Here is a 115343-nt window from a genome sequence, read left to right as displayed (position 1 = left end):
CAGGCCACCCTGGACGAGCGTATTCGTCAGGGCGCCCTGCTACGGGCGCTGGGGGCGGAACGACAATTACTGGTCAAGGCCCGGCGTATCGAGTTCGGGCTGCTGGGAGCCGTCAGCGGGCTACTGGCCGCATTGGGATCGGAACTGGTGAGCCTGGTGCTGTATCGGTTTGCCTTCGACCTGCCCTGGCACCCACATCCCTGGTTGTTACTCCTGCCTGTTATCGGCGCCCTGCTGATCGGCGGTGCCGGTGTCTACGGGACACGCCGGGCATTGAATGCCAGCCCACTGACAGTACTGCGCGAGGGGTAAGCCCCTCGCAGACAGTTCATTTCACGTATTCGATCTGATTGATCCACCAGCACATTTCTCCACCGGGCGTCTGCACTATCGCCTCGTCGCCAACTTCTTTCTTCAAGAGCGCCCGGGCCATGGGCGAATCGATAGAGATGTAATCCTTCTGCCCGTATATCTCGTCATAACCGACGATACGGAAACGCTTGGTTTCACCCTCTTCATTCTCGATATCGACCCAGGCGCCGAAGAAAACCCGGCCCTCCTGTTCCGGCGAATAAGACACGACCTTCATGTCTTCGAGTCGCTTGCGCAAGTAGCGAACCCGGCGATCAATTTCCCTCAGGAGCTTCTTGTTGTATTGATAATCGGCGTTTTCACTTCTATCCCCCAGGGAGGCCGCCCAAGTGACTTTCTGCGTTACATCCGGACGCTTCTCCCGCCATAGGTAATCCAGCTCGTTTTTCAGAGCCTCGAAACCTTCCTGCGTAATGAGCTTGGTACTCAATTGGTTAAATCCCCCATGCAGAGCCTTATGAGCCAGTTCAGCATTATGGTTGAATCGAGACCTTGAGAACCAATGCTAAGCGAGATAGACCCACCCGCAGCACACCTCTTCACGGGGATGCCTTATCCAGAATGAACAGGCCGATAACACTACCGCTTGGGCTTTGTACGAAAAAGCGGTCGCGCTTGGTCAATGGGGCATCAAAACCACGTGCGAATCCACATCAGAATGCACATATCTAAAACCGGATACACCCCATCAGTTCTCTCCAGCTTGCGCCGTCTGACTGCATTCTCCGCCTTTTCACACAGGCCAAATACGGCTTTGAAATACCCAATACACTAAAAAAGAGAACTGTAATTCTAGCAGAAGCGCTTTACTCATCATCGCTGAGCAATGTACTGGATATGCTATGCAGGCTGTTATTGAAGGTCACAGTCTCATTGAAGCCTTTTACAATATTGCTGAGCTTCTTACGGGTGCTGGACAACTGCGCCAACCTTTCCACCAGCTCTGTATTTTTTTGCTGGATTCCGGCGTCTCTCTTTTCCAGTTCGGCTGCGCGGATACTTTGCTTAGCGGAAATTTCATCAAGGCGTTGCTGCTCAAGCTGCATTAGTTCAGAGCGCCGGGCAACACTTCGCTCTCTGGACTCTACACTTTCAGCCAGCTGTTGAAGCGCAGCACTGCGCTCCGCAATCACTCGGGAATTATGCTCAGCGGACTTATCGATCGTGATTTTCTCTTGCTGAAGCTGACTTTGTACCTGGCGCAGGTGCTCTTCTTTTTCATGAAGTTTACGCTCTCGCTCTTGCAACTGTTCCTTCAAAAGCTCCAAAGCTTCCTGTTGTTTCACCGCAATCAACTTCTGCTGTGTCAACTCCTGCGCCATAAGTGCAAGATTAGACAAAGTGCTTTCCACATCAAGAAGTAGGTGATCGGTATCCGCCCCCTGAAGTGCAGCTTCAGCCTCAGGAAGCGTCGCCATCAGAAACTGCGTTTCATCCAATGAGCTCTCTAAGGGAATTGGGCAATCAGCCACCTCATCCGGTGTTACATCCCCAGCAACTTGAGCGGACTGATCGATATCTGCGGTAGCCTGAACCGGCCTATCCATCAAAGTTGGAACACTGTCAAATATCGACAGGTCGTACTCATCATTCTGGATCAATTTCACCGTTTCCTCCGAAGCCAAATCGCGAACCACTTCCGCCAAGCCAGCCAATGTGTTCTGTATACCTTGGGAGAGGCGCCCAATGTCGGTCTCCGAGTTGGAAGACGGGTCAGCGATAACCTCAGGTGTCAAATGGCCAGACAAGGGAACATCAACTTCAGATGAGTCGACATGTTTTTCGGCATTCGTAGTCGGCATTTCAGTCATATCGTATTGAAAACTCTCGGTAAATAATGAAGCATCAGTAAGAACCTTCTCTATATCAGTCTCAACTTTTCCTGGCTTTTGAGAGAGTTCCTCTGGATCTCCAATCGGAGCAAATCCGGATGGAGCACCATCGAATACATCACCTTCAAAATCCTCAACGGCTCCTGGCGAGCGATGCTCATTCGAATCAGAAACCTCATCCATGTGCTCCGCGACAGTCTGTGCCGCTGGAGTATCTTGAGAAACCATGGAAATAGAGACATCGAACTCAGGAACTCCGAGTTCAACGCTGTCAATTGCAGGCAGGCAGGCAACCGAGGCCTCTGACGAGATGAGCTTCAGCACCAGATTTTTCTTGATGGTGAGTGAACGATGATCCGATAGATTCCCTGTCGGTATCACACAATTCTTAAGGTCAATCAGATGGTAAGGAATATCAGCACTACCACCAGCACCTTGCTGTCGCCCCTCAGGCAGGCTCGCATGGGTGACTATTTCCTTGAAGACTTGAATAACCTGTCGCCAATCTTCTTCGGCCTCGATCGAGCTCAGCGAATAACTCTGCCCTGCCTTATTTAGCATCGCCAAATAAACTCGCGACTCTCCGACCTCAGCCCCCTCATTTAAGCTATAGGCAAGAAAATTGCGGCTCAGCATAGGAATTGCAAAACTGCAGAGCACCGCACCGTTCAGAACTTCCTGCTCTGCGTTTCTGATGGAAATAGTTCGTAGCAGCATCGCCGGTTTAGACTCCATTATGCATCTAAAAATATGTAGCACGGAGTAAAAAGTACCTCCTAACAACACATGCCAGCAACTGGATAACTCCTATTTTCCAGGTGGAATTATCCGACAACTCACTACCAGAAAACTCGATTCTTTCGATTTATCCTACTATCACCGATAGCATTGACAACTGCGACCTCACTTAAGAGGAATATTCAACCCCCTCTGCGGGCTGAGCTTGAACAACCACCAATCATAATTCGACCATAGCATGATTAATCCTCCTGCCAGCAGTAGCAATACTACTCCAGCCCCTCCTGTCAATATTAATCGTTGCTGCCAGCCAAAAAAACACAGCGCGATACCAGCCACCCCCATTAACATAGACAGAGAAGGAGCGAACCAGTAGATAACACGATCAAGACGTAAAAGCATGTTGAATAACCAAGAGCCTTTCAGCTGAGAGGTCGGTCTAAAGATAATAATACGCATAGAGAGCGGAGGGCTTGGCCAGATCAAAACGGGGCTAAACCATAACTTAGCCACACAATGACAACTATCAGATTCGTCTGATTTAGTTTTCAGAGTGCTCGGATAAAATACGAAAAGCACCCTCCCCCTAAATATCGAGATGCCTTGCATGGGAAGTATCATCATCGTCGACGACCATCCGTTGATTCGACTCGCAATAAGAACCGTTCTGGAGCCTCATGAACACAACATCGTCGCCGAAGCCGATAATGGCGCGGACGCTGTCCAGTTGGTACGCAAGCATCTTCCGGACCTGCTCATCCTGGACTTGAACATACCCAACCTGGACGGGTTTTCCGTTATCTCCCATATCAAGTCCGCTGGACTGCCGATAAAGACACTGGTCCTGACGTCCAGCAACTCCAAGAACTTCGCCTTGCGCTGTTTGCAGGCCGGTGCGGCTGGTTTTCTGTGCAAGAACGATAATCTGAACGAACTGGCTAATGCGGTAAAAGCCATACTCTCGGGGTATAGCTACTTCCCCGAGGATACAATCAGCACCTTGCAACAGAATACAAACGCCGCCTGCCAGGAAAGTGTCTTGATTGCCCAACTGACCGACCGGGAAATCACCGTCCTGAAACTGCTGGCAAGCGGCCTGAATAATCAGAAAATCGCGGATGCACTGCTGATCAGCCACAAGACGGTGAGTACCTACAAGGTCAGGCTGCTAAAACGGTTCAACGTTTCCAATCTGGTAGCACTGGCGGAGCTGGCCAAACGCAACTCCGTCGTTTGAAGCCCCGATATCAATGGAGCCTTCAAGAAGCCTCAGGAAATACCCACCTCGACAGCCGGATTGATCACCTACGGTACTTACCTGCGGGTGATCAGCCCCTGCCGAGCCACGCGGGTCAGATGTTGGATGACTTCGGCGGCATTTTCCGCACTGGGGGCCTGTATCACCGCAAGGTCAAAACTGTCGTTGGCAAAACGTGCCAAGGACTCGCCGTCTTCGATGAACTGGATGAGAAAGGCCGAAGGGCCTGTGCTGCGACGTGGCCAGCCATCGAGATAACGCAGCAATGTCGGCTGGTGTGTGCCGCCAAGAAGAATTTTTGGATTGCGCTGAACAAGATTCGCCGTGATTGGCGCAAGACGTACAGGAGGGTGGAGTGCATTCATCGTGTCGTGTCTCTGCCTCAATTTTCTGCCGGGCAGGTGAGAGGCAACACCGAACCAGCGCTTTAGCGGTATTTCGAAGCCGGTAGAGCTTCTGTCGGTGATATTCCGAATCACCTGGCGCCCCGCAAGTAGCTGTTTAAATCGGCGCATGGGCAACAATCCTAGAGAAGCCGACGGGGTAGTGTCAAGAATCCCCAATAACGAAATCAGCAACAAAAAAGGCCCGCTACAAGCGGGCCTTGGGTGTTTTCCGGAAGTTACTTGGCAATCGCCGCATCGAGTGACAATTTGCCTGCGCCTTCGATCAGAACCGCAATGGTGCCGCCGAGCAGAGCCAGGGCGAACTCATAACCATTGTTCGCCATGAACAGGCCATTGCTGATGTGCACGGAGAAAATCGCCACCAGCAAGGTGAAGCTCAACCCCAACGCGGCAGGACGTGCCAACAGACCGATAATCAGCGCCAGACCGCCGAAGAACTCGGTACCGCCCGCCAACAGCGCCATCAGGTGTCCTGGTGCCAGGCCGATGCTCTCCATCCACTGTGCCGTACCTGCCAATCCGTAACCGCCAAACAGGCCGAAAAGCTTTTGCGCGCCATGAGCGGCGAAAATGATGCCGACAAAAACTCGCAGGACGGTCAGGCCGTAGCCTGCACGGGTGTTCAGTACGGTTTTGATCAGTGTGCTCATGCTGTGTAGTCCTTTGTAGTGTTGGGTAATGGGTCGCTATATTAATCACAAAATCTCATGTTAAAAGTGCAAAAATAGCAAGATAACAATCAACTTTATCGATTATTTCCTTGAGACGACCTTACGCGCTTGCGGCTCCAACGATTCGCGTTCCCGGTCAAAGGCCAAATAGTATTTATTGACGCTATTAACATAGCTGACGGCGCCCATTCCGACCTGTTCCATGGCAATGCGCTCGACCTGGAAAAACCACTGATTGGGGTTCAACCCGCGTCGCCGGGCTTCGGTCCGCATACCCTGCACTCGCTCCGGCCCCATATTGTAGGCCGCCAGGACAAATGCCATACGCTCGCGCTCGTTGAGCTTGGGACTGGAAAAGAACTTGCGCCGGATCAACGCCAGGTACTTGGCTCCGGCCAGCACGTTGTTATCGAGGGTCTGGATGTTATTGACCCCTACCCGCTGGGCGGCTGACGGGGTGATCTGCATCAGGCCGGTCGGGCCGCTGCCGCTCCTGGCAGAGGGCTGCAATGACGACTCCTTGAAAGCCAGCGCCGCCAGGTTCAACCAGTCCATGTTCTGTGCATCGGCATGCTTCTGTAATACCGGGCGCAATTTTTCCAGGCGCTGGCGATCGGCCCGGGTCAAAGGGTTATGCACCTGATACAGGCGTCGATAGATGCGCAAGAACGCAACATCCTGATCCGCCGGAGCCTTATAGACCTTCAGGAAACGATCGATGCTCGCCCGCAGCATCGAGGCGTCCCGCCGCACGAACCAGTGCTCCTCGCCAGGCTCGCTGATGACCAGTTGCCGATCAAAACGCAGCTTCGGCAGGACTTTGCCCCAGCGCTCGGCAATGGGCTTCTCGACGATGGTCAGGTGAAAGATCCCGCCCTGGACCATTTCCAGGACATCTTCGACTGCCAGGCTCGGATCGACCCACTCGACCTTGACCGGCGCCAGCTTATGCAGCGCCAGCCTCTGATTGATCTGGCTCACCGCATCCCCGGCAGCACTGCCTGTGGTCAGCGCCAGGGTCTTGCCGGAGAGCTGTTCAGGCCGGGTGTAGCGCCGCTCGCCCTTGATTCCCACCAGCAGCAACGGCACGTTGCTGGCGACCGGTTCACTGGGGCTTACCGCTTGCCCCGGTAGCGCCTCCAACAACTCTCCCGGAGCGACCAGATCCCCCTCGCCACGCTGCAGCGCACCGAGCAATTGATCCTTGGCTTTGGGAATGATCTTGAGACTGATTTCCTGACCGTCACGAGCGTGACCATTGAGGTACTGCTCAAAGGCGCGCAGACGGTGGTATTCGACACCGATGGCCTGGCCCTGGACTTCACCGGAGCTATTGCGACTCTGGTTGACCAGCACGCGCAAGACCCGGCTGCTGCGAATGTCCGCCAGGTCGCGGACCTTGCCCGCTACGGCCGCTTCCGGAGGGCCAGCCAAGCGTGCTACCGCCGGCAGGGGCAGCAGCAACGACCAGCACAACGCTAGCAAAACCGAGGGTCGCGTCATCCGCTCTCCGGGAAGAATACTGTCCGAGTTTTCGAGCAATGGCGAAAACGCGGGCGACAGAAACAGAGCGCCTAGAGCGCTGACAAGATGCGAAAGACTGGCACAACCACGGCTGGCAGACCAACCGCTGCCTTTCTTCCGGCATCAAGAGACAGCTTCAACTCGTTGTAGTTCTTGGCTTTTCTTATAAATCTACAGCTCTGATATGCTTTCCGGCCGCAGGCGGAGATAGCACCATGCAACTCATCGATATCGGCGTCAACCTGACCAATCCGAGTTTCGCCGAAAAACATCGCGCCGTACTGGACCGTGCCTATGCCGCCGGCGTCTGCCAATTGGTGCTCACTGGCACCAGTGTCGAGGGCAGCGAACAGGCGCTCGAGCTGTCGCGGCAACTGGATGAAAGTGGCCGCCAACTGTTCTCTACCGCCGGGATTCATCCGCATTGCGCCAGCGACTGGAATGCCGACAGCGCACAGCGCTTGCGCAGCCTGCTCAAGGAAAGCAGCGTCAAGGCCGTGGGCGAATGCGGCCTGGACTTCAATCGGGACTTCTCCCCCCGAGGGCAACAGGAAAAAGTGCTGGAGGAACACCTGGCCCTGGCCGTTGAACTGCAACTGCCGGTCTTCCTCCACGAACGCGATGCCAGCCAGCGCCTGCTGGAAATAGTCCGCAACTTTCGTGACCGCTTGCCGGCCGCGGTGGTGCATTGCTTCACCGGCGAACAGCGCGCGCTGTTCAACTATCTGGACCTTGACCTGCACATTGGCATCACCGGGTGGATCTGCGACGAGCGCCGTGGCACTCACTTGCACCCGCTGGTAGGAGAGATTCCCCGCGGTCGCCTGATGCTCGAAAGCGACGCCCCCTATCTGTTGCCACGCAGCCTGCGCCCCAAGCCGAAGAACGGTCGCAACGAACCGGCCTACCTGACCGAAGTGTTGCGCGAGGTGGCCCTGCACCGCGGCGAGAGCCAGGAAGAGCTGGCGGCCCACAGTACCGCCAGCGCCCGTGCCTTCTTCACCTTGCCCGAGATTGCTTGACGCATATCAAGATTCGACTCTCTGCATAGCGGCACAATAATGGCACCTTGCCAATACTGTTCCGCTTAATCAGAGAAGACCTTCCATGGGTGCCTGGCTCAGCAATATCTCATTGAAATACAAGTTCTGGGCGGTCAATGCGGTCGCCTTCGTGACCACCCTGCTACTGGTCCTGTACGCCGTCCAGCTGGAGCAGCAAGCGCGTAGCCAGGCCTCACAACACAACGCCAGGGCCCAGGCGAGCCTGCTCGGCGCATGGCCCTCCGGGCAAGCGCTGCCCAATGCCGAGAATCTGCTGAGCTTCGCGGCCGGCCAGATCCCCAGCCTCGACCAACGCCCCCTGCCGGAACTGAGCAACGCCAATGGATGGGTGGCCTTCGACGAAATGCCGCTGTTCGGTGAAAACCCTCTGATCGGCGCGCTGGTGCTGCCCCGGACCGATGGCCAACGGGTTGCAGTGCTTGCCCATGGGCCAAGCCTGCATCAGGTGTTCAGCGAACGCTTCAGCCAGTACGCGGTGGCCGTGTTCATTCTGATGCTGGCGATGCTCGGAGCTTCGCAACTGTTGATCCGTTTCCTGCTCAGCCAACTGAACACCCTCAAGGATGTGATGCTGCATGTGGAGAAAACCGGCGACCTGTCAGCCCGCGTGCCCCTGTCGTGCACCGACGAGGTCGGCCAGATGGCCAGCGCCTTCAATGCGATGCAGGCGGGTTACCAGCGGGTGGTCAACACCGTCGCCAACACCGCCCGGCAACTGGATATCGGCGCCGCGCGCCTGGCATCGAGCATGAACGACGTGCGTCACGGCATGCTGGGCCAGCAAAGCGAAACCGATCAGGCCGCGACAGCGATCAACGAAATGTCCGCCACCGTCTATCACATCGCCCAGCACGCCGGCGCCACCCGGGATCGCTCCCAGGCCGCCGATGTCCTCGCCGGCAGCGGCCAGGAAGTGGTCAGCCGTGTGCAGAAGTCCATTTCCGGGCTCTCCAGCGGCGTGCAACAGACCGCCGAAATGATCCAGCGCCTGGCCGAGGACAGTCAGAAGATCAATGGCGTGGTCAACGTGATCCACAGCATTGCCGAGCAAACCAACCTGCTGGCGCTCAATGCCGCGATCGAAGCGGCGCGCGCCGGTGAAATGGGCCGGGGGTTCGCGGTGGTCGCCGATGAAGTACGCAACCTCGCCAAGCGGGTGCAGACCTCCACCGACGAAATCACCCGGATGGTCTCCGACCTGCAGGCCGGTACCCGCGACGCAGTGGACTTCATGCAGGAAAGCTCGTTCAAGGCGGACGATTGCGTACAGCAGGCCCAGGAAGCCGGCGCAGCGCTGGCGGAAATCACCGCGGCCGTGGCGCAGATGCGTGAAAGCAATACCCAGATTGCGGTGGCTGCCGAGCAGCAAAGCCAAGTGGCGGAAGAAATGAATCGCGCCGTGGTGAGTATTCGCGACGTCACCGAAAACACCGTGCAACAGACCGTCGACTCGGCGACCACCAGCAACGAACTGGCGACCCTGGCTGGGGAACTGAGCAAGGCCATCGGTCAATTGAAGCTGTAAACCGCGACTTTTCGCTCCTGGAGGAATCGGCAAGCCTGTCGGAGCGAAACCTTTGCCAGCCTATCGCCCCCATAGTCAGCCTTGATTCGCCGCCCCCTCGCGTGAGGCCTATCCTTTGATACATAGGCTTCTACGAATCAAGGATCACTGTCATGGGTAAACGTCACCCCAACCTCCCCGCCTGGCAATGGCGCTCCTACCCGCATAACCACCGCAACCCGACCAATCTGGTGTTGCACCTGATTGCAGTGCCGCTGTTCATCGTCGGCTTTCTGTTGCTGGTTTCAGGAGTATTCGGCTTGAGCTTCACCAACGTCGCCATCGGCGTGGTCGGCCTGATCGCCGCTTTGGGCCTGCAGCGTCACGGCCATAGCCTGGAGGTCCAAGCCGCCGAGCCGTTCAGTGACCGTAAAGATGCGGTCCAGCGCCTGCTGGTAGAACAATTCGTGACCTTTCCACGCTTCGTCCTCAGCGGCGCCTGGTGGCGTGCATGGCGCAAGCGCCACCGGCATTGAGAGGGTTTCAACCGAAGATGGTGACCGTCTGCCGGCTGAGCGCGATCAACCGGCCTTCGGCACTCCAGAGTGCCGCGGCCGCATGCCCGTAACCGTCACGGGCATGTTCGATATTCACCCGGTACTTGCACCAGTCCAGGGTGCTCAACGCCAGCAGCGGCTGCACGAATTCAATGGTCCAGGTCAGGGTACTGCCAGGGGCCGGGCTGGTCAGGTGTGGTAACAAGGCCGGCGGCCAGGCGTCCACCAGTGCGAGGATATGCGCCTCGGTCATGGGCTCTTCCTTGACGTCGCCCCGCAGGCGCACCCAACCGCCCATGTCCCGCGACTTGTTGCCGGTGAACGGCATGCCACCGATGCTCCAGCGCATTGCCAGATGGCGCATGAACTCCGGCGTCACGCCCTTGACATAAGGCAGTTCCGGGCACTCGTCCCAATGTTTCATGGTGGGTGCTTCCTCGGCGACAACCGTCACCTCGGACGGCCGAGAGGCACCAAAACTGCCCTGTACCAGGGTCACTACCTGACCGTTCTGCACTGCACGCCCCAGCACCTGGCTGACGGCCTTGCCCTCACGCAGCACCTCGACTTCAAAGCTGACCGGCACATTGGGGATGACCGGGCCGACAAAGGTGATCGCCAGTGAACGCACCGGACGTTCGGCGGGGACTGTTGCGCGCATGGCTTCATACTGCAAAGCCGCCACCAATCCGCCGAAACTGGCCCGCCCCTGCGCCCACTCGGTTGGAATCGACAGCTCCAACGGATGGTGGCGGACGGCATCGAGCAAATCGCAAAAGCGCATGAGCACCTCTGATCAAGAAACGGGTTCGAGGATCTTAACCAGCAGCGCACACGCGTAAAGCACTTGTTCCCGCCAAAAAGACTGACAGATAAGCCGCCAGCCGGGAGTCAGCTACGGAAACAGGCAGCGCTCAGCTTGTCGAGCACCCGATCGGCACGCCCCTCGGCCTTGTGCATGGTGGCGTGCCAGACCGGAACACAAGGCAACAGGTCCGCCTGCCGTTCGGCCTGGGCCAGCCATTGCCAGCAATCATGCCAGTCGCCCAGCGCGCCCTGAGCGGCCTTCAAGCGAGAGACGGCCTTGGGCGACAGTTCGGCAAGTTCGGGATACGCCTCGGCGGCGTAGCGCACACGCTTGATCAGCAGGCGCAAACGGTGCCGATCATGAGCCGGATCGTGCAGGGCCTCGTCTAGTGCCTTCCATTGCTTGGCCAAGCGCTTTTCGATGCGCTTGCGCAAGCCGCGCAACAGTTCCTGCCGTTGCGCCGCCCGCAGGAAACGCGGGAAGGCATCCAGCACCAGCAGCAGTTGCTGGAGTTCGGAGCCCGTCGCCACGGTCCGGTATTCATCCGCCAGCCCCGCGGTACGGCGTTCCGCGGCCTGATGGTAGTCATGCTGATGCAGGTACGCAGCCAGAACCTCACGGTCGCGTAACGGCGTCGTCAGTTGCCCGACTGCCGAAGCGGCCGCTTCCAGTTGCTCGACACCAGGCAAACCGCGCAGCGCTCGCAACAGGCTGCGCAAGCGGCGCACCGTGGTACGCAGATCGTGCAGCGCCTCGGGGTCGGTCACCGCCTGCAAACGCGCCTGGCACGCCAGCAAGCGCACCTCCAGCCCCAACACCTGTGCCACCAACCGATCAACCAAGGCAGACATCATTGACTCCCGAAACGAATGACCCGGCTCGCAGCACAAAGACTGCGGCCGGGCCTAGGCATGACTGGCAGGCGCGCTCACGACGCCTGCGAGACGGAAACTGAAGAGCGCTCTTCAGTCTAGCGGCAAACGGCAGCCTTGCGATCAGCGGCCGGCGCGCGACTCACGAATATAGAAACGGGCCTTTTCGGCTTTTTTGGTACAGCCCTCGAAGGCTTCGAATTGCTGCTGGGTCTTGGCCCCGGTCAGTAGCGACAGGGCCTTGGAATAGCTGACTGTGCCAGCGAAACCTTCGGCCTTGGCCAGGTCCAGTTCATGCCAGGCCGCATCCAGTTGCGTACCGCAGCTGTCGCGATAGGCGGTCTTGCCAGCACAACCACCGAGTACCAATGCAATCAACGGTAGACAGATCCAGGCTTTCATCAATGACACCTCAAAGTAGGGGGGAAACAGTCGTGAACGATAAGAAGCAATTGCAAACAATAAAAACAGTCATGAACGTAAGACGATCGCCGCCACTAAAAGTGCCTTGGCTCGTCAGGGAAAATATAGTCGCGCGAGCATAACCCCATGCGGCAAAACACTGGAAAAAATCCCTTTGCCCAAGGCCCGCAGAGGCAGTCAGTGATTGAACCGACACCCTCGATGGGTGCATTGTGGAAACCTGTCTGGCGAAGGATCGAGTCATGAAAAAGCGTGTCGCACTGGTCCTGGGCTCTGGTGGTGCCCGAGGTTACGCCCACATCGGGGTGATTGAGGAAATCGAAAGACGTGGTTACGACATCGCCTGTGTCGCGGGCTGCTCCATGGGCGCAGTAGTCGGTGGTATCTACGCCGCCGGCAAACTGGACGACTACCGCAGCTGGATCGAAAGCCTGGATTATCTGGATGTGCTGCGGCTGGTGGATGTCAGCTTTCGCCTGGGGGCGATACGCGGGGAGAAAGTATTCGGCCAGATCCGCAAGATCGTCGGCGAAATCAACATCGAAGACCTGCGCATCCCTTACACCGCCGTGGCCACCGACCTGACCAACCAGCAGGAAATCTGGTTCCAGGAAGGCTGTCTGCACCAGGCCATGCGGGCTTCGGCGGCGATCCCCAGCCTCTTCACCCCGGTCATGCAAGGCAATCGCATGCTGGTGGACGGCGGCTTGCTCAACCCGCTGCCCATCGTGCCGGTGGTCTCCAGCCACTGCGACCTGATCATCGCCGTCAACCTCAACTCGACCAACCAGCGTCGTTACCAGTTGCCGGTGATCCAGCGCCCCGCCGCCTTCAAGAGCCGCTTCGACAGCCTGATCAACTCCCTGGGCTCGCACCTGCCCTTTCGCCGCAAGCAAGCCGAACAACTGCTGCTGCTCGAACAGGAAGCGCTGCGCAGCGAGGCAGCCGACATCGGCAACCCCTGGATCGAATCCGCCGAGCCCGAGGCCCAGCAACCGGCCGCGGCTCCGGAAACCGATGGCGCCCCGAAATCGGCCACCGGCTCGTTCATTATCGATAACGTCGGCCCCGCTTCCCTGCTGGACCTGATCAACCAGAGCTTCGAGGTCATGCAGACCTCGCTGGCCCAGTACAAGATCGCCGGCTACCCGCCGGACATCCTGATCAACGTGCCCAAGCGGGTGTGCCGTTTCTTCGAGTTCTACAAGGCTCCGGAGCTGATCGCACTGGGGCGGGAAATTGCCAGCGACACCCTGGACCGCTACGAGAACGAACTGAACTGAAAGAGGGCCGCGAGCCCGCTCACTCCTGCGCCCCCAGCAAGCGGTATCCCACCCCGGCCTCGGTCACTATAAAGCGTGGCCGGGTCGGATCGTCCGCCAGCTTCTGCCGCAGATGCCCGACCACGATACGCAGGTAGTGACTGTCCTCGGTGTGCGTCGGCCCCCAGATATCCTTGAGCAGTTGCTGCTGGGTGATCACCCGCCCCGGGTGCCGCGCCAGTTGCGCCAGCACGGCGTATTCCTTGCGCGTCAATGCCACTTCGGCACCGTCGAGCAGCACCCGGCGATAGGCCAGGTCCACGGTCAGCGGGCCGAAATCCAGGGCTGCTTCCTGCGCCTCGCCGACGGGTGCCTGGCGCAACAGCGCACGAATACGCGCCAGGAACTCCTGGATGCCAAAGGGCTTGGTCACGTAGTCGTTGGCGCCACCGTCCAGCGCTTCGACCTTCTGCCCTTCGCTGGCCCGCACCGACAACACCAGCACCGGTACGCCCGACCACTCGCGAAACTCACGCAGCACCTGCTGGCCGTCCATATCCGGCAGGCCGAGGTCGAGCACCAGCAAGTCTGGCTTGTTCAGCGCCGCCTGGGCCAGGCCTTCGTTGCCGGTGCCGGCTTCAAGCACTTTGTAGCCCTGGGACACCAGGCTGATGCGCAGGAATTTACGAATCTGCGGCTCGTCATCGATGACCAGGATGGTCGCGGTCTGGCTCATGGTTTCGCTTCAAGACAAATAAGTGGCGCAAGAGTAGCGCAGGCATGGCTCTGGATCGTAAAGAACATGTGCGGCCCTCCTGGCCTCGTTGGATTGACGCTTTTTTACCGGCACTCAGGCCTCTCCTTCAAGCTCGGGTTGCGCCTGCAGCGGCAGGCACAAGGTGATGCAGGTACCATGCCCGTCGATCCCTTCGCCCACCGTGATGCGCCCGCCATGGGCACCGACCATGCCCTGACAGATCGCCAGCCCCAGGCCGGTGCCCTGCCCGCCTCGATCGCCCCGTGCCGCGGTGTAGAACATGTCGAAAATCCGTGGACGATCCTCCACCGGAATACCCGGCCCTTCGTCGCTCACGGCAAACAGCAACTCGGTGTCGCGGGTCCCGACACTCAGTTGCAAACGGCCGTTGGCCGGTGAAAAGCGCGCGGCGTTTTCCAGGACATTGATCAGCGCCTGTTCGATCAACGCCGCATGCACGAACAGCAACGGCAGTTCGGCCGGCAATTCGGTGCTGACCCGCAGCGGCGCCAGCACCACTCGCAGGCGATTCAGCGCGCTGCCAACGATATCGGCCGGCGCCACCCAGTCTCGCGCCAGCTTCAACGAGCCATGGCCGAGACGGGTCATGTCCAGCAGATTCTGAATGTAGCGATCCAGGCGTTCGGCCTCATCCCGCGTGCCTTCGAGCAGTTCGCGACGGTCTTCCAGGGGGATCGCCTCCCCCAGCGCCAGCAGGCTGTCGATGCTGCCGCGCATCGAGGTCAAGGGGGTACGCAGGTCATGGGACACCGAGGCCAGCAGCGCACTGCGCAATTGTTCGGTTTCGCCGTGCAGGCGCGCCGCTTCCAGATCCTCGGCCAACTGTGCCCGGGCCAAGGCCTGGGCCAGGGGCTGGCTCAAGGCACTCAACAGACGACGACGCTGAGCGTTGAGCTCCTCGCCTTCTTTCGGACAGACTCCAAGCAAGCCCAGCGGGCCCTCGTCAACGGATAACGGCCACCACCACCAGCGCCCGAAAGGCAGGGTTCCGGTGCCCATCCCGGCCGGTTGATCGTGTTGCCAGGCCCAGTCGGCGGCGGCCCGCTCAGACTCGGAAAACTGCAAGGGCCCACCCGTCTCGACCTTCCAGCCACCCTGCCCGTCGCGATTGAGCAGGCACAGCTGCAACTCCTTCCAGCCATTGAGGTGCTGCGCCGCGGCGCTGACCACCGCCTGCCGATCGGTGGCGGCGGTGAGTTTGCGCGACAGGTCCAGCAGCTCGCTGGTTTCTTCCTGGGTGTCGCGCAATGCCTGCAACTGCCGACGCTGGCGCGCCGCCAGGTTGCCGGTCAGGGCCGCCATCAACAGGAAGAACAGCAGCGTCAGCACGTCCTCCTCGCGCTGGATGGCGAAGGAGAACGTCGGTGGAATGAACAGGAGATCGTAGGTCAGGAACGACAACGCCGCGCACACCAGCGCCGGCCCGAGACTGCTGCGCACCGCTACCAGCAGCACCGCGGCAAGGAACACCAGGGAGATGTTCGGCAACGCCAGCACGCTCGCCACCGCCCACGACAGCCCCGAAGCCAGGACCGTCGCCAGGACCGCCAGGGCGTAGTCGAACCAGACCAGCGAACGCTCCACCCGCAGGCGCGGCTGGCCGGGTTCGTCCTCGCTGTCGAGCACGTTGATTTCCAGGCCCTGGGCGTTGCGCAGCAGGCGCGCCGCCAGGCCGCCGCCAAACAAACGGCGGCGCAGGCGTTTGCGTGACTGCCCCACCAGCACCAGGCTGGCGCGCCGCTCCGCGGCATGCTGGATCAGGGTCTTGGCCACTTCGCCGGCCCGCAGCAGGACCACCTCGCCGCCCAGGCGCTCGGCCAGTTGCTGGGCACTTTGCAGGCGCTGGCGAGCTTGCTCGTCAGGCACCCGGCCGTCATCCACATGCACCAGGCTCCAGGGCAGATGCCGCCGCCGGGCGACATGGCTGGCATGACGCACCAGGCGCTCGGCCTGGGCGTCGCCATCGACCCCTACCAGCAAGCGTCCGCGCACCGCCGGCGCGGCCTGCCCGAGCTTGCGATACCCCTGGGCCAGATCGTCGTCGACCTGCGCCGCCGCGGCCTGCATCGCCAGCTCACGCAGCGCGGTGAGGTTGGTCTGGGTGAAGAACGCATCGATCGCCGCCCTGGCCTGCTCCGGCACATACACCTTGCCTTCGCGCAGGCGCTCCAGCAGTTCTCGCGGCGGCAGGTCCACCAGCAGCAACTCGTAGGCTTCCTGCAGCACCCAGTCGGGCAGGGTCTCGCGGACCTGCACCCCGGTAATGCCGCGGACCTGATCGTTGAGGCTTTCCAGATGCTGCACGTTGACCGTCGTGAAGACGTCAATACCGGCCGCCAGCAGTTCCTGAACATCTTGCCAGCGTTTGGCGTGCCGGCTGCCGGGGGCGTTGGTATGGGCCAGTTCATCCACCAATACCAGCTTGGGCTTGGCCTTGAGCAGGCCGTCGAGGTCCATCTCTTCGAGCATGACCCCGCGGTATTCGGAACGCACCAGCGGCTGTTGCGGCAAGCCACCGAGCAAGGCTTCGGTTTCCGCCCGGCCATGGGTTTCCACCACCCCGGCCAGGACCTTCACCCCCTGGCGCAATTGCGTGTGCGCCGCCTGCAACATGGCGTAGGTCTTGCCGACGCCCGGGGCGGCGCCAAGGAAGACCTTGAGCCGGCCGCGGCCGTCATGGGACAGATCGGCTAACAGGGCGTCGGCGCGGCCGGAATCACTCATGCATTGTTCTCTCTGGACTCAAATCATCGACATACAGACTTGTAGCAGCTGGCTACAGGGCGAGCTTTTCCAACGCCCTGTTCAAGGCCAGCACATTCACCACCGGCGGGCCGACCAGAGGCTGCTCGACATGAGCATCCACCAACTGCTGCAGCGTGGCGACCGGCAGGTTGCGCGCCGCCGCGACCCGCGCCAGTTGATAGTTAATCGCCGCCGGTGGCAAGTGCGGATCCAGGCCGCTGCCCGAAGTCGTCAGCAACGCCAGCGGTACCGGCCCCTGCCCTGGCACTGCCAGCTTGTTGGCGTCGTCGATCACACGGCTGGCCAGCGCCGGGTTGCTCGGCGCCAGGTTGCTCGCACTGCTGGACACCGTGGCAAAGGCTCCGGCCGATGGACGCGGGTGGAACCAGCTGTCGCCGCTGAAATCCTGGGCGATCAGGGCCGAACCACGGACCTGGCCCACGCCATCGAGCACCAGGCTGCCATTGGCCTGTTTCGGGAACGCCACCTGGGCCACGCCGGTGACCACCAGCGGATAGGCCACACCAGTGATCAGGGTCATCAACACAATCAGGCTCAAGGCCGGACGCAATACAGTGGACATCATCAAATCCTCGATTCGGTTAACGGGTTTACCCGGACTCCGTAGGAACCCGCTTGCTAGCGATGCGGTGCGTCTGGCGCACTGGGTTGACGCCATCGCCAGCAAGCTGGCTCCTACAGGGTCGCGGGGTTACACCAGGTGCAAAGCCGTCAGCAGCATGTCGATCAGCTTGATGCCCAGGAACGGCACCAGGATCCCGCCCAGGCCATAGATCAGCAGGTTGCGGCGCAGCAGATGGGCCGCGCTGGCCGCCTGCACCCGCACCCCGCGCAGGGCCAGCGGAATCAGCACGACGATGATCAGGGCGTTGAACACGATCGCCGAGAGGATCGCGCTCTGCGGGCTGCTCAGTTGCATGACGTTGAGCACGCCGAGCTGTGGATAAATCGCCGCGAACAGCGCCGGCAGGATCGCGAAGTACTTGGCGATGTCGTTGGCAATGGAAAAGGTGGTCAGGGCGCCGCGGGTCACCAGCAGTTCCTTGCCGATCTGCACCACGTCCAGCAGCTTGGTCGGATCGCTGTCGAGGTCGACCATGTTCGCCGCTTCGCGCGCCGCCTGGGTACCATCGTTCATCGCCATGCCGACGTCGGCCTGGGCCAGCGCCGGAGCGTCGTTGGCGCCGTCGCCACACATGGCGACCAGACGACCGTCGTTCTGTTCGTGGCGAATGCGCGCCAGCTTTTTCTCCGGCGTGGCTTCGGCCAGCACGTCATCCACCCCGGCCTCCGCGGCAATGGCGGCGGCGGTCAGCGGGTTGTCGCCGGTCACCATCACGGTGCGGATCCCCAGCTTGCGCAACTCGGCGAAACGCTCGCGGATACCGGGCTTGACCACGTCCTTGAGGTGAATGGCGCCGAGCAGCTTGCCCTCGGCGCACACCAGCAGCGGCGTGCCGCCACTCTGGGCAATCTTGTCGATTTCCCGGGACAGCGCCGGGGCCAGCTCGCCACGTTGCAGACCAACGAAGGCCAGCACCGAATCCACCGCGCCCTTGCGATAGACCCGCCCCTGATAGTCGACACCGGACAGCCGGGTCTCGGCACTGAACGGCACGGCGGTCAGCATTTCAGCGCCCGGCTCGGGCTGTGGATAAAGCCCGCGCAGGTATTCGACAATGGATTTGCCTTCCGCCGTGTCGTCCGCCAGCGAGGCCAGCAAGGTGGCCTCGGCCATTTCCTGGTGGTTGACCCCAGGCGCCGCGTGGATGGCCGCGCAACGACGGTTACCGAAAGTGATGGTACTGGTCTTGTCCAGCAGCAGGACATGCACGTCACCCGCCGCTTCCACGGCGCGACCGGATTTGGCGATCACGTTCAGCCGCACCAGGCGGTCCATCCCGGCGATCCCGATGGCCGACAGCAAGCCACCGATGGTGGTCGGAATCAGGGTCACCAGCAATGCCACCAGGAACACCAGCGGCAGGCTGCCATTGGCAAAGTGGGCGAACGGCTGCAGGGTCACGACCACGATCAGGAAGATCAGGGTCAGGCCGATCAGCAGGATGTCCAGGGCCACTTCGTTGGGGGTCTTCTGGCGCTTGGCGCCTTCCACCAGGGCAATCATGCGATCAAGGGTCGACTCGCCCGGATTGCTGGTAATACGCACCAGCAACCAGTCGGACACCAGCCGGGTATTGCCGGTCACAGCCGAGCGATCGCCGCCGGATTCGCGGATGACCGGTGCCGACTCGCCAGTGATCGCCGCTTCGTTGACCGCGGCAATACCTTCGATGACCTCACCGTCACCGGGGATCATCTCCCCGACCTCGACCCGCACCACGTCGCCTTTGCGCAAATTGGCGGCAGGTATCACCTGGAAGCTGCCATTGGCCTTTTTCAGGCGTGCACTCAGGCCTTCGCTGCCGGCCTTGAGACTGTCGGCGCGGGCCTTGCCACGCCCTTCGGCCAGGGCCTCGGCGAAGTTGGCGAACAGCACGGTGAACCACAGCCAGAGGGCGATCTGCGCGGCGACGAAGGTCGGTACCGCGGTATCCGGCACAAGGCACAGTACCGTGGTCAGGATCGCGGTCAGTTCGACCACCAGCATCACCGGCGAACGTTGCAACTGGCGTGGGTCGAGCTTGACGAAGGCCTGTACCAGCGCCGGACGCCACAGGGCTGCGATCGAGGTTTTCTGTTGTTCGGCAACAGTGTGTTTCGAGGCCGCGGTTTTGGCACCGGACATTTCGGTTACAGCCTTCTTGGAAGCAGGAACATGCATATTCATCATTAAGTCCTCAGCCCTTCATTCCAAAGGCAGCCAAGCTCAAGTGGTCGGCAATCGGGCCCAGCGCCAAGGTCGGCAAAAAGGTCAGCCCGCCCACCAGCAAAATGGTCATGGTCAGCAGCGTGACGAACAGCGGACCATGAGTCGGAAAGCTGTTCTGGCCGACCGGTGCGGTCTTTTTCAGTGCCAGGCTGCCGGCCAGGGCCAGCACCGGCAGGATGTAGCCGAAGCGGCCGATCAACATGCCCAGGCCCAGCATCAGGTTGTGGAACGGGGTGTTGGCGCCCAGGCCGGCGAAGGCCGAGCCGTTGTTGGCGCTGGCCGAGGTGTAGGCGTACAGCAATTGGCTGAAACCGTGGGCGCCCGGGTTGCTCACCGCCGCCACCGGCCCCGGCAGGCTCGCGGCGATGGCGCTCAGTACCAGCACGCCGACCGGCATCACCATCAGTGTCACCACCAGCAACTGCACTTCCCTGGCCTGCAGCTTCTTGCCCAGGTATTCCGGGGTGCGCCCGATCATCAGGCCGGCGAGGAAGACCGCGATCAGCACGTTCAGCAGCATGCCGTAGAGGCCCGCGCCGACGCCGCCGAAGATCACCTCGCCGACCATCATGTTGATCAGCGCGACCATGCCGCTCAGCGGGCTGAGGCTGTCATGCATGCCGTTGACCGAACCGTTGGAGGCCGCGGTGGTGGTCACCGACCAGAGCACGGTGGCGGTGGTCCCGAAGCGCGCTTCCTTGCCCTCGAGCGGTGCAGTCTGTTCGACCGCGACGTTGTTCAGGGCCGGGTTGGGCTGGTACTCGGCCCACAGCGAGGTCGCGCCACCGATCAGGAACAGCGCCAGCATGCAGGCGATGATCGCCCGGCTCTGGCGCAGATCCTTGACGTAGTGGCCGAAAGTGAACACCAGGGCCACCGGGATCAGGATGATCGAGGCCACCTCGAACAGGTTGCTCCAGGCCGTCGGGTTCTCGAACGGATGCGCCGAGTTGACGCCAAAGAAGCCCCCGCCGTTGGTGCCCAGTTGCTTGATGGCGATCTGGCTGGCGGCCGGGCCCAATGGAATCACCTGATCGACGCCTTGCAGGGTCACGGCGTGGACATACTGGGCGAAGGTTTGCGGGACGCCCTGCCACACCAGGAACAATGCCAGCAGCAGACACAGCGGCAGCAGGCCGTAGAGGGTGGCACGGGTCATGTCGACCCAGAAGTTGCCCAGGGTCTTGGTCGACTTGCGGCCGATGCCACGACACAGTGCAACCAGCACCGCCAAACCGGTGGCGGCGCTGACGAAGTTCTGCACGGTCAGGCCGATCATCTGGCTCAGGTAGCTCAGGGAGGCTTCACCGCTGTAGGACTGCCAGTTGGTGTTGGTCATGAAGCTGACCGCGGTATTGAACGCCAGCGTCCACTCCTGCCCCGGCAGGTTCTGCGGGTTGAGCGGCAGATGGTCCTGGAACAACAGAATCGTGAACAGCAACAGGAAGCCGGCCAGGTTGAACGCAAGCAGGGCCAGGGTGTATTTCTGCCAGCTCTGTTCGCTTTGCGCATCGACACCCGAAAGCCGGTAACAAGCGCGTTCGACCGGCCCCAACAGCGGCGTCAGCCAGGTGCGCTGGCCCTCCATTACCTTGTAGTAGAACCGCCCCAGGAAAGGCGCGGGCAGCAGCACCAAGGCAAAGAAGCCGAGGATCAGCCAATAGTCATAACTGTGCATAGCCGCTCCTAGTTCCGATCCGCGCGCAACAGCGCAACCAGTAGATAGATGAACAGCCCCACTGCCAGCAGCAGGGACACCCCGTCCAGAACGCTCATGGAATCTCTCCGTCGTACGGCAATCGCCGCGTGTGGGGCATTGTCCGCAGGGAGGCTGTAAAGGAACGAGATCGAGGGCGCGGGCGGCGCATAAAGAAAGCGTAAAGAAAGGCTTTACGCGGGATTTACACCGGCCATCGGCGTGGCCAGGGGAGGGATCGTCAGCTGGTTTGCTGCTGTACCGGAAAAGCCCGATGCACGTAGAAACGAGCCTGCTCGCGATCGCGCGCCTCCAGGCTCCACCGCCCTCCTCTGTTGCACGGCTGTGCACCAACCCAGGCGCCTTCGGCCTCGAAACAACTGGAAACATCCTCGCTACGACAGCTTTTTGCGCTTTACGACGGCCGTTTTCGCTCTGGCATGAGCGGTGCAGTGAGCAGCCCGAGCACTTCTTTCCGTTCCGGGAGCCACGCATGAACACACAACTCAAACCAACGCTGGGCACGCTGCATTTATGGGGGATCGCGGTCGGGCTGGTGATCTCCGGGGAATACTTCGGCTGGAGTTATGGCTGGGGCGTCGCCGGCACCCTGGGCTTTCTGCTGACCTCGCTGATGGTCGCGGCCATGTACACCTGTTTCATCTTCAGCTTCACCGAACTGACCACTGCCATTCCCCATGCCGGCGGGCCTTTTGCCTACAGCCGCCGGGCCTTCGGTGAAAAAGGCGGGCTGATCGCCGGGCTGGCGACCCTGATCGAATTCGTCTTCGCGCCACCGGCCATCGCCCTGGCGATCGGTGCCTACCTGAATGTGCAGTTCCCGGCCCTGGACCCGAAGCATGCGGCGGTCGGCGCCTATATCGTGTTCATGGGGCTGAATATTCTCGGGGTCAAACTCGCCGCCACCTTCGAGCTGGTGGTCTGCGTACTGGCGGTGGCGGAACTGCTGGTGTTCATGGGCGTGGTCGCACCGGCCTTCAGCTTCAGCAACTTCGCCCTCAACGGCTGGGCGGGCTCGGACACCTTCGGCGCGCCGGCGATTGCCGGGATGTTCGCGGCGATTCCGTTCGCCATCTGGTTCTTCCTCGCCATCGAAGGCGCGGCCATGGCCGCCGAAGAAGCCAAGGACCCGAAACGCACCATCCCCAAGGCCTACATCAGCGGCATTCTGACCCTGGTGCTGCTGGCCATGGGCGTGATGTTCTTCGCCGGCGGCGTGGGCGACTGGCGCACCCTGTCGAACATCAACGACCCGCTGCCCCAGGCCATGAAAGCCGTGGTCGGGGACAACTCCGGCTGGCTGCACATGCTGGTGTGGATCGGCCTGTTCGGCCTGGTGGCGAGCTTCCACGGCATCATTCTCGGCTACTCGCGGCAGTTCTTCGCCCTCGCCCGCGCCGGCTATCTGCCGGCGTCACTGGCCAAGCTGTCCCGTTTCCAGACGCCGCACCGCGCCATCATCGCCGGCGGCCTGATCGGCATCGCCGCCATCTACAGCGATGGCCTGATCAACCTGGGCGGCATGACCCTGACCGCGGCGATGATCACCATGGCCGTATTCGGCGCCATCGTGATGTACATCATGAGCATGCTCAGCCTGTTCAAGTTGCGTAAGGCCGAGCCGCACCTGGAACGCACCTTCCGCGCACCGGGCTACCCGCTGGTCCCGGCCATTGCCCTGGCACTGGCCGTGGTCTGCCTGGTGGCGATGGCCTGGTTCAACAGCCTGATCGGCCTGATCTTCCTCGGTTTCATGGTGGCCGGTTTCATCTACTTCCTACTGACCGCGCAACTGCGTGCCAATGCGCCGGCGGATGCGATGCTGACCGGGCTCTGAGCGGATGGCATGCCTCTGTCGTTGGCTTGCGTAGCCACACGGAGGATTGATGCAAGAGAGGTTACCGGGGCAGATCAGGCCTACAATGGAACCACTGCGAAACGCTGTAACTCGAAGTGGTATGGCAGCTTGACGGGCGAAACTCCTCGTCCGCCGGTATGCCCTCAAGGAGAGCCCTATGCCCTGGTATGCCTGGTTGATTCTGATCGTTGCAATCGGCTCGATCGTTGGTGGTCTGATGATGTTGCGCGACACCGCCAACAAGGTGGAACTGACCGAAGAGCAACGCAAGCGCGTTGCTGAACGCAACGCGGAAGCGGACGCCAAGGACGCGCAGGACCGCTGACTGGATAACCCGATCGAACAGCCCCGCCCTTCTCGAAATGGCGGGGCTTTTTTATCCGCCCCTGCGGCCGGCAGCGCTATTTCTCCCAAGCAGCCTTGGCGATGTGCAGGCCATGCAAACCTTTGTAGGCCGCCCGCTCAGGCTGGCTCCAACCTTCGAGCAATGCCTCGTCGAGCCGATAGATCTCCACGCCCAACGGCCGACAGACACTGAGCGGGTCCTGAGCCTCCGGCCCCCACATGGGCAGCGACAGATCGCCGCCCGGGCAGGTCGACAGCGCACACAACAGATCGATTTCGGCAAAGAACTCCAGGTAATCGCCCTTCTGCGCGGGGCAGGCCTTCATGAAATACATGTCGTCATGATTGAGCCCGGTGCACTGGAAGATGTTCAGCACGTCATGCACATCGAACTCGGTCAGGCCGTGGGGAAGGACCGCGCGCGTCAGGTTGGAATGGCAATGGTGATGGAAGTCCTCCCCGGTGAGCATGCGGTTCACGTAAGGATCGCAGCGCGTGCCGAGCAGGTCGTGCAAGCGCCCGCCATGTTCGTCGATCCCGTAACCGGCGAGACTGTCATCGGTGATGGTCACCAATGGCCGCAAAAACGGCAGGTTCGACCACAACCGGTCATGGGTACTGACATGCGCGCCCTGCAGTTGCCGGGTACGCGCCGCCCACAGACGCTCCCGCGGATCGCTGGCATTCCAGACGTTGAAGTCTCCGACCTGCGGGCCGGCCGGCGTGGTCACCCGGAACACATGCCCGGCCGGCACATGCCAGGCACGCCCGGTGCGGATCGGCACCTCGAATTGCTCGATCAAGGTGCGCTGGTCCTTGCTGTCGCGGACCCGCTCATAAAAGGCCGTGTCCACCTGCAGGGCCGAGCCTTTGCTGACCTGATAAGCCGCGGGATAGTCTTTGTACATGGTTGAAACCCTCGATCAGTGGCGGGAAGAGTGGCTGAGAATGTCGAGCAGCAGCCGTTCGGAATCGTCCAGGTAAACCGCCAGGGTTTCGCTGGCGGCCTGCTTGTCGCCAGCGGCGAGCAAGTCATGGATCTGCCGGTCCCGGGCCAGCCAGGGCGATTGAAAATGCTGCTCGTCAGGGGCGGCACAAAACACCAGGCGCATCTGCGCCACGAGGTTGGTGAAGAACTCATCGAACAAGGGGCTGCGCATCAGTCCGACGATGTGTTGATGAAAGGCCAGGCTGTGGGTGCCCACCGAGCGCCAGTCCTCGCGCTCGCGGGCGAGTTCGCTGGCCTCGATAGCCTCGAGCATCCGGTCGGACTGGTAGTCGCGCAGCGGTTTGCTGGAGGCAATGGCCTGCAACTCCAGGGTACGGCGCACCTGGAACAGATCACGCACTTCATCGATGCCCAGCCTGCGCACCGTGACACCTTTATTGCGTACATAGCGGGTCAGGCCTTCCTGTCCCAGGCGATGCAAGGCCTCGCGAATGGTGTTGCGCGAGGCGTTGTAGGCGGACACCAGATCGCTTTCCACCAGGGCCATGCCCGGCAACAAGCGACCGCCGATGATATCGGCACGTAATTCGAGGGTTATCTGATCGGCCAGGGAGAGTACGTTGCTCATGAATATCGCCTTGAGATTGTTGAACAATCCATGAATATCCAATAGTCACCATTCATGCCAATCGATGCTTGGCTCACTGACGAATCATGCTTTTCTAGCTATTCAGGGAGAAAAATGAGGTTTCCGGGGTTAATAGTGCAATCCCCCTTCCGTCAACCTTGGGTAAGATGACTCCCTAGCTGTGGAGAGTTCCCCGATGCGTTACTCGCACGACCATAAAGCCCAAACTCATCAACGCATCATCAAGGAGGCCGCCGAGCGCTTTCGGCGCGACGGTATCGGGGCGACAGGCCTGCAACCACTGATGAAAGCCCTGGGCCTGACCCATGGCGGTTTTTACTCGCATTTCAAATCCAAGGACGAACTGGTCGAAAAAGCCCTGCAGGCCGCGGCGGAAGAACTCGATGCGCACTGCGCCACGCTATTTGCCCAGGAACAACCCCTGCCGGCCTTTATCGACAACTACCTGTCCGAGTGGCACCAGACCTCCCCCGGTCAAGGCTGCCCGTTGCCCACCATGTCATCGGAACTGGGCCTGCGGGGGCAAGCCAGCCCCACCACTGATGCGGTGCTCAATGCCCGACTCGCGCAGGTAGAGGCCAATCTCGAAGGAGAAAATGCCGCCGACCAGAGCCTGGTGATCATGTCGACCCTGGTCGGGGCCCTGGTGCTGTCGCGCAGTGTCGAGAACCCCGACCTGGCCAAACGGATACTGGAGGTAACACGCGAGCATCTGAAAAAACAGGATGGTCAGGTGGAGTGATCCCCATCAACCTCCAGCCTCGACACCGTTATTTGTAGCGAGCAGCCGCACTGCTTTTCGACAGGTTTGGCCCCAGGGCAAAACGCGCAGCCACGAAGGCGTCCCAATCAGCCGAGTCGGGTAGCGAGGGGATGGTGATCAACTCACCCTGATCAAAACCGGCCAGAGCCGCATCCACCATCTCGGTGGCTTCCATGATCATCTCGGCTGGAATCCCTTGGGCGTCGATGCCTGCACGCTCCCAGATCTCAGTACGGGTCACCCCAGGCAATACCGCCTGGACCTGCACACCCTTACCGTCCAATTCCGCAGCAAGCGACTGAGTCAGGCTCAGGACATAGGCCTTGGTCGCGCTGTAGGTCGCATTAAAACGCTCGGGAATCAGCGCCACCACCGAAGCTATATTGATGATCGCTCCTCTTCCCGCCGCCGAGAAGCTGGCGGCGGCCGCAGCAGCCAGACGAGTGACCGCAACCACATTCAACTGGATCATTGCCTCTAGCTGATCCGTGTCGGCAACGGCCAGGTTCCCGTCAGCAGCGATACCGGCATTGTTCAGCAATAGACTGATGCTCGAGTCGGAACGCAAGCGCTGCTCGACCTTCAGCACATCGACCTGGAGCGTCAGATCGGCCTTCAACACTTCAACCTGCACCTTGTGCTCGGCCCGTAACCGGGTCGCGGCGGTTTGCAGGCGCTGCTCATCGCGTGCAACCAGCAACAGATCGTAACCACGAGCGGCCAGCCGCTCGGCATAAACCGCACCGATGCCAGATGAAGCACCGGTGACAAGTGCCAGCCCCTTGGGGGAAATCGAATTCATGACGGCTCTCCAGAAAAGTGCTTGAGAAGGGAAAGACAAGGAATTGATGCTCTGCTTGGGAAGCGGTTTGATTATAGTCATAATTCAATAAAATATTACGATCATAATTCTATCGATACGATAGACAACATTGAATGGCACAACCTTGCTTATGGTGGGCCCGAAAAACGCAAAGCCGATCAGTGATCGGCCTTGCGCATGAATTGAAGCGTCAGTTGACCTTCAATTTTTCCCGGTTGCTTTCCAGAATCGCCTTGCCGATTCCCTTGACCTCGAGCAGTTCGTCCACTGACGAGAAAGCTCCATTAGTTTCACGATATGCAACAATTGCCTTGGCTTTTACCTCACCGACTCCCAACAACTCACGCTGCAACGTAGCCGCATCAGCCTTGTTGATATCGACCGTGGCAGTTTGTGGGGCGACAGCCGCAGTCACGACTGGCGCCGTGCTTGCTGCCTCCTGTTTCGACGCGGGAGCAGCAATTACACTGACAGAGGCGCTAGTCAGCAGGGCAAAAAGCAAGGAATAGAAATAATTTGCACGCATAAGTGACACTCCATGACACCGTTGATAGAGATACAGCTTTTCCGAAGCTGCCCCTCAAACTTAGGTCATGGTGATGCACTGTCAAAAAGGGATTAATTACAGCTTATGTAATAGTGAGCTTCAGCCATCTGCTCAGTGTTCCGACTCACCGGCCCGATACTTCATCGCCAGGATGAGCAAAGGTACATAGGCCACGATTACCCCCAGTCCTCCGTCAAGCTTCTGCATGGCGACGCACAGACCGATGGGTAACAGCCAGAGAAGGTTGATCAATGCGACGCCCAGCGTAACCGGGAAATGGCTCCCCAGTTGGCGTGAAGCGAACTGATAACCATGGCTGCGATGAGCCTCATAGACACGCTCCCCACGTAAAAAACGCCGAATCAAGGTAAAGGTCGCATCAACGATGAATACCCCGAGCACAATGCACCATACCCACAGGAAGTCGGCGTTCCGCCAAGCGGCCTGCAGCGAAAGGATACCCAGTACAATACCCAGGAAACCGCTGCCGATATCACCCATGAAGATTTTCGCCGGTGGGAAATTCCAGTACAGGAAACCCAGCGCGGAGGTGGCAAGCAGCAACGGCGGCCAGATCAGATCGTCATATCCCGACAGCCAATAGATCAGGCAAATGCTCAGGCAGGATGTCACCGCTTCGACACTGGCAATCCCATCGATGCCATCCATGAAGTTGTAGAGGTTCAACATCCAGACCAGATACACCACCGCCAACCCATGCCCGATCCAGCCAAGCTCCAGCGTCATGCCGAACACCTCTAGCGCCGGCAATCCTCCCAGCCAGAACAACGCCCAGAGACTACCCGCAAAATGTCCGAGCAAACGCCAGCGGGCGGCAATGGGCCGGTGATCGTCAATAAACCCGAGCAAAGCAATGCCAGCACCGGCGCCTGACAGGCTCCAGACCAGATTCTGGCCGATAGCGCCCAGCATTCCGGCCAAGGGCAAGGCAATAAGGAAGGTCAGGACGATGCCTACTCCGCCACTACGCGGTGTAGGAATGGAATGGGAGCTGCGTGCGTTCGGAATCTCCATCAGCCTGTGAGTAAGCGCATAACGAAGAAAAACACCGGTCACCGCCAGCGAGAGGATCGCCATGATCGGTAGCGACCACAAGAGTCCAATCCAGGGAAACCATAGGTCAGACGATGCTTGAAAGTTCAAGGTGTCGACTCCAACGGCATGTCGTGGCAGTGAAGTCTGGAACCATCATGCGGTCCCGGCTGACCACTTCAATATGTTTTTATTTTTGTAGTTGCGGAGCAGAACGTTTTTTCAGACGGGTCAGGATGATGACCGCCCCGGCGGCGCTCGCTCCGTGTCAGTACAACCAGATACGGGTAAGCCTGGTCGGTGTTACTGCCCCTCAGCGTCAGCCAGAAAGCTCCTGGCGGCCGAGGGGTTTTATCGGTGCAACTAAGGCTCGAGACGACGTTGCTGATAAATCCAGTCGACAATCTCGCTGTCTGGAGTGTAGCCACTGACCGTGTCGCGCAACAGTTGCCGGACTCTCGAGTAATCATCCTGGTCGACCGCCAACAGCAACTCGCCCAGCCTGGCCTTCAACACATCCCAAGGCAGATAGTCTTCGTTGGCACTCATGATCATTGGATGCTGTGTCGCCACGACGTTGTCGCCGATCAACAGTTCTTCGTAGAGCTTTTCGCCCGGCCGCAGTCCAGTGAACTCGACGGCTATGTCGCCGTGGGGATTCTTTTCGGAACGCAGGCTCAACCCCGACAGATGAACCATCTTCTCGGCCAGTTCGACAATCCTGACCGGCTCGCCCATATCCAACACAAACACATCACCGCCCTGCCCCATGGAACCCGCCTGGATCACCAACTGGGCAGCTTCCGGGATAGTCATGAAATAACGCGTGATGCGAGGATGCGTGACCGTCAACGGCCCACCGGACTTGATCTGCTTGTGAAACAACGGGATGACCGAGCCGGAAGAACCCAGCACATTGCCAAAACGCACCATGGTAAAGCGGGTTTTATTCACCCGGGAAACATTGGCGTGTTCTCCGAACAATACCGGAGCCACCTCACGACTCAGAGCCTGCAGCGTCATTTCGGCCAGACGTTTGGTACTGCCCATGACATTCGTCGGGCGCACCGCCTTATCTGTTGAAATCAGCACAAAGTTCGCGACATTCGCACGAAGAGCGGCCTGCGCCGTACTCAGTGTGCCCATCACATTATTCAACAGGCCTTCGGCGATATTGTGCTCGACCATGGGAACATGCTTGTAGGCTGCGGCGTGATACACCGTATCCACATGCCAGGTTTGCATGATGTCGAGCAGTTTTTCCTGATTACGCACAGACCCCAGAATCGGCAGCAACTTCACGGATAGCGACTCGCGCACGATACGCTGTTCGAGCTCCTGCAAGATGCTGTAGAGATTGAACTCACTGTGCTCGTAGAGCAGCATCGTGGTCGGGCGCAACGCAAGAATCTGACGGCACAGTTCCGAACCGATCGAACCACCGGCCCCCGTGATCAGAACCGACTGTTCCTTGATGCAATGCTCAAGCAACTCCTCCTGAGGCGGGACCGAGTCACGTCCCAACAGGTCGGCAATATCGACCTCCTGAATATCATCGACCTTGACCCGTCCGCTCGCCAGATCCATAAAGCCCGGCACACTTTGCACGTGCAGGCCGAACCCCTCGAGGAAGCTCAGGATCTCTCGGCGGCGCGTACGGTTTGCAGAAGGGATCGCCAGCAGGATCTGCTGGGCACCGGTCACATCGATCATTTGCTGAATATGTTTGGGCTTATAGACGTGCAGCCCGGAAATCACTCGCTCGGCAATATTGCTGTCGTCGTCGATGAATGCCACAGGACGCATCAGGCGGCCCATCCGCAACGCGGCGACCAACTGGTTACCCGCCGCACCGGCGCCGTAAATGGCCACCTTCGGCAAACCGTCATCCCGGCTGGTAAAGGGAACATGCTGCGCGGCCGTGAACCAGTCGCCCAGGAAGTACTGGCGCATCGCGAGACGCAACCCACCGATCATCACCAGGCTTAGCCACCAATAGTTGAAGATTATCGATCTGGGTACCAGCGGTTGACGGCTGCTGCTCCAATACACGATCAGGGCGAGAATCAGCGCCGACAGGCTGACAGCCTTGATAATGGTGATCAGCGCATCGTTACCGAAATAACGCATGACGGCACGGTACATGCCGAAGCGTATGAACAATGGGATGGCGACAACAGTGGCACTCAAAAATAACCAGAGGTAATCAGCAAAGGGATTGACCAGCTCATCGACGCCTAAACGAACGACAAAGGCCATCCAGAGGGCAAACCAGACGAGGACAACGTCAGTCACCACCTGAAAGGCACGCTTTTGCCGGCGCGTTAATCCCAGTAAAAAGGCTCTCAACTTATCCATAACACCTTGAACACCTCTATTACTCCTGAAATATATCTGGTGCCACACTGGGTGATCCCAAGAAGTTCCATTTTATGACAACAGGCAAGCCCGCTTTACAGCCCAGCAGCCGAATTCTTTTTGTGCAGGGAGCGGAAACCGCCCCACCGCACAACGTTGGCTGATAGTTACCGTGCGGCCAGTTGCATGACCTCTTTGAGCACCGAGCACGTTTTCTCGATTTCAGATGCCTTCAGCGTAGGGTGTACCAGGAACATGAGGCTGGTTTCACCCAGCTCTCGAGCAATCGGCAAGCGGGTCGCGGGGCGCCAGTCAGTATTGTCGAAGGCTTTTTCCAGATAGACCTCGGAACAGGAGCCGGAGAATACCGGGACTTCCCGCGCTGTAATCTCCGCGAGAATACGGTCCCTGTCCCACCCGTCCTTGAGCTGTTGCGGTTCCACGAATACATAGCACTTGTAGGCCGCATGAACACTGCCTTCGGGTATCGCCGGAGTACGCAAGCCATTCAGTTGGCGAGCGCAATCCCAAATCTGCTGTGCGTTCTGCAGGCGGCTTGCCTGCCAATCGGTCATGCGCTTGAGTTGAATCCGGCCAATCACGGCCTGGACTTCCAGCATCCGCCAGTTAGTGCCAAAACTTTCGTGCACCCAGCGGAAACCTGGTGGATGCTCGCGTTCATAGACAGCCTCCCAGCTCTTGCCGTGGTCCTTGAAGGCCCACATGTCTGCCCACAAACCGCGATCATTGGTGGTGACCATACCGCCCTCACCGCCAGTGGTCATGATCTTGTCCTGACAGAAAGACCAAGCACCGACATGGCCGATCGAACCGACAGGGCGCCCTTTGTACAGGGAACCATGGGCCTGGGCGCAGTCCTCGATAACCTTGAGATCGAACTCCTGCGCCAGCGCCATGATCGGATCCATATCACAAGGCCAGCCAGCCAAATGCACACAGATGACCGCGCGGGTGCGTGGGGTCATTACGGCACGAATGGTCTGCGCAGTGAAGTTCTGCGAGTCGCGATCCACATCAGCGAAAACCGGAGTCGCCCCGGCATTGACAATGCTGGACACCGATGCGAGGAACGTACGGGAGGTGACGATCACTTCGTCGCCGGCGCCGATACCCAGCGCCTTAAGGGCCAGGTCCAGGGCGACCGTGCCGTTAGCCAGCGCAATGGCGTATTGGGTACCCGCCCATGCCGCGAATTCCTTTTCGAACTCGCGTCCTTGCGTGCCGGTCCAGTAATTGACTTTGTTGGACAGGATCACATCACGTACAGCATTGGCCTCTTCGTCGGAAAAGGAAGGCCAGGGAGAAAAAGGTGAGTTCAACACAACCAATACCCGTCAGTTTTCATTCGATAATATGGAGAGCTCCTCATGAGCTCCTGCTGTCTACAAAAAGCTGGGGGATGCTTTAAACACCGGGCCCCATTATCCGGGCAGGCACGCCTGCGACGATAACGCTGTCCGGCACGTCTTTGATCACTGCCGCGCCGGCACCGATCATGACTTGCGCCCCAATGTTCACAAGCTGCCGCACACTGGCACCAATACCTACCCAGCTCAGATCCTGCACCGATACGCCACCGGCAAGCCGGGCACCAGGGCTGATATGTACACAGTCGCCCAGGCGGCAATCATGATCGACGCTGCAACCTGTATTTAGAATGGCCCCCATGCCAACGATCGCATCAGCATTCACCACAGCCGCGGCAAACACAACCGACCCTTCACCGAGGCTGGCATACCGGCTGAAAGTACAGTTAGGGTGCAAAAGGCTTATCAGCCTGGCACCCATCGCCTTGAGCTGAGCGAGCTTGACCTGACGAATACGATTATTGCCGATCGCGACAATCACACCGTCATATAGATCCAGATTGGCCAGAAGCGCCGCGGTATCGCCCACAACATCCCAGGCACCATTGCGCCGCCGCTCGGGCCAGGTATCGTCAAAAAACTCGACAATCTTCCAGCCACAGCACTCAGCCGTATCCGCAACGACCTTGCCATGCCCGCTGGCTCCCAGCACTGCCAGCCGGTTCATCGCTTGGTCCCGGTAAACTTGGCGGCGGTGACTTCGCCTTCCGCGCTAATACCGTCACGGATAACGACCTTCTTGATCGTCAGGAAGATGACCTTCAGATCCAGCCATAACGACTGGTTATCCACATACCAGACATCCAGGTTGAATTTTTCTTCCCACTCCAACGCGTTCCGTCCATTGATCTGGGCCCAGCCCGTCACCCCCGGACGCACCTCATGACGACGATACTGTTCGCTATTATAGAGCGGCAGATACTCCATCAGCAGAGGTCGTGGCCCTACCAGGCTCATATCGCCCTTCAATACATTCCACAGTTCAGGCAACTCATCCAGGCTGCTCGAACGCAGGAAGCTACCGAACGGCGTCATGCGCTCCGAATCCGGCAGTGGATTGCCCATCGCGTCATGAGCATCGCGCATCGTACGGAACTTGACCATCTCGAAGGGCTTGCCGTCCTTGCCCGGCCGGACCTGGCGGAACAACACGGGCGAACCAAGTTTCTTGCGGATCTGCCAGGCGACTATCGCCATGACCGGTGCCAGCAACAACAGGCCCAGTATCGAAGCAAGCAGATCGAACCCACGCTTGATCATCGGGCCACACCCTCCAGCCAATCGACAAATCGATCCGCCAGCTTACGACGATCGAACTCTCTGACCGCCAGCTCACGACCTCTCAGGCCTTTGGCCTTGAGTTCTTCACGGGCATCGGCTGCCTGTATCAGGGCATCGGCGAACAGCGATGGATTTTCCGGCGGCACGACAAAACCGCAATCTTCCTTGGTGATCATTTCGGCCAGCCAGCCTGGATAGTTATTCAGAACAGGCAATGCCGAAGCGATGTAGTCGAAAAACTTGTTGGGGGAGGTGCCGTAATAGAAAGCAGGAACATTAGCGAGCAACTGCAAGCCAAGATCTGCGCTGGCCATCAGACCGGACAACTTCGCTTTGTTCACCGGATCGTGAAAGATCACATTATCCAGCCCTTCCCTGGCCGCTCGCTGCTGCAGCGCCAGCTTCAGCTTGCCCTGCCCGATCAGCACCAGGCAGATATCGTCACGCTGGCGAAGTTTCAGTTCCTTCGCCGCATCCAGTACCGAATCCAGCTTGTTGGCAACTCCGTGGGTACCGGCAAAGACCGCCATCAGTTGATCTTTTTCCACACCGGCAGGCCGCCATGGCTCGGCGGGCGCATTAAAAATGTCGAGGTCACAGCCGTTGGGGATCATGGTGATCCGATCGCGTGCAACACCGCGATGGGCGATACCGTCGACAATACCCGGGGAAAGCCCGATAACTCGGTGAGCGGAACGATAGCTTGCCCATTCAAGCAGCGACATGGCAGACAGAATCAGAGGGTTGCGAATGACACCCATTGCCTTGGGGAGTTCGGGCCAGAGATCGCGGACTTCGAATACAAACGGCTTGTTGCGCAACCAGCGGGCAAAGATACCGGGGATCCCCGCCGTCAATGGTGTTGTCGTGGCAAAAACCAGATCGTAACGCTCGGTCAGCGCCAAGCCGATACTGCGAAATGCAAATTTCAGGAAACTGAGTGTACGGGTGAACAGGCCATCACTGTTGGAGTACGCCAGATCGAACTCGATGATTTCGATTCCGTCGACGGTGCCCTTGCGTTTCCCTCCGACAAAAGGCCCTTCCAACCCTGTCTGCCCACCGCCGTAGCTACCGCATACCATGGAAACCTGATGCCCTCGAGCAATCAGGCGACGGGCCATTTCGTAGGAACGAATACCAGTCGCTCCTTTCGGAGTGGAAAAATGCTGATGAAAATAAAGAATTTTCATGTTTACCAGTGATACTCCGTAATCAAAACACCCGCCGAATCCACTTCTATTTCAAGCACCGGCACTTCAGTCTTCTGCAAGTAGTAACGAGACTCCCAGCCCTGAACCAGCTCCTGCCGGACAATCGACATGCTGCCCGTTACCGATATCCGGTGCGAACCGTTGCTCAATACGCCATCCGACATCTGCCAATCGCCAGGCTGCAAACGCCAGCGCAGAACCGCGCCGGCTTTGAACCCTTTGATCTCATCCCGAACCTGTAACCCGGTATCGCTCAGACGCACCTGGCGTGTATGAGAGGCGCCAGCATTGTCGCTATAGCTGGCACCGCAGGTAGTGGCCTCCGGTGTATCGCTCAGACCATCGACCTTGCGCGTACGCAACCAGTCGCCAAACAGGAAACGACTGAGTCGTGGCATCTGGTCACGCCCGTCGAATTGCACGGTGTTATGGCTGACGGTACCTGGGAAATAGCTCAGCCATTGAGCCGAGGTGTTGTAGCTATAGGTTCCTGCGTCGCGTAGCAGATTGACGCCCGAACGCCAGAGATCCACGTGCAAGGCATCGGCCTGGCTGGGTCGAAAACGAAAGCGCGGATAACGCAGCACGCCAAGGGTGTCTACGCGTCGCAACAGTGCATATCCACCCTGGTCGAACAGCTGGCTAGCCGGGCGCTCGACAACAGCCGACGGCGCGGACAGCTGCAGCCACCGCAAAGGTAAATCCCACGCCCCTGGAGCCGCATAGGCTCTTTTTCCGCAGAACAGCGCCATGGCCAACTGAACCGCCGGCCTGAAATCGCGGTAGTCAGTGTCCGTCAGCGGCAACAGCCGCGCGCCATCATTGGCCCCTATGTTCGGCGCATCCCCGGAACTCTCGTCAACCAGCGAAAATAGCCAATTCGTAGCCGAGCGCATTCTGGATTGAAAGGTTGCGGAGAAGGCTTCGAGTCCGGCCTTGATTCGCCAGACCTCGACCATGGAAAAGGTATCGAGCATGACCCGGTGATAATTGACCGAGTACTGGCTGAAACTACCGTCCAGCTCAATCAATCGAGCGGCACGGTTCTCCAGCCACCTACGTCCCAATCGCTGCCAACGCAGCCCTTCGGGATGATTGCACAGTGCCAGCCAGCTACCACCGACAAACAAGGCCGCAGCTTCAGAGGTGCCGTGATTGTTGTCCTGGGCCATCGCATAACTCAGCGTTGGCTCGATACGCTTGAGGTGCAGTCGGACAAGCTCCATCAACCCAGGCAACGGCGTCGACGACTGCTCAAGAATGATCGCCGTCATCGCCAGGTGCAAAACACGAATGGAAGCCTCCTGACCGCACTTCCAGTTCGGACCGCAATAAGGGGGGTTATTCTTGCACCAGTGCATCAACCATTGATTCAGTCGCTCCATCTGCGAGGCATCGTCTGAGCAGGCTCGCTGAGCGAATGCCAGCGTCCAGTCCAGACGCGACGCTTCCCAGATATTCTTGATGTCGCCAACAGCGGCATCAAAGTCAGGGATGCGCCACCACTCCCTTTCGGGATCCGGAACCCGAACCCCACTGAGCGGGTTCAGGTGCCAGTCAGGCGCATTGTCTGAAACAGGAATGGCCCAACACCCGTAATAGCAGGCCTGGGTATCCCATTGGGTATTGACGGGCAATGAGTTGGCGCGTCTGGCACTAGGCGCAAAAAAAGGCCCCTGAGGCATATCAGCGAAAAGACGTCTGACAGGGTTCAACCCGGTCTTGACCCCAAGCCGATACGTCAATGCGCGAACCAGATTGCCGCCCCCTAGCGCGGCGGCAGTTCTGGCTTTAGTAATAAAAAGACTCATTGCTCACGCAGGATCCGCGAAATCTCGATACTCACTCGCGCCACTTCGAAGATTTCATCGGAGGAGATCGGCGTCGCCTTACCAGACTCCACGGCAGCAAGGAATGCAGCCGCACACTCGCTTTGTCCCTTGTTCTGTTTCCACAGGTTGAGCTTGTTAAAGCCCGGCCAGCCGAAACCTTTCAATTTACGGAAGTTATCCAGTTGCAGGACACGGCCCGCGGCAAAGACTTCCACGCGCTCTTTTGGAAAGCTCGATGCGCCATTGGCCAGGTAATGAATGGTACCGAAAGAACCATCTTCAAAACCCAGAATGATCGCAGCTTTATCTTCGGTGATTTCCAAGGCGTCCGTATCGCCCATTCTACGGGCCTGGATCGAAACGATTTTGCTACCGGCCAGGAAACGCATCAGATCGATGAAGTGGCAGGCCTCGCCGATAATACGTCCGCCGCCAACCGCTGGGTCCTGTGTCCAGTGATTCGCGGGAATAGCGCCGGCATTCATCGTCATGACAAAGGATTTCGGCTCTTTTACCGCTGCGAGCAAAGCTTTCATCTTCTGCACTTGCGGCGAAAAACGTCGATTGAAACCCACCATCAGATGAGGTCTGAGGCCCTTCTCGACAGCACTCTGATAGGCCTGCTCAACCATCGCCAGCTCTTGGGTTTCGATGGCCAATGGTTTTTCGACAAATACGTGTTTGCCGGCCTCGAGCGCCTGAGCGACAAAACGAGCATGGCTATCGTGACGGGTGACAATCGCCACGGTATTGATCAGGTCGTTGCCCAGCATCGCCCCAATATCTGTCGATGCTTCCGCAAATCCGGCCTTGCTGCCGTGGATGACTCCGTTGATCCCACCTGCGGTCACGATCGTATGGAATTGCGCGCCTGCCACCTTGAAAGCAGGAATCAGCATTCTTGAGGCATAGTTTCCAGCACCAATGAAACCCACCACGGGTTTGACTGGGTCGAAACTCGCGACCGCTTCCGGTGCCAACACCACTTTCTTGATGTTGCGCTCAGCCGCACTTGAAGAATATTGCAGGATGATGCCCAGCGCGGAATTATCCGCCGTGAGCGTCTGATAAGCATCTGCCGCGTCTTCAAAGGCAAAACGATGGGAAATCAGCGAATCGACTTCCAGTTGGCCACTGGCAAGCATGTCCAGCACAGCCTCGAAGTTACGTTGCTCAGTCCAGCGAACGAAACCGATCGGGAAGTCATTGCCCTGATCTTCGTATGTAGGATCATAGCGCCCTGGACCGTAGGAGCATGAAACCTGGAATGTCAGTTCTTTTTCATAGAAATCGGCCCGATTCAGCTCCAGGCCGGTGACACCTACAAGCACAATGCGCCCGCGCTTGCGACACATATGCGCGGCTTGGGTGACCGGATCGGTCGACTTGGTGGAGGCGGTAATGATGACTCCGTCAACACCTCTGGAACGGCTGAACATCATACCGGCGGCAACAGCATCCTCGCCCTTGCCCGGATTGCAGGTTTCAGCACCGTAGCTACGCGCCAGGGCCAGTTTCTGGTCATCAAAATCGATGGCAAGCACACGGCAGCCCTGGGCACGCAAGAGCTGGACGGTCATCAGGCCGATCAGACCAACGCCGGTGACGACAAAGGCCTCTCCCAGCGTCGGCTGAGCCAGCCGGATGCCTTGCAGGCCGATGCTGGCCAGGACGGTAAACGACGCTGCTTCGTCACTGACCGAATCCGGAATGACGGCACAGAGGTTTTTCGGAACGATCACCACATCGGCATGAGGACCATTGGAAACGACTCTGTCACCTTGCTTGAAACCGGACACATGATTGCCTACTGCCGCGACAACACCGACGTTGCAATATCCCAGCGGCAAAGGTTGCGCCAGCTTCGAGCGAACGGCTTCTACAGTGGTTGCCAAACCATCAGTCTGGACCTTCTGCAGAACCATACGGACCTTATCGGGTTGCTGACGGGCCTTTTCCAGCCAATTAGCCCGGCCAAAGCCCACAAGCATGCGCTCCGTGCCAGCAGAAATCAGCGTATTGGTCGTGTTGATCTGTAAAGCGCCACTACGAACAGTCGGGGCAGGCGCATTAACCAATGACGTCTCACCGCTAGCCATATTCTGAACAACCTGCTTCATGCATTCGTACCAATAAAGTTAAAAATTTCACTCATCACTGAGAATCTTGTGTCTAGCCGCCTAGATTAACATCGGTTCATACAATCCGTATTTACACAGAACCCCTGATTCCCGCGCAACCTCGGTTGCGCGGGGCCTCGCTGCTGTCAGCGATCAAGGGCGAAGTTGCCATCAAGGTACTGTTTGCACCACAACTCCATACAAACGATGCCAAACAAGGTGTAGGCCGCATCAATGCGCCCTGAACGATCAGCCTCGATCAGGCGCGCGACCGCTTGCGGATCAAAAATTCCTCGCTGAAGCAACGAGGCTGGAGACAGCACTTCATCGACCAGCGGCTTCAATCGCCCCTGCAACCAGTTGCGCAACGGCACACCGAAGCCGGTTTTAGGCCGGTAAATGATGTCGTGCGGCAGATAAGGTTCCATCGCTTTTTTGAAGATCCATTTTCCTTCACGGCCTTTCTGCTTGATGTCGGAAGGCAACGAACCCGCCAAGCGCACCAGATCCAGGTCGAGCAATGGCACACGCACTTCAACGCCCGCGGCCATCCCCATCTTGTCGGTGTAATTGAGGTTGTGATCCGTGAGGAAGTGCTTGCACTCCAGGGTGAGCATCTTGTCCAGCGGAGTCACGTCGGAAGGCAAACGCGAAAGTGTCTCACGCATCGGCGCAAACAGATCGTCCGCCGCCAACTGGCGACGCAGATCCGGTGCCAACAGGCCGTAAGCCTGCTCGGGCTCCAACCAAAGGAAATAACTGATCAGGCGATCGTCGGTTGGAAGATCCGCATAACGAAAAGCCTTCCCGAGCCGCCGGGACAGTGGCGACGACGCAGGGAGCAGATTGGAGGCATTGGCAAGCACCGACCGAAGCGGTTTAGGCAACCCGCCCCACCACCGCTCCTGGGCCAAGGCGAAATGCCGACGATAACCGGTGAAGATATCGTCTCCGCCCGCACCGGACAGCAGCACCTTGATACCGTTCTGGCTCGCCAATTCAGAGATAAACAAGGCATTCAGGGCAGCCGGGTCCGGAGTTGGTTCATCCAGCAGATAAACCATCTCAGGCAGTCGGTCCATCATTTCATCGCCAACGCCGACCACATGCAGATCCACATCCAGGTGCTTGGCAACTTTCTGCGCATAAGGAAGATCGTCAGCAAACCCTTCATTTGACGTGGCGCCATTATCGATACGGATACTGAAACACTGCAGTCGTCCCTTGTTCTGCATCTCCTGTGCAGCAAAGGCGACTATCGCACTGGAGTCCAACCCTCCGGACAGAAAAGAACCCAGCGGGACGTCCGAAACCAGCTGTCGCTTGACTGCGGTCCTAACCGCGTCAGCCACCTCGATAGCAACATCATCGACTTTCTTCGCCAGTTTCTTTTCCGCAATAGGCAACTCGTAGTAAAACCAGCTCTTTTCAATACGTCCATTACGAACGCACAGTGCCTGCCCTGGAAGAACCTTCTTGATATCCCGGACGATTGTTTTCTCTCCCGGCGACCATAAGAAGCCGAGATGAGCCAGCACAGCCCGCGGATCGATTTCGGTGGTACCAAAACCACTGCGAATGAGCCCTTTCATTTCACTAGAAAAAGCAAAGCAGTCATCACCGGAATGGATATAAAGAGGTTTTACACCAAGTTGATCGCGCGCCACCCAGAGCGTATTCGTGTCCCGTTCCCAGAACACAACGGCAAAAATACCGTTCAGCCGATTCAAGCACTCAATGCCATAACGACAAAACAATGCAAGCAACACCTCGGAGTCGGACTGGCTGGAGAAAACATCTCCCGCCGCCTCTAGATGGGCTCTCAGTTCGCGGAAGTTATAGATTTCACCGTTGAAGACCATGACCACACGGCCGTCTGCCGAAACCATGGGTTGGTGTCCGGCAGACGTCGTATCGAGGATAGACAGGCGGACCTGTCCCAACCATACGCCCACATCAGTGTCAGCCCAGATCCCCTTGTCATCCGGACCACGACGTCGAATGAAAGAAAGTGCCGAAGAGAAATCAATGGACTCTCGCGTCCCGTTATGTATGTAGCCCAGAATTCCGCACATAAGAGTCTCTAGATCGAATTATTAACAGGTTCTTGGCGCTTTGAGCTTAATAATAAAAAGGGGATCAGAATAGAGGCAACGAGAAGAGCCACCGAAGCCAATTCCCCTCTGAACAAATGAAGCATGGAAGCAACGGTCAGCGCATATACACCCAATGCTCGGTCGCTTTGGGGGTTATAGATAACAGCCCCATAAAGCCGTCCCCACAGGAGCCCGAGGAACAAACCGCCGAGTGAAACACCGAGAATACCAAAGTTCATATAAAGCTCGCCGAATATACCAGGCGGCAAGGTTGTACCTTCCATCAACCACTTATCCGGCCAAAAAGCTCCTGTAAACACGCCGGCAGCGGTCAGCGGTTTATCGGGGAAAAGCCCAGATGGAATCAAAATCAAAACAATCATTAACAATGTCGTTCCATTTTGCCATTCAAGACCGTGCGGCATAGCATCGACCAGTACAGTCATGGTCTGAAGCTGCATCAGGTTTCCTGTAAACTGCGTCGCCAGAAAGTTAACAAAGGATAAAAACACTCCCTGTTCTTCATTGATGAAAAAGAATTTCCCCGTCGCCAGAAACTCCTGCTTAAGCAGGTGATAGATCATCAAGGAAACAAACATCACAAAACCCAGCACCGCCCCTTTTACTAGGCTGACGCGCTGGACCCGGTAATGCCTGACAATTATCAGCGACAACACAATAATAAAAATGGTCGATTTCTGCCCTTGCAGTGCGCAAATAAATAGCCCCGCAAAAAAATACAACCAAAAGCAGAATCGTTCAAAAAGCTTCCTTTTTTTTCCACGTGTGAGACGGATAAACCATGCCAACGACACCGAAAGGAACAGGTTCTGCAAAAGGAACAAACCATTCAAACCAGCAAATGCCCTGATTCGATCACTGGCCCCCTGAAGCAATCCCGAAACGCCGCCCAGCACGACCAAAATCATGGTAAACGCCAGCAGCGCTATCACAGTCAATACAAACGAACGCTGGGCGAAAATTCTGGCACTGGCGATATAACGGACCTTGGCCGGTGCAGCAAACTGGGTCTTGCGCCCCAGGTAACATCCCACCAAGACAAATAAAAGTGCTGCGGTATACAACAGAAGTGCGGCATCAATGGATCCGTTCTTATCAGCGAAGTCAAACTTCCAAAACTGACTAAACCCATCAAACCCCATGATAAACGGGTATAAGGGAACGATCACGCCAGCAAACCAGATCACCAGAAAGAAAAAACCCACACTAAAGCAGTCAAAACTTCTTTTTTTAGCTGATGACATAAACCAGCTTTTCTTCAACATGATCTCTTCTCTCCCGGCATTATAAATCAGCTAGGCGGATTCTCACCGCAGAGAACAACAGCACTACTGACAGCAGTGCACCAGCCGTATAAGCCGCAACCCCAGCCCATCCCTCCAGAACCGGAATACCTACATAGAGAAGAATAAGAACAAGCAGCCCCTCCAAAATATTGACCTTAAGACTCAACCCAAAGACCCGCAGCGCCACCAACATTGTTCCACAAGCAAGCGCAATTGCTTTTAACGGCAAAGTCAATGCCAATACAATTACGTACAAAGCTGTAGTTTTGTAAACACCGCCGACAAACAACCACCAGATTGACGATACAAAGATCAATAGCAAGGCAACAGCTGACGACACCTTCAGCATACTTTTTGAAACAGCAGAATATTTTTTTTGCAGTTCATCTGGATGCTGAAGTGCTTCAACCAGATCAGGCAAAGCTCTCTGGGCAATGATAGCCAAAGGTAAAAGCCCAAGAACAAGGCTCAGTATCGCTATACCAAAAAAACCGATTTCTTCGGTTCGGATATGAAATGCGGTCAACATCAGGACAGGTAAACTATCAACTAACAAACGAACAAAAAGGCTAGCATTGATAGTTACACCAGATTTGGCAGTAAGCATCAATTCCCTTTTGTCCACTGCCATGAAGTTCAGCGCCGGTAAAATATAGCTTCTAAGCTTCCACCATACAGCCATCAGACAGAAAAACTCTGCTAGATAGCGCGCTGCCATCCAACCTTTTACGCCATATAACTTTGTCAGTACGACATGCAGTACAACGCCCACTGCTGTCACCAGCATTAATAGAATATAAATCTCACCAATTGCTTTCGCCCCTTGGGCAAAGCCTGTGCTGACACGTAGCAAATTGGTGAGTACAACTAAACCGCACGTTGTAAAAACATAAGAGCTTATCGCTGAAGTCAGAACAAACTCATGGGCCACGAATATTCCAAAAATGACGACACTGGATGCTAGCGCGACAAGTAAAAAAACCTGTCGCAGTACCGCACTCTGATTAGAAGTATCGCGATGAGCCGCCGTATCCCGAATGGCGATACTTTGCATACCCAAACTACCTGCTAATACAACCAACGCAATGACGGTCTCCAAGGAACGCACAACCCCTACAATCGAGGGATCCACCCAGGGAGTAATCAAAAATTGACTGATGATAACGCCACCCTGGATGCAAGCGGTGATAACAAAAAGCTGCAATAGCCTCGAACTCTCGAAAAGGCTGATCAGACGAGCTAGCACGCAGTACCACCATTAAAATTATTTATCATACTCAATGAAAGCTACCCCTTCTTTTCTGGCGACAATGAATCCAGAACACTTTTCAGCGCAGCCCGGCGAGATGCGATCGAGTAGTTAGAGGAAATCCATTGATGCCTGGCCTGCGCTTCTCCCTCCGCAATAGGTGTAGCCACTACCATTTCCATCGCTGCGGCAATTTCTTTCTGGCTGTCCGGCTGGACCCAGTAAGCAAATTCCCCAGCGACCTCAGGTACCGCACCTCTTGGCGAGGTGATTACTCGCGCCCCACAGGCCAAAGCCTCGCCTATTGCATGGCCAAACCCCTCGTAAAGGGTAGGCTGAACATAAGCAAGACATTTACGGTAATGTTCAAGCTTCTCTTCGTCGGAAATCATCCCAACAAACTCGACCTTGTCTGCAACACCCAATCTATGCGCAAGTCTTTTCAGCTCATCCAGATAGTCACCATGTTTACCAGCTACTACCAACCGAAGCTTGTTCGCTTTTTTCGCAACTTCTGCAAATGCCTCAATAGTCGGAATGAGACCTTTACGAATAGCATTAGTCCGGCTTGTCCAAGTAACGGTAAAAAAGTAATCCGACTCAGCAGACGGAAATTCGCCCGGCGAGTAGAACTCTGTATCGATTGCCAATGTGGCATAGACTGGATTTTTTACCGGAAGGTTGGAAGTAACTTCTTCACACTCGGATTTCGAGATAAACAGGTTTCTATCGGCCAATAACAAAGAGCTACGGAGCACAAGCTTCTGCCACCATGGCCGATCCAGATAACAGAGCCCTGGAATTTCTTTTCGACAGGTGGAGTAGTCAAAAGCTCCAGTTACCACAACCGGTCGGCGGCGAAGTTTTCCCGCGAGCAAAGGAAAAGGTGAATGCCCCCACCACCAGCAAAAATAAAGATCGGCCTTCCAATCCAGAGTCCCTGGCGTCCCGGAAAGCACAACCTCATGCCCGAGCTCTTTAAGAATCCGAATATCGACTCTATAAAACTCAACTTTATCAAACAGCTCACGCCAATTGGCGTGAGCTGACATATTCGCAAAAAAACATATACGCACAGTTCACCAACCCGCTATAGCCATTAACCTTGGACGCTTATCTTTTGCTGATACATGGAGAGAAGTGTCTCATGCAAACTAGGCACCTCTAACACCCCCACGATATCGAAAAGTTTGGCCGAACTTCCATAAAGTTCTTTTACTTCATCGCTCCGGACGAAAGCCGGGTCCACTACTATATTAGGCCGATACCCAGCAATCTGTACCATTTCGTCAATCACGCTGAGCAAGGAAATACTGCGTCCCGAACAAATGTTGACAAACTCACTATACTTTTCGCATGTCAAAAGGCGTGCATAGGCCTCAACCACGTATCTCACATCGGAAAGATCGCGAGAAACGTCCAGATTTCCCAGCCTGATTTCCTTTTCACCTCTGGCAAAAGCACCGACGATCTTGGAAAACACAAAGGACTCCGATTGACCTGGCCCCGTGTAGTTAAAAGGCCGCGTCACCAATATAGGCAAGCGAACAAACCACTTACGGAGCAGCGCCTCCATGGCGAACTTGCTCAGAGCATAATGGTTCATCGGCTGTGGCTGGGCAGACTCCACGATAGGTGACGAAAGAGCGTTGCCGTAGATATTGGCGCTACTGGCAATTACCACCTTTTCGATGTCTATTTTCGACTCGATGATAGCGGTAAGCAGGCTTTCCGTACCCAGTACATTGACTCGGTAGTAGGACAGCGCATCACTGGCAGTCACATGTGCCAAGGCAGCCAAGTGGATGACATGAGTCGGTTGAACCTGCTTGATCCAATCGCACAACCGATCAGTCTCATTAAGGTCAGCTTCCAAGTGATCAAACTCACAAGGTAGTCGCTGCCCTCCCAGGCCGGCAACCTGCCAGCCAGCCTGGGTCAAAGTCTCGGCCAGGTGCCTCCCGGTAAAACCGGAGAGGCCCGTGATCAAGACCCTGCGGTCATTAGTGTGAGACGCCATTACGAGCCCTTCTCAAGTCCGCTTCTACCATCAATTGGCAAAGTTGCTCCAGCGTCGTTTCAGGCTTCCAGCCCAGGCGCTCCTTGGCGAAAGAGGGATCACCGATCAACAATTCCACTTCTGCAGGTCGGTAGAAACGCGGGTTAACTTTGACTCGAGTCACACCTGTCCTACGGTCGACACCAAACTCGCTCTCCCCACTTTCACGCCAGTCAATATCAACACCGACAGCCTTGAAACTCATGGAGACAAAGTCACGAACGGTTTCAGTGCGATTTGTAGCCAGTACAAAAGTTTCCGGAGTATCAATCTGCAACATGCGGTGCATGCCATCTACGTACTCTTTGGCAAAACCCCAATCACGCTTGGCATCCATATTGCCGAGTTCCAGAACTTGCTGAGTACCTATTTCAATATTAGCTACCGCGTCGGTAATTTTTCGAGTAACGAATTCTTTACCTCTCAGTGGGGATTCATGATTAAACAAAATACCGCTGGTAGCGAAGATACCATAAGACTCACGATAGTTTATCGTAGTCCAATGAGCGAACAACTTCGCCACTCCATAAGGGCTCCGAGGATAAAACGGGGTACTTTCGGATTGGGGAACAGCTTGAACCAATCCAAACATCTCAGAAGTCGATGCCTGATAATAACGTATCTTGGGGTTCACGATCCGAATTGCTTCAAGCAAATTAAGCGCACCAACACCAGTAATCTGAGCCGTAGTGATAGGCTGATCAAAAGAAACACCAACAAAACTTTGGGCTGCGAGGTTATACACCTCATCCGGCTTGCAGTTTTCAATCAAACGAATAGTCCCAGCCAGATCGGTCAAGTCAAACTCGACAAGATGCAGGCGATCATGGTTCAGGACACCTAACTCTTCCATTCGCCAGAAGTTTACAGAACTTGTACGCCGATATGCTCCGTATACCTCATAACCTTTTGATAATAGCAACTCAACAAGGTAAGCCCCATCCTGACCAGTAACCCCGGTGACCAGCGCATTCTTCCGCATTTGTACAGCCCCTATTTAAATCTTATACACGACCGTAAGTATCATCAAATCGAACAATATCATCCTCACCCAAGTAACTTCCGGACTGAACCTCGATGATTTCAAGAGGTATCGTGCCCGGATTGGAAAGACGATGAACATGCCCAACAGGAATATAAGTACTCTGGTTTTCGTTCAACTGAAAAACCCGATCCTCACAGGTAACTTCTGCTGTACCAGAAACCACAATCCAGTGCTCTGCGCGATGATAATGTTTCTGCAAGCTCAGCGTTGCCTTTGGCTTGACCAATATCCGCTTCACTTGAAAGCGCGAGCCGGAATCAATGCTGTCGTACCAACCCCAAGGCCGGTGAACGCGACGATGCAGTTTGGTCTCACTCCGCGAGCAGACATTCAATGCTTCGACAATCGCCTTCACGCCCTGACTGCGCTCCTTGTGGGCAACCAAAACAGCATCAGGCGTCTCGACGATCACGATATTGTCGAGACCAACAGCGGTCACCAGACGGTGAGAAGCGTAAACCAGCGTATTGGCGCTGGATTCGACAATCACGTCACCATGAGTTGCATTGTGGCGATCATCCTTCTCGCTTGAGCGCCAAACAGCATCCCATGCCCCAAGATCAGACCAGCCTGCATCCATCGCCAGCATCTTGAGTTGCAACTCAGGGTGTTTCGCACAATGCTCAATCACCGCGTAATCTATCGATTCCGACGGGACAAGAGAGAAGGCATCGGCCTGAGGCCGAATAAATCCATTATCCTGAGTTCTCTCGGCCCAGGCTTTCTCAGTAGCCAGGAAAATATCTTCCCTGAAAATTTCAAGCGCCTTCAACCATACGGATGCTCGCAGAACGAAAATACCACTGTTCCAGAAGTAACTACCTTCATCCAGATACTTCTGGGCAGTTTGCAGCCCTGGTTTTTCAACAAAGGCGTCGACTCGTTTAACTTCAGCGGCATCTGTCGAATGAATATAGCCATAGCCTGTTTCAGGGCGATCAGGCTTTATACCCAATATGACAATATCGCCGTCCGCTGCAACTTCAACAGCCTTGCTGATTGACTGAGTGAACATCTGCACATCGAGAATCATTTGATCAGCAGGCGCCACAACCAGAATTGGATCGACCTGTGACAGCTCATCCCGCGCATAGAGAGCAGCCAGTGTGAGTGCGGGTGCCGTATTACGCCCTATAGGCTCGAGAATGATGGAGCTCTTGCTCAGTTTCATCTCCCGAATCTGGTCCAGACACAGGAAACGGTGCTCATCATTGGCGACGATACAAGGTGGCAGCAAATCCGAACCTGGCGCAGCTATCCCTATCAACCTACCGATGGCTTGCTGAAACAAGGTTTCACGACCTGATATAGCTAGAAACTGCTTAGGGTAGAGCGTTCTGCTAAGGGGCCACAGGCGCGTCCCGGCGCCTCCGGACATGATTACCGGAAGAATCTTCATACAAACCAGATCCCGCGAGTATCAACTACCTGACGCCCCTCCAGCGCCGACGCTGGGACAGCCTTGAACTGTTTGTGATCTACCAGAAGCAAAAGAACATCCGCCCGACTGAAGGCCTCTTCTATCGCACACAGTTCCACACCAGGCAATGTCAGGGCTGCCGGCAAAGACTCGATATTGGGTTCGACTGCCAGGACTTTGCCAGAGTGAGAGCCCGCAATGTGCTTGGTAATTTCCAACGATGGACTCTCTCGCAAGTCATCGATATCAGGCTTGAATGCCAGACCAAAACAGGCAATAACAACATCTTTCTCGGACTTTTCAGGATTGTGCGAAAGATGCTCAGCCACCGCGGCATCAACTTTTTCAACAACCCAAGATGGTTTGGAATCATTGACCTCACGAGCAGTTTTGATCAGTTTCGCCTGCCCTTCGGCCTGACTGACGATGAACCAGGGGTCGACGGCAATACAATGCCCCCCCACGCCGGGACCTGGCTGCAGGATATTGACTCGAGGATGTCGGTTAGCCAGCTTGATGAGTTCCCACACATCTACACCGAACTTATCGCAGATCATAGAAAGCTCATTGGCAAACGCGATATTGACATCACGAAAGCTATTCTCGGTCAACTTGCACATTTCCGCTGTGCGCGCGTTGGTAAGAATGCACTCACCTTCTACAAACAGCTTGTAAAGACGGGTAGCGGCCTCAGAACACTTAGGTGTCATGCCACCAATAACCCGGTCATTTTGCACCAACTCACGCAGCACATGGCCAGGCAATACGCGTTCCGGGCAATGAGCAACTCGAATATCCGATGCCTCGCCATGAGTCTGAGGGAAGGTCAGGTCCGGACGCACCTCGGCCAACCACTGCGCCATCTGCTCGGTTGCCCCTACAGGCGAAGTGGATTCGAGAATAACCAGGTCACCCTTTTTCAGAACAGGCGCAATCGACTTGCTTGCAGACTCGATATAAGAAAGATCTGGAGCATGATCACCCTTGAAGGGAGTAGGTACCGCAATCAAAAAAGCATCTGCTGGTTCTGCACGAGTGCTGGCACGCAAATACCCTTCGGTTACGGCAGCATGAACTATGATATCAAGATCAGGCTCTACGATATGGATCTGCCCACAGTTGATGGTATCTACGGCTTTTTGGTTAACATCAACACCAATAACTTTTATCTTTCGCGAAGCAAACACTGCAGCAGTGGGTAAGCCGATATACCCTAGGCCAATCACGGAAATAGTGGAAAAGCTCATAACGAAACCTTACTTTTTAAAAGTGGCAAGAGTATTAATAATCCGGGCACAGGCATTACCATCACCATAAGGATTATGAGCAAAGCTCATTTCCTGATAAGCATCGCTATCAAGCAAAAGCTCGCGCAGATTGCTGGTAATCTTTTCCTTCTCAGTTCCGACCAACCTGACGGTACCGGCTTCGATGGCCTCCGGGCGCTCAGTAGTATCACGCATAACTAGCACTGGCTTACCCAGGGACGGAGCCTCCTCCTGCACACCGCCGGAGTCCGTCAGAATCAAGTAGGAACGGTTCATCAAATAGACGAAAGGAAGATAATCCAATGGTTCGATGAGATGAATATTATCGATACCAGACAGCAAACGATTAACAGGTTCGCGCACATTAGGATTCAAGTGCACAGGATAAACAATTTCAACATCATCAAATTCACGAGCAATAGAAGCCAGTGACATACAGATTCTTTCAAACCCATCACCAAAGCTTTCGCGGCGATGCCCCGTCACAAGAATCAAGCGGCGTTCTGTTGAAAGAAACTTGAACTGCTCCGAAAACTGCTGATTCAGCCTAGTGTTAGATCCGAGCTTTTCAACAACATTGAGCAAGGCATCAATAACAGTATTGCCAGTTACATAAACCGACTCCGGAGGCACCCCTTCCTGCAACAGATTCTGTTCGGATTTTTGGGTAGGCGCGAAGTGAAGGCGCGCCAAAGCCCCTGTCAACTTCCGATTAGCCTCTTCCGGCCACGGCGAATAAAGATTGCCTGTACGCAGCCCTGCCTCGATATGCGCTACAGGGATCTGATGATAATAAGCTGCGAGGGTTGTTGCGAAAGTAGTTGCTGTATCACCATGCACCAGAATGATATCCGGCTTATAAGTGGCAAATACACCCTTCATTCCCTGTAGAATACATGTGGTTACATCGGTAAGGTCTTGGCCTGGCTTCATGATATTTAGATCGAAGTCCGGCTCAAGCTCGAATAACTCCAGCACTTGATCGAGCATTTCGCGATGCTGACCCGTGACACAGATTTTTGCGTCAAAACGCTCATCCGCACGCAATGCCAAAGCCAGTGGTGCCATTTTTATGGCTTCCGGCCGCGTCCCGAAAACACTCAAGATCTTTAAAGTCATTAGATTACCAATGATTCCATATCATTATTTATTCAGCAGTTCAGCCTGAAGCTTTATTACCGCCACACCATTGCCTGACCTATCGAACCACATAAGATCGGACGATTCCGCACCAATCGCAGACATATCACAGGACATAATACATTATTCAGATACGCCCAGTGAACGATGCCTCACAAGCAGAGCTTTTCGCAGATACCAACAGAAAGCGCCCAGCAGCCACTATTTAGCCACTACAGATTACCTAATAGAGCCACAAATGCATTCAACACGAAATTTGAAGCGAGTAACCTTCAGCCCCGCCATCCTCCAGCATCATAATGACCATTATGCCTGAACTGACTGAGCAATTCTGGGCGCCAAGCCAAGTTTTTTATGGTGCTAGAAGCGCCAAAGTGAGGCCTCGAACCGGGAAAATCACTACCGACCTGCCCGTAAAAGAAGAAAAACACCTGAGCCGATAGCCACTGGAAGCCTTTTCGCAAGGCAGCATCGATGCATGAGCTGAGCTCACGCCAAAGAAATGTCAAGCCCGTCAAGCAAAAAACCTGAGGCAGCCTCAGTAGCTTCTGAACGCGGGCGTCACAGTCCAACCTGAAAACATAGCCAACTCAGTGCCCACACACGCCAAAGCTGAAACAATCTTTCTCAGGAGGACACAGCAGACCGACCTCTAGCTATCAAATAAACAACAAGCACCAGCCCACTACTCCCGACCAAGCCGATCAGCAACCCCAATGCAAGAATCATGGATTTCACCGGCTTTACCGGCGTGTCATATCGAGCAATACCGCCATCCATTCGATAGACAGACACATCACCAACTTTGACCTCAATCCCTTTATAAAAGTCATACTTACCTTGCAACTCACGCAAACGACCAATAAAGGGGTCATCGGATTTGCGCAACTCCATATTTTCAATCTCAGCCTTCAAAGCCTTGGCCCCGCGCATATAAGCAGGTTGGCCCGCTATATTGCCAGCAACCTCGATGGCCGAGTTTCCTGTTATGATCAACGGCTTTTCAAGCCCCAATGCTTCCGCAACTTGTAATGCCTCCTGAAGCCTAACAATAGAGTCCTCCCGCTCTTTCTGGCTAACATCACGCAATGCTGCAATCTGCTGCTCGACGTTTCGCGCCCCCACCTCAGCCTCACGCCTTACGTTGGCCAATAGCTCCTGCTTTGCCAGATCACTGGCACGAGCTACATATTGGTGAACCCACTCTACAGATTGAGCAGGACTGTCACTGCGCGCAGTAATGGAATAACGATCAGCAAAATCCTTGCCTGGCAGAGTGATGCTCAACCTTTTGGAAAAGCCTGAATACAATCCATCTTGCGCCCCTTGGCGCTCCTCCTCACTCAAAGAAGGCAGATAGACGTTGTTAAAAAAATCTTGCCGGAGCGACTCAGACTGAAAATAGGAAATAAATACACCATATACATCTTTAATAGTATAAGGGGTTAACTGAGAATCCTTAGTTCGACCATAGTTAAAATTTTCTATATCTTTCTGAGTTGGAGGCACCACATATCCTTTGGCTTCATACTCAGGTTTACTCAAAAAGGCAAAGGCTGCGGCAAATAGCACCGACAGTAACGTAAAAATCAGTATCCAAGCCTTTTTATCCCAAAGAACCCGAACAAGCTCCTGCAGATCCACCTCTTCATCTTTCTTGCTCACCATCAAGTCGCCCTGCATGCAAATCAACCTTTTAATTAAACACCCTGACTCAAAAATGCGCCAACAATCCCATACCAGACATCCAAGAAAATCTCCTCATGCTAGCCAGTCTTTGACACCATAGCCGCACTACAGGCAACCACTATTTTTTTTGCCCACCCTTGAGCACAGCCCTTAACAATGGACCAAAAATCATACCAATCAACAATGAAAATATAATGTAGATAGAAACAGGAAATGCAGAAATAGAGCGACCCAGAAAGCTCAATACAACAGCCTCCTGGTTCTCCAACACAAAAATGAGAATCGACAAGGCAAAAGCAAAAAAAACAATCGCGAGCAGCACACGCCTCAAAGTACGCATATGATCCCTCCCGCAAAAAACATCACACCTCCTCCTCTTCCTCATTCACACGATCCCGAAGCTCTTTGCCCGGCTTGAAATGTGGAACGAACTTGCCATCCAAACTGACAGACTGACCTGTCTTCGGATTGCGACCTACGCGCGGTGCACGATAGTGCAGAGAGAAGCTACCAAAGCCCCGAATCTCGATGCGATCTCCGGTTGCCAGGCATTGGGACATTTGCTCAAGCATGGTCTTGATGGCCAGCTCCACATCCTTGGATGAGAGCAGCCCTTGATGGGTGACAATTCGTTCGATCAACTCCGACTTCGTCATATTTTTCCCTTCTTTTTCAAGCAGCTAGATAAGCGCTTCAAAGGTTTTAGCACGGCCGGGAGATTTTGAACAGCCCAAGCATTGACTTATCTCCCCCCTTGCGAAAACACCATAAACGAAGGCATTCAACAGCGCCTAAAACAAAAACTCCGCAGCAATTTGACCTCCCACCACGCCATCCTACTAGCGGCATATGACAAGCATGGTCCGAGTGAGGTAACCCGCAGGATTCCAGCCAAAGGGATAGTCACCCTCCTCGTCCTTGGCATCACTGGACCTGGTGATGACCTTATAGCCATCCCCCTTGCATTCACGCTCGGCACGCTTGTAGCACTTGCCCCATCCACCCCCAAGACCGGAGCAGTCGATCTCGATGCCGCTGACACCACGGACCGCATGGACCTTGGCATTGGTCGTACAGCCCACCAAAACTAGAACCGCGAAAATCACGATGAGATTTTTCATCTACTTCCTTATACGGGCAATCGCCCACCATCACTCAGCTCAAATAAGCCTAGCCCTGAATAGGTTATTGATCCGCTTAAGAAAATAGACACTCGAATGACTCTATTGGTTTCCCTTCCTTGACAGATGCAAGCCAGAACCCAAATCACAGGCACAAAAAAGGGCGACCGAAGTCGCCCTTTTTCTATGGCCTGACAGAACTTAGTTCTGCTTTTCCATCTGTGCACGCAGCAGGTCGCCCAGAGTGGTAGGACCAGCAGCGATATCCGAAGCAGCTGGCTTGTCGCGCAGGCTCTGGATAGCTTCTTTCTCGTCTTCAACGTCTTTCGACTTGATCGAGAGCTGGATTACACGGCTCTTACGGTCAACGCTGATGATCTTGGCTTCTACTTCTTCGCCTTCTTTCAGGACGTTACGAGCATCTTCGATGCGGTCACGGCTGATTTCGGAGGCTTTCAGAGTCGCTTCGATATCGTTGGCCAGGGTGATGATGGCGCCTTTGGCGTCAACTTCTTTCACAACACCCTTAACGATTGCACCCTTGTCGTTCTCTTGAACGTACTCGGAGAACGGATCGCTTTCCAGTTGCTTGATACCCAGGGAGATGCGCTCACGCTCTGGGTCAACCGACAGGATAACGGTGTCCAGCTCGTCGCCCTTCTTGAAGCGGCGTACGGCTTCTTCGCCCACTTCGTTCCAGGAGATGTCGGACAGGTGAACCAGACCGTCGATGCCACCGTCCAGACCAATGAAGATACCGAAATCGGTGATCGACTTGATGGTGCCGGAGATTTTATCGCCCTTGTTGAACTGGCCAGAGAAATCTTCCCATGGGTTAGATTTGCACTGTTTGATACCCAGGGAGATACGACGACGCTCTTCGTCGATGTCCAGAACCATAACTTCCACTTCGTCGCCGACTTGTACGACTTTCGAAGGATGGATGTTCTTGTTGGTCCAGTCCATTTCCGAAACGTGTACCAGACCTTCAACACCTTCTTCCAGCTCAGCGAAGCAGCCGTAGTCGGTCAGGTTGGTTACACGAGCGGTAACGCGAGTGCTCTCTGGGTAACGGGCTTTGATAGCAACCCATGGATCTTCGCCCAGCTGCTTCAGGCCCAGGGAAACACGATTGCGCTCGCGATCGTACTTCAGAACCTTGACATCGATCTCGTCGCCAACGTTGACGATTTCGGAAGGATGCTTGATGCGCTTCCAAGCCATATCGGTAATGTGCAGCAGGCCATCGACGCCACCCAGATCGACGAATGCGCCGTAATCGGTGAGGTTTTTGACGATACCTTTGACTTGCTGACCTTCCTGCAGGGATTCCAGCAGAGCTTCACGCTCAGCGGAGTTCTCGGCTTCGAGGACGCTACGGCGGGAAACGACAACGTTGTTGCGCTTCTGGTCGAGTTTGATGACTTTAAACTCGAGCTCTTTGCCTTCCAGGTGCGTAGTGTCGCGCACTGGACGGACGTCAACCAGAGAACCTGGCAGGAACGCACGGATGCCGTTAACGTCGACAGTGAAGCCGCCTTTAACCTTACCGTTGATAACGCCCTTGACCACTTCTTCGGCTGCGAAGGCTGCTTCCAGAACGATCCAGCATTCAGCGCGCTTGGCTTTTTCACGGGACAGCTTGGTTTCGCCAAAGCCGTCTTCAACCGAATCCAGAGCAACGTGAACTTCATCACCAACATTGATGGACAGTTCGCCAGCATCGTTGTAGAACTGCTCAAGCGGGATCAGCGCTTCAGACTTCAGACCAGCGTGAACGGTTACCCAACGCGCTTGGTAGTCGATGTCGACGATAACACCGGTGATGATGGAGCCTGCCTGAAGGTTCAGGGTTTTTAGGCTTTCTTCAAAGAGTTCCGCAAAGCTTTCGCTCATTTTAATTCCTGTTGATAAGGGCGAAGAATACGCCCATCTGCCACATCCCAGACAATGTGGGTTACGTTCATATAAAAGAAGGACCGCAGGACTATGACTGGTCCCCTGCGCTCCTCCTTGGTCACCCGGTGATATCGCGAATGGCGATTTCGCTCAGGATGCGTTCCAGCACCTGCTCGATGGACAACTCCGTGGAATCCAGTTGTATCGCGTCAACCGCCGGTTTGAGCGGGGCGACTGCTCGCTGGGTGTCACGCTCATCGCGCGCACGAATCTCATCTAGCAGACTCGACAGACTAACACCATCGACTTTTCCCTTCAACTGCAAGTAGCGACGACGCGCGCGCTCCTCGGCACTTGCGGTGAGGAATATCTTCAGGGGCGCATCGGGAAATACCACTGTCCCCATGTCGCGCCCATCAGCCACCAGCCCCGGCGGCTCCTGAAAAGCCCGCTGACGCTGCAGCAGCGCATCGCGCACGGCCGGCAGCGCCGCAACCTGGGAGGCCCAGGCGCCGACCTGCTCGTTGCGCAAGTCGTCGGTGACGTCATCACCTTCCAGAATGATGCGTTGCGGATGACCTTCGGTCGCTCCGACGAATTGCACATCCAGATGAGCCGCCAGCAGTTTCAGCGACTCCTCATTGGTCAGGTCGACACCATGATTGCGCGCGGCAAAAGCCAGCAAGCGGTACAGGGCACCGGAATCCAGCAGGCACCAGCCCAGGCGCTTGGCCAGAATCCCGGCAATGGTGCCCTTGCCCGAGCCGCTTGGCCCATCGATGGTGATGACTGGCGCCTTGATGTTCACGACTGGGCCTCTTGCGCAACACGAATGCCGACTTGTGCACATAGCGCAAGGAAGTTCGGGAAGGACGTGGCAACGTTAGCGCAGTCATGGATGCGGATTGGCGCATTGGCACGCAATGAAGCCACGCTGAAAGCCATGGCGATACGGTGATCGCCATGCCCGTGCACTTCGCCGCCGCCAATCTGGCTGCCATCGATGATGATACCGTCCGGCGTCGGCTCGCACTTGACGCCCAGGGCCAGCAAACCATCGGCCATCACCTGGATGCGGTCGGACTCCTTGACCCGCAGCTCTTCGGCGCCACGCAGCACGGTACGCCCTTCGGCGCAGGCTGCGGCAACGAATAGCACCGGGAATTCGTCGATCGCCAGCGGGACCAGCTCCTCCGGAATCTCGATCCCCTTGAGCTTCGCCGCGCGAACCCGCAGGTCCGCCACAGGTTCGCCGCCGACCTCACGCTGGTTTTCCAGACTGATATCAGCCCCCATCAGGCGCAGGATATCGATTACCCCGGTGCGAGTCGGGTTGATACCAACATGCTCGAGCACCAGCTCGGAACCTTCGGCGATGGACGCAGCCACCAGGAAGAAGGCCGCCGAGGAGATATCCGCAGGCACTTCGATATGGGTCGCCTGCAGCTTGCCGCCGGACTCGACCGAAGCCGTGGCGCCGTCGACCGCCACCGGGTAACCGAAGCCGCGCAACATGCGCTCGGTGTGATCGCGGGTTGGCGCAGGCTCGGTCACAGTGGTCTTGCCTTCGGCGTACAGGCCAGCCAACAGCAGGCAGGACTTAACCTGGGCACTGGCCATTGGCATGGTGTAAGTCAAGCCCTTGAGCTTGTGGCCACCACGGATGGTCATCGGCGGACGCCCTTCCGCTGCGGTTTCAATGGCCGCCCCCATCTCGCGCAGCGGATTGGCTACGCGATTCATCGGACGCTTGGACAGCGACGCGTCGCCTGTCAGCACACTATCGAAACTCTGCGCGGCCAGCAGACCGGACAGCAGACGCATCGAGGTGCCGGAGTTGCCCAGGTAGATCGGGCCCGGAGCAGGCTTCAAGCCATGCAGGCCGACGCCATGGATGGTCACGCGACCATGGTGCGGACCTTCGATCACCACGCCCATGTCACGGAAAGCCTGCAGCGTCGCCAGGGCGTCCTCGCCCTCGAGGAAGCCTTCGACTTCGGTAGTACCTTCAGCCAGGGAGCCGAGCATGATCGAACGGTGAGAAATCGACTTGTCGCCTGGTACACGAATCCGCCCAGTCAGGCGGCCACTAGGATTTGCCAGGAAAATCAGGTTATTGGAGTTCATAGCGTCCACATAGGCCCGACGGGCCAGGATTTTACTGAAATGCTCGCGAGCAACCCGGGCGCGAGTGAATACGCCCAACAACTGGTGCCCATCCCCTGCATCAACCGCGTCGCGCAAGGCGTCGAGGTCATTGCGAAATGTATCGAGTGTGCGCAGGACAGCTTCGCGATTGGCGAGGAAGATGTCGTGCCACATGACCGGATCACTACCGGCGATTCTCGTGAAATCACGGAAACCGCCCGCAGCGTAGCGGAAGATGTCCAGATTTTCACTGCGCTGGGCCAACGAATCGACCAGACCAAACGCCAGCAAGTGCGGCAGATGACTGGTCGCGGCCAGCACCTCATCGTGGCGCTCGACCTGCATATGCTCGACATCCGCCCCCAGCTCTCGCCAGAGCTTGTCGACCACCGCCAGCGCTACCGGGTCGGTCTGCTCCAGCGGAGTCAGTATCACCTTATGGCGACGGAACAACTGGCCATTGGCGGCTTCCACCCCGCTCTGTTCGGAACCAGCGATCGGATGCCCCGGGACGAAGCGCGGCGGCATGCCACCAAAGGCCTCGGTCGCCGCCCGCACTACATTGCCCTTGGCGCTGCCGACATCGGTCAGGATCGCCTGCCCCAGATCCATGCCAGCCAGAATCGCCAGTAGCTTTTCCATGGCCAGAATCGGCACCGCCAGCTGGATCACGTCAGCGCCCTGGCACGCCAGCGCCAGGTCTTCTTCACAGCGATCCACCACACCCAACTCAACGGCCAGCTTGCGCGATTGTGGATCGAGATCGACACCGACCACTTCGCGACATACGCCACTTTCACGCAGCCCCTTGGCAAAGGAACCGCCGATCAGTCCCAGACCGACCACCACCAGGCGACCGATCATAGGCACCGCAGGTTGCACTGGAATGACATCAACCACGAGCCAGAACCTTGGCCAAAGCCTCGAGGAAACGGGTGTTTTCAGCCGGCAGGCCAATGGTCACGCGCAGGTGATTCGGCATGCCATAGTTGGCCACCGGACGCACGATTACCCCTTCACGCAACAAACCCTGGAACACCGGCGCGGCAACCCGCCCGACATCCACCGCAATGAAGTTGCCCCTGGAAGCGATCCAGCTCAGGCCCAGCTCCCGGAAGCCGGCTTCCAGCTGATGCATGCCCGCCTCGTTCAAGCGACGACTCTCGGCCAGGTAATCGGTGTCCTGCAACGCCGCACACGCCGCCGCCAGGGCCAGGCTGTTGACGTTGAAGGGCTGGCGAACGCGATTGAGCACATCGGCAACGGTCGGAGTCGACAAGCCATAACCCACGCGCAACGCAGCCAGGCCATAGGCCTTGGAGAAGGTTCGCGAAACCAGCAGGTTCGGATAGGCGGCCAGGAAATCCAGGCCATCCGGCAGGTCGCTGCCTTCGGCGTATTCGATGTAAGCCTCGTCCAGCACCACCAGCACATGCGCCGGTACGTCCTGGAGGAAATCGTCCAGCGCCTCGGCGCTGAACCAGGTGCCGGTCGGATTGTTCGGGTTGGCGATAAAGACCACTCGGGTATCGGCATCGATGGCCTGCAGCATGGCCGGCAAGTCATGGCCCCAGTCCTTGGCCGGAATCACTCGAGCTTCGGCGCCCACGGCCTGGGTAACGATCGGATAGACCGCAAAGGCGTGTTCGCTGAACACCGCATTCAGGCCAGGCGCCAGATAGGCGCGGGCGACCAACTCCAGGATGTCGTTGGAACCATTGCCCAGGGTGACCTGCGCCAGCTCGACGCCACAGCGCTCGGCCAGCAGGGTCTTAAGCGCAAAACCATTACCATCCGGATAGCGGGTCAGCTCGGCCAGCTCTTCGCGAATCGCCGCCAGCGCCTTGGGACTGGCGCCCAGCGGATTTTCGTTACTCGCCAGCTTGACGATTTTCGCCGGATCGATATACAGCTCGCGTGCCAGTTCGTCCACGGGCTTGCCCGGAACGTAAGGCGAAAGTTGTTGCACGCCTGGCTGAGCCAGAGCGAGGAAGTCGCCACTCATTGTTAAAGCCTCAGAGAACCGCTTTCGGGTAGGAACCCAGCACCTTGAGTGCCACTGCTTCCTGACTGATCTTTTCCAGCACACCCTTGATCAGTGGATCGCGATGGTGGCCGACGAAGTCGATGAAGAACACATAGGTCCACTTGCCGCTGCGCGAAGGCCGGGTTTCGATACGCGTCAGATCGATACCGTTGTCATGGAACGGCACCAGCAGCTCATGCAGAGCGCCGGGCTTGTTGCTCATGGAAACGATGATCGAGGTCTTGTCGTCACCGGTCGGCGGCACTTCCTGGTTGCCGATCATCAGGAAGCGCGTGGAGTTGTCCGGGCGATCCTCGATTTTCTCGGCCAGACGGGTCAAGCCATACAGGCTCGCTGCCATATCGCCGGCGATGGCCGCCGAGTTCCACTCGCCCTTGACCCGCTTGGCCGCCTCGGCGTTGCTGGAAACCGCCACCCGCTCGACATTCGGATAATGGGCATCCAGCCACTTGCGGCACTGCGCCAGGGACTGGGCATGGGAGTAGATGCGGCTGATGCTGTCGGTCTTGGTGTTTTCACCGACCAGCAGATGGTGGTGGATACGCAGCTCAACCTCGCCGCAGATCACCATGTCGTGCTCCAGGAAACTGTCGAGGGTGTGGTTGACCGCACCCTCGGTGGAGTTTTCCACAGGCACCACGCCAAAGTTCACCGCTCCCGCCGCCACCTCACGGAACACTTCGTCGATCGCCGCCATTGGCTTGCTGATCACCGCGTGACCGAAGTGCTTCATGGCCGCGGCCTGGGTGAAGGTACCTTCCGGACCGAGGTAAGCCACTTTCAGCGGCTGCTCGAGCGCCAGACAGGACGACATGATTTCACGGAACAGCCGCGCCATCTCTTCGTTGCCCAACGGCCCCTGATTGCGCTCCATCACCCGTTTGAGCACCTGAGCTTCACGCTCAGGACGATAGAACACCGGCACTTCGCCTTCGGCCAGCGAGGCCATCTTTACTCGCGCGACTTCCTGGGCGCAGCGCGCGCGCTCACTGATCAGCTCCAGGACTTTCTCGTCCAGAGCGTCGATGCGCAGGCGAAGTGCCTTGAGTTCTTGCTCAGACATTAGCCGTGTTCCTTCTCGAACTCTGCCATGTACGCCACCAGCGTATTGACCGCATTGATGTCGACGGCGTTGTAGATGGAGGCGCGCATGCCGCCTACCGAACGGTGCCCCTTGAGGTTCAGCAGACCACGCGCGTCGGCGCCGGCCAGGAACGGCTTGTCCAGACGGTCATCGGCCAGGCGGAACGGCACGTTCATCCACGAACGGTCCGACTTGTTGATCGGGTTGCTGTACAGGCCGCTGGCGTCGATGAAGTCGTACAGGGTGCGCTGTTTGACGTCATTGAGCTTAGCGATGGCTTCCACCCCACCTTGCTCCTTGAGCCACTCGAACACCAGGCCGGACAGGTACCAGGCCAGAGTCGGCGGAGTGTTGTACATCGAGCCGTTGTCCGCCGCGACCTTGTAATCGAGCATGGTCGGGCACAGTGCGCGCGCGCGACCCAGCAGGTCCTCGCGAACGATATTGACCAGGATGCCGCTCGGGCCGATGTTTTTCTGCGCGCCGGCATAGATCATGCCGAAACGGGAGATATCCACAGGGCGCGAGAGGATGTCGGAAGACATGTCGGCCACCAGCGGAACGTCGCCGGTTTCCGGGATCCACTGGAATTCCAGGCCACCGATGGTTTCGTTCGGCGCGTAGTGCACGTAGGCCGCGTCTTTCGACAGCTGCCATTCGTTCTGGCCAGGGATGGCGAAGTAATCGTAAGGCTTGGCGGTGGCAGCCACATTGACATGGCCGTAGCGCGAGGCTTCTTCAATGGCTTTCTGCGACCAGATACCGGTGTCGATATAGTCGGCCGTGCCATTTTCCGGCAACAGGTTCAGCGGGATCTGAGCAAATTGCTGGCTGGCGCCGCCTTGCAGAAACAGCACTTTATAGTTCGAGGGGATATTCAGCAGATCACGCAGATCCTGCTCGGCCTTGGTGGCGATGGAGACGAACTCATCGCTGCGATGGCTCATCTCCATGACCGACAGGCCCTTGCCATGCCAATCCAGCAATTCGGCCTGGGCACGCAACAGGACAGCTTCAGGTAGCGCAGCGGGACCTGCGCAGAAGTTATAGGCTCGTTTGCTCACATCCACTCTCGCTATGCATTCACGGTAGCGGACAGAGCAAACACTCTGCCCTGCTACGATTTATTTAGTCTTGCGACTCTTCTTCGCCTGCGGCGTCAGCCTGCTGGCCTTCGACGGCATCATCCGAGTCGGTCGCCGCATCCAGCACGGCGCCCTCGAGCACCTCGCCATCTTCGTCTTCCAATTCGTCGCCTTCGACTTCGGACGGTTCCTGAACCCGCTCCAGGCCTACCAGCGTTTCGTCGCTGGCCAGCTTGATCAAGGTCACGCCCTGGGTGTTACGGCCCAGGCTGGACACTTCATCGACCCGGGTGCGCACCAGGGTGCCCTGGTCGGAAATCAGCATGATTTCCTCGCCGTCGAGCACCTGGACCGCTCCGACCAAGCGACCATTGCGCTCGTTGCTGACCATGGCGATAACGCCTTGACCGCCACGCTTGTATTCAGGGAACTCGGTGATCGCCGTGCGCTTGCCATAACCCCGCGCCGAAGCGGTGAGGATCTGGCTGCCTTCTTCCGGGATCAGCATGGAGATCAGCTTCTGCCCTTCCGGCAGACGCATGCCGCGCACACCACGGGCAGTACGGCCCATGGCACGAACGTCGGACTCCTTGAAGCGAGTCACCTTGCCGCCATCGGAGAACAGCATGACTTCGCGCTCGCCATCGGTGATCGCGGCGGAAATCAGCACATCGCCCTCGTCCAGTTCCAGCGCGATCAGACCGACGCTGCGCTGACGGCTGAAGGATTCCAGCGGGGTCTTCTTCACGGTGCCGTTGGCGGTCGCCATGAAGATGTAGTGACCCTCGGTGTATTCCTCGACCGGCAGCATGGTGGTGATGTATTCACCGTCATCCAGCGGCAGCAGGTTGACCAGCGGACGACCGCGGGCGGCACGGGACGCCTCGGGGATTTCGTAGGTTTTCAGCCAGTAGACCTTGCCCTTGCTGGAGAACAGCAACAGCGTGGTGTGACTGTTGGCCACCAGCAGGTGAGCGATGTAGTCCTCATCCTTGACGCCGGTTGCCGACTTGCCTTTGCCGCCACGACGCTGGGCCTGGTAAGCAGCCAGCGGCTGGGTCTTGGCATAGCCGCCGTGGGAAATGGTCACGACACGTTCTTCTTCCGGGATCATGTCGCCCAGGGTCAGGTCGAGACGGGCATCGAGGATCTCGGTGCGACGCACATCGCCGTATTCGGCGCGAATCACTTCCAGCTCTTCGCGGATCACTTCCATCAGGCGCGTGGCGCTGTTGAGGATGCGGATCAGCTCGCCGATCTGGTTGAGGATCTCCTGGTACTCGGCCAGCAGCTTTTCATGCTCGAGGCCGGTCAGGCGGTGCAGACGCAATTCCAGGATGGCTTGCGCCTGCTCCGGCGACAGGAAGTACTTGCCGTCGCGCAGACCGTATTGTGGATCGAGGTTCTCCGGACGGCAGGAATCCGCGCCGGCACGCTCGACCATGGTCATCACCGCGCTGGATTCCCAAGGCGTGCTGATCAGCGCTTCCTTGGCTTCAGACGGGGTCGGCGATGCCTTGATCAGGGCGATGACCGGGTCGATGTTCGACAGGGCAACGGCCTGGCCTTCGAGAATATGGCCACGCTCACGAGCCTTGCGCAGTTCGAACACGGTACGACGGGTCACCACTTCACGGCGGTGACGCACGAAGGCTTCCAGCAAGTCCTTCAGGTTGAGGATCCGCGGACGACCGTCGATCAGCGCAACGATGTTGATACCGAACACGCTCTGCAGCTGGGTCTGGGCGTAGAGGTTGTTGAGGATCACCTCCGGCACTTCGCCACGGCGCAGCTCGATCACCACGCGCATACCGTCCTTGTCGGACTCGTCGCGCAGCTCGGTGATGCCTTCGAGCTTCTTCTCCTTGACCAGCTCGGCGATCTTCTCGATCAGGCGCGCCTTGTTCAGTTGGTAAGGCAGCTCGGTGATGACGATCTGCTGGCGGCCGCCGACCTTGTCGATGTCCTCGATGATCGAGCGGGCACGCATGTAAATGCGCCCGCGACCGGTACGGTAGGCTTCGATGATGCCTTCACGACCGTTGATGATCGCCGCGGTCGGGAAGTCCGGGCCCGGGATGTGCTGCATCAGCTCATCGACGGTCAGCTCCGGGTTGTCGATCAGGGCCAGGCAACCGTCGATGACTTCGCCGAGGTTGTGCGGCGGAATGTTGGTCGCCATGCCCACGGCAATACCGCTGGAACCGTTGACCAGCAGGTTGGGGATCTTGGTCGGCATGACCGCGGGGATCAGTTCGGTGCCGTCGTAGTTCGGCACCCAGTCCACGGTTTCCTTGTGCAGGTCGGCCAGCAGCTCGTGTGCCAGCTTGGTCATGCGCACTTCGGTGTATCGCATGGCCGCCGCGTTGTCGCCGTCGACCGAACCGAAGTTACCCTGGCCGTCTACCAGCAGGTAGCGCAGGGAGAATGGCTGGGCCATACGAACGATGGTGTCGTACACCGCGGTATCACCGTGCGGGTGATACTTACCGATCACGTCACCGACAACACGGGCAGATTTCTTGTACGGCTTGTTCCAGTCGTTACCGAGCTCGCTCATCGCGTACAGCACACGCCGGTGCACGGGCTTCAAGCCATCGCGCGCATCAGGCAGTGCCCGCCCGACGATTACGCTCATCGCGTAGTCGAGATAGGACTGTTTCAGCTCGTCTTCGATATTGACCGGGAGGATTTCTTTGGCCAGTTCGCCCATGAGAAGCCTGATTCCTTTTTCTGGTGAAACTTCGTCACATCCATATGGGACGAACGAAGCTCGCCGCTGCAGGCCTAGTGCCATGCACCGACTTACGACAAATCAACAAGTTATGCCATGGATTTGCGCAGTGAAGGCGGTCACTTCGGACCACCTTGGAAACCGCCGGATGTTATCACAATCGCCGCCACGCACCTATCCCCCTGATGCGCATGGAGCATAGTTAGTTGACCGGTGACAGGCTGATAAGAGACGAGAGAAGCTCAGAGGCTGAATTCGCGCGTAAATGCGGATTTTTTCCCGGACTGACGACCACCCCACGGCAGCCGTCAGCGAAACCTTTTGCAAAACGATCTCAGTGCAAGCGCTTGCGGCACATCAATTGGGCCATTTTCGCGGTGTCGGGACGCTCGACTATGCCTTTCTCGGTGACGATGGCGTCGATCAGGTCCGCCGGGGTGACGTCGAATACCGGGTTGTAGGCCTCCACATCCGCCCCTACCCGCTTGCCGCCGACCTCGAGCAGCTCCTTGCCATCACGCTCCTCGATCGGAATGTCTTCGCCACTGGCCAGGGCCATGTCGATGGTCGAACTCGGTGCGACCACCATGAAACGCACGCCGTGGTGCATTGCATTGACCGCCAGCTGATAGGTGCCGATCTTGTTCGCCACATCGCCATTGGCGGTAATGCGGTCGGCGCCAACGATCACCCAGGTCACGCCCTTGGTTTTCATGATGTGCGCGGCAGCGGAGTCGGCATTCAGGGTCACCGGGATGCCTTCGTTGGCCAGCTCCCAGGCAGTCAGCCGCGAGCCTTGCAGCCAGGGACGGGTTTCATTGGCATACACCCGCTCGACCATACCTTCGATAAAGGCCCCGCGAATCACCCCCAGGGCCGTTCCGAAGCCGCCAGTCGCCAGGGCGCCGGTGTTGCAGTGGGTCAGGATGGCCTGGGCATTGCCCTGATGCCGGCGAATCAGGTCGACACCCAGCTGGGCCATGGTCAGGTTGGCTTCGCGGTCGCTTTCATGAATGGCCAGGGCTTCCGCCTCCAGCACCGCCAGCGGGTCGACGTGGCCCTTGAGGCGCTCCAGGCGTTCACGCATGCGGTTCAGCGCCCAGAACAGATTGACCGCGGTCGGGCGCGAATCGGCGAGCAGAGCGAAGTCTTCTTCCATCGCCGCCTGCCAGTCACCGCCGGCGGCAAAACGCGCGCGCGCCGCCAGGACCACGCCATACGCGGCACTGATACCGATCGCCGGCGCGCCACGCACTACCATTTCGCGAATGGCCTGTGCGACGCCGGCTGCACTGGTGTAGGCGATCCAGTTTTCTTCGAAGGGCAAAATACGCTGATCGAGCAGATACAGGGCGTCATCCCGCCAATCGATGGCCTTCACCTTCTCCGCTGCCAACAGTCGATCGCGCATCCCTCACCCCGCACTCATGAACAAAAGCGGCCGATTATAGCGAGCCCCCGGCGAAGACGCTCGGGTATACTTCGCCATCCTCCACAAACGCCCTGGAACCGATCTTCGATGCCGAACCCTGTCGTTGCGCTCGACCTACTCCTGTTGCCGACCTGGCTGGTGCCTGTTGAACCGGCCGGCGTGGTGCTCAAGGAGCACGGCCTGGGTATCCGCGACGGCCGCATCGTGTTCATCGGCCCGCGCACCGCGGCCTTGAAGCTGCAGGCGGCCGAGGTCCGCGAGTTGCCGGGCATGCTGCTCAGCCCTGGCCTGATCAACGCCCACGGCCACGCGGCGATGACCCTGTTCCGCGGCCTGGCCGACGATCTGCCATTGATGACCTGGCTGGAGAACCACATCTGGCCCGCCGAAGCCAAATGGGTCGATGAAGCCTTCGTCCGCGACGGTACCGACCTGGCCATCGCCGAACAGCTCAAAGGCGGCATCAGCTGCTTTTCCGACATGTACTTCTTTCCGAAGGTTGCCAGCGAGCGCGTGCACAACAGCGGCATTCGGGCGCAGATCGCCATTCCGGTCCTCGACTTTCCGATTCCGGGCGCCCACAGCGCCGACGAGGCCATCCGCCAGGGCGTCGAGCTGTTCAGCGATCTCAAGCATCATCCGCGCATCAAGATCACCTTCGGCCCCCACGCGCCCTACACGGTCGGCGACGAAAACCTGGAGAAGATCCGGATCATTGCCGAAGAACTCGATGCCTCCATTCATATGCATGTCCATGAAACCGCCTTCGAGGTGGAACAGGCCGTCGCTCGGCACGGCGAGCGGCCCCTGGCCCGCCTGGCGCGACTGGGACTGCTCGGGCCGCGCTTCCAGGCCGTACACATGACCCAAATCAGCGATGACGACCTGGCTTTGCTGGTAGAAACCAATAGCAATGTCATTCATTGCCCGGAGTCGAACCTGAAACTGGCCAGCGGCTTCTGCCCGGTGGAACGGCTGTGGCAGGCTGGCGTCAATGTCGCGGTAGGCACCGACGGGGCCGCCAGCAACAACGACCTGGACCTGCTCGGCGAAATCCGCACCGCCGCACTGCTGGCCAAGGCCGTGGCAGGCTCGGCCACCGCCCTGAATGCCCACCAGGCGCTGCGCATGGCCACCCTCAACGGCGCGCGGGCCCTGGGCCTGGAGAGCGAGATCGGCTCGCTGGAACTCGGCAAGGCCGCGGACCTGGTGGCCTTCGACCTGTCCGGCCTGGCGCAGCAACCGATCTATGACCCGGTTTCGCAGCTTATATATGCCACCGGCCGCGATTGCGTGAAACACCTTTGGGTCGCCGGCAAGCAATTGCTCGACGACCGGCGCCTGACGCGCCTGGACGAACAACAGCTGCACGCCACGGCGACAGCCTGGGGCCGGCGTATCAGCGGCCATACCGAATAGCAGGAACCCTCGAGCCCTGGCTCGAGACCGACAGCCAGAATTTTCCAGATTCAGAGGATTACCCATGAGTAACGTCGACCACGCCGAAATCGCCAAATTCGAAGCCCTCGCCCATCGCTGGTGGGACCGCGAGAGCGAATTCAAACCGCTGCACGATATCAACCCGCTGCGGGTCAACTGGATTGACGAACGCGTCAACCTGGCCGGCAAGAAAGTCCTCGACGTCGGTTGCGGCGGCGGCATCCTCAGCGAAGCCATGGCCCAGCGCGGCGCCACGGTAACCGGCATCGACATGGGCGAGGCCCCGCTGGCAGTGGCACAGCTGCATCAACTGGAGTCAGGGGTGAACGTCGAATACCGGCAGATCACCGCCGAAGCCCTGGCCGAGGAAATGCCCGAGCAGTTCGACGTCGTCACCTGCCTGGAAATGCTCGAGCACGTACCAGACCCGTCCTCGGTGATCCGAGCGTGCTTTCGCATGGTCAAGCCCGGCGGCCAGGTGTTCTTCTCCACCATCAATCGCAATCCGAAGGCCTATCTGTTCGCCATCATCGGCGCCGAATACATCATGAAGCTGCTGCCGCGCGGCACCCATGACTTCAAGAAATTCATCCGGCCTTCCGAACTGGGCGCCTGGAGCCGTGACGCCGGCCTGACCGTCAAGGACATCATCGGCCTGACCTACAACCCGCTGACCAAGCACTACAAGCTGGCCGCCGACGTCGACGTCAACTACATGATCCAGACCCTGCGGGAGGAATAAGCCCATGCGTATCAGAGCAGTTCTCTTCGACATGGACGGCACCCTGCTCGACACTGCGCCGGACTTCATCGCCATCTGCCAGGCCATGCGCGCCGACCGAGGCCTGGCGCCAATCGCGGACAAACATATCCGTGACGAAATCTCCGGTGGCGCCCGGGCGATGGTGGCCGTGACCTTCTCGATGGACCCGGAATCTCCGGGTTTCGAGGAGCTGCGCCTGGAGTTTCTGGAGCGCTACCTCAAGCATTGCGCAGTGCACAGCAAGCTGTTCGAGGGTATGGCCGAGCTGCTGGCCGATATCGAGAAGGCCAATCTGCTCTGGGGCGTGGTCACCAACAAGCCGGTGCGCTTTGCCGAGCCAATCATGCAGCAGTTGGGCCTGGCGGAACGTTCCGCCCTGCTGATCTGCCCGGATCACGTGAAGAACAGCAAACCCGATCCGGAACCATTGATCCTGGCGTGCAAGATGCTCGACCTCGACCCGGCCAGCGTACTGTTCGTCGGCGACGACCTGCGCGACATCGAATCGGGCCGCGATGCAGGCACCAGGACCGCCGCCGTGACCTACGGTTACATCCATCCGGACGACAATCCCAAGCACTGGGGCGCCGACGTGGTGGTCGACCATCCGCTGGAACTGCGCCAGGTCCTGGACCAGGCGCTGTGCAGCTGCTGACCGGCCCAGGCTTTCGCTTCTGATTTCCCGAGGTTTTTATGTTTGATTATTCCGCCCGCCCCGAACTGCTCAAGGATCGGGTCATTCTGGTCACCGGCGCCGGCCGCGGCATCGGCGCCGCTGCCGCCAAGACCTTCGCCGCCCACGGCGCCACCGTATTGCTGCTGAGCAAGACCGAAGCCAACCTGACCCAGGTTTATGACGAGATCGAAGCCGCCGGCCATCCTCAGCCGGTGGTGATTCCGTTCAACCTGGAAACCGCCCTGCCGCACCAGTACGACGAGCTGGCCGCCATGGTCGAAGCCGAGTTCGGTCACCTCGATGGCCTGCTGCACAATGCCTCGATCATTGGTCCGCGCACGCCGCTGGAACAGCTGTCGGGCGAGAACTTCATGCGGGTGATGCAAGTCAACGTCAACGCCATGTTCATGCTGACCAGTACCCTGCTGCCGCTGCTCAAGCTGTCCCAGGACGCCTCGGTGGTGTTCACCTCCAGCAGCGTTGGCCGCAAGGGCCGTGCCTACTGGGGTGCCTATGGCGTTTCGAAGTTCGCCACCGAAGGCCTGATGCAAACCCTGGCCGACGAAGTCGACGGTGTCGCACCGGTGCGCGCCAACAGTGTCAATCCGGGCGCCACCCGCACCAGCATGCGCGCCCAGGCCTATCCAGGGGAAAACCCGAGCAACAACCCGGCCCCCGAGGAGATCATGCCGGTCTACCTGTACCTCATGGGGCCGGACAGTACCGGGATCAACGGCCAGGCATTCGACGCCCAGTAATCCGTTCTTTGGCCGCGGCGGAATACCGTCGTGGCACTCCTTTCCTGGCAGTCTTCCACCCTGTCATCGCCAGACAAATGCCACCCTGCGCCACACCAAGCCTTGGCACTGTCAGCCAACCCGCTGAATTCAAAAGCATTTTACTCGGATGAAGCGAATGGCATGACTTTCGCTCTCATCTCCCTCAAATAGGCAGTGTATTGGCGAAACTCAGCGACGATCGAGTCGGGGCTTATAACGGCCCGTAAAGCGGATTAGACTGTGATCGCTTGTCCTACGGGACTGATGGAACAGTATGACGTGCAGCCATGAGCCGCTCTCACCCAGCCAGCAAGACTGCATTACGTGCCCAGGGGCTCACGCCATATGAAAATACCGACCCAGACCAACGCAATTGACTTCGATAGCGCCAAATTGCAACGCCTGGGCTTTGGCCAGCAGTCACCACTCCTGCAACGCCCGGTCAGCCTTGTCCAGTTGCGCCAGCAACTGAGCCTGCAATTACAGACCAGCCTGGAACCGCAACGCATTCTCGGCCTGTTCTTCCGCGAAACCCAACGCCTTGTGCCCCTGGATGCCCTGGTTTACCAGCACAAGCCCAGCGACCTGCGCCTGGAGTTCGGCCAGCGCGGCCACCACTCCATCAGCTACAGCCTGAGCCATGAAGGCGAGACCATGGGCGAGCTGGTATTTCGGCGCAATCAGCGTTTCAGCGACCAGGAACAGGGCCATCTGGAATCCCTGCTGTCCACCCTGCTTTATCCGATGCGCAACGCCCTGCTCTATCGGGCCGCGACCCGTAGCGCCCTGCGCGACCCTTTGACCGATACCGGCAACCGGATCGCCATGGACCAGACGCTGCAACGGGAAATCGAAATGGCCCGCCGCCACCTGCACCCACTGTCGCTGCTGATGCTGGATATCGATCACTTCAAGAGAATCAACGACAACCACGGCCACAGCGCCGGCGATGAAGTGCTCAAGGCTGTTGCCGCGGCCATCAAGGCGCAGTTGCGCAACGTCGACATGGTGTTTCGTTTTGGCGGTGAGGAGTTCCTGATCCTGCTGTCCAATACCGGCCGCGATGCCGCCGCCATGGTGGGAGAACGGCTGCGCCAGGCGGCCCAGGCCAAGGACTACTGGGCGGATGGCAAGTTGATCGAGCTGACGGTCAGCCTGGGTTGCTCGACCCTGCTGCCGGGGGAATCAGCCGAGAGCCTGCTGCGCCGTGCGGACAGCGCGTTGTATGTGGCCAAGCGCGAAGGCCGCAACCGCCTGGCGATGGCCGGCTGAGAGAATGGCTGGGGCCGCCTCCATCGGAGGCCGCCATTCAACCTTCGACCAGCGCCATCCGCTCACGGGCCGCCGGGGTCTTTTCCTGTTGCATGCAACGCTCCAGGAACAGGTACATGTAGTCATAACTCTTGCAGATCGCCTGGCGCAGCTCGCCCTGCAAGGCTTTGCTCGGCTTCATGCCAGCCAGGGTACAGATGATTTCCAGCGCCTCCCAAGGATGCGCATCGTCGTACTGGGCATGCATTTTCAGCCACTTCATCGCCCGCTTGCGCTCTTCTTCGGGAAAGGCCGCCGCATACACGCCGGAGGAGCAGACCAGCGCCGACCACTCCCCCGTGGCCCCCTCGATTGCGTAGTTGGTCGCAGCGATCGCCACGATCAATGAGTCGGCGGAGCTGGTGTGCCAACACCAATGACTCAGGGCGTGCAGCTCCGGTGGGACTTGCTGCGCCTGCAGATCTTCCAGGCTCACGCCATGGGCGCGGCTCCAGTTCACCCAGTAATCGGCATGATTGAGCTCGACCCGGATATTGCGCATCAGCCAGCGCCGCGCCATGTCTTCCCCGGGGTGACGGGCGAAGCGGGTCTTGGTCAGGTTCTGCGCCATGTATAGGGCGAATTGCTCGACAACCGGCCAGCCGCCGATCAGGTACTGGCGCATGGTTTTGTTACTGAGCTTGTTGTCGCGCATGCGCTGGTACAGTTCGTGGTCGACCACGCGGCGCTTGCTCTCGCTGCAATTCTGGATCAGCTGCTGGGCCCAGGCCGGATAGCTTGCAGCGTCCATGAGCGGACCGGTTCTGTTGAATGCGTCGATCACTGTCGGGGCTCCTTTTGATGGTGATGGTACGGATCAGCGAGAGATTCAACGGAACGTGCCAGGAGCCTTGAATAACAGAGGCTGTGGTCGCGAAGGCCGGCACTGCAGACTGTCGCAGGTGAAGAGTTGCGGGCGCTCGATCAGGTAGCCCTGAGCGTAATCCACGCCAATCTCCAACAATGCCTGCTCAATCTGCGGTGTTTCGACAAACTCGGCAATCGTACACTTGCCCATCACATGACCGATATGGTTGATCACCTCGACCATCGCGCGATTGATCGGGTCGTCCAGCATATCCTTTACAAAACTTCCATCGATCTTGAGGAAGTCTACAGGCAAATGTTTGAGATAAGCGAATGACGACATTCCCGCACAAAAGTCATCCAACGAAAAGTGACAGCCCAAGCCCTTGAGCTCGTTGATAAATCGAATCGCACTACCGAGATTGGAGATAGCGCTGGTCTCGGTGATTTCAAAACAAATCAGGTCCGGTGGCACACCGTGGACGATGAACTGCTCGCGCAGGAAGTCCAGGAAAGCCTCGTCACCGATGGTCGCGCCCGACAGATTGATCGCACACATCGCCAGGGGCCCTTCGCGCTCCTCGCGGATGCATTCGGCGATGATCTTGAACACATTCTCCACCACCCAACGGTCCAGGGAGGTCATCAGACCGTAACGCTCGGCGGCCGGGATAAAGCTGTCGGGCAGGATCATCCGCCCGGCCTCGTCGTGCAGGCGCAGCAGAATCTCGATGTGCCCGCCGAGCCGGTCCACATGACCCAGGGCGGCTATTTCCTGGGCATAAAGACAGAAGCGGTTTTCCTCCAGGGCCATGTGCAGGCGCTGTACCCAGGCCATTTCACCGAACCGCAGGGACAGCTCCGAGTCGTCCGCGTGATAGACCTGGACCCGGTTGCGCCCTTTCTCCTTGGCCATGTAGCACGCCATGTCCGCTGCCCGCAGTGATGCTTCGAGGGTGGTCGGGGTTTGCGCCACATGCACCAGGCCAATGCTGACCGTGGTGACGAAGGGCCGGCCTTTCCAGACAAAATGCAGGTTCTGCACCGTCTGGCGCAGGCCTTCGGCGATCTTTTCCGCCGCTTCCGGCGAGCAGTTCTCCAGCAGGATGCCGAACTCATCGCCCCCCAGGCGCGCCAGGGTATCGCCCTCGCGCAGGCCCGACTGGAGCAAGGCGCAGATATGCCGAAGCAACTCGTCCCCTGCCGCATGGCCGCAGGTATCGTTGACCAGCTTGAACTGGTCCAGATCGAGGAACATCAGGGCGTGCCGCCCCGGTTGCCGGCTCAGGCTGTGCAATGCCTGCTCCAGGCGGTATTCGAACTCGCGACGGTTCGCCAGGCCGGTCAAGGCGTCGTGGGTCGCCTGCCAGGACAGATTGGCGATGTATTGGCGCTCCTGGGTCATGTCGTGCAGCACCAACACCGTACCGCTGACCTTGCCGGCATTCTGGATCGGCGCGCCGACCAGGGTCACCGACACCGTGCTGCCATCCAGGCGCTGGATCAGCTTCGAGTGCTCGCTGCCACCACTGAGCTGACCGCTGAGAATGTGCTCGATCAGGGTGAAGCCGTCGGCCTGGGCATTTTCGTCCAGCAGGTTGAACAAGGCCGCCAGCGGCAGTCCCACCGCCTGTTCAGCCTTCCAGTGGGTCATTTCCTCGGCGGCCGGGTTCATGTAGGCGATGGCGCCGTCCACGTCGGTGGTGATGACACCGTCGCCAATGGATTGCAGGGTGATCTGCGCCCGTTCCTTTTCCAACTGCAGGGCGCTGGCGAATTCATGACGCTGGGCCAGCAGCTTATGGGTGCGCAGCAAGGCCAGGACAATCAGCCCCAGCGCGGTGGCCAGGTTGGTGATCAGCAACAGCCGCAGGATGACCCGCGAGCCCTCGCCCAGCGCATCGCTGAAAGCCTTGGCCGCAGGCGTCACGCCATCGTTGATGGCGAAAATCTGGTTCTTCCAGCGCTGGATATCGGCTTCGGAGGCCTGGTTGCGCGTAATGCTGCGGTGCATTTCATGGGCCACGCTGTCGAGCTGCACCAGATAACTGTCGCCCACGGTCCACAGGTCGATGGCTTTTTCCAGGTAGCTGAAATGGCGGAAGTTCAGGTACAGCCAGATCACGCTGTCGCTGTCGTCTGGGTGGTTGCCGCCCTTGAGAATCCCCGCCCGCGCAGCATTCAGGTCGGGCGGTTGCTGATCCAGCGCGACCCGCAGCTCATGCCCGCCCTGAGGCACGGCAATGGCGTTCTGGTACTTCAGAAAGATAGATTCGTCGCGGCTGTCGGCGTAGAGATTGAGGTAGTAGATGGCGTCCTTCTGGCCCTTGGACCAAAGACTCTCCCCGGCAACGTAAACACGTACCGCCGAAAGGACATATAAGCTGAGGCCACCCAACAGCGCTTGAAACAACACCACCGCAATAAATGGCCAGACGATGCCCAATAACCGTGGCGTTCCGAGAGTCCGCTTTTGCTTCATGAGGTCCCTTGCATAAGCACTGCCAGATGAACACCCGAGAAAATACCGCTCCTGACAGCACAGACTAGGCTAATTTCCGCCGCCTCGAACGCACAGGCCATGACGTTCAAGCACGCTGCCAGTCGAGACGCGACAGGGCCGCGTCCCAGGAGGGTCATTTCCACCAGAGAATTCAAGCACTAAGCACAGAAAACCGGATAAAACTCAAGGTCGCTGGACTTGCTGCAAATGCCCGTAAAGCTTGGCGTAAAGGCCGCCGTCGGCAATTAGCTGCTGATGGTCGCCATCTTCGGCAATCTGCCCGCCATCGAACACCAGAACCCGATCCGCCTGTTTTACCGCGGACAGGCGGTGGGCAATGATCAGCGTGGTCCGGCCGTGGAGGAAACGCGTCAGCGCCTGGTGCAGGTTGTACTCGGTGGCGGCGTCCAGCGCGGACGTAGCTTCGTCGAGGATCACCACCTTGGGTTCGGCCAGGACCATCCGCGCGATTGCCAGGCGCTGGCGCTGGCCGCCAGACAGACGCACGCCGGAACGGCCAACCACACTGTCCAGGCCGTTGGCCAGGGCGCGGACCGTCGAGTCCAGCTGGGCAATTTCCAACGCCCGCCAACAGGCTTCGTCGCTGCGCTCGCGGCCCATGGTCAGGTTGGCGCGGATGCTGTCGTTGAACAGCGCCGGATGCTGCAACACCACCGCCACGTTTTCCCGCAGGGTTTCCAGGCCGATTTCCTGCTGGGTCTTGCCGCCAAAACGAATCACACCCGCCTGTGGTGTGTAGAGCCCCAGCAACAGCTGCACCAGGGTACTTTTGCCGCCGCCGCTGGCGCCGACGATCGCCACCTTCTCCCCCGGCTCGATCGACAGGTTCATTTGGTCTAGCACCAGTTCGTCGCCGTAGCCGAAACTCAGGCCGCTGACTTCGATACCCACGGTCTCGCGCCCCTGGAACGGGTCGACACCGCCGGCATACTGCGGCTCGTCGGCCCGCGACAGCAGCTCGTTGATACGCGACAACGCGCCACCGGCGGCATAGTAGGCGTACTGCAGGTTCAGCAGTTGTTCCACCGGGCCGATCATGAACCACAGGTAGCTGAATACGGCCAGCATCTGGCCGATGGACAGATCGGAAAACAGCACGGTGAGCATGGCCGCCGCACGGAAGATATCGATACCGAACTGGAACAGCAGCCCGCTGGCGCGATTGGAGGCATCGCTCTTCCATTGCGAAGCCACCGCGTAGTCCCGCACATCCTGGGCACGCCGGCCAAGACGGCCGAGAAAAAAGCCCTGGCGGTTGCCCGCGCGGACTTCCTGGATCGCATCCAGGGTTTCGGTCAGGGCCTGGGTGAAACGCGAGGTGCTGTCGTTCTCGAGCTTTTTCAGGTGCTTGACCCGCTTGCCCAACTGCACCGTGGCGTAGATCACCAGGGGATTGAACAACAGGATCAGCAGCGCCAGTTGCCAATGCATCCACATCAGGATGCCCGCAGTGCCCACCAGCGTGAGCATGGCCACCAGAAAACGGCTGAGGGTTTCGCCGACAAACTTGTCGAGGGTGTCGAGGTCGGTGACCAGGTGAGTCGTCACCGTACCGCTGCCCAGGCTTTCGTACTCGCCCAGGGAAATGCGCTTGAGGCGCTCGATCAGCCGCAGACGGATGCGATAGACAATGTCCTTGGCCAACCCGGCAAACAACCGGGCCTGCAGCACGTTGAACAGCAGCGCCGAGCAACGCAGCATCAGGGTGATCAGCAACATGAGGCCGATGTAGCCGGCGGCGCTCTGCCAGCCCGCGGGCAAGGCGTGGTTCATCACCTTCAGCGCGGCATCGCCATGCCCCAGCAGCACTTCGTCCACCAACAGCGGCAGCAGCAACGGGATAGGCACGCTGCACAGCGTCGCCAGGACGGCCACGCCATTGGCGATCCACAGGGCTTTTTTATGCTGCAGTGCCAGCCGGCGGACTTGCGCCCAGCTCAGGCGATCGACGGGTTCCGGCGCTTGTGGATCACGCACAGGCGGCACGCTCCAGCCAGCGGCCGAGCAGTGGAGACAGCTCACTCAGGGGCTGGTAGCCATTGGTCAACAAGGCCAGCTGGCCATTGCGCTCGGCCAGCATCGTCGGGAAGCCCGCGATCCCCAGGTCCTGGACCCAGGTGAAATCGGCGGCGGTCGCGGCATGCTGCTCGGCGCGATCGAACGCCTCGGCGAACTCGATGCGCGGTACGCCCGCTTCCTCGGCCAGTTCCACCAGAACGCTGGCGCGAGTGACATCCCGGCCTTCGACGTAAAAAGCCCGCTGGATCAGCCGCAAAAGTTTCCAGGCGCAATCCGGCGCCAGGCTGCGCGCCGTGACGATGGCGCGGCACGCAGGCTCGGTGTCATAGACAAAACCGTCGGGCAAGGCGCCCTCGAACTTGAACGGCTGGCCGGTGGCCTCGGTGACCGCCTGCCAGTGTTCGAGGATATAGCGGCGGGTGGTCGGCTCCAGTGCCGAGCCACTGCCGGTCCGCAGGCCGCCCACCACCAGATGCAACTCGACGCCCGCGGCCCGCGCCTGCTCGACCAGGGCCTCGGCCACTGGAGCGAAGCCCCAGCACCACGAACACATCGGGTCCATCACATAGAGCAGGCGGGCAGACATGGCTCAGGCCTCGGAAGAAGATTGCTTGTAGTTGTAACCGATCGGATGCGGCATGTTGCGAGCCTTGGCCAGTTCAATCTGCTTCTGCCGGTCGATGGCGCTGCGGCGGGTTTTCTCGCTCAGCGTGTCCCAGCAGTGCGGGCAACTGATACCCGGCACATAGTGCTCGCTGGCGCGATCCTCGACGCTTACCGGCGTGCGGCAGGCATGACATTGATCGTAGTCGCCTTCGCTGAGGTCGTGACGCACGGTCACCCGATTATCGAAGACGAAGCAGTCGCCCTGCCATTTACTCTCTTGCTGCGGCACCTCTTCGAGGTACTTGAGGATACCGCCCTTGAGGTGGAAGACCTCGCCGAAGCCTTCGCTGAGCATGTAGCTCGAAGCTTTCTCGCAACGAATGCCGCCGGTGCAGAACATCGCGACTTTCTTGTGCTTGCTCGGGTCGAAGTTGGCTTTGATGTAGTCGGGGAATTCGCGAAAACTGGTGGTCTTCGGGTCGATGGCGCCTTCGAAGGTGCCGATCGAAACCTCGTAGTCGTTACGGGTGTCGATCAGCAGCACTTCCGGGTCGCTGATCAACGCGTTCCAGTCCTGCGGTTCGACATAGGTGCCGACCTTCTTGTTCGGGTCGACGCCGGGCACGCCCAGGGTCACGATCTCTTTCTTGAGCTTGACCTTGGTGCGGTAGAACGGCTGCTCGTCGCAGTACGATTCCTTGTGATCGATGTCGACCATGCGCGGGTCGTTCTTGAGCCAGGCCAGCAGCCCGTCGATGCCTTCGCGGCTGCCGGAAACGGTGCCGTTGATGCCTTCTTCGGCGATCAGCAGGGTGCCCTTGATGCCGTTGTCGAGCATCGCGTTGAGCAGCGGTTCGCGCAGGGAAACATAATCTTCGAGGGTGACGAACTTATACAGTGCCGCCACGACAATAGGTTGTGTCATGGGTAATTCTCCAGGTGGCTACCCTCGTAAAGGGTGAACCGGATGCAAAAAAAACGCGCCGACTGAGCGGCGCGTTGCGGATTCTAGCAAAAAACCTGTGGTTAATGCTTGCTGCCGCCAGCGCAGGTCGGCGAGGCCGGGGCCACGCCAATCTTCGCCCATTCTTGCGGCGTGTAGGTATGCAGCGCCAACGCATGGAACTGGCCCATCAGCTCGCCCAGGGTCGCGTAGACCTTCTGGTGACGCTTGACGCTGTTGAGCCCGGCAAACTGCTCGCTGACCAGCACGGCCTTGAAGTGGGTCTCCAGGCCGCGGCTGTGCATGTGGCTTTCATCCAGCACCTGCAAATGCTCAGGCTGCAATGCGCCCAGTGCCGATTCGATACGTTGTTGCATGGTCATTCCTGGCTCCGCTTACTTCTTCTTCGCCGGTGCCGCCTTAGGCTCGAGTTCGGCGGTCATGTCGGCCAGCAGCTTGTTGACTACCGGTACCGCGCTTTCCAGCTTGGCCTGGGTCATCTGGGCCGATTGCTGGGTCAGCTGCGGCATTTTTTCCAGGACTTTCTTGCCCAGCGGCGACTGGTAGAACGCCACCAGGTCCTTGAGCTCGGATTCGCTGAAGTTGCTGGTGTAGAGCTTGACCATGTCCGGCTTCAGCTTGTTCCAGCCGATGGCCTGGTCCAGGGCGGCGTTGGCCTTGGCCTGGTAGGTTTCCAGCACGGCTTTTTTCGACTCTGGGGCTTTGGTCTGTTCAAAACGCTGAGCGAACATTTGCTGCACTTGCATGTACACCGGAGTGCCCAGCTTGTCAGCGTGCGCCAGGGTCAGGAAAGCTTCGGCACTGGCGTTGTGGCTGGCGGTATCGGCAAGCACCTGGCCGCTGGCGCAAACCAGAGCAACCGCGGTACAGATGGCACGAAGACGAGTCATCGAGTTTCCTTTTCTAGCAGGCGAGGTATAACCCCAAGGGCGACCATTCTGCGCCTAAAAAACTCTGTCGCTCAACCCCAACCCTTGTGGTGCCTGCATTTGCTCGACCAAATGACACAAAAGGCGCTTTATGGAACCCAGGCGGTGGATCACGGCCTAAACTGCGCAATCAGACCTACAGGAGTGAGCACGATGAGTCGAATCGAAACCGACAGCCTTGGCCAGGTTGAAGTCCCGGACGAAGCCTATTGGGGCGCCCAGACCCAGCGTTCGCTGATCAACTTCGCCATCGGCAACGAGCGCATGCCGCTGTCGGTCCTGCATGCCCTGGCGTTGATCAAGAAGGCCGCGGCCCGGGTCAACGACCGCAACGGCGACCTGCCGGCCGACATTGCTCGCCTGATCGAACAGGCCGCCGACGAGGTGCTGGACGGCCAGCATGACGACCAGTTCCCACTGGTGGTCTGGCAGACCGGCAGCGGCACCCAGAGCAACATGAACGTCAACGAGGTGATCGCCGGTCGCGCCAACGAACTGGCCGGCAACCCGCGCGGCGGCAAGAGCCCGGTGCACCCCAACGACCATGTGAATCGCTCGCAAAGCTCCAACGACTGCTTCCCCACGGCGATGCACATCGCCGCGGCCCAGGCGGTGCAGCAGCATCTGTTGCCCTCGATCGCCGAACTGTCCGGCGGCCTGGCCGAACTCTCCGCGCGGCACATGAAGCTGGTGAAAACCGGGCGCACCCATATGATGGATGCCACGCCCATCACCTTCGGCCAGGAGCTGTCGGCCTTCATCGCGCAACTGGACTACGCCGAGCGCGCCATTCGCGCGGCCCTGCCGGCGGTCTGTGAGCTGGCCCAGGGCGGCACCGCCGTCGGTACCGGGCTGAACTCGCCCCATGGTTTCGGCGAGGCGATCGCCGCCGAGCTGGCGGCCTTGTCCGGCCTGCCGTTTGTCACCGCGCCGAACAAGTTCGCCGCCCTCGCCGGCCACGAACCCCTGACCACTCTATCCGGCGCGCTGAAGACCCTGGCGGTGTGCCTGATGAAAATCGCCAACGACCTGCGCCTGCTGGGCTCCGGACCACGGGCCGGACTGGCCGAGGTCAGGCTGCCGGCCAACGAACCGGGCAGCTCGATCATGCCGGGCAAGGTCAACCCGACCCAGTGCGAAGCCCTGTCGATGCTGGCCTGCCAGGTGATGGGCAACGACGTGGCCATCGGCTTCGCCGCCAGCCAGGGCCACCTGCAACTGAACGTATTCAAGCCGGTGATCATCCACAACCTGCTGCAATCGGTGCGCCTGCTCGCCGACGGCTGCAGCAACTTCCAGCAGCACTGCATCGCCGGCCTGGAGCCCGACCCGGTGCAGATGGCCGACCATCTGGAACGCGGGCTGATGCTGGTCACCGCGCTCAACACCCATATCGGCTACGACAAGTCCGCCGAGATCGCCAAGAAAGCCTATGCCGAGAACCGCACCTTGCGTGAAGCGGCCCTGGAGCTGGGTTACCTGACGGACGAAGAGTTCGATGCCTGGGTGCGTCCGGAAAACATGCTGGAGGCTGGCAAGCAGGGCTGATCGCCAGCTGCAAATCAGCCTCGCTCCTGCTTCCGTAGGAGCGAGGCTTGCCCGCGATCGACGATAACGCGCCCTAACTCTGCGGCATTTCCATACGTCCCCGCCGCGCCTTGAGCCCGGCCATCAGCGAAGGCCCCAGGGCCGTCAAGGCCGACCCCAGCACCACCAGCACCGCCCCGCCATACCCCAGGCCGTTGATCTGTTCGGCATGCACATATTCGGGCCACAACCAGGCCGCCACCGCCACTGCGGCGAAGGTCACCAAGGGCGTGATCGCCAGCGTGGCGCTGACCCGCGACGCTTCCCAATGGGCCAGCGCTTCGGCGAACGCACCGTAGGCGATCAGGGTATTCAGGCAGCAGGCCAGCAACAGCCAGCCTTGCAGCGGGCTCAATTCAAGCGCTTCGAGGGGATGGGCCCACGGGGTGAGCAACAGCGCACAGAACAGGTAGATCACCATCATCACCTGCAAGGAATTCCACACCGTCAGCAACTGCTTCTGGCCCAGGGCGTAGAAGGTCCAGACCGCCGAGGCGGCGAGCACCGTCAGCACCCCGGCGGTGTAGTTGCTCAAGGACGTCAGCAGCTCGGTCAGGCGCTGATTGAAAAACAGCCCGAAACCGATCAGCAGCACCGCCAGGCCAATCCCCTGCCCCAGGCTGAAACGCTCCTTGAACACAAACAGGCTGGCGATCAGCAGCAGGATCGGCCCCATCTGCACCACCAGTTGCGCGGTGCCGGGGCTCAGCAGGTTCAGCCCCATCAGGTACAGCACGTAGTTGCCCACCAACCCGCAGACCGCCATCAGCACCAGCCAGCCGCCGCGCGGCCCGAGTACCCGCCAGCTGGGCAAACGCTTGACCGCCGCCAGGTAGACCAGCAGGAAACCACCGGACACCAACAGGCGAAACCAGGTCACGGTCACCGGGTCCATCACCAGCAACACTTGCTTGAGCTTGATCGGCAGGATGCCCCACAGCAGCGCCGTCAGCAGTGCGAGGAACAAGCCGTAGACCCAGCGACCGGACGAGATGTGCATGCAACCCCCAAAAGCCTGATGGAGAGAGCCCGCATTCTAGGCCCGGGGCGGTGACTTACACAGAGACAGTTGGAGGGGCAACGTAAACAGGATTGTGCAGGTCGCAAAAAGCATCGCGGGCAAGCCTCGCTCCTACAGAAACACCACCGTCCTGTAGGCGCGAGGCTTGCCCGCGATAGGTTCGTAAGGCAGACAGATTCGCCCCCGCCTGACGGGCTTAGCGCACCGCTTCGAACAACCCGGTCGCGCCCATGCCGCCGCCGACGCACATGGTGACGATGCCGTAGCGCAGGTTGCGCCGTTGCAGTTCCCGCACCAGATGGCCGACCTGGCGCGAACCGGTCATGCCGAACGGGTGGCCGATGGAGATCGAGCCGCCGTTGACGTTGTACCTGGCGTTGTCGATCTGCAGCCGGTTGCGGCTATACAGGCATTGCGACGCGAAGGCCTCGTTCAACTCCCAGAGGTCGATGTCGTCCACTTGCAGGCCCTTGGCCTTGAGCAGCTTGGGCACCGAGAACACCGGGCCGATGCCCATTTCGTCCGGCTCGCAACCGGCCACGGTGAAGCCGCGGAAGAACGCCTTGGGCTTGAGCCCCAGCGCCAGGGCCCGCTCCAGGCTCATGACCAGGGTCATGGACGCGCCATCGGACAATTGCGAGGAGTTGCCGGCGGTCACCGAGCCGTCTTCGGCGAACACCGGTTTCAAACCGGCCAGGCTTTCCAGGGTGGTGTCCGGGCGATTGCAATCGTCACGATCAACCACGCCGTCGAGAATCTGCACCTGGCCGCTGTTCTTGTCCTCGACCCGGTACTTCACCGCCATCGCCACGATCTCGTCGTCGAACAGCCCGGCCGCCTGGGCCGCCGCGGTGCGCTGCTGGCTTTGCAGGGCGTACAGGTCCTGCTCCTCGCGGCTCACGTTGTAACGCCGGGCAACCACCTCGGCGGTCTGGCCCATGGGGAAATAGATGCCCGGCACCTGTTCCTTGAGCAGCGGGTTGATCAGGTTGTCGGTGTTGACGCTTTTCATCGTCAGGCTGATGGACTCGACCCCGCCGGCGACAATGACGTCGCTGCAACCGGAAGCGATCTGGTTGGCGGCGATGGCGATCGCCTGCAGGCCGGACGAACAGAAACGGTTGAGGGTCATGCCCGCGGTACCGGTGCCCAGGCGCGACAGCACCGCGACGTTACGCCCGATGTTGTAGCCCTGGGCCCCTTCGTTGGAACCGGCGCCGACGATGCAGTCCTCGACGCTGGCCGGGTCGATACCGTTGCGGCTCAGCAGCGCATTGACGCAATGAGCGGCCATGTCATCCGGACGGGTCTGGTTGAACTTGCCGCGAAAGGACTTGGCCAGGCCGGTCCGCACGCTATCGACGATCACCACTTCACGCATGGCATACCTCATTGTTGTTGTCGGTTGTGAGTGGCTCGAGCATAGATCCAGCCCTTGCCCGGCCGCGACGATCATTCATCCGGCGTATGCAAAACCATCGCGGTGCCGGGTTTATCCAGTGACCCGCTCACAACCCGCGGCGGTTACTTCTTGCCCTTCTTGCCTTTCCTGTCCTTTTTCTCGGACTTGTCGAATGCCTCTTCCAGTGCGCGGTTGAGGGTGCGCAGCACCTTGACCCGGGCCCAGCGCTTGTCGTTGGCCTCTACCAGGGTCCAGGCCGCGACCTCGGTGCTGGTGCGGTCGACCATGTCGCCGACGGCGGCGCGGTAGGCGTCCCATTTGTCGCGGTTGCGCCAGTCGTCCTCGGTGATCTTGAAACGCTTGAACGGAATCTCTTCGCGGGCCTGGAAACGCTCCAGCTGGGTCTGCTTGTCGATCGCCAGCCAGAACTTGACCACTATCACTCCGGCGTCCTCGAGCTGCTCTTCGAAGTCGTTGATCTCGCCATAGGCGCGCAACCAGTCCGCCGGGCTGCAAAAGCCCTCGACCCGTTCCACCAGCACCCGGCCGTACCAGGAACGGTCGAACACGGTGAACTTGCCCCGCGCCGGAATGTGCCGCCAGAAGCGCCACAGATACGGCTGGGCCCGCTCGTCCTCGGTCGGCGCGGCAATCGGCACGATGCTGTACTGGCGCGGGTCCAGCGCCGCCGCTACCCGGCGAATCGCCCCGCCCTTGCCGGCCGCGTCGTTGCCCTCGAAAACCGCCACCAACGCGTGCTTGCGCATGCGCTTGTCGCGCAGCAGGCCGGCCAGGCGCGCCTGCTCGGTAATCAGTTGCTCCTCGTAGTCGTCCTTGTCCAGGCGCTGGCTCATGTCCAGGCTGTCGAGCAGGGTCAGCTTGTCGACCGCCTCGCCCAGCGGCGCCACATGGGACTCGACTTCGAGCGTCGGCCGGTTGAGCGCACTCTGCAGGCCCTCGAGGAGAATCTTGCCCACCGCCAGGCTGCGGTAATGCGGATCCACGCCTTCGATCACATGCCAGGGCGCGTAGTCGCGGCTGGTGCGGCGCAACACGCGCTCGCCATATTTGACGAACTTGTCGTAGGTCTCCGACTGCTGCCAGTCCAGCGGGCTGATGCGCCAGCTGTGCAGCGGGTCGTCCTGCAAGGACTTGAGGCGGGCCTTCATCTGTTTCTTGGACAGGTGGAACCAGAACTTGAAGATCAGCGCGCCTTCGTCGCAGAGCATCTTTTCCAGGCGCTCGGCGCCGGCGATGGCCTGGTCGAAACGGCCGTCCTTGAACAGCTCGTGCACCCGCCCCTGCAACATCTGGCTGTACCAGTTGCCGAAAAACACCCCCATGCGGCCCTTGGCCGGGAGCATCCGCCAGTAGCGCCAGGCCGGCGGTCGCGCCAGCTCTTCGTCGGTCTGCTGGTCGAAGGTGCGGACCTCGATCAGGCGTGGGTCCATCCACTCGTTGAGCAGTTTCACCGTCTCGCCCTTGCCGGCGCCTTCGATGCCGTTGATCAATACGATCACCGGAAAACGGGCTTTCTGCTTCAGCTCGAACTGGGCCTCCAGCAGGGCTTCGCGCAGGGCAGGGACTTCGGCATCAAAGGTTTTTTTGTCGATGGCGTGACCGATTTCGGCAGATTCGAACATGAGCGACTCCCTGGCAAGATGGAGCAAGACTAGCGGATCGACCTAGGCTTTGTCGGCCCCGAACATGCTGCTTATTGCCGTGGATCATTACCCGGTGTGTCGATCGGCTAGAATGGCCGCCTTGCCGCTACCGAGCCGAACATGAGCGCCGAATTGCCCCCTCCCCAGCCCCACGCCCAGCTCGACTGGGACGACCAGGGTCGCCCGCGTTCGCGGGTCTTCGACGATGTGTATTTCTCCACCGAGTCGGGCCTGGATGAAACCCGCCATGTGTTTCTCGAACAGAACCGCCTGCGCGAACGTTTTGCCGCGTTGCCGCCCAGTGGCCGCTTCGTCATTGGCGAGACCGGCTTCGGCACCGGCCTGAATTTCCTCTGCGCCTGGCAATTGTTCGAGCAACAGGCCGACCCCAGCGCACGCCTGCATTTCGTCAGCGTGGAAAAGTACCCGCTGACGCCAGCCGACCTGCAGCGCGCCCTGGCCCTGTGGCCGGAACTGGGGCCGCTGGCCGAGCGCCTGTTGCACGCCTATGTCGCGGTGCACCAGGGCTTTCAGCGCCTGGTGCTGGACGAGGGCCGGGTCACCCTGACCCTGCTGGTCGGCGATGCCCTGGAGCAATTGCCGCAACTCGACGGGCAGATCGACGCCTGGTTCCTCGACGGTTTCGCCCCGGCGAAAAACCCCGAGATGTGGACCGCCGAGCTGTTCGCCGAACTGGCGCGCCTGGCCGCGCCGGGTTCGAGCATCAGCACCTTCACCAGCACCGGCTGGGTGCGCCGCCTGCTGAATGCCGCGGGCTTCAAGATGAAGCGCACCCCGGGCATCGGCCACAAGTGGGAAGTGCTGCGCGGCGAGTTTCTCGGCTGGCCCGAAGACACGCCGCTGCCTGCCGCCAGCAAGCCCTGGTTCGCCCGCCCCACGCAACAGATCCAGGACAAACACGCCCTGGTGATCGGCGCCGGCCTGGCCGGTTGCGCCAGCGCCGCCAGCCTCGCCGCGCGGGGCTGGCGGGTCAGCCTGCTGGAGCGCCACGGGCAACTGGCCCAGGAGGCCTCGGGCAATCCCCAGGGCGTGCTGTACCTGAAACTCTCGGCCCACGGCACCGCCCTGTCGCAGATGATCCTCAGCGGTTTTGGCTACACCCGGCGCCTGCTCGAACAGCTGCAACGGGGCGTCGACTGGGACAGCTGCGGCGTGCTGCAACTGGCCTTCAACGCCAAGGAAGCCGAGCGCCAGGCGCAGTTGGCGGCGGCCTTCCCGGCGGACCTGTTGCATCAGCTGGACCAGCCCCAGGCCCAGGCCCTGGCCGGCGTCGGCCTGGCCCACGGCGGGCTGTTCTACCCGGAAGGTGGCTGGGTGCATCCGCCGGCCCTGTGCCAGTGGCAAGCCGCGCACCCGCGGATTCGCCTGCTGCCCCACCACGATGTAGTGGAATTGCACAGGGTCGATGGCCAGTGGCAGGCCTGGGACGGCGAGCGGCTGCTGGCCAGTGCCGAGGTGGTGATCCTCGCCGGCGCCGCCGAGATCAAGCGCTTTGCCGCCAGCGCCGAGCTGCCGCTCAAACGCATCCGCGGGCAGATCACCCGCCTGCCGCAGACTGCGCGCAGCCAGAGCCTGGCCACCGTGGTGTGCGCCGAAGGTTATGTCGCCCCCGCGCGCCTGGGCGAACACACCCTGGGTGCCAGTTTCGATTTCAAGAGCGAAGACCTGACACTCACCGCCACCGAGCATGCGGGCAACCTGCAGATGCTCGAAGAGATCTCCCAGGACTTGGTGGAACGCCTGGAAGCCGACCGGCTGCAAGCGCAAACCCTCGAAGGACGGGCCGCCTTCCGTTGCACCAGCCCGGACTATCTGCCGATCGTCGGTCCCCTGGCGGACCAGGCGGCATTCGCCGAGGTCTACGCGGTGCTGGGCAAGGACGCGCGCCAGGTTCCGGACCTGCCCTGCCCCTGGCTGGACGGCCTGTATATCAACAGCGGCCACGGCTCGCGCGGCTTGATCACCGCGCCGCTGTCGGGCGAGTTGCTGGCCGCCTGGCTGGACAACGAACCGCTGCCCCTGCCGCGCAGCGTGGCCGAAGCCTGTCACCCCAATCGCTTTGCCTTGCGTCGGTTGATTCGCGGCAAGCCATGAAATAAAGCCGCGATGCCAGCCGCCCTGGCATCGCTTGGCCATCTCCCGCAAACGCCCACGGGCCCTGCCCGCACGACAAAACTCCAGGCAGATCAAGGCCTTTGCCCCAGCCGGCAACGCACTTGCACCCCGCCGCTTATAACCCATCGGTCTAAAACTCCAGGGGATCACCTGGGTCAGTTTCCGGGTACCTGCCGTTTCTGGCTGGTCACGATTCACCCCTCCCCAACGGAAAAACCGGTAAGGACTTATGTGCGGATTAGCTGGAGAACTACGTTTTGATCATCAACCCGCCGACCTGGCAGCGGTTGAACGAATTACCCACCACCTAGCCCCTCGCGGCCCCGACGCCTGGGGTTTCCATAGCCAGGGCCCGATAGCCCTGGGCCATCGACGCCTGAAAATCATGGACCTGTCGGACGGCTCGGCCCAGCCGATGATCGACAACCAGTTGGGCCTGTCCCTGGCTTTCAACGGCGCGATCTACAACTTCCCCGAACTGCGCGCCGAGCTGGAAAGCCTGGGCTACGCCTTTTATTCCGGCGGCGACACCGAGGTGCTGCTCAAGGGCTATCACGCCTGGGGCGCCGAGCTGCTGCCGCGGCTCAACGGCATGTTCGCCTTCGCCATCTGGGAGCGGGACGCCAAGCGCCTGTTCATCGCCCGCGACCGCCTGGGCGTCAAGCCGCTGTACCTGTCGCGCACCGGCCAGCGCCTGCGTTTCGCCTCGGCCTTGCCGGCGCTGCTCAAGGGCGGCGACATCAACCCGCTGCTCGACCCGGTGGCGCTCAACCATTACCTGAACTTCCATGCCGTGGTGCCGGCGCCGCGCACCCTGCTGGCGGGCATCGAGAAACTGCCGCCGGCCACCTGGATGCGCATCGAAGCCGACGGCCGCACCGAGCAGCGAACCTGGTGGACCCTGCCCTACGGCCCGCGCGCCGATGAAACCGGGCTGACCCTGGAAGACTGGCGCGACCGGGTACTCGACAGCACTCGCGAAGCCGTGGCGATCCGCCAACGGGCGGCGGTGGATGTCGGCGTGCTGCTGTCCGGCGGCGTCGATTCGAGCCTGCTGGTCGGCCTGCTGCGGGAAGTCGGTGTGGATAACCTGTCGACCTTCTCCATCGGCTTCCAGGATGCCGGCGGCGAACGCGGCGACGAGTTCCAGTATTCGGACCTGATCGCCCAGCACTACGGCACCGATCACCATCAGTTGCGCATCGACGAGCGCGAGATCATCGAACAGCTGCCGGCGGCGTTCCGCGCCATGAGCGAACCCATGGTCAGCCACGACTGCATCGCCTTCTACCTGCTGTCGCGGGAAGTCGCCAAGCACTGCAAGGTGGTGCAGAGCGGCCAGGGCGCCGACGAGCTGTTCGCCGGTTATCACTGGTACCCGCAGGTGGATGGCGCCAGCGACCCTTACGTGGCCTACCGCGAGGCGTTCTTCGACCGCAGCTACGACGACTACGCGGCCACCGTGCAGCCGCAGTGGCTGACCGCCAACGACGCCGCCGGTGATTTCGTGCGCGAGCATTTCGCCCAGCCCGGCGCCGCCGAGCCTGTGGATAAAGCCCTGCGCCTGGACAGCACGGTGATGCTGGTCGACGACCCGGTCAAGCGTGTGGATAACATGACCATGGCCTGGGGCCTGGAGGCGCGCACGCCGTTCCTCGACTACCGGCTGGTGGAGCTGTCGGCGCGGGTGCCGGCCCGGTTCAAGCTGCCCGATGGCGGCAAGCAGGTGCTCAAGGAAGCCGCGCGCCTGGTGATCCCCAGCGCGGTGATCGACCGCAAGAAAGGCTACTTCCCGGTGCCCGGCCTCAAGCACCTGCAGGGCGCCACCCTGGACTGGGTACGTGAACTGCTGCTCGACCCGAGCCAGGACCGCGGCCTGTTCAACCCGGCGATGCTCGACTGCCTGCTGACCGATCCACAAGGCCAGCTGACGCCGTTGCGCGGCTCCAAGCTGTGGCAACTGGCGGCGCTGAACCTGTGGCTCAGCGAACAAGGAATCTGACCATGAAACCCCATGCCACGGCTTACAGCCAACGCTTGCTGCGCGGTCAGGCGCCCTCCTACGAGCGTCTGCAGGCGCGTTTCGCCGAAGACCGCAGCGCCCTCGGCACCGACCCGATTGCCGTGCATTGCGGCTGGGGCCGACTGCTGATCGGCCATACCTTTCCCGACCCGACGAGCCTGGCCGAAGAGCTGCTCAACGAACACCCCGGCGAACGCGACATCGCCCTGTATGTCGCCGCACCCCAGCAGATCCTCGGTCTGGAACCGACCCAGTTGTTCCTCGACCCGTCGGACACCCTGCGCCTGTGGTTCAGCGACTACCGCCAGGCCACCCGGGTGTTTCGCGGCTTCCGCATCCGTCGGGCGCAAAGCGCGGCGGACTGGCAGGCCATCAACCAGCTGTACCTGGCCCGCAACATGCTGCCGGTCGACCCGAGCCTGCTGACCCCGCGCCATGCCGGCGGGCCGGTGTACTGGCTGGCCGAAGACGAAGACAGCGGCGCGGTGATCGGCAGCGTCATGGGCCTGGACCACCAGAAGGCCTTCCACGATCCGGAGCACGGCAGCAGCCTGTGGTGCCTGGCGGTGGACCCGCATTGCACCCGCCCGGGGGTCGGCGAAGTGCTGGTCCGGCACCTGATCGAACACTTCATGAGCCGTGGCCTGAGCTACCTCGACCTGTCGGTGCTGCACGACAATCGCCAGGCCAAGTGCCTGTACGCCAAGCTGGGTTTCCGCACCCTGTCGACCTTCGCCATCAAGCGCAAGAACGGCATCAACCAGCCGCTGTTCCTCGGCCCCGGGCCCGAGGCGCAGTTCAACCCTTACGCGCGGATCATCGTCGAGGAAGCCCATCGCCGCGGCATCGACGTGCAGGTCGACGACGCCGAAGCCGGGATGTTCACCCTCAGCCATGGCGGCCGCCGGGTGCGTTGCCGCGAATCCCTCAGCGACCTGACCAGCGCCATCAGCATGAGCCTGTGCCAGGACAAGAGCCTGACTCACAAGGTATTGAAACAGGCCGGGCTGAACCTGCCGGCGCAACAACTCGCGGGCAACGCCGACGACAACCTGGCGTTTCTCGACGAGCATGAACGGGTGGTGGTCAAGCCGCTCGACGGGGAACAAGGCCAAGGTGTGGCCGTGGATCTGCGCACCATCGAAGAAGTGCAACAGGCGATCGACAACGCCCGGCGGTTCGACAGCCGGGTGTTGCTCGAGAGCTTCCACGAGGGCCTGGACCTGCGCGTCCTGGTGATCGGCTTCGAGGTGGTCGCCGCGGCCATTCGCCGGCCGGCCGAGGTGATCGGCGACGGCCAGCACTCCATCGGCGAGCTGATCGAAGCGCAAAGCCGGCGTCGCCAGGCCGCCACCAGCGGCGAAAGCAAGATCCCCCTGGACCCCGAAACCCAGCGCACCCTGCAGGCCGCCGGGCACGGCTACGACAGCATCCTGGCGGCCGGCGAACGGCTGTTCGTGCGGCGCACCGCCAATCTGCATACCGGCGGCACCCTGGAGGATGTCACCGCGATTCTGCATCCAGAATTGGTGGACGCCGCGATCCGCGCGGCGCGGGCGCTGGATATCCCGATGGTCGGCCTCGACCTGATGGTGCCGGCGGCGGACCAGCCGCAGTACGTGTTCATCGAGGCCAACGAGCGCGCCGGCCTGGCCAACCATGAACCGCAGCCGACGGCCGAGCGCTTTGTCGACCTGTTGTTTCCCCACAGCCAGCCGGCGGTCTGACCGTCATGGGCCGACAGTACCGGCCTTATCGCGGGCAAGCCTCGCTCCTACAGAAACGCACTGTGGGAGCGAGCGCCCGACGCCTTGTTCATCGAAACCATCGATGGCCTTTTCATCATCAGGAGTTTCCATGACCCGATCGATTCCCGAACCGGACCTCAACTACCTGCAGAAAGTCCTCCTGGAAATGCTCGCCATTCCCAGCCCCACCGGCTTCACCGACACCATCGTGCGTTACGTGGCCGAGCGCCTGGAAGAACTGGGCATTCCCTTCGAACTGACTCGCCGCGGCACCATCCGCGCCACCCTCAAGGGCCAGAAGAACAGCCCGGACCGCGCGGTTTCGGCGCACCTGGATACCATCGGCGCCAGCGTGCGTGCGGTGAAAGACAACGGCCGCCTGACCCTGGCCCCGGTCGGCTGCTGGTCCAGCCGTTTCGCCGAGGGCAGCCGGGTCAGCCTGTTCACCGACAACGGCGTATTGCGTGGCAGTGTGTTGCCGCTGATGGCCTCCGGGCACGCCTTCAACACCGCGGTGGACGAGATGCCCATTAGTTGGGACCACATCGAATTGCGCCTGGATGCCTACTGCACCACCCGTGCTGACTGCGAGTCGCTGGGCATCGGCGTCGGCGATTTCGTCGCGTTCGATCCATTGCCGGAGTTCACCGAAAGCGGCCATATCAGCGCCCGCCACCTCGACGACAAGGCCGGGGTCGCCGCGCTGCTGGCCGCGCTCAAGGCCATAGTCGACAGCGGCGAGCCGCTGATGATTGACTGCCATCCGTTGTTCACCATCACCGAAGAAACCGGCAGCGGCGCGGCGGCGGCCCTGCCCTGGGACGTCAGCGAGTTCGTCGGCATCGACATCGCCCCGGTCGCCCCCGGCCAGCACTCCAGCGAGCACGCGGTGAGCGTGGCCATGCAGGACTCCGGCGGGCCTTACGACTATCACCTGTCGCGCCACCTGCTGCGCCTGGCCACGGAACACGAACTGCCGGTGCGCCGCGACCTGTTCCGCTACTACTTCAGCGATGCCCATTCGGCGGTCACCGCCGGCCACGATATCCGTACCGCCCTGCTGGCCTTCGGTTGCGACGCCACCCACGGCTACGAGCGCACCCATATCGACAGCCTGGCGGCCCTCAGCCGCCTGCTGGGCGCCTACATCCTCAGCCCGCCGGTGTTCGCCAGCGACGCACAACCGGCCCAGGGTTCCCTGGACCGCTTCAGCCATCAGCTGGAGCACGACACACAAATGGAAAGCGACACCCGGGTGCCGTCGGTGGACAGCCTGGTGGGGCAAAAGTCGTGAGGTGAAAAGCCCGGGGCCAGGCGCAACGCTCCTACAGATGATCGGCATTACGGCCCCGCGCGAGGTTTGCCTAGCCGCGCGGGGCCCGGCGCAGTAGGATCCGGGATTGTTTGCCGGAGGCCCGTATGCTGATTCCCCATGACCAACTAGAAGTCGACACCCTGACCCGCCTGATCGAAGACTTCGTCACCCGCGACGGCACCGACAATGGCGACGACACCCCGCTGGAAACCCGCGTCCTGCGCGTGCGCCAGGCGCTGACCAAGGGCCAGGCAGTGATCGTGTTCGACCCGGACAGCGAGCAGTGCCAGTTGATGCTCAAGCACGACGTGCCCAAGGAATTGTTCGACTGATTCCGGGCCGGGACCGGGCGCCATCGCGGCGCCCGCAACCCGGCCAGTTTCTCAACCGTTGGTAAAGCGCGGTCCGAACAGGATGATGCTCGCGCCGATCACGCACAGCGCCACCCCCAGCCAGTCCGAACTCAGCGGCCGCACCCGCTCCACCATACCCAGCCAGCCGATCGAGGCGATGATGTAGATCCCGCCGTACGCCGCATAGGCGCGGCCGGCGTAGCTCGCTTCGATCTTGGTCAGCAACAGGGCGAAGAGCATCAGGCTCGCCAGCGCCGGGACCATCCACCAGGCGCTTTTGCCCTGGCGCAGCCACATCCAGAAGGCGTAGCAGCCGGCGATCTCGAACAGCGCGGCGAGGAAGAACCACAGGTAATTGAGCATGCAAGGTCTCGTCAGGGGTGCCAGATGCTGGCAACCCTAACGACGCATCGGGGCAGGAGCAAGCTCAGCTGGCGTTTTGCTTGGCCTTGGCGCGCATCTTGTCGGCCATGAGGGTCATTTCGTCGTACAGCAACTGCGGGTTCTTCTGCTTCAGGGCCCAGGCCATGCGCCCCTGTTCGTGGGGCAGGATCATGAATTCGCCGGCGGCGACCCGGGTGTAGATGTAGTCGGCGATGTCCGCCGCGCTGATCGGCGAGCTTTCCAGCAGCTTGCCGACCTGGGCCTTCATCGCCGGGGTCGGGCCGCGGAACGAATCCAGCAGGTTGGTCTGGAAGAACGACGGGCATACCACATGCACGCCGATTTCCTGGTGGGCCAGTTCGATCAGCAGGCTTTCGGACAGGGCCACCACGCCGGCCTTGGCCACGTTGTAGTTGCTCATGGCCGGGCCCTGCATCAAGGCCGCCATTGAGGCGATGTTGATGATCCGGCCCTTGCTCTTTTCCAGCAGCGGCAGGAACGCCTTGCAGCCCTTGACCACGCCCATCAGGTTGATCGCGATCTGCCAGTCCCAGTCTTCCAGGGACAACTCGCTGAAGAAGCCGCCGGAGGCCACGCCGGCGTTATTGACGATCACATCGATGCCGCCGAGCTTGACCTCGCAGGCCTGGGCGAAGGCCGTCAACTGGCTATAGTCGCGCACGTCGCAACGTTGCACGAAGCCGTCGCCGCCGGCTTCGCGCACCAGCCTGAGGGTTTCCTGCAGGCCGGGTTCGCTGACATCCGACAACGCCAACTGCCAGCCTTCGCGCGCCCAGCGCAGAGCGATTTCGCGACCCAGGCCGGATCCGGCGCCAGTGATCATCATGCGATTTTGCATAGGAGTTGCCTTGTTGTTCCGGGAAAGATGAGGCGAGTGTAGCGAAGGATTTTGTACCACCCACGCACCATCAGATTGCTGAATGCCCCAGGCAAACCGGGGCCTCGGTGCGATTTCCCGCAGTGTTGCACGTTCAACTCGATGGCCACCGGCAGCAGGTACGAAAAGAAATAGGCCTGCGTGCAAAAAGCATTAAAAAAACTTGGAATCATCCTTCAAGGCACAGAGTCCGAATGATTAAGCGGTACGGATTCATTGCCTTCGAGTCCAGCCGCGCCTTCGATCATCCAATAAGGACAACGACATGGGCACAATCCTGATCATTATTCTGATTCTTCTGCTGCTCGGTGGTCTTCCAGTATTCCCGTACTCCAGAAGCTGGGGTTATGGCCCGTCCGGCATCATCGGTGTGGTGCTGGTGGTGTTGCTGGTTCTCCTGTTACTGGGTCGGATATAGGTTTCGCCAGTTCATGTCCGGCACTTTAATAACCGTCAAAAAAAAGAGGCCCGAGGGCCTCTTTTTCATTAGCGCAATGAATCAGTCCGGCGTGCCGTGCACCACGCCCGCGGTATTATCCAACAGGCTCTTGGTAGCGGTTTGCAGGAAAGCTTCCAGCTTGTGCTTCAACTCGGCGGTACGTGGTGCGTCCGGCACCACTTCGGCATGCGGGTTGGCGCCCAGTTCGTACTGGTAGATCTTCGGCGCCATTTCCTTCTCTTTCGGCAGTACCAGGATCTGGTCGGCGGTGACGATGGCCGTGGTCTGCTCGCTGCCCGACGGCTTGATCACGCCAAAGCCGGTGTCGCCTTCCGGCAGGTTGAGCAGGTCGCGGCCCCAGCACTGGTGACGCACTTCGCCACCGAGGCGGCCCATGATGGTCGGCACGATATCGACCTGGGTGCCCACGGTGTGGTTGCGCTGACCGAATTTTTCCTGGATGCCCGGAGCAATCATCAGCATCGGCACGTTGAAGCGGCCCAGGTCCATTTCGGTGATCTGGCGCTCGTTGCCGAAACCATGGTCACCCACGATCACGAACAACGTCTCCTTGAAGTACGGCTCCTTGCGCGCCTTCTCGAAGAACTGGCCCAGGGCCCAGTCGGAATAACGCATGGCGGTCAGGTGTTCGTTCAAGCTGCCACGGTCGGTCACCTTCGCCACTGGCAATGGTGTCGGCAAGGCGTACGGGGTGTGGTTGGACAGGGTCTGCAGCAGGGCATAGAACGGCTTGCCGTTTTCCCGCGCCTTCAACTCTTCCAGGCCACGGTTGAACATGTCCTGGTCGGACACGCCCCAGGTCGGATCGGAAAACACCGGATTGACGAAGTCGTTGCGACCGACGAAGTTGGTCATGCCCTGGTTGCTGAAGAAGCCCGACTGGTTGTCCCAGGCGAAATCGCCGTTGTAGACATACACGTCGTCATACTTGCGGGCGCTCAGCACCTGCGGCAGGCCGGACAGCTTGTGGCTGCCTTCCGGGGTCTGCATCAGGTATTCGAAACCCGGCAGGTTGGGGAAGCAGGCCATGGTGGCGAACATGCCCTGGTGGGTATGGGTGCCGTTGGAGAAGAAGCGGTCGAACAGCAGGCCTTCCTTGGACAGTTGGTCCAGGTACGGGGTGATATTGCCTGGAGCGCCCAGGGCACCCACCGAGTGACCGGCCATGCTTTCCATCAGGATCACGACCACGTTCTTGATCGGCAGGGTCTTGTCGGCCGGTGGCGTGTAGTCACGGCGCACGGCGGCGATATCGGCATCCACCAGCTTGTCGTCCGGCATCACCAGCAGGTCGCGCACCACTTGCTGCGCCTCGGGCTGCGGCAGGGTGGCTTTCCAGATATTGCTGCGGTCCTCGCCCATCCGGCTCTTGGCCGCCTCGACCAGCGACAGCGTGCCGTTGAGGCCCAACTGGTTGGCGAAGTTCGATTCGGTGGTGTAGACGTCACCCCAGCGCAGTGGCGGGCCCTGGCGCAGGGTGCCGCGGGCGGCGACCACGCAGACCAGCAGGCAGACCACGAAGACGCCGATACGGGCGTACCACGGGGCGACCTGGCGGGTGCCGATGCTGCCGCCGCTGAACGGGCCACGCGGCCGGGTCGCGCGGTCGGCGCCCTTGAACGCCAGGCTCAGCAGCCAGGTGCCGAGCGCCCAGGCCAGCAGGTAGCGCACCACTGGGAAGCCGTACCAGAGCATGCTCATCACGGTTTTCGGGTCTTCCTTCACATACTGGAAGACCAGGCCGTTGAGGCGCTGGTGGAACTCGCGGTAGAAGTCCATCTCCATCAGGCCGAGGAACAGCGCGATGCTCGAAACAATGGTCAGCCAGAAGCGGAAGAAACCGCGAGCCGCCATGGCCCGGGCACTGAACAGCGCCAGCAGCAGCGGGATGCTGAGGTAGACCACCAGGCGCACATCGAAGCGCAGGCCATTGGCGAAGGCTTCAAGGAAGGTCGAGGCCGGTGTATCGAGGATCATCTCGCGGTTGTAGACCAGCAGCGCCACGCGCAGCAAAGACAGCATGACCATCATGGCCAGCGCGCAGAGCAGCGTATAAGCCAGATGCGATTTGACGGTCGGTTGCAGCAGGCGACTCGAGGCTCGCTGCTGACTCAGGACGTCCGGGTTTGCCATATCGTTTTAGGACCCAATGGAAGTTGAAGTTGCGAAAAGAATGCAGCTGCGCTTTGCCCTCTTGTAGCCATTCAGGGCTGGGGGGATGGCGCGGTGCGCAAATGTTGCACGATCAGCAGCGGCATTGCCATTGATTACTGGCAGGCGCCCTCCCCTGGCCGGCAATGGTCCAGAGCCAGGGATCGCAATCGGAGATCGCATGGGAGCAGCGGAAAAACAGCGCTGGCGAATTGTCATGGAGACTTTGTGAAAATTTCGTGCAGCGCATATTTGGTCACATAAAAAAGGGCCTGGCGGCCCCTTTTGAACCCCACGCCAGCCTTCAGAGCCGTACGTTGCCGCGCGGCCCGGCAATCGCCCAGATGATCAGGCCCAGCACCGGCAACAGGATGATCAGCAACACCCAGAGGATTTTCATCCCGGTTTCGGCACTGCTTTTAAGCACATTGATGATCGCCCAGATGTCCAGCGCGAGGATGATCAGTCCAACCAGCGTATTAAAAGTGGAACCCATGGTGTCGCTCCTAAATGAGGGCTTGCCTACTTAGGATAGTCGGCCGGCAGCGGGGTTCCTTTTTATTGCCTGCGCGGTCGGCCTGTGGCCCGCGGCTCAGACGTGAACCGCGACCTTGAGCGCTTCCAGGGACGGCGCGGCGGCAATGCCGGCTTCGGCGCACAGCTCCAGCACCCGCGGCACGTCGTTGCCGTAGACCAGCACCACTTGCAGCTCGTCGTCCAGCAACTGGCTGAAGTTCATCAGCACGTAACCGCCGTTTTCCGGGTTCATGCTGCCCATCTGGATCTGGATGCGGTTGAGCGCGGTCAGGGCCTCGGTCTTGGCCAGTTGCTTGGGCTTGATATTGAACGCCACGCCCGGGCCGAAAGACGCGACGATCTGCGCGAACAGGTCCATGTAGGTGTCGGCCTGGAACAGCACGGTGTCCGGCAGGCTGCCGACCACCACCCATTCGCCCAGCGGGATTGGGAAGCTGTCGTCGTAGTTGATGTCCGGATTGGCGGCCAGGAAGGCCTGGGGATCGGCGTAAGCCTGGGCGGCCTCGTCGGCGATCCGCAGGATTTCTTCTTCGCCCATGCAGCCTGAGCTGATTTTAGTGATGAGTTCGGCGAGGACGGTTTTCATGGGCGAATCCTGTTACGGGTCAATGGCGGGCGCGCAGGATAGCCTAAACCCGCCCCGCGAACCTACCGCCGCGACCCTGGCATGGCCTTGGCCCGGCGGCTGCGCCATTCAGCTCAGCCCAGCAACTTCTGCAACTGCGCGGTGGTGTCGACAGCGCCCATGGTCTTCGCCGCGTCCAGTGCACTCACGCCGTTGGCGTCGGTGGCCCGCGGATTGGCGCCCTTGCTGATCAGGTAGTCGACGATTTCCGTACGGTTGAACATCGCCGCCATCATCAGCGCGGTACGCCCGTCGAAGGACGAGCCTTCCACCTCGGCACCGCCTTCCACCAGCGCCTTGACCACCGCCAGGTCGCCCTTGAAGGCCGCGCCGGCGATCGGGCTCTGGCCGTTGTCGTTACGGATCTCGGGGTCGGCCTTGTGCTTGAGCAGCACCTGCACCGCGTCCACATGCCCGTAGTAGCTGGCCAGCATCAGCAGGGTGTCGCCCTTGTGATTGCGCAGGTTGACCGGCAGACCGCTGCTCGCCAGCTTGTCGAGCATCTGGGCGTCGCCTTGACGTGCGACGTTGAAGACCTGCTCGGTGAACTCGGCGGCTTCTTCTGCGGTCATCTGGCGGCTTTTGTCTGACATCGGGAACTCCACTTTCGGCCAATCGGAAAGCCGCTAGTGTCCCCAAGCGGTTCCCGCCCTGTCATCCCTTTTTTCTCAAGAGCGGCCATAGCCAGAATCAATAACGGTGCCGACCGGCACAAATATCCGCCAGGACCGCCTCCGTCACCCGGACATAGGTCGCCGACCCCGGCAACCAGGCGTACACCGGATCGCCGCCGGTTTTCGACGGGTCGAAGGCTTCTTCCTTGAGCCGGGCCTTCTGGTACTTGAAGGTGCCGGTGGTCTCCATCTTCACCTTGACCCGCAGGAACAACGGCACCGCGTAGCCCGGCAGATGCTCGCGGGCGAACTGCAACAGCTCGGTGAAATCCAGGGTCGCCAGGGATTCGGCCGGGGTGATCGCCGCCATCCCGGCACGACCGTTGGTGTTGTGCACCTCCACGCCATAGGCCACCGCCTCGGCGACCTGCGGATGGCGCAGGAGGATATTCTCCACCTCGGTGGTGGAGACGTTTTCGCCCTTCCAGCGATAGGTATCGCCCAGGCGATCGATGAACTGCGCATGGCCAAAACCGATATCGCGCAGCAGGTCGCCGGTATTGAAGTAACGGTCGCCCTTCTCGAACACGTCGGTGAGGATCACCTTCAGGTTCTTTTCCGGCTCGGTATAGCCGTCCAGCGGCGCCTTGTCGTCGATCTTCGCCAGCAGCAGGCCCTGCCCACCCTTGGCGACCTTCTGCATGAAGCCGGAACCGTTGCGGATCGGCGCGCAGGTGTCGTGGGCATACTCCACCAGCGCCCAGGGCGCCAGGGAAAAACCCACGGTATTGTCGAAGTTGAGCACGTTGGTAAAGCCGATATTGCCGTCGCTGGCGGCATACAGCTCACAGATGTGCTCGACGCCGAAGCGCTGCTTGAACGGCCCCCACACGCCGGGGCGCAGGCCGTTGCCGACCATCTTCACCACGCGGTTGTCCCGGTCGTGCTCGCTGGCAGGCTGGTCAACCAGGTAACGGCACAGCTCACCCACGTAACCAATGGTGGTGGCCTTGAACCGGCGGGCGTCTTCCCAGAAACGGCTGGCGCTGAACTTGCGGCGAATGGCGAAGCCCGAGGCGCCGCTGATGGCCGAGCCCCAGCACACGCACAACCCGGTGGCGTGATACAGCGGCAAGGTGCAGTACAGGATGTCGGCCGGCTGCATGTCGAGGGCGATCATGCCGAAGCTGGCCGAGCTGCGCATCCAGCGGCCGTGCTTGAAAATGCCGGCCTTGGGCAGCCCGGTGGTGCCGGAGGTGTAGATATAGAAGCACGGATCGTCGAGGTAGATCCGCGCGGTGCTCGGGGGGTTGGACGATTCGCTGGCGGCGCTGGCGGTCATCAGGTCGATGCAACCGGCAGGCGTTGGCCCGGGCGCCACCTCCGGATCGGCGACGAACCAGGTGCGCGCCTCGTCAATGGCGACCTGATCGCGAATCGCCGAGTAGGCATCCAGCAGTTCGCCGCCGACGATCATCGCCACCGGCTTCACCAGGTTCACGCTGTGCACCAGCACACTGCCGGTCTGCGCGGTATTGAGCATGGCGCAGATGCCGCCGAGCTTGGCCACCGCCAGCACGCTCACCAGCAACTCGGGACGGTTCTCGACGAAGATCGCCACCACGTCGCCCTTGCCGATGCCCTGGCTCGCCAGGTAATGGGCGATCCGGTTGGCCCACTGGTTGGCCTGTGCATAACTCAACACCCGGTCGCCGTACAGCAGCGCCGGGCCGTCGGGGTTGCGTTGGGTGGCCTGCTCGAAGGTCCAGCCCAGCCCGCAGGGTTGATCGGCGCGCTTGACGTTGGCTATCCGCATGCCCTTGATGACCCGCGGCAACGCCCGGGCGATGGAGGGCAACTTCCGTAGCATCATGCCCCAGGTGATCATGTCGTGCTGATGAGTGCTCATGACGGCTCCTGTTCGACGCAAAAGGATCCTGCGCGGGGCCAGGCCGGGCAGGCGGACAAGGGTCGATGGGGCTATTCAGCTGGGGGCCGAGGGCGGGGCGCCACGGCAAACAGGGGAGAAACAGCGGGCGTGCTATTGGCAGTAACGCAGAGCGTGGCGTTCATGATGACGTCCTATTTTCTTATTATCAGGCGCCCATGATCCAAGGGATCACGGCGCATGACTGTCCATGTCGGTGAAACGTCTGATTGACCTGTACAGCCCGGAACATCAGGGCTTGGGCTTGTGCAAAAAGTCTGCGCCAAGCCTGTCGCTGGCAAAAAAATACGTCAGCGCTTCTTGGCCTGTACATGGAGTTTTTGCAAAGTTTTGTATCTCCTCCGCGCCGCCAGGTGCCTCGCGCTTGAGGGCCGAGCTTGCCGGTTGAATCTTTTGCGTGAACCGGCAGTCACAACGTTACGCCGCAGCCCTTGCCCAGGCCCGCGATCTCGCAAAATGCAGGATGCACGATGGCCATTCATGCAAATTGCACGGGCACGCAAACGGCGTATTTTTATAACAGTATGATTTATAAAGATTTTTATAAAAAATTGAGGCTGGCACAATCGCTGCACCTATCACTCCAGGTTTGCCATTCAAGAACCAATGGAGCTGATAGACATGAGCCTGATCCAAGAAAAATTCGCTTCCCTGTTCTCCAACTACGAAGTGACCACTCAGCCACGGCCCGATGGCGGCATCCTGCTGACGCTGCGTAACAGTGAAGGTAAACAGCTCAAGCGCTCGATCTCCTATGCACAGTTGCATGCGGGCGATCAGTTGTCGTGGGTGATCAGCGCGTTGCGTCGCGACCTGGCTGAACAGGCCAGCGAATTGCCACAGATTTCCCTGCTGCAAAGCCAGAACCGTTTTGCCCTGCCGTCGTATCACTCGCTTTAAATCCGCACCGCTGCGGATTCGTGGTGATCACCGGCAGCTGGATAACAGATAACCCCTATCAGGCCGTGCCAGCCTTGCGCTGACACGGCCTGATTGCTTTTCAGAAACCCTGCGGATCGATATCGGCGAAGCTCGCTACATTCGCATGCCCCGCCAATACCCCGCCTTCGCGCACCAGGCCGCAGGTGGCCAGGCCGGCGGACCGGGCCGCATCCAGCTCCTGGACGATATCGGACAGAAAGAGAATCTGCGCGGGCGCACAGCCGATGGCCTGGGTAATGCGCTGGTAAGACTGCACTTCCCGTTTCGGCCCCGAGGTGGTGTCGAAAAAATCGCTGAACAGCGGCGTCAGGTCCCCGGCAGTTGAGCAACCGAAAATCAGCTTTTGCGCCTGGATCGAGCCCGACGAATAGACATACAACCGATAACCGGCCTGGTGCCAGCGCTGCAACGCCGCCACCGCATCCGGGTAGACATGGCCCTTGAGCTGCCCGGCCCTATACCCCTGCTCCCAGACCATGCCTTGCAGCGCCTTGAGTGGCGTGGACTTGCGATCTTCCGCGATCCAGCCCAGCAGAATCCCGATCACCCGCTCGACGTCCGCCGCCGGCTCGCCGCTGGCCTCGCGCACCGCCTGCAACTGCTCGGCGACATCGGCCTGGCTGGCGTGCTTGCGCACGAAGTCCGGCAGGTGCCGCACCGCGTAGGGGAACAGCACCTCGAAGACAAAGCTCACCGCGCTGGTGGTGCCTTCGATGTCGGTGAGAATGGCCTTGATCGGCATCCGCTCAATCCTCCAGAAGCGGGAACTGGCTGGCGATATCGGAACCGGTGAAGTTGGCGATCCAGCCTTGCGGGTTGTTGAACATGCGGATCGCCACCAGGTATGGGTTCTCGCCCATGTCGAACCAGTGCGCGGTACCGGCCGGCACCGAGATCAGGTCGTTCTTCTCGCACAGCACGGCATACACGTAGTCGCCGATGTGCAGATTGAACAGACCGCGACCGGCAACGAAAAAGCGCACCTCGTCCTCGGCATGCCGATGTTCGTCGAGGAACTTGGCGCGCAGCTCGGCCTTCTGCGGGTGATCGCCATTGAGGCTGATCACATCGACGGTGATGTAGCCGCGCTCGGTCATCAGGCGGTCGATCTGTTCCTGGTAGGCGCCTATCACTTCCTCCTGGCTGGCGCCCGGCTGGATCCTGGTGGCGGCTTGCCAGCGATCGAAACGCACGCCCTGCTCGGCCAGGGTCGCGGCGATATCGTCGAAATGGGTCAGCACCTTGTTCGGCAGGTCCGGGCTGGATACGTGGTAAACGGACAGGCTGCTCATCTTGGCAATTCCTCGTTATCGGCAGTGCCTTGCGGCTTTTTCCAGGCCGGTCAGGCAGTGCATATCATCAGGCGCTGGCTACTTCAGTCGAAGCAAGCCTTAACGGTTTAACAGGGCGCGAGTCTGCAACTCGCACTCGAACAGAAACTCGAAGGCCTCGATCTGGCGCTGCGCGTCACTCATGCGCGCGCCCCAGGTGTAGAGGCCATGACCGCGAATCAGGTAGCCGACGCAATCGGCATGGGCGTCGAGCCAGGGCTGGATCCTGGTCGCCAGCCGGGCGATGTCCTGGTCGTTGTCGAAAATCGGCACGCGCACCCGCGACTCGTGGCTGGCAATGCCGGTAAAAGCCTTTTGCAGCTCGTAACCCTCGAACTCGATGAAGTCCTCGGCGGTCAGGCGTGACAGCACCGTGGCATTCACCGAGTGGGTATGCAACACGGCGCCGATCTGCGGGTTCCAGCGGTACAGCTGGGTGTGCAGCAGGGTTTCGGCCGAGGGCTTTTTGCCCGGTTCCAGGCTGTTGCCCGACAAGTCGGTGGCCAGCACGTCATCCAGGCCCAACTGGCCTTTGTGCTTGCCCGAAACCGTGAGCAATAGCGCGCTCGGCGACAGGCGCGTGGAATAGTTGCTGCTGGTGGCCGGGGACCAGCCGCGGGCATACAGAAAGCGTCCGACCTCGATGATGTCCTGTGCCAGCTGTTCGCGGGTAAGGCTCATGGCCTCTCCTCTTGCATACGTGTGGCAATGATAACGGCTGCCGCCAGCGCTGCGAGGCTTGCAATACTAAAGGTCAATGTCGCGCCCAGGGCGTTCCAGCTGTAGCCGGAATACAGCGCGCCCAATGCGCCGCCGGTGCCGGCCAGGGCCGCGTACAGGGCCTGGCCCTGGCCTTGCTGGCGGTCGCCGAAGCTGCGTTGCACGAAATGAATGGCCGCGGCATGAAAGCTGCCGAAGGTCGCGGCATGCAGCACCTGGGCAAACAACAACACCCACAGGTGTTCGGCAAAGGCGCCTAGCAGCAACCAGCGCAGGGCCGCCAGCAGGAAACTCGCCAGCAGCACCCGGCGTACCGAAAACCGCGAGAGAATCCAGCTCATCGCCAGGAACATCAAGACTTCGGCGACTACCCCCAGCGCCCACAACAGGCCAATCAAGCCGCGGCTGTAGCCCAGGTGCTCCAGGTGCAGGGTCAGGAAGGTGTAGTAAGGACCGTGGCTCATTTGCATCAGCGCCACGCAGGCATAGAAGGCCAGGACGCCGGGGCTGCGCAGTTGGCCAAGAAAGTCCTCGGCGGCCAAGCGGCTGCCCTGGGCCGCTGGCTGGGCGTTGGGCACCCAGACGCTGCTGAGCACGATGCCGGCCATGATCAGCACCAGCGCCGCCGGGTAGATGTCCAGGCTCAACCACTCGAATAGCCGCCCCAGCGCCACCACCGTGAGGATGAAACCGATCGAGCCCCACAGGCGGATCTGGCTGTAGCGAGCGGTCTGGCCTTGCAGGTGCGCCAGGGTGATCACTTCGAATTGCGGCAATACGGCGTGCCAGAAGAACGCATGCAGGGCCATGACCATCGCCAGCCAGGCGTAGCTCTTGCTGACGAAAATCAGCGAAAAACTCAGCAGCGTGCAGATCGCGCCAAAACGCACGATGGCCAGGCGCCGGCCGGTGTAGTCGCCCAGCCAGCCCCAGAGGTTCGGCGCCACGCAGCGCATCAGCATGGGAATCGCCACCAGCTCGCCAATACGCGCGCTGGAAAACCCCAGGTGATCGAAATACAGCGCCAGAAACGGCGCGGTCGACCCCAGCAAGGCGAAATAGAACAGGTAGAAACTGGAGAGCCGCCAGTACGGGAGCGCCGCCACAGCCGTCAGACCATGGCGACTGGCAGAGACGCCATTACAACTGGCCCAGCACCGGCGTGCTGACGCGCACGTCGGCATTCTGGCCACGATGACGCAGCAGGTGATCCATCAGCACGATGGCCATCATGGCTTCGGCGATCGGCGTGGCGCGGATGCCCACGCACGGGTCGTGACGGCCCTTGGTGATGACGTCCACCGGGTTGCCATCGATGTCGATCGAGCGGCCCGGGGTGGTGATGCTGGAGGTCGGCTTGAGCGCCAGGTGCGCGACGATCGGCTGGCCGGAGGAAATCCCGCCCAGGATGCCGCCGGCGTTGTTGCTGAGGAAACCTTGCGGGGTCAGCTCGTCGCGATGCTCGGTGCCACGCTGGGCAACGCTGGCGAAACCGGCGCCGATTTCCACGCCCTTGACCGCGTTGATGCTCATCAACGCATGGGCCAGCTCGGCGTCCAGGCGGTCGAAGATCGGCTCGCCCAGGCCCGGCATCACGCCCTCGGCGATCACGGTGATCTTGGCGCCCACCGAGTCCTGATCGCGACGCAACTGGTCCATGTAGGCTTCCAGCTCCGGCACCTTGTCCGGGTCGGGGCTGAAGAAGGCGTTGTCTTCCACCGAGTCCCAGGTCTTGAACGGGATTTCGATCGGGCCCAGCTGGCTCATGTAGCCACGCACCACGATGCCCTGGCTGGCCAGGTACTTCTTGGCGATCGCCCCCGCCGCCACGCGCATGGCGGTTTCCCGCGCCGAGCTGCGACCGCCGCCGCGGTAGTCGCGGATGCCGTATTTGTGGTGGTAGGTGTAATCGGCGTGGGCCGGGCGGAACAGATCCTTGATCGCCGAGTAGTCCTTGGACTTCTGGTCGGTGTTGCGGATCAGCAGGCCGATGGAGCAGCCGGTGGTCTTGCCCTCGAACACGCCGGAGAGGATTTCGACTTCATCGGCTTCCTGGCGCTGGGTCGTGTGGCGGCTGGTGCCGGGCTTGCGCCGGTCCAGGTCGCGCTGCAGATCGTCCAGCGACAGCTCAAGACCCGGTGGGCAGCCGTCGACAATGGCGACCAACGCCGGACCATGGCTTTCGCCCGCGGTGGTGACAGTGAACAGCTTGCCGTAGGTATTGCCGGACATGCAGGACGCTCCATGAAATCAGCCGAAATAACTCAATCTGGATTACTGAGCCGGGAAGTATACGCAGGCTCCCCAACTAGTTCATCCTCGAACCTTATCCGTGTCCGGAAGTCCAACCGGCACCTTCTCCATGATGGCGTGATGATGCTGCGAGTTCTTCTCTTGAGCCTTACCCTGTTCACCGGCCTGGTCCAGGCGGCCGTACTGCAACGTCCCATCAGCCTCGACACCGGCACTGGCGAGTTATACGGCTCGCTGCTGCTGCCCAAGTCCGACGCCCCGGTGCCGGTGGTCCTGATCGTCTCCGGCTCCGGCCCCACCGACCGCAACGGCAACAACCCCGACGGCGGGCGCAACGACAGCCTCAAGCGCCTGGCCTGGGTGCTGGCCAAGCACAACATCGCCAGCGTGCGCTACGACAAACGCGGGGTGGCCGCCAGCCTCGCCGCCACCCCGGACGAGCGCAACCTGACCCTCGACGCCTACGTCGCCGACGCCGTGGCCTGGGGCAAGAAGCTCAAGAGCGACCCGCGCCTGGGCCCGTTGATCATGCTCGGCCACAGCGAAGGCGCGCTGATCGCCACCCTGGCCGCGCCCCAGGTCGATGCGGCGGCGGTGATCTCCATCTCCGGCACCGCCCGCCCGGTGGACCAGGTGCTGCGCCAGCAACTGAGCTACCGCCTGCCAGCGCCGCTGATGCTGCGCAGCAACGAACTGCTCGACAGCCTCAAGGCCGGCCGGGTCGACACTGACGTGCCGCCGCAACTGGAAGTGATCTTCCGCCCCAGCGTGCAGCCGTACCTGATCACCCTGTTCAGGCAAGACCCGGCCGCCGCGTTCGCCCGCCTGAAAATGCCGGCGCTGATCGTCCAGGGCAGTAATGACATCCAGGTCGGTGTCGGCGATGCGCAGATGCTCAAGGCCGCCAAGCCGGACGCCCAACTGGCGCTGATCGAAGGCATGAACCATGTCCTGCGTATCGTGCCCAACGACGTCAAGCGGCAACTGGCCTCCTACAAGGATCCGCAACTGCCCCTGGCCTCGGAACTCGGCACCCGCATCATCAGCTTTATTGACGGACTTCACGCCCGTTGACGCGTTTTCCCCTCCAGTCCTGAAAAAAACGGCCGATAAGCCTTTGCCGGCCGTTCACTTGCCGTCGGCAAGTAGCGCTTGGACAGGATCTCGCCGTTATGACCGATACCCAGAACCCTCCCGAAACCGAGGTTGAAAACCCCGCTCCCGAAGCCGTGGCGTTGCCGTGGGCGGACGTCCATGCCGAGCATCACAGGATGCTTCGCCTGGCCCCGCTGCAAACCGATCGCGCCACGGGCGGACGGCCCCTGCGCTTTATCGAGTTCGGTTATGCCGAGCGCAGCAACAAGGAACACAGCCTGTTGCGCATGACTCTTCAACTGCCGGGCCAACGGGTGCGCAAGGAACAGAATCACCTGGATGTCTGGGTCGACCACACGACTCGACGGGTGCGCTTCGAACCGGAAAACCTGCAGATCGAACCGGCGAACCGCGGCATCGGCCGCTTTCTGCTGGCGCAGGGGGCAAGCTGGGCCCAGAAGAAATGGCCGCACTACCGCGTGGACGGTTTCGAACTGGCGAACAAGGATGCACTGAACGAGGCCACGCGCCTGCGGCGCGATCATTTCCTGCGGGTCCAGGGTTTCGATGTGGTTTACGCCGATGCCCAGCATCTCAAGGGCAGCGTCAAGCCTGTGCAGGTCGGTGAACTACTGCCTAACTGGAACACCGAAAAGCTGCAATTCGTCGAGATCCTCGAAGCCGCGCAAATGCTGCAGCAGGCCGAGCAGAACCTCGAAGAACAGGAAGTGAAGCTGCGCAAGCACGAAGAAAAGGTCGCCAAGTACAAGCGCGAAGACACCGGGCTGCGCTTTACCATCACCTGCCTGGTGGCGTTTGCGGTGTTCCAGGCCGGGTTGCTGATCTGGATCGCGACCCACCGCTGACAACAAAAAGCCCGCCGATTGGCGGGCTTTTTTGTGGTGCTTCGCTGGTTGCTCAGACCCGGGAGCTGAACAGTGCCTGGTGCTGTCGGCACTGCTCGGCGGTGAGCATGAACACGCCATGACCGCCGCGCTCGAAGTCCAGCCAGGCGAAATCGACTTCCGGGTACAGGGCTTCGACATGGACCTGGCTGTTGCCGACCTCGACGATCAACAGACCCTTCTCGGTCAAATGATCCGCCGCCTCGGCCAGCATGCGCCGCACCAGGTTCAAGCCATCGTCGCCACAGGCCAGGCCCAGCTCCGGTTCATGCTGGTACTCCTCGGGCATGTCGGCGAAATCCTCGGCATCCACATATGGCGGGTTCGACACGATCAGGTCGAAACGCTGGCCCGGCAAGCCGTCGAAACCGTCGCCCTGCACCGTGAACACCCGCTCATCGACACCATGGCGCTCGATGTTCTGGTTCGCCACCTCAAGGGCTTCGAACGACAGGTCGGCCAGCACCACTTCGGCATTGCGGAACTCGTAGGCGCAGGCAATGCCGATGCAGCCGGAACCGGTGCACAGGTCGAGAATGCGCGCGGGCTCGGCGCCCAGCCAAGGCTCGAAACGTTTTTCGATCAGCTCGCCGATCGGCGAACGCGGGATCAGCACCCGCTCATCGACAATGAACGACAGGCCGCAGAACCAGGCCTCGCCCAGCAGGTAGGCGGTCGGTACGCGCTCTTCGATGCGACGCTTGAGCAGGCGCTGCAGGTTGACCAGTTCGTCGTCTTCCAGTGCGCAGTCCAGATAGCTGTCGGCGATTTCCCACGGCAGGTGCAAGGCACCCAGTACCAATTGGCGGGCTTCGTCCCAGGCGTTGTCGGTCCCATGGCCGAAAAACAGATCCTCCCCATGAAAGCGGCTGACAGCCCAACGGATGTGGTCGCGCAGGGTGCGCAGGCGGGAAGTGATCACGGGACAGACTCCTGAAAAAACGACTGGCGATTCTAACAGCCAAAACGTCTGAGGACGACGCATGAAAAATCTGAGTCTGCGGGGCGTTCGGGTGCTTTTCCCCGCATTCGACCCGATTCTCCATAGCCCTTGACACGGCTGTAGGCCAGCAACCACGCACCTTACGTTAGTAGCGATTCACAGAAGCGCTCCGCCAGAGGACAATGTCGCAAAAGCCCCACTCACAGGAGCCCCAGAATGTCCGTTCCAAAGACGATGTTTCAACTCAGCGGTCGTGGTTATGCAGCGGCTAATTTGAGCCACGCGACCCTTGTGATCATCGACGCCCAGAAAGAGTACCTCAGCGGTCCCCTGGCCCTGTCCGGCATGGACGCTGCGGTCGCCAACATCAAGCAACTGGTCGCTGCCGCCCGCTCCGCCGGCCGCCCGGTTGTGCACGTGCGCCACCTCGGCACCGTCGGCGGCCTGTTCGACCCCCAGGGCGAGCGCGGTGAGTTCATCCCCGGCCTCGAACCCCAGGGCGACGAGACCATCATCGGCAAGCTGCTGCCGAGCGCCTTCCATGGCACCGAACTGGAAAAGCGCCTGCAGGACCTGGGCTCCCTGGACCTGATCGTCTGCGGTTTCATGAGCCATTCCAGCGTCAGCACCACCGTGCGCGCGGCGAAGAACCTGGGCTTTCGTTGCACCCTGGTGGAAGACGCCTGCGCCACTCGCGACCTGCCCTACAAGGGCGGCATCCTCAGCGCCGAGCACGTGCAGCAGACCGAAATGGCCATCATGGCGGACAACTTCGCCACCCTCGCCGCCACCAAAGATCTGATCTGATCGACCTGCAATGAGCGGCGCGCCTTCAGGGGCAAGGCCGCTCATCCGTAAAAGCCTCTCATTTGCCGTAATTGCCTTAGCCTCAGGAACCACCCGGTCATCTTTCGGTCGAAGGGCCGATACCCATTGAGGAAGGTCGGAATGAAGATATCCGATGGTTTTGACGCACGTCGTCTGCGGCCCAAAGGCCCGCGGAACTGGCGTTTGCGCCTGGGCGCGGGATTCTCCGCGTTGCTGGCGACCTTCGGTGTGCTGCTGGCGATGGCCGGGGCCGCCAGCCTGTTGGGGCGCCCTCCGGCGCTGGGCGAATTGAATGCAAGTCCGGCGGGTTCCGCGGTGATTCTAGCGGTCGGTCTGTTACTGCTGTATGTCGGCGTCTGGCTGTGGCGTCGCTGCCGGCGGCGCATGCGCCAGCCGCAGACCCTGAACATGGCTCCCCACCTGATGAAGAAACATGACTGAATCGACGGCAACACGTTTTGTCCCGCCCCTCTCCCGTCGAGTTGGGTAAACTGCTCGGTCTTCGCGGAGGCTGACATGCAAGACGACGATTTTTCCCTGTTCAAAAGCGCGATCCAAGGCGTCAAGCCGATCAAGCACGATCGCGCCGAAACCGGCAAACCCAAGGCTGACCGGGCGCAGATCGCCAAGCTGCGCCAGGCTGCCAGTGTGCGCACCGAAACCACGACCGTCGACGGGCTGTCCGATCAGTTCGTGATCGACGTCGGCCCGGAAGACGATCTGATGTGGGCCCGCGACGGGGTTCAGGAAAGCCAGATGCGCAAGCTCAAGGTCGGCCAGATCCCTTTCGAGGGCAGCCTCGACCTGCACGGCATGAACGTGGAAAAGGCCCGGGAAACCCTCTGGGCATTCCTCGCCGAAGCCACCAAGTTCGAAATCCGCTGCGTGCGCGTCACCCACGGCAAGGCCGTGCGCCTGGACGGCAAGCGGCCGATGATCAAGAGCCACGTCAACACCTGGCTGCGCCAGCATCCCCAGGTGCTCGGCTTCACCTCGTGCCAGGCCAAACATGGCGGTGCCGGGGCGGTCTACGTGATGCTCAAACGCACCATGATGGAAGGCCGCGACGAGTAAAGCCGCTTCGTCGCGCTTGCAGCGCCCGGTCCGCCACCGTACCCTTGCCCTTTGCGTAAAATCCCACAGGTAGTTTCATGTCCCTGGAACAGAATTACACGGCGATCCTCGGCCAATTGGGCGAAGACGTCTCCCGCGAGGGCCTGCTCGACACGCCAAAACGTGCCGCCAAAGCCATGCAGTACCTCTGCCGCGGTTATGAACAAACGCTGGAAGAAGTCACCAACGGTGCCTTGTTCAGCTCCGATAACAGCGAAATGGTGCTGGTCAAGGACATCGAGCTCTACTCGCTGTGCGAGCACCATCTACTGCCGTTCATCGGCAAGGCTCACGTCGCCTACATTCCGAGTGGCAAGGTGCTGGGCCTGTCGAAAGTCGCGCGCATCGTCGACATGTACGCGCGCCGCCTGCAGATCCAGGAAAACCTCAGCCGCCAGATCGCCGACGCGGTCCAGCAAGTGACCGGCGCCCTGGGCGTCGCGGTGGTGATCGAGGCCAAGCACATGTGCATGATGATGCGCGGTGTGGAGAAGCAGAACTCGTCGATGATCACTTCGGTGATGCTGGGCGAGTTCCGCGAAAACGCGGCAACCCGCAGCGAGTTTCTCAGCCTGATCAAGTAAACGGCTGCCCGAAAGAACCGGCGTTCATCGCCGGTTTTTTTTCGCCTGGCAAAAATCAGGTAAGCTGCCGCCCCTTCTTTCATGGGCAAGAGGCAATATCGTGATCGTCAAAGCGCTTCGAGTCGGCCTGGGCCAGCTCATCATCTTCATCGACTTCATCACCCGCCCACGCAAGCAGCAGCGCCCCGCCGCCGCTCAAGCCCAGGTCGAACAGGCCGCCAAGGGCCTGACCCTGTACCAGTTCCACGCCTGCCCGTTCTGCGTGAAAACCCGCCGCACCCTGCACCGCCTGAACGTTCCGGTGGCCCTGCGTGATGCGAAAAACAACGAACAGGATCGCCAGACCTTGCTGGAGCAAGGTGGCAAGATCAAGGTGCCGTGCCTGCGTATCGAAGAAAACGGCCAGACCACCTGGATGTACGAGTCCAAGGTGATCATCGATTATCTGGACAAGCGTTTCGCGGCGGCCTGAAGCGCGCAATCGCCGGCTGGCCCACAAGCGCCAGACCATAAAAAACCGACCCAAGGGTCGGTTTTTTGTTTCCCGCAACAGCTCAGTCGAGCATCCCGACATGCAGCGGATGGCTTTCCACCCGCTGCATCCACGCCTGGATGCCCGGGTAGCGCTCCAGGTCGAAGCCACCTTCATGGGCGACATGGGTGTAGGCATAGAGCGCGATATCGGCAATCGAATACTGCTCGCCCACCAGATACGGCGTTCGCGCCAACTGATGTTCCATCACATCCAGGGCCTTGTAACCGCGCTTTTGCAGCTTCTCGTATTCGTGCTGGCGTTCTTGCGGCAGCCCCAGATAGAGCTGGATGAAACGTGCCACGGCAATGTACGGCTCATGGCTGTATTGCTCGAAAAACTGCCATTGCAGCACCTGCGTGCGTAAACGCGGCTCGCTCGGCAGGAATTCGCTGCCGTCGGCGAGAAAGTTGAGAATCGCGTTCGACTCCCACAGGCAGGTGCCGTCTTCCAGCTCCAGCACTGGGATCTTGCCGTTGGGGTTCTTTGCCAGAAACGCCTCGGTCTGCGTGTCCCCGTTCAAGATGTCCACCGCGCGCCACTCGTAAGGCTGACCGAGCAGATTGAGCATCAGCTTGACCTTGTAGCAGTTGCCGGACCGGTAATCCCCATAAACCTTGTACATGGCCCTCTCCCCTTAGGCTGCCTGTGCAGCCTGTGCTTGACGTACCACGGTGGCCAGCCGCTTGAGACCTTCGTCCAGACGCGCCGGATCGATATGACTGAAATTCAACCGCAGGTGACCTGGATTGCGGTCCGGCTCGGAGAAGAAGGGTTCGCCCGGCATGAATGCCACGTCCTGCTCCAGCGCCGCTTTCAGCAAAGTGCGGGTGTCCAGCGGCTGTTTCAAGGTCAACCAGAAAAACAGCCCGCCCTGGGGCACCTGCCAATCGGCCAGATCGCCGAAATGACGGTGCAGGGCGGCCTGAAAACCATCGCGGCGCACCCGGTAGAAATCGCGCAACTCACTCAGGTGCTGCTGATACTGCTCGGTACCTATCCATTGCAGCGCCTGCCATTGGCCGATGCGGTTGGTGTGCAGGTCCGCCGATTGCTTCAACCGCAGCAGATGGGGAAACAGGTCCGGGCTGGCGATCAGGTAACCGACCCGCAACCCTGGCAGCAGGGTCTTCGACACCGTACCGGTATAGATCCAGCTGGCCTTGCGCAGGCGCCCGACAATAGGCGTGGCGTTGCCGCCATCGAACGTTAGCTCGCGGTAAGGTTCGTCTTCGATCAGGGTCACTCCGAACTCGTCGAGCAGCGCCGCCACGGCATCGCGCTTGGCCTCGCTGTAGCGCACCGCCGAAGGATTCTGGAAGGTCGGGATCAGGTAGATGAACGCGGGACGATGCTGCTCCAGGCGGGCGCGCAATTGCGCCAGATCCGGCCCATCGGCCTGAAGCGGCACGGTCAGGCAATCGGCGCCGAACAGCTGGAAGATCTGCAGTGCCGCGAGATAAGTCGGCGCTTCCAGCATGATCTCGGTGCCCTTGTCGATGTACAGCTTGGCCGCCAGATCGAGGGTCTGCTGGGAGCCGCTGACCACCAGCACCTGGCTAGCCTCGCACGGCACGCCCAGCGCCCGGGCCTGCGCCGCCAGGGCCTCGCGCAGCTGTGGCTCGCCTTCACTCATGCCGTATTGCCCCATGGACACCGGCATCGCCTGCCAATCGGTCTTCGGCAGCATCGCTTCGGCGGGCAGGCCTCCGGCGAACGACATCACTTCCGGACGCTGCGCGGCGGCAAGGATTTCACGGATCAGTGAGCTTTTAAGACGCGAAACACGTTCGGAGAAGGCCATGAGGTCACCCGTAGCAAAGGCGGAGGAAAATACGTCAAACTGCTTGACCGAAATTACGCCGACTTTCACAGATACGTCAATATGCTTGACCTTAAAAACCAGACCACCCAACAAGCCGCCATGGAAGCCTTCTTCTTTGGTTACCAGGCGTTCACCGCCAAGGCCGACGAAATGCTCGAGCGTCGCGGCCTGAGTCGCGTGCACCAGCGCATCGTGTTTTTCATCGCCCGCTATCCGGGGCTGAGCGTGAAAGAACTGCTCACGGCACTGGGCGTGAGCAAGCAGGCGCTGAATATCCCGCTGCGCCAATTGATGGAGATGCACCTGGTCAACAGCGTTGCCTCGCAGAGTGACAAGCGCAAACGCCTGCTGGAGCTGACGGAAGACGGCGCGCGCTTTGAGCAATCGCTGCGGCGCGAGCAGGTCAAGCTGCTGCAACGGGTATTCGCCGAGGCCGGCGAGGCGGCAGTGGATGGCTGGCTGGCGGTAAACAAGGCTCTGGGCGAAAACCGCTGACACCCCAGCCCGCGAGCACGCAGCGGTCGTCAACCTGCATACCCGATGATTCTGCAGGACCGCGTCAGCCCCATTACGACCGCTGCGCGCTCGATCGCAGGCTGCGCCAGCGGCTACAGGCCATATAGCCTTTCTGGCGAACTTTTCGCACACAACCTAAAAAACATTATTTGCTTTCCTTGTATACAAAAGCATAATTCGCCACGTGCGAGTTCCTGACCTAAAGGTCAATAAAAGCCCGCAAGCCTTACATGCCTCAAAGAGCCGCTGCCCACCCTCACGTGCCCGGCTCTGGAAAAAATAATAAAACTCTTGAGGAGTACTCGCTGTGGAAAGCCGCAAATCCGAAGCCCCTACGCTGGAACTCTCGCCGCCGCTGAACAGTGGCTGGCTGGAGCGCATCTTCAAACTCAGCTTGCATGGCACCACGGTGAAGACCGAGTTGATCGCCGGTCTGACGACCTTCATCACCATGGCCTACATCATCTTCGTCAACCCCAACATCATGGCCGACGCCGGCATCGACCACGGCGCGGCCTTCGTCGCCACCTGCATCGCCGCGGCCCTGGGTTGCCTGTTGATGGGGCTGTACGCCAACTGGCCGGTAGGCCTGGCGCCCGGCATGGGGCTGAACGCCTTTTTCACCTACACCGTGGTCGGAACCATGGGTTACAACTGGGAAACCGCCCTCGGTGCGGTGTTCGTCTCCGGCGTGCTGTTCATGTTCCTGACCTTCTCGCGGATCCGCGAATGGCTGCTCAACAGCATTCCGGCCAGCCTGCGCTTCGCCATGGGCGCCGGCGTGGGTTTGTTCCTGGGGCTGATCGGCTTGAAGACCGCGGGCATCGTGGTCGATAGCCCGGCGACCCTGATCAAGCTCGGCTCCCTGCGCGAACCCGGCCCGCTGCTGGCGGCGATCTGCTTCCTGATGATTGCCGTGCTCAGTTATCACCGGGTATTCGGCGCGATCCTCATCAGCATCATCACCGTGACCCTGGCTGGCTGGGGCCTGGGCCTGGTGCACTACGAGGGCATCATGTCGGCCCCGCCGAGCCTGGCACCGACCTGGATGGCCATGGATGTGGCCGGGGTGTTCAACGTCAGCATGATCAGCGTGGTGCTGGCGTTCCTCTTCGTGCACATGTTCGATACCGCCGGCACCCTGATGGGCGTGGCCCAGCGCGCCGGCCTGGTCAACCCCGACGGCAAGATCGAGAACCTCTCCCGCGCCCTGAAGGCGGACAGCGCCTCCAGCGTATTCGGTGCGGTGGTCGGCGTTCCGCCCGTGACCAGCTATGTGGAAAGTGCCGCGGGCGTCGCCGCAGGTGGTCGGACTGGTCTTACCGCAGTGACCGTAGGTGTGCTATTTATCGCAGCCATGTTTTTCGCACCGCTGGCTGGCATGATCCCCGCTTATGCCACCGCCGGCGCGCTGATTTATGTGGCGATGCTGATGATGGGCGGCATGGCCCACATCGATTGGGAAGAGGCCACCGACAGCATCCCGGCGATCGTGACCGCCATCATGATGCCGCTGACCTTCTCGGTCGCCGACGGTATCGCCCTGGGCTTCATCACCTACGTGGCCTTGAAGGCCGGGACGGGCAAGTACAAGGAAATCTCCATCAGCCTGTGGGTGCTGTGCGCGATCTTTATCGCCAAGTTCATTTTCTTGTAGGTACATCGGTTTCAAACGGCCTCACCCCGTCGGGTGAGGCTTTTGCGCATAAGGAGAAAGGCAATGAGCGTGGAAACCTGGCTGCTGTTCAGCGGCGCCGCACTGGTGGTGATCCTGATTCCGGGCCCGCTGTCTCTGCTGATGATCAGCAACAGTCTGAATTACGGTTTGCGCCGTTCCTACCCGGCGTTTCTCGGCGGCGTGTTTGCCTCGATCTGCCTGCTGAGCGCCTCGGCCCTGGGCCTGGGCGCCCTGCTGCTGGCCTCGGAACAGCTGTTCAGCGCCCTGAAAATCGTCGGCGCGCTGTACCTGTTCTATCTCGCCTGGCAAAGCTGGCAGCAATCGCGGCAGCCGTCTCATGGCGCCGAAGTGCCCGAGGCCGCACCAAAACCACGCTTTCGCGCACTGTTCGGGCGCGCTTTTGTGCTGGGTGCCAGCAACCCGAAAGACATTCTGTTCTTCGCCGCGTTTCTGCCGCAGTTTCTCAGTGCCGAGCAGCCCTTCCTGCCCCAGTTGCTGATCATGATCGCCACCTGGACCGTGCTCGACCTGCTGTGCAAGCTGGCTTATGGCCTGGGCGCTCACGGCGCGGCGCGCTACCTGCGCAGCGGCAAGGGCCAGAGCTGGTTCAACCGGGTCAGCGCCGGGCTGTTCAGTGGTGCCGGTGCCGCGTCGCTGTTGAGCCGCTGAAAGCATCGCGGGCAAGCCTCGCTCCTACAGAGAGCTGCTGCAAACCTGTAGGAGATTCTATGTCTACCCCACCGTATCGACCGTAGGTCGATACGGCTGTTGGGTCTTCATCAGAGCGAAGGCAATACGGGCTAATTTACGCGCAAGGATGATCAGCGCTTCTGTTCGCTTCAGACCGCGCTGCAGGTATTGCTGATAGCGGGATTGCCAAGCCTTGGTCCTGCTTGCCGCCATGGCGGCGTTGTAAAGCAAGCGTCGGGTTTCCGAGTCGCCTTGCTTGCTCAGCTTGCGTCGACCGTTGTAACGCCCCGACTCCTTGACCCGTACATCCAGGCC

At 59.7% G+C, this 115343-nt stretch carries 106 protein-coding genes (1 of these 106 running past the window's edge); 32 read left to right on the top strand and 74 right to left on the bottom strand.

The window, feature by feature from the left end; translation table 11 throughout:
• Window positions 1-312 carry the final stretch of an ABC transporter permease gene (locus CRO75_RS19750; RefSeq protein WP_097137618.1) on the top strand. Its footprint begins 2193 nt before the window's first position, so the window shows 312 of its 2505 coding nt (coding positions 2194-2505); its start codon lies off the left edge, out of view; the stop codon is at window positions 310-312.
• A gap of 16 nt (window positions 313-328) precedes the next feature.
• On the opposite strand, the gene greB is transcribed toward CRO75_RS19750, so the two are convergent.
• The 3 genes from greB to CRO75_RS32595 all read right to left on the bottom strand — a co-directional run bounded on the left by greB (window position 329) and on the right by CRO75_RS32595 (window position 3551).
• Window positions 329-802 carry a transcription elongation factor GreB gene (gene greB, locus CRO75_RS19745; protein WP_009044968.1) on the bottom strand — a complete coding sequence of 158 codons (474 nt, stop codon included), beginning with the start codon at window positions 800-802 and terminating at the stop codon, window positions 329-331.
• A 376-nt stretch (window positions 803-1178) separates the two neighbouring features.
• The gene (locus CRO75_RS19740; protein WP_097137616.1) at window positions 1179-2921 is read right to left on the bottom strand and encodes a hypothetical protein; all 1743 of its coding nucleotides are present in this window, start codon (window positions 2919-2921) and stop codon (window positions 1179-1181) included.
• Between the two features lie 186 nt (window positions 2922-3107).
• The gene (locus tag CRO75_RS32595; RefSeq protein WP_143503975.1) at window positions 3108-3551 is read right to left on the bottom strand and encodes a hypothetical protein; all 444 of its coding nucleotides are present in this window, start codon (window positions 3549-3551) and stop codon (window positions 3108-3110) included.
• Between CRO75_RS32595 and CRO75_RS19735 the strand changes: the two genes are divergently transcribed.
• Window positions 3550-4179, top strand: a complete 630-nt coding sequence (locus tag CRO75_RS19735; protein WP_007931372.1) for a response regulator transcription factor — start codon at window positions 3550-3552, stop codon at window positions 4177-4179. The two genes, CRO75_RS32595 and CRO75_RS19735, sit on opposite strands and share 2 nt — an antisense overlap.
• Window positions 4180-4256: 77 nt before the next feature.
• Here CRO75_RS19735 and CRO75_RS19730 read toward each other — a convergent pair whose 3' ends face one another.
• The 3 genes from CRO75_RS19730 to CRO75_RS19720 all read right to left on the bottom strand — a co-directional run bounded on the left by CRO75_RS19730 (window position 4257) and on the right by CRO75_RS19720 (window position 6781).
• A complete protein-coding gene (locus CRO75_RS19730) occupies window positions 4257-4565 on the bottom strand; it encodes a hypothetical protein (protein WP_097137657.1) in 309 nt (102 codons plus the stop codon).
• Between the two features lie 257 nt (window positions 4566-4822).
• Window positions 4823-5257, bottom strand: coding sequence for a DoxX family protein (locus tag CRO75_RS19725; protein ID WP_007931371.1), 435 nt, complete (start codon window positions 5255-5257; stop codon window positions 4823-4825).
• A gap of 102 nt (window positions 5258-5359) precedes the next feature.
• Window positions 5360-6781: a transglycosylase SLT domain-containing protein gene (locus tag CRO75_RS19720; RefSeq protein WP_097137614.1), complete on the bottom strand. Its 1422-nt coding sequence runs from the start codon at window positions 6779-6781 to the stop codon at window positions 5360-5362.
• 236 nt (window positions 6782-7017) lie between these two features.
• Here CRO75_RS19720 and CRO75_RS19715 point away from each other — a divergent pair, with 236 nt between their 5' ends.
• From CRO75_RS19715 to CRO75_RS19705, 3 genes are all read left to right on the top strand, one after another.
• The gene (locus CRO75_RS19715) at window positions 7018-7824 is read left to right on the top strand and encodes a TatD family hydrolase (protein WP_097137613.1); all 807 of its coding nucleotides are present in this window, start codon (window positions 7018-7020) and stop codon (window positions 7822-7824) included.
• Window positions 7825-7909: 85 nt separating this feature from the next.
• Entirely contained in the window at window positions 7910-9391 is a 1482-nt protein-coding gene (locus CRO75_RS19710; protein WP_097137611.1) for a methyl-accepting chemotaxis protein, read from the top strand.
• A 152-nt stretch (window positions 9392-9543) separates the two neighbouring features.
• Complete coding sequence (locus CRO75_RS19705) at window positions 9544-9906, top strand: Mpo1-like protein (RefSeq protein ID WP_097137609.1); 363 nt, start codon at window positions 9544-9546, stop codon at window positions 9904-9906.
• 7 nt (window positions 9907-9913) lie between these two features.
• Here CRO75_RS19705 and CRO75_RS19700 read toward each other — a convergent pair whose 3' ends face one another.
• From CRO75_RS19700 to CRO75_RS19690, 3 genes are all read right to left on the bottom strand, one after another.
• Window positions 9914-10711, bottom strand: coding sequence for a thioesterase family protein (locus tag CRO75_RS19700; protein ID WP_097137607.1), 798 nt, complete (start codon window positions 10709-10711; stop codon window positions 9914-9916).
• A gap of 107 nt (window positions 10712-10818) precedes the next feature.
• A complete protein-coding gene (locus CRO75_RS19695) occupies window positions 10819-11586 on the bottom strand; it encodes a CHAD domain-containing protein (RefSeq protein WP_097137605.1) in 768 nt (255 codons plus the stop codon).
• Between the two features lie 144 nt (window positions 11587-11730).
• The gene (locus CRO75_RS19690) at window positions 11731-12009 is read right to left on the bottom strand and encodes a hypothetical protein (RefSeq protein ID WP_007931360.1); all 279 of its coding nucleotides are present in this window, start codon (window positions 12007-12009) and stop codon (window positions 11731-11733) included.
• Between the two features lie 263 nt (window positions 12010-12272).
• On the opposite strand from CRO75_RS19690, the gene CRO75_RS19685 reads away from it, so the two are divergent.
• A complete protein-coding gene (locus CRO75_RS19685; protein ID WP_007931359.1) occupies window positions 12273-13313 on the top strand; it encodes a patatin-like phospholipase family protein in 1041 nt (346 codons plus the stop codon).
• A 19-nt stretch (window positions 13314-13332) separates the two neighbouring features.
• Here the strand turns inward: CRO75_RS19685 and CRO75_RS19680 are convergent, their stop codons facing one another.
• The 6 genes from CRO75_RS19680 to kdpF all read right to left on the bottom strand — a co-directional run bounded on the left by CRO75_RS19680 (window position 13333) and on the right by kdpF (window position 21445).
• Window positions 13333-14028, bottom strand: a complete 696-nt coding sequence (locus tag CRO75_RS19680) for a response regulator (protein WP_009044976.1) — start codon at window positions 14026-14028, stop codon at window positions 13333-13335.
• A gap of 114 nt (window positions 14029-14142) precedes the next feature.
• Window positions 14143-16794 (bottom strand): sensor histidine kinase KdpD, encoded by a 2652-nt coding sequence (locus tag CRO75_RS19675; RefSeq protein ID WP_097137602.1) that lies wholly within the window; start codon window positions 16792-16794, stop codon window positions 14143-14145.
• Window positions 16795-16846: 52 nt separating this feature from the next.
• On the bottom strand, window positions 16847-17398 hold the full coding sequence (gene kdpC, locus CRO75_RS19670; RefSeq protein ID WP_085532509.1) for a potassium-transporting ATPase subunit KdpC: 552 nt from the start codon (window positions 17396-17398) through the stop codon (window positions 16847-16849).
• A 129-nt stretch (window positions 17399-17527) separates the two neighbouring features.
• Window positions 17528-19627 carry a potassium-transporting ATPase subunit KdpB gene (gene kdpB / locus CRO75_RS19665; RefSeq protein WP_097137655.1) on the bottom strand — a complete coding sequence of 700 codons (2100 nt, stop codon included), beginning with the start codon at window positions 19625-19627 and terminating at the stop codon, window positions 17528-17530.
• A gap of 10 nt (window positions 19628-19637) precedes the next feature.
• A complete protein-coding gene (gene kdpA / locus CRO75_RS19660; protein ID WP_097137600.1) occupies window positions 19638-21347 on the bottom strand; it encodes a potassium-transporting ATPase subunit KdpA in 1710 nt (569 codons plus the stop codon).
• Between the two features lie 8 nt (window positions 21348-21355).
• Window positions 21356-21445, bottom strand: coding sequence for a K(+)-transporting ATPase subunit F (gene kdpF, locus CRO75_RS19655; RefSeq protein ID WP_007899818.1), 90 nt, complete (start codon window positions 21443-21445; stop codon window positions 21356-21358).
• Window positions 21446-21858: 413 nt separating this feature from the next.
• Here kdpF and eat point away from each other — a divergent pair, with 413 nt between their 5' ends.
• Window positions 21859-23223, top strand: a complete 1365-nt coding sequence (gene eat, locus CRO75_RS19650) for an ethanolamine permease (RefSeq protein WP_097137598.1) — start codon at window positions 21859-21861, stop codon at window positions 23221-23223.
• Window positions 23224-23401: 178 nt separating this feature from the next.
• On the top strand, window positions 23402-23569 hold the full coding sequence (locus CRO75_RS19645; RefSeq protein ID WP_008006000.1) for a DUF2897 family protein: 168 nt from the start codon (window positions 23402-23404) through the stop codon (window positions 23567-23569).
• Between the two features lie 76 nt (window positions 23570-23645).
• Here CRO75_RS19645 and CRO75_RS19640 read toward each other — a convergent pair whose 3' ends face one another.
• Both CRO75_RS19640 and CRO75_RS19635 read right to left on the bottom strand, forming a co-directional pair.
• Entirely contained in the window at window positions 23646-24497 is an 852-nt protein-coding gene (locus CRO75_RS19640; RefSeq protein ID WP_009044982.1) for a DUF1989 domain-containing protein, read from the bottom strand.
• Window positions 24498-24512: 15 nt separating this feature from the next.
• Window positions 24513-25166, bottom strand: coding sequence for a GntR family transcriptional regulator (locus CRO75_RS19635; RefSeq protein ID WP_097137653.1), 654 nt, complete (start codon window positions 25164-25166; stop codon window positions 24513-24515).
• Window positions 25167-25362: 196 nt separating this feature from the next.
• On the opposite strand from CRO75_RS19635, the gene CRO75_RS19630 reads away from it, so the two are divergent.
• Entirely contained in the window at window positions 25363-25929 is a 567-nt protein-coding gene (locus CRO75_RS19630) for a TetR/AcrR family transcriptional regulator (RefSeq protein ID WP_097137596.1), read from the top strand.
• A 28-nt stretch (window positions 25930-25957) separates the two neighbouring features.
• Here CRO75_RS19630 and CRO75_RS19625 read toward each other — a convergent pair whose 3' ends face one another.
• The 31 genes from CRO75_RS19625 to mtnA all read right to left on the bottom strand — a co-directional run bounded on the left by CRO75_RS19625 (window position 25958) and on the right by mtnA (window position 65368).
• Window positions 25958-26752, bottom strand: coding sequence for an SDR family oxidoreductase (locus CRO75_RS19625; RefSeq protein ID WP_097137594.1), 795 nt, complete (start codon window positions 26750-26752; stop codon window positions 25958-25960).
• 211 nt (window positions 26753-26963) lie between these two features.
• Window positions 26964-27299, bottom strand: coding sequence for a helix-hairpin-helix domain-containing protein (locus tag CRO75_RS19620; protein WP_097137592.1), 336 nt, complete (start codon window positions 27297-27299; stop codon window positions 26964-26966).
• Between the two features lie 132 nt (window positions 27300-27431).
• The gene (locus CRO75_RS19615) at window positions 27432-28445 is read right to left on the bottom strand and encodes a glycosyltransferase family 4 protein (protein WP_097137651.1); all 1014 of its coding nucleotides are present in this window, start codon (window positions 28443-28445) and stop codon (window positions 27432-27434) included.
• A gap of 291 nt (window positions 28446-28736) precedes the next feature.
• Window positions 28737-30731 carry a nucleoside-diphosphate sugar epimerase/dehydratase gene (locus CRO75_RS19610; RefSeq protein ID WP_009044988.1) on the bottom strand — a complete coding sequence of 665 codons (1995 nt, stop codon included), beginning with the start codon at window positions 30729-30731 and terminating at the stop codon, window positions 28737-28739.
• A 167-nt stretch (window positions 30732-30898) separates the two neighbouring features.
• Window positions 30899-32074 carry a DegT/DnrJ/EryC1/StrS aminotransferase family protein gene (locus CRO75_RS19605; RefSeq protein WP_009044989.1) on the bottom strand — a complete coding sequence of 392 codons (1176 nt, stop codon included), beginning with the start codon at window positions 32072-32074 and terminating at the stop codon, window positions 30899-30901.
• An 82-nt stretch (window positions 32075-32156) separates the two neighbouring features.
• On the bottom strand, window positions 32157-32786 hold the full coding sequence (locus CRO75_RS19600) for an acetyltransferase (RefSeq protein WP_097137590.1): 630 nt from the start codon (window positions 32784-32786) through the stop codon (window positions 32157-32159).
• On the bottom strand, window positions 32783-33379 hold the full coding sequence (locus tag CRO75_RS19595; protein WP_009044991.1) for a sugar transferase: 597 nt from the start codon (window positions 33377-33379) through the stop codon (window positions 32783-32785). The genes CRO75_RS19600 and CRO75_RS19595 overlap by 4 nt, the downstream gene beginning before the upstream one ends.
• Window positions 33376-34593 carry a glycosyltransferase family 4 protein gene (locus CRO75_RS19590; RefSeq protein WP_097137588.1) on the bottom strand — a complete coding sequence of 406 codons (1218 nt, stop codon included), beginning with the start codon at window positions 34591-34593 and terminating at the stop codon, window positions 33376-33378. Before CRO75_RS19590 ends, CRO75_RS19595 begins: the two co-directional genes overlap by 4 nt.
• 2 nt (window positions 34594-34595) lie before the next feature.
• Window positions 34596-36425, bottom strand: a complete 1830-nt coding sequence (locus CRO75_RS19585) for a heparinase II/III-family protein (protein WP_097137586.1) — start codon at window positions 36423-36425, stop codon at window positions 34596-34598.
• On the bottom strand, window positions 36422-38566 hold the full coding sequence (locus CRO75_RS19580; protein ID WP_097137583.1) for a bi-domain-containing oxidoreductase: 2145 nt from the start codon (window positions 38564-38566) through the stop codon (window positions 36422-36424). The genes CRO75_RS19585 and CRO75_RS19580 overlap by 4 nt, the downstream gene beginning before the upstream one ends.
• A 146-nt stretch (window positions 38567-38712) precedes the next feature.
• Entirely contained in the window at window positions 38713-40641 is a 1929-nt protein-coding gene (asnB, locus tag CRO75_RS19575; protein ID WP_097137582.1) for an asparagine synthase (glutamine-hydrolyzing), read from the bottom strand.
• Window positions 40642-40649: 8 nt separating this feature from the next.
• Entirely contained in the window at window positions 40650-41948 is a 1299-nt protein-coding gene (locus tag CRO75_RS19570; RefSeq protein WP_097137580.1) for an oligosaccharide repeat unit polymerase, read from the bottom strand.
• 19 nt (window positions 41949-41967) lie between these two features.
• Entirely contained in the window at window positions 41968-43215 is a 1248-nt protein-coding gene (locus CRO75_RS19565; protein ID WP_009044997.1) for a membrane protein, read from the bottom strand.
• A 41-nt stretch (window positions 43216-43256) separates the two neighbouring features.
• Window positions 43257-44270, bottom strand: a complete 1014-nt coding sequence (locus CRO75_RS33260) for a glycosyltransferase family 4 protein (protein WP_239990613.1) — start codon at window positions 44268-44270, stop codon at window positions 43257-43259.
• Window positions 44271-44317: 47 nt separating this feature from the next.
• The gene (locus tag CRO75_RS19555; RefSeq protein ID WP_239691035.1) at window positions 44318-45208 is read right to left on the bottom strand and encodes a GDP-mannose 4,6-dehydratase; all 891 of its coding nucleotides are present in this window, start codon (window positions 45206-45208) and stop codon (window positions 44318-44320) included.
• 13 nt (window positions 45209-45221) lie between these two features.
• Window positions 45222-46259, bottom strand: a complete 1038-nt coding sequence (gene gmd / locus CRO75_RS19550; protein ID WP_081232285.1) for a GDP-mannose 4,6-dehydratase — start codon at window positions 46257-46259, stop codon at window positions 45222-45224.
• A gap of 22 nt (window positions 46260-46281) precedes the next feature.
• Window positions 46282-47721 (bottom strand): mannose-1-phosphate guanylyltransferase/mannose-6-phosphate isomerase, encoded by a 1440-nt coding sequence (locus CRO75_RS19545; protein ID WP_097137575.1) that lies wholly within the window; start codon window positions 47719-47721, stop codon window positions 46282-46284.
• On the bottom strand, window positions 47718-48989 hold the full coding sequence (wecC, locus tag CRO75_RS19540; RefSeq protein ID WP_097137573.1) for a UDP-N-acetyl-D-mannosamine dehydrogenase: 1272 nt from the start codon (window positions 48987-48989) through the stop codon (window positions 47718-47720). Before wecC ends, CRO75_RS19545 begins: the two co-directional genes overlap by 4 nt.
• A gap of 9 nt (window positions 48990-48998) precedes the next feature.
• The gene (gene wecB, locus CRO75_RS19535) at window positions 48999-50129 is read right to left on the bottom strand and encodes a UDP-N-acetylglucosamine 2-epimerase (non-hydrolyzing) (protein ID WP_097137571.1); all 1131 of its coding nucleotides are present in this window, start codon (window positions 50127-50129) and stop codon (window positions 48999-49001) included.
• Between the two features lie 648 nt (window positions 50130-50777).
• Window positions 50778-51833, bottom strand: coding sequence for a Wzz/FepE/Etk N-terminal domain-containing protein (locus CRO75_RS19530; RefSeq protein ID WP_097137569.1), 1056 nt, complete (start codon window positions 51831-51833; stop codon window positions 50778-50780).
• Window positions 51834-51957: 124 nt separating this feature from the next.
• Window positions 51958-52179: a DUF1049 domain-containing protein gene (locus CRO75_RS19525; protein ID WP_097137566.1), complete on the bottom strand. Its 222-nt coding sequence runs from the start codon at window positions 52177-52179 to the stop codon at window positions 51958-51960.
• A 22-nt stretch (window positions 52180-52201) separates the two neighbouring features.
• Window positions 52202-52495: an integration host factor subunit beta gene (gene ihfB / locus CRO75_RS19520; RefSeq protein WP_008042113.1), complete on the bottom strand. Its 294-nt coding sequence runs from the start codon at window positions 52493-52495 to the stop codon at window positions 52202-52204.
• Window positions 52496-52678: 183 nt separating this feature from the next.
• Entirely contained in the window at window positions 52679-52960 is a 282-nt protein-coding gene (locus tag CRO75_RS19515) for a hypothetical protein (protein WP_085531769.1), read from the bottom strand.
• A gap of 201 nt (window positions 52961-53161) precedes the next feature.
• Window positions 53162-54856: a 30S ribosomal protein S1 gene (gene rpsA, locus CRO75_RS19510; RefSeq protein WP_007931318.1), complete on the bottom strand. Its 1695-nt coding sequence runs from the start codon at window positions 54854-54856 to the stop codon at window positions 53162-53164.
• A gap of 121 nt (window positions 54857-54977) precedes the next feature.
• A complete protein-coding gene (gene cmk, locus CRO75_RS19505; protein WP_009045007.1) occupies window positions 54978-55667 on the bottom strand; it encodes a (d)CMP kinase in 690 nt (229 codons plus the stop codon).
• Window positions 55664-57871 (bottom strand): bifunctional prephenate dehydrogenase/3-phosphoshikimate 1-carboxyvinyltransferase, encoded by a 2208-nt coding sequence (locus tag CRO75_RS19500; protein WP_097137564.1) that lies wholly within the window; start codon window positions 57869-57871, stop codon window positions 55664-55666. The genes cmk and CRO75_RS19500 overlap by 4 nt, the downstream gene beginning before the upstream one ends.
• A gap of 28 nt (window positions 57872-57899) precedes the next feature.
• The gene (gene hisC, locus CRO75_RS19495) at window positions 57900-59012 is read right to left on the bottom strand and encodes a histidinol-phosphate transaminase (RefSeq protein WP_097137563.1); all 1113 of its coding nucleotides are present in this window, start codon (window positions 59010-59012) and stop codon (window positions 57900-57902) included.
• Window positions 59013-59022: 10 nt separating this feature from the next.
• The gene (pheA, locus tag CRO75_RS19490) at window positions 59023-60117 is read right to left on the bottom strand and encodes a prephenate dehydratase (RefSeq protein ID WP_009045010.1); all 1095 of its coding nucleotides are present in this window, start codon (window positions 60115-60117) and stop codon (window positions 59023-59025) included.
• Complete coding sequence (gene serC / locus CRO75_RS19485) at window positions 60117-61202, bottom strand: 3-phosphoserine/phosphohydroxythreonine transaminase (RefSeq protein WP_097137649.1); 1086 nt, start codon at window positions 61200-61202, stop codon at window positions 60117-60119. The genes pheA and serC overlap by 1 nt, the downstream gene beginning before the upstream one ends.
• A 64-nt stretch (window positions 61203-61266) precedes the next feature.
• Entirely contained in the window at window positions 61267-63936 is a 2670-nt protein-coding gene (gene gyrA / locus CRO75_RS19480) for a DNA gyrase subunit A (protein WP_087092374.1), read from the bottom strand.
• 355 nt (window positions 63937-64291) lie between these two features.
• A complete protein-coding gene (mtnA, locus tag CRO75_RS19475) occupies window positions 64292-65368 on the bottom strand; it encodes an S-methyl-5-thioribose-1-phosphate isomerase (RefSeq protein WP_092417396.1) in 1077 nt (358 codons plus the stop codon).
• Window positions 65369-65476: 108 nt separating this feature from the next.
• Here mtnA and CRO75_RS19470 point away from each other — a divergent pair, with 108 nt between their 5' ends.
• The 5 genes from CRO75_RS19470 to CRO75_RS19450 all read left to right on the top strand — a co-directional run bounded on the left by CRO75_RS19470 (window position 65477) and on the right by CRO75_RS19450 (window position 70319).
• Window positions 65477-66808, top strand: a complete 1332-nt coding sequence (locus tag CRO75_RS19470; protein ID WP_092417397.1) for a TRZ/ATZ family hydrolase — start codon at window positions 65477-65479, stop codon at window positions 66806-66808.
• Window positions 66809-66872: 64 nt separating this feature from the next.
• Entirely contained in the window at window positions 66873-67571 is a 699-nt protein-coding gene (gene ubiG, locus CRO75_RS19465) for a bifunctional 2-polyprenyl-6-hydroxyphenol methylase/3-demethylubiquinol 3-O-methyltransferase UbiG (protein WP_007932212.1), read from the top strand.
• A 4-nt stretch (window positions 67572-67575) separates the two neighbouring features.
• Window positions 67576-68247, top strand: coding sequence for an N-acetylmuramic acid 6-phosphate phosphatase MupP (gene mupP, locus CRO75_RS19460; RefSeq protein ID WP_092417398.1), 672 nt, complete (start codon window positions 67576-67578; stop codon window positions 68245-68247).
• 38 nt (window positions 68248-68285) lie between these two features.
• On the top strand, window positions 68286-69026 hold the full coding sequence (locus CRO75_RS19455) for a YciK family oxidoreductase (RefSeq protein ID WP_097137561.1): 741 nt from the start codon (window positions 68286-68288) through the stop codon (window positions 69024-69026).
• Window positions 69027-69392: 366 nt separating this feature from the next.
• Window positions 69393-70319 carry a GGDEF domain-containing protein gene (locus tag CRO75_RS19450; RefSeq protein WP_097137559.1) on the top strand — a complete coding sequence of 309 codons (927 nt, stop codon included), beginning with the start codon at window positions 69393-69395 and terminating at the stop codon, window positions 70317-70319.
• Between the two features lie 37 nt (window positions 70320-70356).
• Here CRO75_RS19450 and CRO75_RS19445 read toward each other — a convergent pair whose 3' ends face one another.
• The 7 genes from CRO75_RS19445 to CRO75_RS19415 form a co-directional block, all read right to left on the bottom strand.
• Complete coding sequence (locus CRO75_RS19445) at window positions 70357-71142, bottom strand: iron-containing redox enzyme family protein (RefSeq protein WP_092417400.1); 786 nt, start codon at window positions 71140-71142, stop codon at window positions 70357-70359.
• A gap of 45 nt (window positions 71143-71187) precedes the next feature.
• Window positions 71188-73647 carry an EAL domain-containing protein gene (locus tag CRO75_RS19440; RefSeq protein ID WP_097137556.1) on the bottom strand — a complete coding sequence of 820 codons (2460 nt, stop codon included), beginning with the start codon at window positions 73645-73647 and terminating at the stop codon, window positions 71188-71190.
• A gap of 204 nt (window positions 73648-73851) precedes the next feature.
• A complete protein-coding gene (locus CRO75_RS19435; protein ID WP_009045020.1) occupies window positions 73852-75666 on the bottom strand; it encodes an ABC transporter ATP-binding protein in 1815 nt (604 codons plus the stop codon).
• On the bottom strand, window positions 75659-76261 hold the full coding sequence (locus CRO75_RS19430; RefSeq protein WP_172963034.1) for a DsbA family protein: 603 nt from the start codon (window positions 76259-76261) through the stop codon (window positions 75659-75661). Before CRO75_RS19430 ends, CRO75_RS19435 begins: the two co-directional genes overlap by 8 nt.
• 36 nt (window positions 76262-76297) lie before the next feature.
• Complete coding sequence (locus CRO75_RS19425) at window positions 76298-77239, bottom strand: rhodanese-related sulfurtransferase (RefSeq protein ID WP_038577054.1); 942 nt, start codon at window positions 77237-77239, stop codon at window positions 76298-76300.
• Between the two features lie 101 nt (window positions 77240-77340).
• Entirely contained in the window at window positions 77341-77640 is a 300-nt protein-coding gene (locus CRO75_RS19420; protein WP_009050178.1) for a BolA family protein, read from the bottom strand.
• Between the two features lie 12 nt (window positions 77641-77652).
• Window positions 77653-78168, bottom strand: a complete 516-nt coding sequence (locus CRO75_RS19415; protein WP_009045024.1) for a DUF2059 domain-containing protein — start codon at window positions 78166-78168, stop codon at window positions 77653-77655.
• A 192-nt stretch (window positions 78169-78360) separates the two neighbouring features.
• On the opposite strand from CRO75_RS19415, the gene CRO75_RS19410 reads away from it, so the two are divergent.
• Window positions 78361-79755 (top strand): class II fumarate hydratase, encoded by a 1395-nt coding sequence (locus tag CRO75_RS19410; RefSeq protein WP_097137554.1) that lies wholly within the window; start codon window positions 78361-78363, stop codon window positions 79753-79755.
• A 73-nt stretch (window positions 79756-79828) separates the two neighbouring features.
• Here CRO75_RS19410 and CRO75_RS19405 read toward each other — a convergent pair whose 3' ends face one another.
• From CRO75_RS19405 to pap, 3 genes are all read right to left on the bottom strand, one after another.
• Window positions 79829-80794, bottom strand: a complete 966-nt coding sequence (locus CRO75_RS19405) for a DMT family transporter (RefSeq protein ID WP_097137552.1) — start codon at window positions 80792-80794, stop codon at window positions 79829-79831.
• Window positions 80795-81011: 217 nt separating this feature from the next.
• Window positions 81012-82196, bottom strand: coding sequence for a thiolase family protein (locus tag CRO75_RS19400; RefSeq protein WP_097137550.1), 1185 nt, complete (start codon window positions 82194-82196; stop codon window positions 81012-81014).
• Window positions 82197-82339: 143 nt separating this feature from the next.
• Window positions 82340-83860 (bottom strand): polyphosphate:AMP phosphotransferase, encoded by a 1521-nt coding sequence (gene pap, locus CRO75_RS19395; protein ID WP_009045028.1) that lies wholly within the window; start codon window positions 83858-83860, stop codon window positions 82340-82342.
• A gap of 153 nt (window positions 83861-84013) precedes the next feature.
• Here pap and mnmC point away from each other — a divergent pair, with 153 nt between their 5' ends.
• From mnmC to CRO75_RS19370, 5 genes are all read left to right on the top strand, one after another.
• Window positions 84014-85996 carry a bifunctional tRNA (5-methylaminomethyl-2-thiouridine)(34)-methyltransferase MnmD/FAD-dependent 5-carboxymethylaminomethyl-2-thiouridine(34) oxidoreductase MnmC gene (gene mnmC / locus CRO75_RS19390; RefSeq protein ID WP_177409767.1) on the top strand — a complete coding sequence of 661 codons (1983 nt, stop codon included), beginning with the start codon at window positions 84014-84016 and terminating at the stop codon, window positions 85994-85996.
• Window positions 85997-86246: 250 nt separating this feature from the next.
• Window positions 86247-88019, top strand: a complete 1773-nt coding sequence (locus CRO75_RS19385; protein ID WP_097137546.1) for an N-acetylglutaminylglutamine amidotransferase — start codon at window positions 86247-86249, stop codon at window positions 88017-88019.
• Window positions 88020-88021: 2 nt separating this feature from the next.
• Window positions 88022-89767, top strand: a complete 1746-nt coding sequence (gene ngg, locus CRO75_RS19380; RefSeq protein ID WP_097137544.1) for an N-acetylglutaminylglutamine synthetase — start codon at window positions 88022-88024, stop codon at window positions 89765-89767.
• Between the two features lie 130 nt (window positions 89768-89897).
• Window positions 89898-91082, top strand: coding sequence for an osmoprotectant NAGGN system M42 family peptidase (locus CRO75_RS19375; RefSeq protein ID WP_087092386.1), 1185 nt, complete (start codon window positions 89898-89900; stop codon window positions 91080-91082).
• Between the two features lie 125 nt (window positions 91083-91207).
• A complete protein-coding gene (locus tag CRO75_RS19370) occupies window positions 91208-91435 on the top strand; it encodes a YheU family protein (protein WP_007932245.1) in 228 nt (75 codons plus the stop codon).
• 51 nt (window positions 91436-91486) lie between these two features.
• On the opposite strand, the gene CRO75_RS19365 is transcribed toward CRO75_RS19370, so the two are convergent.
• Together CRO75_RS19365 and CRO75_RS19360 are read right to left on the bottom strand one after the other, a co-directional pair.
• Window positions 91487-91819: a YnfA family protein gene (locus tag CRO75_RS19365; RefSeq protein WP_007932246.1), complete on the bottom strand. Its 333-nt coding sequence runs from the start codon at window positions 91817-91819 to the stop codon at window positions 91487-91489.
• Window positions 91820-91883: 64 nt separating this feature from the next.
• Entirely contained in the window at window positions 91884-92699 is an 816-nt protein-coding gene (locus tag CRO75_RS19360) for an SDR family oxidoreductase (protein WP_097137542.1), read from the bottom strand.
• 304 nt (window positions 92700-93003) lie between these two features.
• Between CRO75_RS19360 and CRO75_RS19355 the strand changes: the two genes are divergently transcribed.
• A complete protein-coding gene (locus CRO75_RS19355) occupies window positions 93004-93156 on the top strand; it encodes a DUF3309 family protein (protein WP_097137540.1) in 153 nt (50 codons plus the stop codon).
• A gap of 81 nt (window positions 93157-93237) precedes the next feature.
• Here the strand turns inward: CRO75_RS19355 and CRO75_RS19350 are convergent, their stop codons facing one another.
• From CRO75_RS19350 to CRO75_RS19330, 5 genes are all read right to left on the bottom strand, one after another.
• Entirely contained in the window at window positions 93238-95331 is a 2094-nt protein-coding gene (locus CRO75_RS19350; protein ID WP_097137538.1) for an LTA synthase family protein, read from the bottom strand.
• Window positions 95332-95653: 322 nt separating this feature from the next.
• Complete coding sequence (locus CRO75_RS19345) at window positions 95654-95845, bottom strand: PLDc N-terminal domain-containing protein (protein ID WP_007932252.1); 192 nt, start codon at window positions 95843-95845, stop codon at window positions 95654-95656.
• A 96-nt stretch (window positions 95846-95941) separates the two neighbouring features.
• Entirely contained in the window at window positions 95942-96472 is a 531-nt protein-coding gene (locus CRO75_RS19340) for a hypothetical protein (RefSeq protein ID WP_009045036.1), read from the bottom strand.
• A 113-nt stretch (window positions 96473-96585) separates the two neighbouring features.
• Window positions 96586-97104, bottom strand: a complete 519-nt coding sequence (locus tag CRO75_RS19335) for an ankyrin repeat domain-containing protein (protein ID WP_038577028.1) — start codon at window positions 97102-97104, stop codon at window positions 96586-96588.
• Window positions 97105-97201: 97 nt separating this feature from the next.
• Window positions 97202-99034, bottom strand: a complete 1833-nt coding sequence (locus CRO75_RS19330; protein WP_097137537.1) for a long-chain-acyl-CoA synthetase — start codon at window positions 99032-99034, stop codon at window positions 97202-97204.
• 660 nt (window positions 99035-99694) lie between these two features.
• Between CRO75_RS19330 and CRO75_RS19325 the strand changes: the two genes are divergently transcribed.
• Window positions 99695-99973, top strand: coding sequence for a DUF3509 domain-containing protein (locus CRO75_RS19325; protein WP_009045039.1), 279 nt, complete (start codon window positions 99695-99697; stop codon window positions 99971-99973).
• Between the two features lie 100 nt (window positions 99974-100073).
• On the opposite strand, the gene mtnC is transcribed toward CRO75_RS19325, so the two are convergent.
• From mtnC to aroC, 5 genes are all read right to left on the bottom strand, one after another.
• On the bottom strand, window positions 100074-100757 hold the full coding sequence (gene mtnC / locus CRO75_RS19320) for an acireductone synthase (RefSeq protein WP_097137536.1): 684 nt from the start codon (window positions 100755-100757) through the stop codon (window positions 100074-100076).
• Window positions 100758-100761: 4 nt separating this feature from the next.
• Entirely contained in the window at window positions 100762-101307 is a 546-nt protein-coding gene (locus CRO75_RS19315; protein WP_097137535.1) for an acireductone dioxygenase, read from the bottom strand.
• Window positions 101308-101406: 99 nt separating this feature from the next.
• Window positions 101407-102027, bottom strand: coding sequence for a methylthioribulose 1-phosphate dehydratase (locus CRO75_RS19310; RefSeq protein WP_097137534.1), 621 nt, complete (start codon window positions 102025-102027; stop codon window positions 101407-101409).
• A complete protein-coding gene (locus tag CRO75_RS19305) occupies window positions 102024-103172 on the bottom strand; it encodes an MFS transporter (RefSeq protein WP_097137532.1) in 1149 nt (382 codons plus the stop codon). Before CRO75_RS19305 ends, CRO75_RS19310 begins: the two co-directional genes overlap by 4 nt.
• Window positions 103173-103206: 34 nt before the next feature.
• The gene (gene aroC / locus CRO75_RS19300; RefSeq protein ID WP_097137530.1) at window positions 103207-104298 is read right to left on the bottom strand and encodes a chorismate synthase; all 1092 of its coding nucleotides are present in this window, start codon (window positions 104296-104298) and stop codon (window positions 103207-103209) included.
• A 141-nt stretch (window positions 104299-104439) separates the two neighbouring features.
• Between aroC and CRO75_RS19295 the strand changes: the two genes are divergently transcribed.
• Both CRO75_RS19295 and CRO75_RS19290 read left to right on the top strand, forming a co-directional pair.
• Window positions 104440-105393 carry an alpha/beta fold hydrolase gene (locus tag CRO75_RS19295; RefSeq protein WP_092417416.1) on the top strand — a complete coding sequence of 318 codons (954 nt, stop codon included), beginning with the start codon at window positions 104440-104442 and terminating at the stop codon, window positions 105391-105393.
• A gap of 98 nt (window positions 105394-105491) precedes the next feature.
• The gene (locus tag CRO75_RS19290; RefSeq protein WP_009045045.1) at window positions 105492-106280 is read left to right on the top strand and encodes a hypothetical protein; all 789 of its coding nucleotides are present in this window, start codon (window positions 105492-105494) and stop codon (window positions 106278-106280) included.
• A gap of 52 nt (window positions 106281-106332) precedes the next feature.
• On the opposite strand, the gene prmB is transcribed toward CRO75_RS19290, so the two are convergent.
• On the bottom strand, window positions 106333-107241 hold the full coding sequence (gene prmB / locus CRO75_RS19285) for a 50S ribosomal protein L3 N(5)-glutamine methyltransferase (RefSeq protein ID WP_009045046.1): 909 nt from the start codon (window positions 107239-107241) through the stop codon (window positions 106333-106335).
• Window positions 107242-107478: 237 nt separating this feature from the next.
• On the opposite strand from prmB, the gene CRO75_RS19280 reads away from it, so the two are divergent.
• From CRO75_RS19280 to CRO75_RS19260, 5 genes are all read left to right on the top strand, one after another.
• On the top strand, window positions 107479-108069 hold the full coding sequence (locus CRO75_RS19280) for a cysteine hydrolase family protein (RefSeq protein ID WP_053262217.1): 591 nt from the start codon (window positions 107479-107481) through the stop codon (window positions 108067-108069).
• Window positions 108070-108210: 141 nt separating this feature from the next.
• On the top strand, window positions 108211-108531 hold the full coding sequence (locus tag CRO75_RS19275; RefSeq protein WP_007932271.1) for a hypothetical protein: 321 nt from the start codon (window positions 108211-108213) through the stop codon (window positions 108529-108531).
• 75 nt (window positions 108532-108606) lie between these two features.
• Window positions 108607-109164, top strand: a complete 558-nt coding sequence (locus CRO75_RS19270; RefSeq protein ID WP_085531819.1) for a Smr/MutS family protein — start codon at window positions 108607-108609, stop codon at window positions 109162-109164.
• Window positions 109165-109241: 77 nt separating this feature from the next.
• Window positions 109242-109787 (top strand): GTP cyclohydrolase I FolE, encoded by a 546-nt coding sequence (gene folE / locus CRO75_RS19265; protein ID WP_003204506.1) that lies wholly within the window; start codon window positions 109242-109244, stop codon window positions 109785-109787.
• 100 nt (window positions 109788-109887) lie between these two features.
• Window positions 109888-110259 carry a glutathione S-transferase N-terminal domain-containing protein gene (locus CRO75_RS19260; protein ID WP_009045049.1) on the top strand — a complete coding sequence of 124 codons (372 nt, stop codon included), beginning with the start codon at window positions 109888-109890 and terminating at the stop codon, window positions 110257-110259.
• A gap of 82 nt (window positions 110260-110341) precedes the next feature.
• On the opposite strand, the gene CRO75_RS19255 is transcribed toward CRO75_RS19260, so the two are convergent.
• Together CRO75_RS19255 and CRO75_RS19250 are read right to left on the bottom strand one after the other, a co-directional pair.
• Window positions 110342-110944: a glutathione S-transferase family protein gene (locus CRO75_RS19255; RefSeq protein WP_097137529.1), complete on the bottom strand. Its 603-nt coding sequence runs from the start codon at window positions 110942-110944 to the stop codon at window positions 110342-110344.
• Window positions 110945-110956: 12 nt separating this feature from the next.
• Window positions 110957-112123, bottom strand: a complete 1167-nt coding sequence (locus CRO75_RS19250) for a PLP-dependent aminotransferase family protein (protein WP_097137648.1) — start codon at window positions 112121-112123, stop codon at window positions 110957-110959.
• An 81-nt stretch (window positions 112124-112204) separates the two neighbouring features.
• On the opposite strand from CRO75_RS19250, the gene CRO75_RS19245 reads away from it, so the two are divergent.
• From CRO75_RS19245 to CRO75_RS19235, 3 genes are all read left to right on the top strand, one after another.
• On the top strand, window positions 112205-112639 hold the full coding sequence (locus CRO75_RS19245) for a MarR family transcriptional regulator (protein ID WP_007932281.1): 435 nt from the start codon (window positions 112205-112207) through the stop codon (window positions 112637-112639).
• Between the two features lie 328 nt (window positions 112640-112967).
• Window positions 112968-114317 (top strand): NCS2 family permease, encoded by a 1350-nt coding sequence (locus CRO75_RS19240; RefSeq protein WP_097137527.1) that lies wholly within the window; start codon window positions 112968-112970, stop codon window positions 114315-114317.
• Between the two features lie 63 nt (window positions 114318-114380).
• On the top strand, window positions 114381-115007 hold the full coding sequence (locus tag CRO75_RS19235) for a LysE family translocator (RefSeq protein ID WP_007921780.1): 627 nt from the start codon (window positions 114381-114383) through the stop codon (window positions 115005-115007).
• A gap of 63 nt (window positions 115008-115070) precedes the next feature.
• Here the strand turns inward: CRO75_RS19235 and CRO75_RS19230 are convergent.
• Window positions 115071-115343 (bottom strand): transposase (locus tag CRO75_RS19230; protein ID WP_143481943.1); only part of this gene is annotated, 273 nt, incomplete at its 5' end.

Origin of the sequence: Pseudomonas sp. LAMO17WK12:I10, from assembly GCF_900215185.1 — a bacterium.
GTDB classification, from domain to species: domain Bacteria; phylum Pseudomonadota; class Gammaproteobacteria; order Pseudomonadales; family Pseudomonadaceae; genus Aquipseudomonas; species Aquipseudomonas chlororaphis.
The sequence above is the reverse complement of the archived record's forward strand: the minus strand, read 5'-3'. Positions and strand labels throughout refer to the sequence as shown.

Bases quoted from the DNA above. Each gene is read 5' to 3' on its own strand.
- kdpC (WP_085532509.1), bottom strand. From the start codon at position 17,398: ATGTCCACTGTATTGCGTCCGGCCTTGAGCCTGATTGTGTTGATGACC.
- CRO75_RS19310 (WP_097137534.1), bottom strand. From the start codon at position 102,027: ATGAGCCTTACCCGCGAACAGCTGGCACAGGACATCATCGAGGTCGGA.
- folE (WP_003204506.1), top strand. From the start codon at position 109,242: ATGTCCCTGGAACAGAATTACACGGCGATCCTCGGCCAATTGGGCGAA.
- CRO75_RS19440 (WP_097137556.1), bottom strand. From the start codon at position 73,647: ATGAAGCAAAAGCGGACTCTCGGAACGCCACGGTTATTGGGCATCGTC.
- hisC (WP_097137563.1), bottom strand. From the start codon at position 59,012: ATGAGTGGCGACTTCCTCGCTCTGGCTCAGCCAGGCGTGCAACAACTT.
- CRO75_RS19430 (WP_172963034.1), bottom strand. From the start codon at position 76,261: ATGTGTTCGTGGTGCTGGGGCTTCGCTCCAGTGGCCGAGGCCCTGGTC.
- CRO75_RS19595 (WP_009044991.1), bottom strand. From the start codon at position 33,379: ATGATCAAGCGTGGGTTCGATCTGCTTGCTTCGATACTGGGCCTGTTG.
- CRO75_RS19630 (WP_097137596.1), top strand. From the start codon at position 25,363: ATGCGTTACTCGCACGACCATAAAGCCCAAACTCATCAACGCATCATC.
- CRO75_RS19245 (WP_007932281.1), top strand. From the start codon at position 112,205: ATGCTTGACCTTAAAAACCAGACCACCCAACAAGCCGCCATGGAAGCC.
- CRO75_RS19515 (WP_085531769.1), bottom strand. From the start codon at position 52,960: ATGAAAAATCTCATCGTGATTTTCGCGGTTCTAGTTTTGGTGGGCTGT.
- CRO75_RS19685 (WP_007931359.1), top strand. From the start codon at position 12,273: ATGAAAAAGCGTGTCGCACTGGTCCTGGGCTCTGGTGGTGCCCGAGGT.
- ubiG (WP_007932212.1), top strand. From the start codon at position 66,873: ATGAGTAACGTCGACCACGCCGAAATCGCCAAATTCGAAGCCCTCGCC.
- CRO75_RS19735 (WP_007931372.1), top strand. From the start codon at position 3,550: ATGGGAAGTATCATCATCGTCGACGACCATCCGTTGATTCGACTCGCA.
- CRO75_RS19425 (WP_038577054.1), bottom strand. From the start codon at position 77,239: ATGACACAACCTATTGTCGTGGCGGCACTGTATAAGTTCGTCACCCTC.
- CRO75_RS19700 (WP_097137607.1), bottom strand. From the start codon at position 10,711: ATGCGCTTTTGCGATTTGCTCGATGCCGTCCGCCACCATCCGTTGGAG.
- kdpF (WP_007899818.1), bottom strand. From the start codon at position 21,445: ATGAGCGTTCTGGACGGGGTGTCCCTGCTGCTGGCAGTGGGGCTGTTC.
- CRO75_RS19350 (WP_097137538.1), bottom strand. From the start codon at position 95,331: ATGGCAAACCCGGACGTCCTGAGTCAGCAGCGAGCCTCGAGTCGCCTG.
- ngg (WP_097137544.1), top strand. From the start codon at position 88,022: ATGAAACCCCATGCCACGGCTTACAGCCAACGCTTGCTGCGCGGTCAG.
- CRO75_RS19400 (WP_097137550.1), bottom strand. From the start codon at position 82,196: ATGCGTGAAGTGGTGATCGTCGATAGCGTGCGGACCGGCCTGGCCAAG.
- CRO75_RS19365 (WP_007932246.1), bottom strand. From the start codon at position 91,819: ATGCTCAATTACCTGTGGTTCTTCCTCGCCGCGCTGTTCGAGATCGCC.
- CRO75_RS19295 (WP_092417416.1), top strand. From the start codon at position 104,440: ATGATGCTGCGAGTTCTTCTCTTGAGCCTTACCCTGTTCACCGGCCTG.
- CRO75_RS33260 (WP_239990613.1), bottom strand. From the start codon at position 44,270: ATGTCAGCTCACGCCAATTGGCGTGAGCTGTTTGATAAAGTTGAGTTT.
- CRO75_RS19270 (WP_085531819.1), top strand. From the start codon at position 108,607: ATGCAAGACGACGATTTTTCCCTGTTCAAAAGCGCGATCCAAGGCGTC.
- CRO75_RS19725 (WP_007931371.1), bottom strand. From the start codon at position 5,257: ATGAGCACACTGATCAAAACCGTACTGAACACCCGTGCAGGCTACGGC.
- gyrA (WP_087092374.1), bottom strand. From the start codon at position 63,936: ATGGGCGAACTGGCCAAAGAAATCCTCCCGGTCAATATCGAAGACGAG.
- CRO75_RS19470 (WP_092417397.1), top strand. From the start codon at position 65,477: ATGCCGAACCCTGTCGTTGCGCTCGACCTACTCCTGTTGCCGACCTGG.
- CRO75_RS19330 (WP_097137537.1), bottom strand. From the start codon at position 99,034: ATGAGCACTCATCAGCACGACATGATCACCTGGGGCATGATGCTACGG.
- CRO75_RS19545 (WP_097137575.1), bottom strand. From the start codon at position 47,721: ATGAAGATTCTTCCGGTAATCATGTCCGGAGGCGCCGGGACGCGCCTG.
- mupP (WP_092417398.1), top strand. From the start codon at position 67,576: ATGCGTATCAGAGCAGTTCTCTTCGACATGGACGGCACCCTGCTCGAC.
- CRO75_RS19730 (WP_097137657.1), bottom strand. From the start codon at position 4,565: ATGAATGCACTCCACCCTCCTGTACGTCTTGCGCCAATCACGGCGAAT.
- CRO75_RS19590 (WP_097137588.1), bottom strand. From the start codon at position 34,593: ATGAAAATTCTTTATTTTCATCAGCATTTTTCCACTCCGAAAGGAGCG.
- mtnC (WP_097137536.1), bottom strand. From the start codon at position 100,757: ATGCCGATCAAGGCCATTCTCACCGACATCGAAGGCACCACCAGCGCG.
- CRO75_RS19600 (WP_097137590.1), bottom strand. From the start codon at position 32,786: ATGAACCGGCTGGCAGTGCTGGGAGCCAGCGGGCATGGCAAGGTCGTT.
- CRO75_RS19695 (WP_097137605.1), bottom strand. From the start codon at position 11,586: ATGTCTGCCTTGGTTGATCGGTTGGTGGCACAGGTGTTGGGGCTGGAG.
- wecB (WP_097137571.1), bottom strand. From the start codon at position 50,129: ATGACTTTAAAGATCTTGAGTGTTTTCGGGACGCGGCCGGAAGCCATA.
- CRO75_RS19360 (WP_097137542.1), bottom strand. From the start codon at position 92,699: ATGCAAAATCGCATGATGATCACTGGCGCCGGATCCGGCCTGGGTCGC.
- CRO75_RS19325 (WP_009045039.1), top strand. From the start codon at position 99,695: ATGAGCCTGATCCAAGAAAAATTCGCTTCCCTGTTCTCCAACTACGAA.
- CRO75_RS19450 (WP_097137559.1), top strand. From the start codon at position 69,393: ATGAAAATACCGACCCAGACCAACGCAATTGACTTCGATAGCGCCAAA.
- CRO75_RS19345 (WP_007932252.1), bottom strand. From the start codon at position 95,845: ATGGGTTCCACTTTTAATACGCTGGTTGGACTGATCATCCTCGCGCTG.
- CRO75_RS19290 (WP_009045045.1), top strand. From the start codon at position 105,492: ATGACCGATACCCAGAACCCTCCCGAAACCGAGGTTGAAAACCCCGCT.
- CRO75_RS19645 (WP_008006000.1), top strand. From the start codon at position 23,402: ATGCCCTGGTATGCCTGGTTGATTCTGATCGTTGCAATCGGCTCGATC.
- gmd (WP_081232285.1), bottom strand. From the start codon at position 46,259: ATGCGGAAGAATGCGCTGGTCACCGGGGTTACTGGTCAGGATGGGGCT.
- CRO75_RS19690 (WP_007931360.1), bottom strand. From the start codon at position 12,009: ATGAAAGCCTGGATCTGTCTACCGTTGATTGCATTGGTACTCGGTGGT.
- CRO75_RS19355 (WP_097137540.1), top strand. From the start codon at position 93,004: ATGGGCACAATCCTGATCATTATTCTGATTCTTCTGCTGCTCGGTGGT.
- CRO75_RS19370 (WP_007932245.1), top strand. From the start codon at position 91,208: ATGCTGATTCCCCATGACCAACTAGAAGTCGACACCCTGACCCGCCTG.
- CRO75_RS19580 (WP_097137583.1), bottom strand. From the start codon at position 38,566: ATGAAGCAGGTTGTTCAGAATATGGCTAGCGGTGAGACGTCATTGGTT.
- ihfB (WP_008042113.1), bottom strand. From the start codon at position 52,495: ATGACGAAGTCGGAGTTGATCGAACGAATTGTCACCCATCAAGGGCTG.
- CRO75_RS19625 (WP_097137594.1), bottom strand. From the start codon at position 26,752: ATGAATTCGATTTCCCCCAAGGGGCTGGCACTTGTCACCGGTGCTTCA.
- rpsA (WP_007931318.1), bottom strand. From the start codon at position 54,856: ATGAGCGAAAGCTTTGCGGAACTCTTTGAAGAAAGCCTAAAAACCCTG.
- CRO75_RS19455 (WP_097137561.1), top strand. From the start codon at position 68,286: ATGTTTGATTATTCCGCCCGCCCCGAACTGCTCAAGGATCGGGTCATT.
- kdpB (WP_097137655.1), bottom strand. From the start codon at position 19,627: ATGAATATGCATGTTCCTGCTTCCAAGAAGGCTGTAACCGAAATGTCC.
- aroC (WP_097137530.1), bottom strand. From the start codon at position 104,298: ATGTCCGGCAATACCTACGGCAAGCTGTTCACTGTCACCACCGCGGGC.
- pheA (WP_009045010.1), bottom strand. From the start codon at position 60,117: ATGTCTGAGCAAGAACTCAAGGCACTTCGCCTGCGCATCGACGCTCTG.
- CRO75_RS19705 (WP_097137609.1), top strand. From the start codon at position 9,544: ATGGGTAAACGTCACCCCAACCTCCCCGCCTGGCAATGGCGCTCCTAC.
- eat (WP_097137598.1), top strand. From the start codon at position 21,859: ATGAACACACAACTCAAACCAACGCTGGGCACGCTGCATTTATGGGGG.
- pap (WP_009045028.1), bottom strand. From the start codon at position 83,860: ATGTTCGAATCTGCCGAAATCGGTCACGCCATCGACAAAAAAACCTTT.
- asnB (WP_097137582.1), bottom strand. From the start codon at position 40,641: ATGTGCGGAATTCTGGGCTACATACATAACGGGACGCGAGAGTCCATT.
- CRO75_RS19640 (WP_009044982.1), bottom strand. From the start codon at position 24,497: ATGTACAAAGACTATCCCGCGGCTTATCAGGTCAGCAAAGGCTCGGCC.
- CRO75_RS19570 (WP_097137580.1), bottom strand. From the start codon at position 41,948: ATGTTGAAGAAAAGCTGGTTTATGTCATCAGCTAAAAAAAGAAGTTTT.
- CRO75_RS19585 (WP_097137586.1), bottom strand. From the start codon at position 36,425: ATGAGTCTTTTTATTACTAAAGCCAGAACTGCCGCCGCGCTAGGGGGC.
- CRO75_RS19710 (WP_097137611.1), top strand. From the start codon at position 7,910: ATGGGTGCCTGGCTCAGCAATATCTCATTGAAATACAAGTTCTGGGCG.
- CRO75_RS19335 (WP_038577028.1), bottom strand. From the start codon at position 97,104: ATGTCAGACAAAAGCCGCCAGATGACCGCAGAAGAAGCCGCCGAGTTC.
- mtnA (WP_092417396.1), bottom strand. From the start codon at position 65,368: ATGCGCGATCGACTGTTGGCAGCGGAGAAGGTGAAGGCCATCGATTGG.
- CRO75_RS19415 (WP_009045024.1), bottom strand. From the start codon at position 78,168: ATGACTCGTCTTCGTGCCATCTGTACCGCGGTTGCTCTGGTTTGCGCC.
- CRO75_RS19675 (WP_097137602.1), bottom strand. From the start codon at position 16,794: ATGAGTGATTCCGGCCGCGCCGACGCCCTGTTAGCCGATCTGTCCCAT.
- CRO75_RS19255 (WP_097137529.1), bottom strand. From the start codon at position 110,944: ATGTACAAGGTTTATGGGGATTACCGGTCCGGCAACTGCTACAAGGTC.
- CRO75_RS19530 (WP_097137569.1), bottom strand. From the start codon at position 51,833: ATGCAGGGCGACTTGATGGTGAGCAAGAAAGATGAAGAGGTGGATCTG.
- CRO75_RS32595 (WP_143503975.1), bottom strand. From the start codon at position 3,551: ATGCAAGGCATCTCGATATTTAGGGGGAGGGTGCTTTTCGTATTTTAT.
- CRO75_RS19635 (WP_097137653.1), bottom strand. From the start codon at position 25,166: ATGAGCAACGTACTCTCCCTGGCCGATCAGATAACCCTCGAATTACGT.
- CRO75_RS19275 (WP_007932271.1), top strand. From the start codon at position 108,211: ATGAAGATATCCGATGGTTTTGACGCACGTCGTCTGCGGCCCAAAGGC.
- CRO75_RS19420 (WP_009050178.1), bottom strand. From the start codon at position 77,640: ATGACCATGCAACAACGTATCGAATCGGCACTGGGCGCATTGCAGCCT.
- CRO75_RS19410 (WP_097137554.1), top strand. From the start codon at position 78,361: ATGAGTCGAATCGAAACCGACAGCCTTGGCCAGGTTGAAGTCCCGGAC.
- CRO75_RS19250 (WP_097137648.1), bottom strand. From the start codon at position 112,123: ATGGCCTTCTCCGAACGTGTTTCGCGTCTTAAAAGCTCACTGATCCGT.
- CRO75_RS19385 (WP_097137546.1), top strand. From the start codon at position 86,247: ATGTGCGGATTAGCTGGAGAACTACGTTTTGATCATCAACCCGCCGAC.
- CRO75_RS19680 (WP_009044976.1), bottom strand. From the start codon at position 14,028: ATGAGCCAGACCGCGACCATCCTGGTCATCGATGACGAGCCGCAGATT.
- kdpA (WP_097137600.1), bottom strand. From the start codon at position 21,347: ATGCACAGTTATGACTATTGGCTGATCCTCGGCTTCTTTGCCTTGGTG.
- CRO75_RS19740 (WP_097137616.1), bottom strand. From the start codon at position 2,921: ATGCTGCTACGAACTATTTCCATCAGAAACGCAGAGCAGGAAGTTCTG.
- CRO75_RS19375 (WP_087092386.1), top strand. From the start codon at position 89,898: ATGACCCGATCGATTCCCGAACCGGACCTCAACTACCTGCAGAAAGTC.
- CRO75_RS19405 (WP_097137552.1), bottom strand. From the start codon at position 80,794: ATGCACATCTCGTCCGGTCGCTGGGTCTACGGCTTGTTCCTCGCACTG.
- CRO75_RS19525 (WP_097137566.1), bottom strand. From the start codon at position 52,179: ATGCGTACTTTGAGGCGTGTGCTGCTCGCGATTGTTTTTTTTGCTTTT.
- CRO75_RS19315 (WP_097137535.1), bottom strand. From the start codon at position 101,307: ATGAGCAGCCTGTCCGTTTACCACGTATCCAGCCCGGACCTGCCGAAC.
- CRO75_RS19715 (WP_097137613.1), top strand. From the start codon at position 7,018: ATGCAACTCATCGATATCGGCGTCAACCTGACCAATCCGAGTTTCGCC.
- CRO75_RS19720 (WP_097137614.1), bottom strand. From the start codon at position 6,781: ATGACGCGACCCTCGGTTTTGCTAGCGTTGTGCTGGTCGTTGCTGCTG.
- CRO75_RS19280 (WP_053262217.1), top strand. From the start codon at position 107,479: ATGTCCGTTCCAAAGACGATGTTTCAACTCAGCGGTCGTGGTTATGCA.
- wecC (WP_097137573.1), bottom strand. From the start codon at position 48,989: ATGAGCTTTTCCACTATTTCCGTGATTGGCCTAGGGTATATCGGCTTA.
- CRO75_RS19340 (WP_009045036.1), bottom strand. From the start codon at position 96,472: ATGAAAACCGTCCTCGCCGAACTCATCACTAAAATCAGCTCAGGCTGC.
- CRO75_RS19500 (WP_097137564.1), bottom strand. From the start codon at position 57,871: ATGATCGGTCGCCTGGTGGTGGTCGGTCTGGGACTGATCGGCGGTTCC.
- CRO75_RS19610 (WP_009044988.1), bottom strand. From the start codon at position 30,731: ATGGATAAGTTGAGAGCCTTTTTACTGGGATTAACGCGCCGGCAAAAG.
- CRO75_RS19620 (WP_097137592.1), bottom strand. From the start codon at position 27,299: ATGCGTGCAAATTATTTCTATTCCTTGCTTTTTGCCCTGCTGACTAGC.
- CRO75_RS19235 (WP_007921780.1), top strand. From the start codon at position 114,381: ATGAGCGTGGAAACCTGGCTGCTGTTCAGCGGCGCCGCACTGGTGGTG.